The sequence below is a fragment of the Rhodococcus sp. APC 3903 genome (assembly GCF_030407755.1).
In the GTDB taxonomy this organism is placed as follows: Bacteria; Actinomycetota; Actinomycetes; order Mycobacteriales; family Mycobacteriaceae; genus Rhodococcus_F; species Rhodococcus_F erythropolis.
Window position 1 is genome coordinate 1 of sequence record NZ_JASDCV010000014.1, and the last position, 114886, is coordinate 114886.

The 114886-nt window shown below is 62.4% G+C and carries 108 protein-coding genes, 3 pseudogenes and 1 riboswitch (1 of these 112 cut by a window edge); of the genes and pseudogenes, 67 read left to right on the top strand and 44 right to left on the bottom strand.

What is annotated here, in order from left to right; all coding sequences use genetic code 11:
- Window positions 1-251 precede the first annotated feature (251 nt).
- Window positions 252-548: pseudogene (locus QMA15_RS32805) on the bottom strand (MarR family transcriptional regulator); the annotation flags it as partial.
- Window positions 549-610: 62 nt separating this feature from the next.
- Between QMA15_RS32805 and QMA15_RS20020 the strand changes: the two are divergent.
- On the top strand, window positions 611-1486 hold the full coding sequence (locus QMA15_RS20020) for a haloalkane dehalogenase (protein WP_070796291.1): 876 nt from the start codon (window positions 611-613) through the stop codon (window positions 1484-1486).
- Window positions 1487-1654: 168 nt separating this feature from the next.
- The gene (locus tag QMA15_RS20025; protein WP_019747203.1) at window positions 1655-2293 is read left to right on the top strand and encodes a PAS and ANTAR domain-containing protein; all 639 of its coding nucleotides are present in this window, start codon (window positions 1655-1657) and stop codon (window positions 2291-2293) included.
- A gap of 150 nt (window positions 2294-2443) precedes the next feature.
- Here the strand turns inward: QMA15_RS20025 and QMA15_RS20030 are convergent, their stop codons facing one another.
- Entirely contained in the window at window positions 2444-2590 is a 147-nt protein-coding gene (locus QMA15_RS20030; protein ID WP_019747202.1) for a hypothetical protein, read from the bottom strand.
- 185 nt (window positions 2591-2775) lie between these two features.
- Between QMA15_RS20030 and QMA15_RS20035 the strand changes: the two genes are divergently transcribed.
- The 4 genes from QMA15_RS20035 to QMA15_RS20050 are packed head-to-tail and all read left to right on the top strand — an operon-like array spanning window position 2776 to window position 5947.
- Window positions 2776-3963, top strand: a complete 1188-nt coding sequence (locus QMA15_RS20035; protein WP_279163169.1) for a zinc-dependent alcohol dehydrogenase — start codon at window positions 2776-2778, stop codon at window positions 3961-3963.
- Window positions 3964-4013: 50 nt separating this feature from the next.
- The gene (locus QMA15_RS20040) at window positions 4014-4541 is read left to right on the top strand and encodes an SRPBCC family protein (RefSeq protein WP_019747200.1); all 528 of its coding nucleotides are present in this window, start codon (window positions 4014-4016) and stop codon (window positions 4539-4541) included.
- A 51-nt stretch (window positions 4542-4592) separates the two neighbouring features.
- On the top strand, window positions 4593-5168 hold the full coding sequence (locus QMA15_RS20045; protein ID WP_019747199.1) for a TetR/AcrR family transcriptional regulator: 576 nt from the start codon (window positions 4593-4595) through the stop codon (window positions 5166-5168).
- Between the two features lie 8 nt (window positions 5169-5176).
- A complete protein-coding gene (locus QMA15_RS20050) occupies window positions 5177-5947 on the top strand; it encodes a glucose 1-dehydrogenase (RefSeq protein ID WP_019747198.1) in 771 nt (256 codons plus the stop codon).
- A 44-nt stretch (window positions 5948-5991) separates the two neighbouring features.
- Here the strand turns inward: QMA15_RS20050 and QMA15_RS20055 are convergent, their stop codons facing one another.
- Together QMA15_RS20055 and QMA15_RS20060 are read right to left on the bottom strand one after the other, a co-directional pair.
- Window positions 5992-6477: an RNA polymerase subunit sigma gene (locus QMA15_RS20055; protein WP_142005961.1), complete on the bottom strand. Its 486-nt coding sequence runs from the start codon at window positions 6475-6477 to the stop codon at window positions 5992-5994.
- Window positions 6478-6524: 47 nt separating this feature from the next.
- Window positions 6525-6863, bottom strand: a complete 339-nt coding sequence (locus QMA15_RS20060) for a hypothetical protein (RefSeq protein ID WP_279163168.1) — start codon at window positions 6861-6863, stop codon at window positions 6525-6527.
- Window positions 6864-7148: 285 nt separating this feature from the next.
- Here QMA15_RS20060 and QMA15_RS20065 point away from each other — a divergent pair, with 285 nt between their 5' ends.
- Both QMA15_RS20065 and QMA15_RS20070 read left to right on the top strand, forming a co-directional pair.
- Window positions 7149-8036 carry an SAM-dependent methyltransferase gene (locus tag QMA15_RS20065; RefSeq protein WP_279163167.1) on the top strand — a complete coding sequence of 296 codons (888 nt, stop codon included), beginning with the start codon at window positions 7149-7151 and terminating at the stop codon, window positions 8034-8036.
- A gap of 184 nt (window positions 8037-8220) precedes the next feature.
- Window positions 8221-9627 carry a serine hydrolase gene (locus QMA15_RS20070; RefSeq protein WP_279163166.1) on the top strand — a complete coding sequence of 469 codons (1407 nt, stop codon included), beginning with the start codon at window positions 8221-8223 and terminating at the stop codon, window positions 9625-9627.
- A gap of 80 nt (window positions 9628-9707) precedes the next feature.
- On the opposite strand, the gene QMA15_RS20075 is transcribed toward QMA15_RS20070, so the two are convergent.
- Window positions 9708-10661 carry a hypothetical protein gene (locus tag QMA15_RS20075; RefSeq protein ID WP_279163165.1) on the bottom strand — a complete coding sequence of 318 codons (954 nt, stop codon included), beginning with the start codon at window positions 10659-10661 and terminating at the stop codon, window positions 9708-9710.
- Window positions 10662-10809: 148 nt separating this feature from the next.
- On the opposite strand from QMA15_RS20075, the gene QMA15_RS20080 reads away from it, so the two are divergent.
- Genes QMA15_RS20080 through QMA15_RS20125 form a run of 10 tightly spaced genes read left to right on the top strand, consistent with a single transcriptional unit; the run spans window position 10810 to window position 21364 of the window.
- Window positions 10810-12396, top strand: coding sequence for an ABC transporter substrate-binding protein (locus QMA15_RS20080; RefSeq protein WP_128636513.1), 1587 nt, complete (start codon window positions 10810-10812; stop codon window positions 12394-12396).
- Window positions 12393-13424, top strand: coding sequence for an ABC transporter permease (locus QMA15_RS20085; RefSeq protein ID WP_021343107.1), 1032 nt, complete (start codon window positions 12393-12395; stop codon window positions 13422-13424). Before QMA15_RS20080 ends, QMA15_RS20085 begins: the two co-directional genes overlap by 4 nt.
- Window positions 13417-14310 carry an ABC transporter permease gene (locus QMA15_RS20090; RefSeq protein ID WP_031332944.1) on the top strand — a complete coding sequence of 298 codons (894 nt, stop codon included), beginning with the start codon at window positions 13417-13419 and terminating at the stop codon, window positions 14308-14310. Before QMA15_RS20085 ends, QMA15_RS20090 begins: the two co-directional genes overlap by 8 nt.
- Complete coding sequence (locus tag QMA15_RS20095) at window positions 14307-15305, top strand: ABC transporter ATP-binding protein (RefSeq protein ID WP_069147090.1); 999 nt, start codon at window positions 14307-14309, stop codon at window positions 15303-15305. The genes QMA15_RS20090 and QMA15_RS20095 overlap by 4 nt, the downstream gene beginning before the upstream one ends.
- Complete coding sequence (locus tag QMA15_RS20100) at window positions 15302-16282, top strand: oligopeptide/dipeptide ABC transporter ATP-binding protein (protein WP_021343104.1); 981 nt, start codon at window positions 15302-15304, stop codon at window positions 16280-16282. The genes QMA15_RS20095 and QMA15_RS20100 overlap by 4 nt, the downstream gene beginning before the upstream one ends.
- 60 nt (window positions 16283-16342) lie before the next feature.
- Window positions 16343-17302 carry a serine hydrolase gene (locus QMA15_RS20105; protein WP_279163164.1) on the top strand — a complete coding sequence of 320 codons (960 nt, stop codon included), beginning with the start codon at window positions 16343-16345 and terminating at the stop codon, window positions 17300-17302.
- Window positions 17303-17331: 29 nt separating this feature from the next.
- The gene (locus QMA15_RS20110) at window positions 17332-18093 is read left to right on the top strand and encodes a creatininase family protein (RefSeq protein ID WP_279163163.1); all 762 of its coding nucleotides are present in this window, start codon (window positions 17332-17334) and stop codon (window positions 18091-18093) included.
- Window positions 18090-19184, top strand: a complete 1095-nt coding sequence (locus QMA15_RS20115; RefSeq protein ID WP_172932351.1) for a serine hydrolase domain-containing protein — start codon at window positions 18090-18092, stop codon at window positions 19182-19184. Before QMA15_RS20110 ends, QMA15_RS20115 begins: the two co-directional genes overlap by 4 nt.
- Before the next feature lie 52 nt (window positions 19185-19236).
- Window positions 19237-20082: a M55 family metallopeptidase gene (locus tag QMA15_RS20120; RefSeq protein ID WP_151531168.1), complete on the top strand. Its 846-nt coding sequence runs from the start codon at window positions 19237-19239 to the stop codon at window positions 20080-20082.
- A 13-nt stretch (window positions 20083-20095) separates the two neighbouring features.
- Window positions 20096-21364 (top strand): FAD-dependent oxidoreductase, encoded by a 1269-nt coding sequence (locus QMA15_RS20125; RefSeq protein WP_290286083.1) that lies wholly within the window; start codon window positions 20096-20098, stop codon window positions 21362-21364.
- Here QMA15_RS20125 and QMA15_RS20130 read toward each other — a convergent pair.
- The gene (locus QMA15_RS20130) at window positions 21324-22049 is read right to left on the bottom strand and encodes a GntR family transcriptional regulator (protein WP_021343097.1); all 726 of its coding nucleotides are present in this window, start codon (window positions 22047-22049) and stop codon (window positions 21324-21326) included. The genes QMA15_RS20125 and QMA15_RS20130 overlap by 41 nt on opposite strands.
- 364 nt (window positions 22050-22413) lie before the next feature.
- On the opposite strand from QMA15_RS20130, the gene QMA15_RS20135 reads away from it, so the two are divergent.
- Window positions 22414-22800, top strand: a complete 387-nt coding sequence (locus QMA15_RS20135; protein WP_279163161.1) for a hypothetical protein — start codon at window positions 22414-22416, stop codon at window positions 22798-22800.
- Between the two features lie 517 nt (window positions 22801-23317).
- Complete coding sequence (locus QMA15_RS20140) at window positions 23318-24487, top strand: glutamate--cysteine ligase (protein WP_290286088.1); 1170 nt, start codon at window positions 23318-23320, stop codon at window positions 24485-24487.
- Here QMA15_RS20140 and QMA15_RS20145 read toward each other — a convergent pair.
- On the bottom strand, window positions 24481-24636 hold the full coding sequence (locus QMA15_RS20145; protein ID WP_003945912.1) for a DUF6131 family protein: 156 nt from the start codon (window positions 24634-24636) through the stop codon (window positions 24481-24483). The two genes, QMA15_RS20140 and QMA15_RS20145, sit on opposite strands and share 7 nt — an antisense overlap.
- 145 nt (window positions 24637-24781) lie before the next feature.
- On the opposite strand from QMA15_RS20145, the gene QMA15_RS20150 reads away from it, so the two are divergent.
- The 3 genes from QMA15_RS20150 (at window position 24782) to QMA15_RS20160 (ending at window position 27381) form a co-directional block, all read left to right on the top strand.
- On the top strand, window positions 24782-24985 hold the full coding sequence (locus tag QMA15_RS20150) for a hypothetical protein (RefSeq protein ID WP_003945456.1): 204 nt from the start codon (window positions 24782-24784) through the stop codon (window positions 24983-24985).
- A gap of 77 nt (window positions 24986-25062) precedes the next feature.
- A complete protein-coding gene (locus QMA15_RS20155) occupies window positions 25063-26145 on the top strand; it encodes a M48 family metallopeptidase (protein WP_019747189.1) in 1083 nt (360 codons plus the stop codon).
- A 201-nt stretch (window positions 26146-26346) separates the two neighbouring features.
- Window positions 26347-27381 (top strand): hypothetical protein, encoded by a 1035-nt coding sequence (locus QMA15_RS20160; RefSeq protein WP_019747188.1) that lies wholly within the window; start codon window positions 26347-26349, stop codon window positions 27379-27381.
- A 37-nt stretch (window positions 27382-27418) separates the two neighbouring features.
- Here QMA15_RS20160 and QMA15_RS20165 read toward each other — a convergent pair whose 3' ends face one another.
- Window positions 27419-28585, bottom strand: coding sequence for a MinD/ParA family protein (locus tag QMA15_RS20165; RefSeq protein WP_020906466.1), 1167 nt, complete (start codon window positions 28583-28585; stop codon window positions 27419-27421).
- A gap of 385 nt (window positions 28586-28970) precedes the next feature.
- Window positions 28971-29315, bottom strand: coding sequence for a hypothetical protein (locus tag QMA15_RS20170; protein WP_020968637.1), 345 nt, complete (start codon window positions 29313-29315; stop codon window positions 28971-28973).
- Window positions 29316-29529: 214 nt separating this feature from the next.
- On the opposite strand from QMA15_RS20170, the gene QMA15_RS20175 reads away from it, so the two are divergent.
- The 4 genes from QMA15_RS20175 to QMA15_RS20190 all read left to right on the top strand — a co-directional run bounded on the left by QMA15_RS20175 (window position 29530) and on the right by QMA15_RS20190 (window position 33332).
- Window positions 29530-30057, top strand: coding sequence for a hypothetical protein (locus QMA15_RS20175; protein ID WP_290286095.1), 528 nt, complete (start codon window positions 29530-29532; stop codon window positions 30055-30057).
- 108 nt (window positions 30058-30165) lie between these two features.
- Window positions 30166-31596, top strand: a complete 1431-nt coding sequence (locus tag QMA15_RS20180) for a PepSY domain-containing protein (protein WP_290286097.1) — start codon at window positions 30166-30168, stop codon at window positions 31594-31596.
- Between the two features lie 25 nt (window positions 31597-31621).
- A complete protein-coding gene (locus tag QMA15_RS20185) occupies window positions 31622-32122 on the top strand; it encodes a copper chaperone PCu(A)C (RefSeq protein WP_019747182.1) in 501 nt (166 codons plus the stop codon).
- Complete coding sequence (locus QMA15_RS20190) at window positions 32115-33332, top strand: Dyp-type peroxidase (protein ID WP_042950964.1); 1218 nt, start codon at window positions 32115-32117, stop codon at window positions 33330-33332. Before QMA15_RS20185 ends, QMA15_RS20190 begins: the two co-directional genes overlap by 8 nt.
- 80 nt (window positions 33333-33412) lie before the next feature.
- Here the strand turns inward: QMA15_RS20190 and QMA15_RS20195 are convergent, their stop codons facing one another.
- Together QMA15_RS20195 and QMA15_RS20200 are read right to left on the bottom strand one after the other, a co-directional pair.
- Window positions 33413-34549 (bottom strand): GIY-YIG nuclease family protein, encoded by a 1137-nt coding sequence (locus QMA15_RS20195; RefSeq protein WP_290286102.1) that lies wholly within the window; start codon window positions 34547-34549, stop codon window positions 33413-33415.
- Between the two features lie 45 nt (window positions 34550-34594).
- Window positions 34595-35182 carry a TetR/AcrR family transcriptional regulator gene (locus QMA15_RS20200; protein WP_290286104.1) on the bottom strand — a complete coding sequence of 196 codons (588 nt, stop codon included), beginning with the start codon at window positions 35180-35182 and terminating at the stop codon, window positions 34595-34597.
- Window positions 35183-35360: 178 nt separating this feature from the next.
- Between QMA15_RS20200 and QMA15_RS20205 the strand changes: the two genes are divergently transcribed.
- From QMA15_RS20205 to QMA15_RS20215, 3 genes are all read left to right on the top strand, one after another.
- Complete coding sequence (locus QMA15_RS20205) at window positions 35361-36926, top strand: hypothetical protein (RefSeq protein ID WP_029254612.1); 1566 nt, start codon at window positions 35361-35363, stop codon at window positions 36924-36926.
- Window positions 36923-37579 (top strand): DUF305 domain-containing protein, encoded by a 657-nt coding sequence (locus tag QMA15_RS20210; RefSeq protein WP_020906457.1) that lies wholly within the window; start codon window positions 36923-36925, stop codon window positions 37577-37579. The genes QMA15_RS20205 and QMA15_RS20210 overlap by 4 nt, the downstream gene beginning before the upstream one ends.
- A gap of 63 nt (window positions 37580-37642) precedes the next feature.
- Complete coding sequence (locus tag QMA15_RS20215) at window positions 37643-38566, top strand: DUF2797 domain-containing protein (RefSeq protein ID WP_290286109.1); 924 nt, start codon at window positions 37643-37645, stop codon at window positions 38564-38566.
- A gap of 7 nt (window positions 38567-38573) precedes the next feature.
- Here the strand turns inward: QMA15_RS20215 and QMA15_RS20220 are convergent, their stop codons facing one another.
- Window positions 38574-39044: a hypothetical protein gene (locus QMA15_RS20220; RefSeq protein ID WP_020906455.1), complete on the bottom strand. Its 471-nt coding sequence runs from the start codon at window positions 39042-39044 to the stop codon at window positions 38574-38576.
- A gap of 704 nt (window positions 39045-39748) precedes the next feature.
- On the opposite strand from QMA15_RS20220, the gene QMA15_RS20225 reads away from it, so the two are divergent.
- The 3 genes and pseudogenes from QMA15_RS20225 to QMA15_RS20235 all read left to right on the top strand — a co-directional run.
- The gene (locus tag QMA15_RS20225) at window positions 39749-40117 is read left to right on the top strand and encodes a hypothetical protein (protein WP_020906454.1); all 369 of its coding nucleotides are present in this window, start codon (window positions 39749-39751) and stop codon (window positions 40115-40117) included.
- Window positions 40118-40139: 22 nt separating this feature from the next.
- Window positions 40140-40595 (top strand): pyridoxamine 5'-phosphate oxidase family protein, encoded by a 456-nt coding sequence (locus tag QMA15_RS20230; protein ID WP_080909026.1) that lies wholly within the window; start codon window positions 40140-40142, stop codon window positions 40593-40595.
- A gap of 78 nt (window positions 40596-40673) precedes the next feature.
- Window positions 40674-41408 (top strand): annotated as a pseudogene (locus QMA15_RS20235) (HNH endonuclease family protein); the annotation flags it as partial.
- 81 nt (window positions 41409-41489) lie between these two features.
- Here QMA15_RS20235 and QMA15_RS20240 read toward each other — a convergent pair.
- From QMA15_RS20240 to QMA15_RS20255, 4 genes are all read right to left on the bottom strand, one after another.
- Window positions 41490-41660, bottom strand: a complete 171-nt coding sequence (locus QMA15_RS20240; protein WP_020906453.1) for a hypothetical protein — start codon at window positions 41658-41660, stop codon at window positions 41490-41492.
- A 354-nt stretch (window positions 41661-42014) separates the two neighbouring features.
- Window positions 42015-42383, bottom strand: a complete 369-nt coding sequence (locus QMA15_RS20245; RefSeq protein WP_290286113.1) for a hypothetical protein — start codon at window positions 42381-42383, stop codon at window positions 42015-42017.
- A gap of 288 nt (window positions 42384-42671) precedes the next feature.
- Window positions 42672-43790, bottom strand: a complete 1119-nt coding sequence (locus tag QMA15_RS20250) for an Ig-like domain-containing protein (protein ID WP_182262506.1) — start codon at window positions 43788-43790, stop codon at window positions 42672-42674.
- A 55-nt stretch (window positions 43791-43845) separates the two neighbouring features.
- A complete protein-coding gene (locus tag QMA15_RS20255; RefSeq protein WP_290286116.1) occupies window positions 43846-45060 on the bottom strand; it encodes an Ig-like domain-containing protein in 1215 nt (404 codons plus the stop codon).
- Between the two features lie 296 nt (window positions 45061-45356).
- Here QMA15_RS20255 and QMA15_RS20260 point away from each other — a divergent pair, with 296 nt between their 5' ends.
- Genes QMA15_RS20260 through QMA15_RS20270 form a run of 3 tightly spaced genes read left to right on the top strand, consistent with a single transcriptional unit; the run spans window position 45357 to window position 47964 of the window.
- Entirely contained in the window at window positions 45357-46856 is a 1500-nt protein-coding gene (locus QMA15_RS20260; RefSeq protein WP_290286118.1) for a SulP family inorganic anion transporter, read from the top strand.
- 35 nt (window positions 46857-46891) lie between these two features.
- Window positions 46892-47317, top strand: coding sequence for a MerR family transcriptional regulator (locus QMA15_RS20265; protein WP_020906449.1), 426 nt, complete (start codon window positions 46892-46894; stop codon window positions 47315-47317).
- Between the two features lie 26 nt (window positions 47318-47343).
- Entirely contained in the window at window positions 47344-47964 is a 621-nt protein-coding gene (locus QMA15_RS20270) for an L-threonylcarbamoyladenylate synthase (RefSeq protein WP_019747165.1), read from the top strand.
- A gap of 36 nt (window positions 47965-48000) precedes the next feature.
- Here QMA15_RS20270 and QMA15_RS20275 read toward each other — a convergent pair whose 3' ends face one another.
- From QMA15_RS20275 to QMA15_RS20285, 3 genes are all read right to left on the bottom strand, one after another.
- The gene (locus QMA15_RS20275) at window positions 48001-49914 is read right to left on the bottom strand and encodes an alkyl sulfatase dimerization domain-containing protein (protein WP_029254603.1); all 1914 of its coding nucleotides are present in this window, start codon (window positions 49912-49914) and stop codon (window positions 48001-48003) included.
- Window positions 49915-50012: 98 nt separating this feature from the next.
- On the bottom strand, window positions 50013-50576 hold the full coding sequence (locus tag QMA15_RS20280; RefSeq protein WP_279163155.1) for a TetR/AcrR family transcriptional regulator: 564 nt from the start codon (window positions 50574-50576) through the stop codon (window positions 50013-50015).
- Window positions 50573-51808 carry a cytochrome P450 gene (locus tag QMA15_RS20285; protein WP_279163154.1) on the bottom strand — a complete coding sequence of 412 codons (1236 nt, stop codon included), beginning with the start codon at window positions 51806-51808 and terminating at the stop codon, window positions 50573-50575. Before QMA15_RS20285 ends, QMA15_RS20280 begins: the two co-directional genes overlap by 4 nt.
- 110 nt (window positions 51809-51918) lie before the next feature.
- Here QMA15_RS20285 and QMA15_RS20290 point away from each other — a divergent pair, with 110 nt between their 5' ends.
- On the top strand, window positions 51919-52749 hold the full coding sequence (locus QMA15_RS20290; RefSeq protein ID WP_279163153.1) for a glycosyltransferase family 92 protein: 831 nt from the start codon (window positions 51919-51921) through the stop codon (window positions 52747-52749).
- 105 nt (window positions 52750-52854) lie between these two features.
- Here QMA15_RS20290 and QMA15_RS20295 read toward each other — a convergent pair whose 3' ends face one another.
- Window positions 52855-52983, bottom strand: a complete 129-nt coding sequence (locus tag QMA15_RS20295; RefSeq protein ID WP_007734598.1) for a hypothetical protein — start codon at window positions 52981-52983, stop codon at window positions 52855-52857.
- Between the two features lie 207 nt (window positions 52984-53190).
- Between QMA15_RS20295 and QMA15_RS20300 the strand changes: the two genes are divergently transcribed.
- On the top strand, window positions 53191-53952 hold the full coding sequence (locus QMA15_RS20300; RefSeq protein WP_020723638.1) for an SDR family oxidoreductase: 762 nt from the start codon (window positions 53191-53193) through the stop codon (window positions 53950-53952).
- Here the strand turns inward: QMA15_RS20300 and QMA15_RS20305 are convergent.
- Window positions 53934-54146 (bottom strand): hypothetical protein, encoded by a 213-nt coding sequence (locus QMA15_RS20305; RefSeq protein ID WP_228118235.1) that lies wholly within the window; start codon window positions 54144-54146, stop codon window positions 53934-53936. The genes QMA15_RS20300 and QMA15_RS20305 overlap by 19 nt on opposite strands.
- Window positions 54147-54290: 144 nt before the next feature.
- Between QMA15_RS20305 and QMA15_RS20310 the strand changes: the two genes are divergently transcribed.
- The 3 genes from QMA15_RS20310 (at window position 54291) to QMA15_RS20320 (ending at window position 57560) form a co-directional block, all read left to right on the top strand.
- The gene (locus QMA15_RS20310; protein ID WP_020906444.1) at window positions 54291-55235 is read left to right on the top strand and encodes an alpha/beta hydrolase; all 945 of its coding nucleotides are present in this window, start codon (window positions 54291-54293) and stop codon (window positions 55233-55235) included.
- A 261-nt stretch (window positions 55236-55496) separates the two neighbouring features.
- Window positions 55497-56270 (top strand): VOC family protein, encoded by a 774-nt coding sequence (locus QMA15_RS20315; RefSeq protein WP_019747156.1) that lies wholly within the window; start codon window positions 55497-55499, stop codon window positions 56268-56270.
- Window positions 56271-56405: 135 nt separating this feature from the next.
- Complete coding sequence (locus QMA15_RS20320; protein ID WP_021333167.1) at window positions 56406-57560, top strand: nucleotide pyrophosphatase/phosphodiesterase family protein; 1155 nt, start codon at window positions 56406-56408, stop codon at window positions 57558-57560.
- Here the strand turns inward: QMA15_RS20320 and QMA15_RS20325 are convergent.
- From QMA15_RS20325 to QMA15_RS20340, 4 genes are all read right to left on the bottom strand, one after another.
- Window positions 57546-59162, bottom strand: coding sequence for a lipid II flippase MurJ (locus tag QMA15_RS20325; protein ID WP_279163152.1), 1617 nt, complete (start codon window positions 59160-59162; stop codon window positions 57546-57548). The genes QMA15_RS20320 and QMA15_RS20325 overlap by 15 nt on opposite strands.
- A 97-nt stretch (window positions 59163-59259) precedes the next feature.
- Window positions 59260-60288 (bottom strand): beta-ketoacyl-ACP synthase III, encoded by a 1029-nt coding sequence (locus QMA15_RS20330; RefSeq protein WP_003945837.1) that lies wholly within the window; start codon window positions 60286-60288, stop codon window positions 59260-59262.
- 161 nt (window positions 60289-60449) lie between these two features.
- Window positions 60450-61091 (bottom strand): response regulator transcription factor, encoded by a 642-nt coding sequence (locus QMA15_RS20335; RefSeq protein WP_003945784.1) that lies wholly within the window; start codon window positions 61089-61091, stop codon window positions 60450-60452.
- Window positions 61079-62317, bottom strand: coding sequence for a sensor histidine kinase (locus tag QMA15_RS20340; RefSeq protein WP_279163151.1), 1239 nt, complete (start codon window positions 62315-62317; stop codon window positions 61079-61081). Before QMA15_RS20340 ends, QMA15_RS20335 begins: the two co-directional genes overlap by 13 nt.
- A 109-nt stretch (window positions 62318-62426) precedes the next feature.
- On the opposite strand from QMA15_RS20340, the gene QMA15_RS20345 reads away from it, so the two are divergent.
- The 4 genes from QMA15_RS20345 (at window position 62427) to QMA15_RS20360 (ending at window position 68271) form a co-directional block, all read left to right on the top strand.
- On the top strand, window positions 62427-63209 hold the full coding sequence (locus QMA15_RS20345) for an ABC transporter ATP-binding protein (RefSeq protein ID WP_019747152.1): 783 nt from the start codon (window positions 62427-62429) through the stop codon (window positions 63207-63209).
- Window positions 63209-65692 carry an ABC transporter permease gene (locus QMA15_RS20350; RefSeq protein ID WP_290286130.1) on the top strand — a complete coding sequence of 828 codons (2484 nt, stop codon included), beginning with the start codon at window positions 63209-63211 and terminating at the stop codon, window positions 65690-65692. The genes QMA15_RS20345 and QMA15_RS20350 overlap by 1 nt, the downstream gene beginning before the upstream one ends.
- 21 nt (window positions 65693-65713) lie before the next feature.
- The gene (locus QMA15_RS20355; protein WP_019747150.1) at window positions 65714-66346 is read left to right on the top strand and encodes a class I SAM-dependent methyltransferase; all 633 of its coding nucleotides are present in this window, start codon (window positions 65714-65716) and stop codon (window positions 66344-66346) included.
- An 89-nt stretch (window positions 66347-66435) separates the two neighbouring features.
- Window positions 66436-68271 carry an acyl-CoA dehydrogenase gene (locus QMA15_RS20360; RefSeq protein WP_020906438.1) on the top strand — a complete coding sequence of 612 codons (1836 nt, stop codon included), beginning with the start codon at window positions 66436-66438 and terminating at the stop codon, window positions 68269-68271.
- Window positions 68272-68356: 85 nt separating this feature from the next.
- Here QMA15_RS20360 and QMA15_RS20365 read toward each other — a convergent pair whose 3' ends face one another.
- Window positions 68357-68986, bottom strand: coding sequence for a hypothetical protein (locus tag QMA15_RS20365; protein WP_279163149.1), 630 nt, complete (start codon window positions 68984-68986; stop codon window positions 68357-68359).
- A gap of 178 nt (window positions 68987-69164) precedes the next feature.
- Here QMA15_RS20365 and QMA15_RS20370 point away from each other — a divergent pair, with 178 nt between their 5' ends.
- Together QMA15_RS20370 and QMA15_RS20375 are read left to right on the top strand one after the other, a co-directional pair.
- Window positions 69165-69887: an ATP-binding cassette domain-containing protein gene (locus QMA15_RS20370; protein WP_019747147.1), complete on the top strand. Its 723-nt coding sequence runs from the start codon at window positions 69165-69167 to the stop codon at window positions 69885-69887.
- Window positions 69888-69892: 5 nt separating this feature from the next.
- On the top strand, window positions 69893-71905 hold the full coding sequence (locus QMA15_RS20375) for a YhgE/Pip domain-containing protein (RefSeq protein WP_019747146.1): 2013 nt from the start codon (window positions 69893-69895) through the stop codon (window positions 71903-71905).
- Here QMA15_RS20375 and QMA15_RS20380 read toward each other — a convergent pair.
- Window positions 71902-72480, bottom strand: a complete 579-nt coding sequence (locus QMA15_RS20380; protein WP_020968602.1) for a nucleotidyltransferase family protein — start codon at window positions 72478-72480, stop codon at window positions 71902-71904. The genes QMA15_RS20375 and QMA15_RS20380 overlap by 4 nt on opposite strands.
- 65 nt (window positions 72481-72545) lie before the next feature.
- Here QMA15_RS20380 and QMA15_RS20385 point away from each other — a divergent pair, with 65 nt between their 5' ends.
- From QMA15_RS20385 to QMA15_RS20395, 3 genes are all read left to right on the top strand, one after another.
- The gene (locus tag QMA15_RS20385; RefSeq protein ID WP_019747144.1) at window positions 72546-72791 is read left to right on the top strand and encodes a helix-turn-helix domain-containing protein; all 246 of its coding nucleotides are present in this window, start codon (window positions 72546-72548) and stop codon (window positions 72789-72791) included.
- Entirely contained in the window at window positions 72788-73276 is a 489-nt protein-coding gene (locus QMA15_RS20390) for a hypothetical protein (protein ID WP_279163148.1), read from the top strand. Before QMA15_RS20385 ends, QMA15_RS20390 begins: the two co-directional genes overlap by 4 nt.
- An 85-nt stretch (window positions 73277-73361) precedes the next feature.
- Window positions 73362-74345, top strand: a complete 984-nt coding sequence (locus QMA15_RS20395) for an LLM class F420-dependent oxidoreductase (RefSeq protein ID WP_024487540.1) — start codon at window positions 73362-73364, stop codon at window positions 74343-74345.
- A 4-nt stretch (window positions 74346-74349) separates the two neighbouring features.
- Here the strand turns inward: QMA15_RS20395 and QMA15_RS20400 are convergent, their stop codons facing one another.
- Window positions 74350-76632, bottom strand: coding sequence for a VanW family protein (locus tag QMA15_RS20400; protein ID WP_290286142.1), 2283 nt, complete (start codon window positions 76630-76632; stop codon window positions 74350-74352).
- 294 nt (window positions 76633-76926) lie between these two features.
- The gene (locus QMA15_RS20405; protein WP_279163146.1) at window positions 76927-78282 is read right to left on the bottom strand and encodes an acetyl-CoA C-acetyltransferase; all 1356 of its coding nucleotides are present in this window, start codon (window positions 78280-78282) and stop codon (window positions 76927-76929) included.
- 130 nt (window positions 78283-78412) lie between these two features.
- Between QMA15_RS20405 and QMA15_RS20410 the strand changes: the two genes are divergently transcribed.
- Window positions 78413-79759, top strand: coding sequence for a 3-oxoacyl-ACP reductase (locus tag QMA15_RS20410; protein ID WP_113682200.1), 1347 nt, complete (start codon window positions 78413-78415; stop codon window positions 79757-79759).
- Window positions 79759-80622 carry a MaoC/PaaZ C-terminal domain-containing protein gene (locus tag QMA15_RS20415; RefSeq protein WP_279163216.1) on the top strand — a complete coding sequence of 288 codons (864 nt, stop codon included), beginning with the start codon at window positions 79759-79761 and terminating at the stop codon, window positions 80620-80622. The genes QMA15_RS20410 and QMA15_RS20415 overlap by 1 nt, the downstream gene beginning before the upstream one ends.
- A gap of 100 nt (window positions 80623-80722) precedes the next feature.
- Here the strand turns inward: QMA15_RS20415 and QMA15_RS20420 are convergent, their stop codons facing one another.
- Both QMA15_RS20420 and QMA15_RS20425 read right to left on the bottom strand, forming a co-directional pair.
- The gene (locus QMA15_RS20420) at window positions 80723-81322 is read right to left on the bottom strand and encodes a TetR/AcrR family transcriptional regulator (protein ID WP_003945885.1); all 600 of its coding nucleotides are present in this window, start codon (window positions 81320-81322) and stop codon (window positions 80723-80725) included.
- A gap of 72 nt (window positions 81323-81394) precedes the next feature.
- On the bottom strand, window positions 81395-82573 hold the full coding sequence (locus QMA15_RS20425; RefSeq protein WP_172932329.1) for a glycoside hydrolase family 3 N-terminal domain-containing protein: 1179 nt from the start codon (window positions 82571-82573) through the stop codon (window positions 81395-81397).
- Window positions 82574-82674: 101 nt separating this feature from the next.
- Here QMA15_RS20425 and QMA15_RS20430 point away from each other — a divergent pair, with 101 nt between their 5' ends.
- From QMA15_RS20430 to QMA15_RS32810, 4 genes are all read left to right on the top strand, one after another.
- Window positions 82675-83142 carry a universal stress protein gene (locus tag QMA15_RS20430; RefSeq protein WP_003945900.1) on the top strand — a complete coding sequence of 156 codons (468 nt, stop codon included), beginning with the start codon at window positions 82675-82677 and terminating at the stop codon, window positions 83140-83142.
- A 45-nt stretch (window positions 83143-83187) separates the two neighbouring features.
- On the top strand, window positions 83188-84276 hold the full coding sequence (locus tag QMA15_RS20435; RefSeq protein WP_290286146.1) for an isochorismate synthase: 1089 nt from the start codon (window positions 83188-83190) through the stop codon (window positions 84274-84276).
- Between the two features lie 129 nt (window positions 84277-84405).
- Window positions 84406-84579, top strand: coding sequence for a DUF2613 domain-containing protein (locus QMA15_RS20440; protein WP_003945488.1), 174 nt, complete (start codon window positions 84406-84408; stop codon window positions 84577-84579).
- Window positions 84580-84622: 43 nt separating this feature from the next.
- A complete protein-coding gene (locus QMA15_RS32810; RefSeq protein ID WP_356701740.1) occupies window positions 84623-88957 on the top strand; it encodes an alpha-(1->3)-arabinofuranosyltransferase in 4335 nt (1444 codons plus the stop codon).
- Here QMA15_RS32810 and QMA15_RS20450 read toward each other — a convergent pair.
- Window positions 88915-90030: pseudogene (locus QMA15_RS20450) on the bottom strand (acyltransferase); the annotation flags it as partial. The gene QMA15_RS32810 and the pseudogene QMA15_RS20450 sit on opposite strands and share 43 nt — an antisense overlap.
- 216 nt (window positions 90031-90246) lie before the next feature.
- Between QMA15_RS20450 and QMA15_RS20455 the strand changes: the two are divergent.
- Window positions 90247-91380, top strand: coding sequence for a DUF3068 domain-containing protein (locus QMA15_RS20455; RefSeq protein ID WP_019747133.1), 1134 nt, complete (start codon window positions 90247-90249; stop codon window positions 91378-91380).
- A gap of 169 nt (window positions 91381-91549) precedes the next feature.
- A complete protein-coding gene (locus tag QMA15_RS20460; protein ID WP_020906427.1) occupies window positions 91550-92506 on the top strand; it encodes an ABC transporter substrate-binding protein in 957 nt (318 codons plus the stop codon).
- Here QMA15_RS20460 and QMA15_RS20465 read toward each other — a convergent pair.
- Window positions 92487-93713: a polysaccharide biosynthesis protein gene (locus tag QMA15_RS20465; RefSeq protein WP_031331334.1), complete on the bottom strand. Its 1227-nt coding sequence runs from the start codon at window positions 93711-93713 to the stop codon at window positions 92487-92489. The two genes, QMA15_RS20460 and QMA15_RS20465, sit on opposite strands and share 20 nt — an antisense overlap.
- 33 nt (window positions 93714-93746) lie before the next feature.
- Between QMA15_RS20465 and QMA15_RS20470 the strand changes: the two genes are divergently transcribed.
- Window positions 93747-95486, top strand: a complete 1740-nt coding sequence (locus QMA15_RS20470) for a hypothetical protein (protein ID WP_290286152.1) — start codon at window positions 93747-93749, stop codon at window positions 95484-95486.
- On the opposite strand, the gene QMA15_RS20475 is transcribed toward QMA15_RS20470, so the two are convergent.
- Window positions 95433-96647 (bottom strand): glycosyltransferase family 4 protein, encoded by a 1215-nt coding sequence (locus tag QMA15_RS20475; RefSeq protein WP_019747129.1) that lies wholly within the window; start codon window positions 96645-96647, stop codon window positions 95433-95435. The genes QMA15_RS20470 and QMA15_RS20475 overlap by 54 nt on opposite strands.
- 173 nt (window positions 96648-96820) lie before the next feature.
- Between QMA15_RS20475 and QMA15_RS20480 the strand changes: the two genes are divergently transcribed.
- The 5 genes from QMA15_RS20480 (at window position 96821) to QMA15_RS20500 (ending at window position 102431) form a co-directional block, all read left to right on the top strand.
- Entirely contained in the window at window positions 96821-97591 is a 771-nt protein-coding gene (locus tag QMA15_RS20480; RefSeq protein ID WP_003945692.1) for a class I SAM-dependent methyltransferase, read from the top strand.
- Between the two features lie 4 nt (window positions 97592-97595).
- Window positions 97596-98483, top strand: coding sequence for an ROK family protein (locus QMA15_RS20485; RefSeq protein ID WP_290286156.1), 888 nt, complete (start codon window positions 97596-97598; stop codon window positions 98481-98483).
- Window positions 98484-98622: 139 nt separating this feature from the next.
- A complete protein-coding gene (locus QMA15_RS20490; RefSeq protein WP_264613960.1) occupies window positions 98623-99810 on the top strand; it encodes a phosphotransferase family protein in 1188 nt (395 codons plus the stop codon).
- A gap of 1 nt (window position 99811) precedes the next feature.
- Window positions 99812-100981 (top strand): hypothetical protein, encoded by a 1170-nt coding sequence (locus tag QMA15_RS20495; protein WP_042452600.1) that lies wholly within the window; start codon window positions 99812-99814, stop codon window positions 100979-100981.
- 4 nt (window positions 100982-100985) lie between these two features.
- Window positions 100986-102431 (top strand): aldehyde dehydrogenase, encoded by a 1446-nt coding sequence (locus tag QMA15_RS20500; protein WP_003945530.1) that lies wholly within the window; start codon window positions 100986-100988, stop codon window positions 102429-102431.
- Window positions 102432-103575: 1144 nt separating this feature from the next.
- Here QMA15_RS20500 and QMA15_RS20505 read toward each other — a convergent pair.
- The 5 genes from QMA15_RS20505 to QMA15_RS20525 form a co-directional block, all read right to left on the bottom strand.
- Entirely contained in the window at window positions 103576-104277 is a 702-nt protein-coding gene (locus QMA15_RS20505; RefSeq protein WP_070387174.1) for a (2Fe-2S) ferredoxin domain-containing protein, read from the bottom strand.
- Entirely contained in the window at window positions 104274-105335 is a 1062-nt protein-coding gene (locus QMA15_RS20510; RefSeq protein WP_141487718.1) for an ABC transporter substrate-binding protein, read from the bottom strand. Before QMA15_RS20510 ends, QMA15_RS20505 begins: the two co-directional genes overlap by 4 nt.
- Window positions 105332-106150 carry an ABC transporter ATP-binding protein gene (locus QMA15_RS20515; protein ID WP_019747122.1) on the bottom strand — a complete coding sequence of 273 codons (819 nt, stop codon included), beginning with the start codon at window positions 106148-106150 and terminating at the stop codon, window positions 105332-105334. The genes QMA15_RS20510 and QMA15_RS20515 overlap by 4 nt, the downstream gene beginning before the upstream one ends.
- The gene (locus QMA15_RS20520) at window positions 106147-107154 is read right to left on the bottom strand and encodes an iron ABC transporter permease (protein WP_003945625.1); all 1008 of its coding nucleotides are present in this window, start codon (window positions 107152-107154) and stop codon (window positions 106147-106149) included. Before QMA15_RS20520 ends, QMA15_RS20515 begins: the two co-directional genes overlap by 4 nt.
- Before the next feature lie 115 nt (window positions 107155-107269).
- A riboswitch (cobalamin riboswitch) is annotated at window positions 107270-107407 on the bottom strand.
- Window positions 107408-107423: 16 nt separating this feature from the next.
- On the bottom strand, window positions 107424-108032 hold the full coding sequence (locus QMA15_RS20525; protein WP_080909010.1) for a TetR/AcrR family transcriptional regulator: 609 nt from the start codon (window positions 108030-108032) through the stop codon (window positions 107424-107426).
- A gap of 52 nt (window positions 108033-108084) precedes the next feature.
- On the opposite strand from QMA15_RS20525, the gene QMA15_RS20530 reads away from it, so the two are divergent.
- The 3 genes from QMA15_RS20530 to QMA15_RS20540 are packed head-to-tail and all read left to right on the top strand — an operon-like array spanning window position 108085 to window position 110324.
- Window positions 108085-109023 carry an alpha/beta hydrolase gene (locus QMA15_RS20530; RefSeq protein ID WP_290286170.1) on the top strand — a complete coding sequence of 313 codons (939 nt, stop codon included), beginning with the start codon at window positions 108085-108087 and terminating at the stop codon, window positions 109021-109023.
- 10 nt (window positions 109024-109033) lie between these two features.
- Window positions 109034-109993 carry a cation diffusion facilitator family transporter gene (locus tag QMA15_RS20535; protein WP_019747118.1) on the top strand — a complete coding sequence of 320 codons (960 nt, stop codon included), beginning with the start codon at window positions 109034-109036 and terminating at the stop codon, window positions 109991-109993.
- 28 nt (window positions 109994-110021) lie between these two features.
- Entirely contained in the window at window positions 110022-110324 is a 303-nt protein-coding gene (locus QMA15_RS20540; protein ID WP_290286174.1) for a hypothetical protein, read from the top strand.
- A 58-nt stretch (window positions 110325-110382) separates the two neighbouring features.
- Here the strand turns inward: QMA15_RS20540 and epsC are convergent, their stop codons facing one another.
- The 5 genes from epsC to QMA15_RS20565 all read right to left on the bottom strand — a co-directional run.
- On the bottom strand, window positions 110383-110961 hold the full coding sequence (epsC, locus tag QMA15_RS20545) for a serine O-acetyltransferase EpsC (protein WP_019747116.1): 579 nt from the start codon (window positions 110959-110961) through the stop codon (window positions 110383-110385).
- 5 nt (window positions 110962-110966) lie between these two features.
- Window positions 110967-111902 carry a cysteine synthase A gene (gene cysK, locus QMA15_RS20550; RefSeq protein WP_019747115.1) on the bottom strand — a complete coding sequence of 312 codons (936 nt, stop codon included), beginning with the start codon at window positions 111900-111902 and terminating at the stop codon, window positions 110967-110969.
- Window positions 111903-112088: 186 nt separating this feature from the next.
- Window positions 112089-113918 (bottom strand): phosphoenolpyruvate carboxykinase (GTP), encoded by a 1830-nt coding sequence (locus QMA15_RS20555; RefSeq protein ID WP_020906412.1) that lies wholly within the window; start codon window positions 113916-113918, stop codon window positions 112089-112091.
- A 277-nt stretch (window positions 113919-114195) separates the two neighbouring features.
- The gene (locus tag QMA15_RS20560) at window positions 114196-114534 is read right to left on the bottom strand and encodes a DUF6802 family protein (RefSeq protein ID WP_021333139.1); all 339 of its coding nucleotides are present in this window, start codon (window positions 114532-114534) and stop codon (window positions 114196-114198) included.
- A gap of 133 nt (window positions 114535-114667) precedes the next feature.
- Window positions 114668-114886 carry the final stretch of a hypothetical protein gene (locus QMA15_RS20565; RefSeq protein ID WP_290286182.1) on the bottom strand. 933 nt of this gene lie beyond the right edge of the window, so only the last 219 of its 1152 coding nucleotides appear in the window; its start codon lies beyond the right edge, outside the window; it ends in the stop codon at window positions 114668-114670.

Here is a 114886-nt window from a genome sequence, read left to right on the forward strand (position 1 = left end):
GTGCCGACAGCCTCAGGCCACAGCCGGCCGGCTCACCCGAACCCGCTGCCGTCATTGCCGAACGTAGCGCCAAGTAAGTAGGTCGGACTTCATTCATCGCCGGCTTCGGTGGCGTCGAGTAACGCACCGAGGGCGCGGTGGAGGTCGGCCAGTTCCCGCCCACCGGTTTTCGTCAGCACTTCCGTATTCTTTGCATCCAATTGGCGGACAATGTCTTTAGCGAGTTCTATGACTCGTTTCCCCTCGTCACTGAGATCGAGGCAAACGGCTCTCGCATCGCGACTGTCTCGTTCGCTGACAACAAACCCGCTCTTCTCCAACGCTCGCACGAGCTTGGATATGTAGATTCGCTGCAACCCCGTGTGCGCGGCGAGTTCTCGCTGACTAGGCCTCTCCCCCGCACTCACCAGACCATGGAGAGACGCGAGCACCGAATACTGGGCGTGGGTCAACCCGAGGTGGGCGATCGCTCGGTCAACCCCCGCCCGCCAGCGCAAGCCAAGGTGCCACACCAGCGACCCCGTCGTCCATAATTCTCGATCTTGCATTCAAATAGAATACATGGCTACTATCTCAATTAGGGTACATGGAAACTATTCGAGGAGTCGCAATGCCCACAATTCCCGTGCTCGACTCGACTGTGGCCTACCGCTCGTGCGGAGACGGAATACCCTTCGTACTTATCCACGGGAACCCCACATCCTCCTACCTGTGGCGAAACATCCTCCCGCAGATAGGAAATCTCGGCCAAGCGCTTGCCCCTGACCTCATCGGAATGGGCGCGTCGGGCAAACCGCCAATCGACTACGGTTTTCTCGACACCGCCCGCTACCTCGACGCATGGTTCGACCAGATGGAGCTCGACGACGTCGTACTCGTCGGACACGACTGGGGCGGGGCACTTGCACTGGACTGGGCTGCCCGCCATCCCGAACGCGTTCGAGGTGTTGCCTTCTTCGAAACGATCCTCCGTCCGATGACCTGGGACGAGCACTTCCCGGGAGACGCACGAGCGCGGGTCGAGGCCCTGAGAGCTCCCGATATCGGCGAGACCAAGGTACTCGACGAAAACTTCTTCCTCGAAATTGCGCTTCACAGAACAGTTCTCGGAGAGCTGTCCGAAACCGATGCTGAAACCTATCGCGCCCCTTACCCCTCGCCGGAGAGTCGCCGGCCCCTTCTCGAGTGGCCACGGTCCTTCCCCGTCGAAGGAAGTCCCGGCGACGTGAATGCACGAGTGGCGGCGTACAGCGATTGGCTCGCAGAAAGCAGCGAGGTACCCAAACTCCTTCTCACCTTCAGCGGCCCCGCCGAACTTCTCATGATCGGACCTGACGAAGTCGCGTGGAGCCGATCGAATATCGCAAACCTCGAGGTGAAACAGTGCGGTCCCGCAGGACATCTCGCCCCGGAGGATCAGCCTGCGGCCATCGCGGCGGCGATCACCGAATGGACACAGCGGCAACACTGCTTCAGCCGCGACTGAAGTGGGACCGTCGCCACGTACTCTGAGCGCCGGTTTCCCCGACCCATGCGGTAGCGATCCAGACGGTGCTCCGAAATATGGGACCGACACCACCTCCGCCGGATTTGTCCGATATAACTAACTGGCGAGTACGCCGGTTGGGACGAGGTCGAGAACGAGGGGGCGTGTGTGGTGAACGAGGACGGGTTGGGGCGAACGTCGGGATCGGGGGCTCCACACCGGGTGGGCGGCTTTCTTTATCACCGCAACGGCGACCGGTGGGAGTGGTCGGACGAAGTCGCACGGATTCACGGATACGAACCCGACCAAGTGGCTCCGACGACGGAATTGATGCTCGCGCACAAGCATCCCGACGACCGAAGACACGTTGCCCAAACACTGCACGCCATCCGCACTTCAGGCGGCCCGTTCAGCAGCCGCCACCGCATCATCGACACCGCAGGGGACACTCACTCGGTAATCGTCGTCGGCGACAGCGTCGTGGACGAGTCGGGTGCTGTGGTCGGCAGCTCAGGCTTCTACATCGACGTCACCGAAACCCTGGACAGCACGGTGAAAGCATCTGTCGACGTGCTGGTCAACGAAATCACTGCTTCTCGCGGGGTGATCGAGCAAGCCAAAGGCATGCTCATGGTGATCTACGGAATCTCTGCCGATCGAGCTTTCGACATCCTCGTGTGGCGTTCGCAGGAGACCAACGTGAAACTCAGGGATGTTGCCGAGCAGTTGATAGTTCGCACGCTGGACGATTTCCGGGTCCCGACACTTCTGCGGACCCGGTTCGATCACTTGCTGTTACAGGGTTGAACTTCTAACCCGGCTGAACCACGAACTGGGAGATGCTTAAGGCGGTTCCCGTGGCTGGCTGCTCAACCTCGAGGAACCTCGCCCGCATTGATTCCGGGACGGTCCGATGCGGCCTATCCCCGTTGTTACCCAACGCGGAGTAAAAGGAAACTACTTGTCGTCAGACTTCTTCTCGGAGGTCTCCTCGACCAGTTCAGGCGCCTGTTCTCGAGTTGCCATTCCGCCGTCGCCGCCCTTGTCCACGGGCCCTGGGTGCCCACCCTTGGGCGACTGGTCGTTGTTGTCTTTCTCGGTCATGCGGTCATCCCCGTCATTTGGTCCTGTCAGTCATACGGCGTGCGGCCTTTCAGGAGCCTCGGCCCGCCTCCCTCTCAATCTAACGCTCTCAGCACTTCCCGCAACCCTCACCGGTTTTGTTTGCATTTCAGCGCTTTCGGGCAGGTGACTGCGAACAGCATTTCCGCGATGAGAGGTCGATCCCAGTGCGCGCAGTGACTTGGCAAGGCAAACGAAAAGTAAGCGTCGATACGGTTCCGGACCCGAAGATCGTCGAACCCAGTGACGCGATCATCAAGGTCACCACGACGAATATCTGCGGATCCGATCTGCACCTGTACGAGACTCTGGGTGCGTTCATGAATGCCGGCGACATTCTCGGTCATGAACCGATGGGCATCGTCGAAGAAGTCGGCTCGGAAGTCACGAATCTCGAGATAGGCGACCGCGTCGTGATCCCGTTCCAGATCTCGTGTGGCAACTGTTTCATGTGTGATTCGAGCCTCTACACACAGTGCGAGACGACTCAGGTCCGCGATCAGGGAACGGGCGCAGCGTTGTTCGGCTTCTCCGAGCTGTACGGCTCGGTGCCAGGCGGGCAGGCCGAGTACCTTCGAGTACCGCAAGCACATTTCACACACATCAAAGTTCCCGAAGGTCCCGCGGATTCGCGATTCGTCTACCTCTCCGACGTGCTTCCCACAGCCTGGCAGTCGGTTGAATACGCCGACATCCCGCCGGGTGGGTCCGTGACCATCCTCGGTCTCGGACCGATCGGTGACATGGCGGCCCGCATCGCTCACCACCAGGGATTTCGAGTAATCGGCGTGGACCGTGTACCCGAACGCCTTGCACGCCTTGCCGAACGCGGGATCGAAACCCTCAATCTCGACGACTACGGCAGCAAGATCGGTGACGCAGTCAGAGATGCGACGAACGGCCGTGGAACCGATTCGGTGATCGATGCTGTCGGAATGGAAGCTCACGGGTCTCCGATCGGAAAGCTCGCGCAGCAGTTCGTCGGACTCCTTCCCGATGCTCTTGCCGCGCCTGCGATGCGTAACGCAGGAATCGATCGACTCGGTGCGGTCTATTCGGCCATCGACATCGTTCGGCGCGGGGGGACGATTTCTCTGATCGGTGTATACGGCGGCATGGTTGATCCACTGCCGCTGATGACTATGTTCGACAAGCAGATTCAGCTCAGGATGGGTCAGGCGAACGTCAAGAAGTGGGTAGACGACATCATGCCTTTGCTCACTGATGACGACCCACTCGGCGTCGACACCTTTTCCACTCATCAGCTGCCGCTCGATCAGGCGCCACACGCCTACGAGATCTTTCAGAAAAAGCAGGAAGGCGCGGTCAAGATCCAACTGAAACCGCACGGGTAATAATCAGCACCGATTCCATCCACGTTCGACAGAAAGAAACTGAAACCGAAATGGCTCGCGAACTCACCGTCTCCGACAGCGTCGTCGTCAATGTCGACGCGCTTTCTCTCTACGAGCTCATCAGCGATCCCACTCGCATGGGCGACTGGAGTCCCGAAAACCTGGGAGCTACCTTGCGGGGAGACCGCGAAAGCGCTTTCCTGGGTATGGAGTTCGACGGGCACAACAAACGTGGGCGCGCGCAGTGGACCACAAGATGCACCGTCACCGCTGCCGACACCGGGAAACTGTTCGAATTCCGTGTTCACAAGATCGGCCTTGCCACGCCACGAATCTCTGCCGCTATTGCAACCTGGCGGTACCGATTTCAGCCCGTCCCCGGTGGAACCCGAGTTACCGAAACGTGGATCGACGACAGACGGGGCTGGCCGGATTTTGCGGCGGACATATTCGACAAAGTTGCCACCGGCGGAAAGACGTTCGCCGACTTTCAGCGCGGCAACATCCGCAAGACGCTGCTGAACATCAAGAGCGCCGTTGAGCAGGAGGTATCCGGCATCGAAGGCAGCACCGGCTGACCGACCGGCACAGCTTGTGGCAGTTTCTGCCACTTTTGGTACAGTGCGGATATGGCAACAGCCCGCCGCACTGCACTACTTCTCCGCGTCTCGCAGAGTTGCGCTGCCGCTTTCGTCGAACGCGGCGACACTTCGACGACCATCGCGGAGCTCGCCGAACGGGCAGAAATCTCCGAGCGCACCTTCTATCGCTGCTTTGCCACCAAGGAAGAGAGCATCTGGCCGATGCTCGACGAGGGAAACCGCAGTCTTGCCACCGCCCTCAGCGCGCAATCCCGCGAATACGGACTCTCAGCGGCAGTGAAGACGGCCTTTATCGCATCGGTCGGAGAGTCCTTCGAGCCGATGACTCGGTCACTGATGCCCATCATCTTCGGCGACGCGGCGCTCCGGAGAGTGTGGGAATCAGCAACTTTCGAGACGATGGAACTGATCCGCCCAGAAGTTGCACGTCTGATCGATCGGCCAGAAGGCTCGCTCGACACGACAGCGGCTTCGGGCCAGGCAACACTGGCGGTAGTGGCCGCACTGCGCGAGATGGCAGACCTCCGGACCCCCGCACCCAAGGCCATCACCCGCGCGCTCGGCGCGTTCTCGAAGCCATATCTCGCAACACCAACAGGTTAGGAACAATCATGACTCAGGATCTCTCCGGAAAAATCGTTCTCGTCACTGGCGGCGCACGCGGCCTGGGCGAAGCGTTTGCGCGCGGCATCGTCGCGGGTAACGGCCGCGTCGTCATCGGCGACCTACTCGACGACGACGGCCGAGCAGTGGCCGAATCTCTCGGCGACGCAGCACGTTACGTTCACCTCGACGTCACCGATCCGACGTCTTGGAAGTCCGCCGCCGAGTACGCGGTATCCGAATTCGGCGCGATCAACGGTTTGGTCAACAATGCCGGAATCTCGGCTTCCGGCCAGACGGTCGCCGAAGAACCGCTCGAGACGTTCCAACGCATCATCCAGATCAACCTGGTGTCCGTACACACCGGTATCCACACGGTGGTGCCGTTCATGAAGGCAGCAGGCGGCGGATCCATCGTGAACATCTCCTCGGCCGCCGGCCTGATGGGCATGGCTCTGACCAGCGGTTACGGCGCAGCCAAGTGGGGCGTGCGTGGGCTGAGCAAGATCGCCGCCGTCGAACTCGGTCGCGACAAGATTCGGGTCAACTCCGTACACCCCGGCATGGTCCTCACCCCCATGACTGCGCCGACGGGCATCAGCCTCGAAGAGGGCGCATTCCCCAACAATCCGTATCGCCGTGTCGGTCGCCCGGAGGAGTTGGTCGGTGCGGTCACCTACCTACTTTCCGACGATGCCTCGTACACAACAGGTTCCGAGATCGCCGTCGACGGTGGTTGGACCGCCGGACCGTCGATCGAATACATCGCCGGCCAGTAAGGCAGGGATCCGTTCCCGCCTGAACCTGCGCATTCCGAACGTCCTCAGGTAGATACCAACGTCTCCCTGATTGCATTCGGAGAACTCAACTTTCGCAGGCGCTGCAGCGCACGATGCAGGTCGAGTGACACCTGGCCGGTCGTACGGGCGAGCGATGTTGCCGTCGCCTCACTGTCGAGGCCGACGATCAACCGCAACACCAGGACATCGCGTTCGACAACCGGGAGCGCTGTTGGAGGCGGGAGCGGCCCACTGCTGAACCGGTCGGATGCCGCCCGAGCAATCGCGACGCTTGTACTCACGTACAGCAGGCGCAGGAAAGGCTGATTCGCCGCCGATCCGTCACGAACTGCCGTGAGAACAGAGATGCATGCAGCATCCGCGGCGGAGTCGGAGACGGCCCGATCAAGCTCGGCGCGGCACCGCAGCACAACCATCGGGCGAAACACTGCGTACAAATCGGTCATGGCTTCATGGCTACCGCTCCGTGCCGCGGCGGCCAACATCTCGAGCGAGCCTTCCTGCAACATGGGCTTACAATCTCTCTCGACCCGAAATTCGTCGTGTAGCCGGGGAATCAGCTGGATCCGAACAGTCCGGCGAAGGGGTTCACTTTCGGCGCGGGTGCCTGATCTTGCCCGCCTTGCCATTGGTTCTGATTGCCCCAGTCGTTGCCCTGATTCCAGTTACCACCCTGGTTCCAGCCGCCGTTTCCACCACGGTCCCAATCGTGCGAGTGATCGCCCCCCTGATCTCCGTACCAACTGTTATCGGCCTGTGTTACATCATGATTCACAGTATCTGCCGAGGCCGGTGCGGCGAGCACGGCAATGGGTACGGTCAATACCGCCCCCGTCACCGCGAGCTTGGTCCAGAAGTACTTCCTACGTTGTTCCGGTGCGGATAGTCGTGTCATGATCGATCCCTTCTCCGAAGATTTCTCCAGACTCTCTCTGGCTGTCCCGAACGGGGCACACACCAGTGAAGTCCCGCATCCTGGCCGTCCACTGGCACAACCCTGGCAGATTCCTGGCAGGGCTGACTTCAAACCGAACGCCCTGCACTACACAATGTTCCGATGCCGGCTCGTTGTTGTTCGCGCCCCAGTTCCGACCGTTCCGTTCCAGGCGGCAAGGGGTCGCTCGGGCGTAAAGTCGAGAGGGTTCGGCTCAGTCGTCCAGAGCGGAAGGACACCCAGAAAATGCGGAGCGATGGAGATACGTGGGACATCGTCAGTAGCGTCGGACTCACCGCGCTTGCAGTGGCGACCTTCCGCGCATTGGAAAGCGCCCGCTCGGACGCGATCATCGAAGACAAGTTCGCATCATGGTTCGTAGAAGCTGCAGCGGAGCCGCATTTCACAGCTCTTCTGAAAGATCCGGCACTCCTCGACGACACACCCTTCGGCGGTTTCATGGGATTGCGAACCAGGTTCTTCGACGAATTCTTCTTGTCGTCAACCGAATCCGGAGTAAAGCAGGCGGTAATCGTTGCAGCGGGGTTGGATTCGCGTGCGTACCGGCTGGATTGGAACTCAGAATCCACAGTGTTCGAAGTAGATCAACCAAAGGTATTGGAGTTCAAAGCCGAAGTGCTCTCGGCGCGCGACGCCCAGCCGAAAACTGATCGACGCACTGTGCCTACGGATCTGCGCAACGACTGGCCGGCTGCGCTCGCGGAGGCCGGTTTCGATCCGAAGGAACCTACTGCATGGTCCGCAGAAGGCCTGCTCGCTTATCTCCCCGGCCCGGCCCACGACGCCCTGTTCGAGCGGATCGACGAACTCTCGGCCATTGGTAGTCGGTTGGCAGTGAACGACTTTCCGGCCGGCACGGACCCGAAGAAGCTGGCGACCATCAGATCCAAGTACTTTGCCGAGAACCCGTTCGGAGACCTGGACATTTCGCAACTGTTCTACAGCGACAAACGATCCGATCCCGGCCGGTGGCTCACTGAACACAATTGGACCGTCCGACGCTTCAGCTCGGTGGGGTTGGCAGATCTGTACGATCGCCGGATTCCTGATCTCCCCGAAGAGATCGCCGCACTGTCGACGCAGCCTTCTTTCCTGGCCGCGACCAAGAACTAACTCGGGCAGTCCTCACGAAAGTTACTCGGGTGCAGCATTTCTCCGTTTTGTCCAGCTTCACTATGCGTGTCACCACGACAAGTAGTTGACGGCACTCGAGGATGAACCGATTCAGTACTTCAGGCTGAGTACGTCTACACCTCAGACGGACGCGCGCCGAAGAGAACGCTGATGAAATGAGTCCATGAAACTCGAACACACACGCAGGAAGAGTCGCCCGCTCACGCTGGTGGCACTTGCCTCCGCAGCGGTATTCGCCCTCGCCGCATGTACTTCCGGGCCGGATTCTGCACAAACCTCGGACAACAGCACAAAGGTCTCCGCCACCGAGACACCCACGACAGTCACGATCCCCGACAGCCCCGTCGGCAAGCAGATCAGCTGGCTTCTCAGTGCGTTCAACACGAGCGCGCCATTGCCCCAGGAAGAAATCGCCGAGCACTTCGGACCCACCGCACCAGTTGTCCTGACGCCTCCGGACTTCGAGTCCATCCGAGCCGGACAGCCCTGGACAACAGTGAATTACAAGGGAGGCGATACCGACGGCACCGTTTCCATCACCAGTACCACCGGCGGCGCGTTCGACATAAACGTCGTCGTCGACGGCAGCGGGTTGGTCCTTGGAATGGCGATAACACCGACCAAAGACGATCATGTGCCTGCCGCATCGTGGCAAGAGCTCGAGGCAGCTGTCAAAGCACTTCCCGCGCCGACGAACTTGACCGTCACCGAGGTCACCGGCGGAAAGAACGCCGAAGTCTTCGGTGTCGGCGACACCTCACCACAGCCCACAGGGTCAACGATCAAGCTGTACGTTCTCGGCGCGGTCGCGACGGCTGTCCAGAACGGGACACTCTCGTGGGATCAGAAGCTCACCATCACCGACGACCTCAAGTCGATGCCCGGCGGGACAATGCAGGACCTGCCGTCGGGAACCGAAGTCACGGTCCGGGAGACCGCCGGCAAGATGATCTCGATCAGCGACAACACCGCCACCGACATGCTGATCGCTGCTGTCGGGCGCGAGCAGGTCGAGGCCGAGTTCGCCCCGATGGGCATGGCGGATCCTTCGCTCAACATTCCGCTGAAGCCGACCCGCGCACTGTTCCAACTCGGCTGGGGCAACGATGGCGCACAACGTATCGCCTGGCGCGACGGAACCCCGGACGAGCGTCGAGCAATACTGGCGGCACTACCTGGCGGCCTGGTGGACATCCCGGCGTCAGCATTCACCACCCCCGCATGGCCTTTCGATATCGACTGGTTCGCCTCGCCCGCCGACCTGCGTGCCGCGTTGGTCTCGTTGCAAGAGATGGCGAAGACCGAGAGCGGTGCACCGGTTCGAGACATACTGGCCGAAGATCCGGCGCTCGGTGACGAGTCCGCGAAATGGTTCACCTACGGCGGATTCAAGGGCGGCAGCTCCATCGGGGTCCTTGCGGGTGCCTACTACGTGGAACACGACGATCGCGCCTGGGTCGTCACCATGCAAACTCATGGTGACGACGCTGCCCTGGTTGCCGATCCGGCTCTGTACTTCGATCCGGTCGACGACGCGATGCTCCTGATCCAGAAGGATGCGACCAGCTAGAACGCACGTCCCAGCGCGAGCCGACGTCACCGAAAGGCCTGTCCCGACAAGTGAATCGTCGGGCAGGCCTTTGTCATCCCTCAGGAGAGTACGACGCTCTCGAGTCTGTCCGCGATCGCTTTGCCGACACCCCAGTCGAGTGCTGCACACCCGACCGACTTGAACACCGTGCGACCGTGGCGCTCCACGCCGGATTCCATTACCGCGCCCAGTGATCGGAGGTCGGAGATGGGGAACTCTCGCTCGATTGCCGACCGAACTTCGCCCGACCCCTCCAGGCATCCGGCCACGTCGTCCAGCACGGTGACCGTCGAGGCATCGATGAGCCCGGCAGGCAGTTCCGTCATCGAAGGACGGAAAGATCCGACTGCATTGACGTGGACGTTTGCCGGTAGTGCTGCGAGGTCGAACAACGGTGACGTGGCACCGGTCGCACAACACACCACGTCAGCATTTGCGACACATTGGTTTGCCGACCCTGCTACCGAAAACCGGAGTCCTGGATGCCGAACTTTCGCTTCGTCGACAAATCGTTGTGCATGGGTGAGGGTCCGACTGTATACCGAAATCTCTTCGAATTCCCTTACTGCACAGCAGGAATCAAGTTGTGTCCCGGCCTGGGCGCCGGAGCCGAGGATCGCCAGACGCCGGACCCTTTCCGGCGCCAGTACGTCCGTTGCCACGCCAGAGACCGCACCGGTTCGCAGCGCGGTGAACCGGTGGGCTTCCACACTGAACCGCGGAAGCCCGGTGGCTCCGTCGTACCAGAGCACAGTGCCTTCGATGCGCCTACTTCCGTCGATGTCGTAGATCGTCAACGTCTTGACAACGGCGTCGCGGGTGGACCGATGCAGTGCAGACATCACGAGCAACTGGCCGTCCGCCACGACCGTTCGCGGTGGTTGTTCGAGCCTCCCCTCGTGAAGTTCGGTGATGGCACTGGCCACCGCTGCGACGGCGACCCCGACCGGAATCAGCGAGTCGAGCCTGGCGAGGTCGATGTGTGGAGCCACTGCATGATCTTCGATTTCCATCTTTTCGATTCCGTTTCTCGGGGTGTACTTCAGGGCTAGTTCACTGAAATTCCTTGACATCCAATCGGTAAGGTATTACACCTAATGCATCCTCGCAAGGCTCCGTACGAACCCGCCGTTCCGAACGAACGGCCCGAAGGTGGATCTGATGGACAAAACAATGACGCGGTTCTCGAGGCGTACCGCTCTGATCGGAACTGCAACAGCACTCGCACTGGTTCTCGGTGGTTGTTCAGGCGCAGCTAAGGACGCAGGCGCTTCGTCCGAGCCCGCCGGCGAGCCGCAGCGGGGCGGTGAACTGCGAGTTTCTATCGGCGCAGAACCGATTGCACCTGCGTTCGACATGGGAACCATGGCCGTCACCTCGGTGGGCACGGCATCGATCGCCACCCTCGCCTACAACGGACTGGTCGACTTCCAGGACGGTCAGGCGGTACCCGAACTTGCTACGTCCTGGAAGCAGACTTCCCCCACTCAATACGTCTTCGCCCTCCGCGACGGTGTGAAGTTCACCGACGGAACGCCGTTCGATGCCGAAGCCGTCAAATTCAATCTCGATCGATTGCTCGACCCGAACGGAACGGGTGCGAACCTGCCTCCGTCTTTGGAGTCGGTCGAGGTCAGCGCACCCAATGAAGTAACCATGAATCTCTCCACCCCGGCCGGAGGGTTCGTCGCCTCGTTGCGCCGTGGACGGGTGATGATGATGTCCCCCACCGCCGTGACGCAATACGCCAAGACCGATCCGTTCAAAGCTTCGGTGGGCACCGGTCCGTACAAGTTCGAGGAGTACAAGACCGGTCAGTACATCAGGCTCGTCCGCAACGACGACTACTGGGCTGACGACAACTACCTGGACTCGATCAAGATCTCGATCCTTCCGGACCCGACCACCTCGATGCAGGCATTCGTCAACGGGGAACTCGATGTCCTCGGTGTGACACCGGCCCAACTCGCACAAGTCAAAAGCCGAGGCAACTCGGTCATCAAGACGTCGATCAGCAACACGTTCAACTACGTCAGTTTCAACCAGGCGGTCAAGCCTTTCGACAACGTCGACGTCCGCCGCGGATTCTCTGCGGCGATCAACCGTGACGGTATCGCACAGGGCATTTACCAGGGATACGCCGACCCGGCGAGTGGGCCCCTCAGCCCGAAAATCGGCGATGCATACTCGGACCTCTCCGGCCTTGCCTCACAGACGTTTTCAACAGACAAGGCAAAGGAATTCCTGAAGAACGGAAACTTCGACTTCGGTACGACGGTTCCGTTCAGCACCTTCACCCAGGCCCCGTTCTCGACAGAAGCCGATGCGGTTGCCGAACAGCTCCAGAACGTCGGTGTCAAAGTCGACCTGAGCAAAGAGGAGTTCGGATCCTGGGCTCAGAAGATCTACACCGCAAAGAATTTCACGGTCATGAACAGCGGCCAGACCACGGCCACCGTCGATCCCGACGAGATTCTCTACCCCTTGTTCCACAGTAAGGGCGATCTGAACGCCTCTTCGATCAACGATCCTGAACTCGACAAGCTGCTCGACGCTGCCCGCGCCGAACAGGATCCGCAGCAACGGGCACAGATGTACCAGCAGGCATCCAAGCTGATCGCGGACAATGCATACGCAGCGTTCACCGTGTACCCGCAGAAGATCGCCGCAACCAGCCCGTCGGTCGGCGGATACGAATTCACGGAGGGTGGCACCAACCCGCTCTCGAGGGTTTGGCTCGCGAAGTGAGCGTGATCGAAGCGGTACCTGATTCCGATATGCCGCCGAAGGAGCGAGAGCCCGCGCCCTCGTCCGGTCGGCTGCGTCGAATCGCGCGCACCCTGTTGATCAATGCCGCGCAGCTGGGAATCGTCGGACTCGCCGCAACTTTCCTGATGTTCGTACTTCTTCGGACAATCCCAGGGGACCCCGCTCGCACGGTAAGCGGTCCCGGCGGGTCCGTCAGTCCAGAGCAGATCGCACGTATTCGTTCCGAACTCGGCCTCGACCAGCCGGTGGTGGTCCAGTATTTCGACTGGCTGTCCGCAGCCGCTCGCGGCGACCTCGGAAAGTCGTTGGTGCTCAACGACTCGGTGACAACCTTGCTGTCCGACCGCATCGTCGTAACACTCCAACTGGGCATGTACGCGCTTGCCTTCGCATTGTTGGTGGCGGTACCACTGAGCGTCCTCGCTTCGAGGTTCACCAGCGATCGCGCGAACCGGAGTGTGCGACTGGTCGGAACTCTGGGTATCGCAGTACCAAGCTTCTGGTTGGCTCTCCTGTTGATCATCGCATTCCAGAACGTCTTGCCGACGTTCGGATACTCGTCGCTCAGTGATGGTATCGGCGCACATTTCCAACACATGATTCTTCCGACCATTGCGCTGGGTGTCGGTATGTCGACCCTGCTCTTCGAGACCACGCGTGCATCCCTGATCGGCACACTCAACTCCGATTACGTCCGGACGGCAAGGTCGTTCGGGATCCCCGAGCGTCGCGTTTACTCTCGATACGCACTACGGAACGCACTACTTCCCACTGTGACGATCGCCGGACTGGAGATGGGCGCGCTGATGGGCGGAGCACTCCTCGTCGAAAATGCTTTTGCCGTTCCCGGTATGGGCCGACTCCTCGTTCAATCCGTCTTGGCTCGCGACTACACAGTGGTGCAGGGTTGCATCCTCGTGCTGGTCATCGTTGTCGTATCTGTCAATCTTCTGATGGATGTCGTCTATTCCCTCATCGATCCCAGAGTCAGGACCGACAATGACTGAGTCATTCGGGGCTGCGCTTTCCCCGTCGTCCCCAATCGCGCCGAGCACACGTCAGCGGCGCCGATTCATGGCCCGCATTCTCTCCTTGCCTGGTCAGAAGGTGGCATGGAGCATTCTGTTCGTACTGGTGTCGGCGGCCGTGCTCGCGCCTCTTCTCGCGCCGCACTCCCCCAACGTCCAAGATCTCACCTCGACTCTCGCCCCACCCAGCGGTGAGCATCTCCTCGGAACCGACGATCTGGGTCGAGATCAGTTGAGCCGTCTGCTGTTCGGACTCCGCACGTCACTCGCCGTCAGTGCTGCCGTGACGTTGGGTGTCATGGTCATCGGGCTACCGCTGGGAATGCTGGCAGGTTTCACCCGGGGAATTGCGAACACCGTCATTGCTCGACTCATCGATGTCGGGTTGGCCTTGCCGTCGTTGCTGCTCGCGCTCGCGCTCATCGCCGCGATGGGAGCCGGAGTCACCAGTACGATCATCGCTCTCGTTGCGGGCTACACGCCGTATCTGGCACGGGTCACCCGCAGTGTCGTGCTCAAGATTCGTGAAGAGGAATACATCGACAGCGCAGCCGTGAGCGGAGTTCCGACCTGGCGCATCATCGTTCGGCACGTCACGCCGAACATGATCGAATCAGTGTCGGTTCAGCTGACCCTGATCTTCGCCTTCACCGTCATCGCCGAAGCCGGGCTCAGCTTCGTCGGCCTCGGTATCCAGCCACCGACCTCGTCTCTCGGCAACATGCTCGCCCTCGGGTCGACCCACAGCATCGACCTGCCTTTGATGTCGATAGTCCCCGGATGCACCATCGCCCTCGTCGTCATCACGTTGCTGGTCTGCGGAGACGGCCTTCGCCACGCGCTCGACCCGAGGAGCAACCGATGACGAAACCGCTACTGTCGATCACGGATCTCCACGTAGCTCTGTCCGACAATCCCGCACTGCGACCAGTGGACGGAGTCAGCTTCCACATAGATTCGGGTGAGAGCGTCGCTCTGGTCGGTGAAAGCGGTTGCGGCAAATCAGTAACGTCGTACTCCGTACTCGGTCTCCTCGAAGGGTCCCTGGCTGCGCATGGAGAGATGGTCTTCGACGGCCGACGATTCGACATGTCCGACCGTGGTGCGCTGGCGCCGCTTCGAGGCACAGACATTGCGATGATCCCCCAGGACCCCGGAACCTCGCTGAACCCGGTAGTGAGCATCGAACGACAACTCGGCGATCTCGTCCGCATCCACCACAAGCTCTCCAAACGCGTTGCCGCCAAACGAGTACGCGAACTGCTGGCCCGAGTCGGGATTCCGGCCCCGGATCGGGTTGCCGGAGCGTTTCCTTTCGAACTGTCCGGTGGCATGCGACAACGTGTACTGATCGCAATGGCTCTGGCCTGCGAACCGACGATGCTGATCGCCGATGAGCCGACCACCGCCCTGGACACCACCGTGCAGGCGCAGATCATGGATCTGTTGCAAAGTCTCATAGCAGACGAGGGGATGTCCATGATGTTCATCTCGCACGATCTCGGACTGGTTTCACAACACTGCAACCGGGCGTACGTGATGTACGCGGGCAAGATCGTCGAATCCGGATCGGTCGACAACGTACTGCGTGAACCGGAGCACCCCTACACGCATGCGCTGGTCGACTGTTTGGAAAGTATGAACTCGGGTGCACGACGCTTGAAGACGGTACGAGGGATCGTTCCGGCGTTGCCTGACCGAAAGCACGGTTGCCACTTCGCGCCACGCTGCGATCGCGCGGGAGACGAATGTCTTTCCATCTCACCCGAACTCGAAAGGAGTGGACACAGTCTCGCGGCCTGTCTGCACCCGATGACAGGCTCACATCAGCACGTTTCGGCAAGTGAGGTGGCTCGATGACTACGCACCAATTCGTTTCCACACGCGAAGTAGCCCGATTGGAGGGGATCACCCATTCCTTCCGCACCCGTCTGGGCGGCCGTGCCGTGCAGGCACTTCGGGGCGTCGACCTGTCGATCCCGGCAGGGCGGTCTCTCGGACTGGTCGGCGAAAGCGGAAGCGGAAAGTCAACTCTCGGTCGGGTTGTGACCGGCCTGCTCGAGCCGTCCGGCGGCAACCTGGAAATACTGGGGCAGCGTGTCACCGGCAAGTCCTCTCGCAAGCGAGCCCCGGGATCTGTGCAGATGATCTTCCAGAACCCGCGAGCATCGATCGATCCGAAGCTGCCAATCTGGCGTGCCGTCGCCGAACCCCTACGCATCGGCGGGCATTCGGCGCGACGCAAGGACGTCGACGACTTGCTCGACCGCGCCGGACTGAGTGCGTCGTACGGAGATATGTACGCGCACCAGCTTTCCGGCGGGCAGTGCCAGCGAGTGGCCATCGCACGCGCCGTCGCCGCGAAACCGCAACTCATCGTCGCCGACGAACCTGTCTCCGCCCTGGATGTTTCGGTACAGGCACAGATCCTCAATCTCCTCAAGGACATTCAAGAGGACTCCGGAACATCCTTCCTTTTCATCAGCCATGATCTAGGAGTCGTTCGATTCTTCTGCGACGAGGTTGCCGTCCTGTATCTGGGTCAGGTGCAGGAGTACGGTTCGACCGAGAGCATTCTGACCGACCCCGCACACCCGTACACGCGGGCATTGGCCTCGGCATCGCCGACACTGTTCTCCGAAGCTGCGCGAGAGCGAATCATCCTCACCGGCGAGCCCCCGAAGCCTGACAACCCGCCGAGCGGCTGTGTCTTTCACGAGAGATGTCACCTGCGCATCGGCGCGATCTGCGACACGGTCTCGCCTCCGACGTATTCCACGCCCTCAGGCGAGGCGCGTTGTCATCTTTACGCCCCGCCTCACTCCGCGAGTTCATGATCAGGTCACTGCCTTGATCGAAACATTCTCCTCCACAACAACTACCCGGAACGGAAGAACATGAGCACCAACCCCCTCAGGATCCTCGCCTCCATCGCCGACGTGTGTGACGACGCAAACGCCACCGTTGCGTTTCACGTCCGCAGCCTCGACGGAAAACTCGAAATCGGTTCCGGCGCCGATGCACGTTCGGTGACCGCCTCGACCTACAAGGTTCCCGTCATGCTCGAGGTCGCCGCCCAGGCATCCGAGGGGCGCATACAACTGGCTGACCGGATCAAGGTCCCTTCAGACAGGCGCACCATCGGGCCCTCCGGGATTTCAGCGATGACGGACGACGTCGAAGTATCGATCCGGGACTTGGGCCTACTCATGATGCAGGTCAGCGACAACACCGCCACCGACATCCTGCAAGAGATGGTCGGTACCGAGAACATCATGAGCCGACTCCGCTCGCTCGGATTGAACTCGACCGACATCACCACCGACTGCGAAGGCATCATTTCGCTTGCTCTCGAGGAACTCTCGACCGAGAATTACGCAACTTTGCAGAACACCTCCACCGGCAACCCGTTCGGACTGCCCGAGGACGAGTTCGTCGCGGCAATCGCAGCGGGCGAGTCGTTGAACGCGCGCGGCGGCAACACCAGCACCCCGCGCGAGATGACCGAACTGCTCAGCCTCATCTGGACGGACAAGGCTGCAGACGCCGAGGCCTGTGCCGAAGTGCGGCGGGTAATGGGCCTGCAGTTCGCGCCTCACCGCCTCTCCTCCGCGTACGTCGACGGCCCGACGATCTCCGGCAAGACCGGCACCTTCCTAGCCGGCGTTCGCAACGAGGTAGGAGTCGTCGACTTCGGCGACGGGGACGTCTACGTGGTCGCAATCTTTCTGAAAGACAAGAACAACCACATGCGTAACGGCAAGGTGGACGCGGCAATCGGGAAGATCGCCGCACTTGCGATCGACAGTCTTCGGAACGCAAGTCGCGGCGCGGCTGCGACGGCGGTAACAGCCTGATGACCCCTACGCTCGTAGCACCTCACTCGATGGCAGAGATGACGTGGACCCAGGTGCAGGAGGCGATGAATGGCGGGATCCGCAACGTCATCTTCGCGGTGGGAGCGACCGAACAACACGGCCCGCACCTGCCACTGTCCACCGACACCCTGATCGGCACTGCCACTTCACTTGCCGTCGCCGCACGGCTCGGGACGACGATAGTAGCGCCCACCATCGCGTTCGGGGTTTCCCCGCACCACATGTCCTTCCCCGGAACGCTCTCTCTACGCGAGGCAACGTTTGTCGACGTGGTCGAAGACTACGTTCGCAGTCTCGCCGCTCATGGGTTCGACAATATCCTCGTCATCTCGAGCCACGGCGGTAACTTCGAACCCCTCGCGCATCTGATCGAGAGAGTCGGACCCCGGATCGGCGAGACACGGATTCATGCCCACACCGATCTTCTCCAGTTGCTCACAGCTTTCGAAGCAGTGGCAGAGGAGGATTCGATCTCTCCCGAGGCCTGCGGATCCCATGCCGGTGATTTCGAAACATCGATAGTCCTCGCACTGCGACCCGACCTCGTCGACATGAACGCCGCCGAGCCCGGATTCCTCGGACGCTTCGACAAAGACACTGCCACAGCGTTGTTCGACGGCGGAACCAAAGCATTATCGGTGAACGGAATTCTCGGCGACCCCGTCGCCGCACTGGCGTCACGCGGCGAACGGTATCTCGAATCACTGACCACAATTGTCTCGGAATACTTTTGTGCCGAGATCACCAAGCACGAAGGACACGAAAGGTGACCGTCGACGTACAGGAGGTGGTGCAGGCCGAGCTCGACGCAATGGTCACCGCAGACGCCCAACTCGGCATCCAGGTTGCGGTGTACCAGCATGGTCAGCTGGTTGTCGATGCCTGGTCCGGACACACCGAACCCACTCGAAGTGCGCCTGTCCGAAGTGACACCCTGTTCCCGATCTTCTCGTGCAGCAAAGGCCTGATGTATACGACGGTGCATCTGCTGGCCGAACACGGCGAACTCGACTACGACGCACAGGTCAGCGACTATTGGCCGGAGTTCGGACAGAACGGCAAGGGAGAGGCGACCATTCGACAGGTCCTCGTACACACGTCCGGAGTCCAAGACATCACACACGACTTTCACCTCGACGACTGGGACGGCACCTGCGCTCGCCTGGCCGAGTCCGAGGCCATGTGGATTCCGGGTAGCGAGACCGCTTACCGCGGACTGTCTTCCGGATTCGTTCTCGGCGAGGTAGCAAGTCGCGTGTACGGGAAGCCCTTCGGCCAGATCGTCACCGAACTGATCTGTGAGCCTTTGGGTATCACGGATCTGTTCTTCGGCGTTCCCGCTTCGGTGAAAGACCGCATCGCAGTTCTCGCGAATGACGAATCAGTTCTGACCGGTCCCGCGTCGAGCCCCGATACTCGGATCATGGCCGAACTCTTCAACACCCCGTCGATTCAGGCATCAGCTGTACCTGCCGGCGGCGCCATCACCTCCGCCCGATCCCTGGCAAGACACTACGCGTCGTTGATCGGCGATGGTGTGGACGGAGTGCGTCTACTCCCGCCAGCGCGGACCACTCTGGCAACGACGCTGGAAACCGATGCGTACGATCAAACGCACAAGGCGCCGGTCCGCAAGGGTTTGGGTTATCTACTGGGCGACAAAGGGATTGCAATGGGCGGACGGTCGAATTCATTCGGCCACAGCGGGTTCGGCGGTTCGTACGGGTTTGCCGATCCGGACTACGGTTTGAGTTTCGCGCTCACGAAGAATCGACTGGTTGCCACGACGCCTCTCGAGGTGCCGGCCTCGGTCGTCCTGGCGAATACGGTACGAGAAGCTTTGTCCATCCCGAACGGTTGACCGCCCCGGACCGAGTCGTCACGAAGATAATCGACAAACGGAGAGTCTCACTATGCACGTTTACATTTCGGTGGACATGGAAGGCATCGCAGGAATTGCGACGCTCGACCAGATAGTTCGTGGAGGTCACGGATACCAACGTGCGCAAGCACTGATGACGGCCGAGGCCAACGCGGCAATCGCCGGAGCATTCGACGCGGGCGCGCAATCGGTGCTCGTCAACGACAGTCATGGAACGATGGACAATCTGCTGCACGCCGAACTGGATCCGCGGGCGCGGGTTCTGTTCGGATCGCCGAAACTGCAGTGCATGGCAGAGGGTCTCACCGCTGAACACGACGTGGCCCTTTTTGTTGGCTACCATGCTCCTGCGGGTGGTCCGGGTGTGCTGGCACATACGTTCTCGGCTCTGTTCACGGATGTTCGTCTCGACGGCAGGACCGTGTCGGAAAGCGATGTGAACTCGCTCTACGCGGCTACTCACGGCGTGCCGGTCGGCTTGGTCACTGGAGATGACGTGATCTGCGGGTTGGTCAGCGCTACGTCTCCTTCGACCGAAACCGTCGTGGTGAAGCAGGCGCACGGGTGGTCTGCTACCAACTCGCTTCCGCCGAGTCTGGCGTGCGCAGCCATTCGCGATGCATCCAGACGAGTTGTGCAACAGTGTGACTCGCTGAAGCCGACGAAGTTACGCGACGAGTGGGTCCTCGAAATCGTTCACCCGACAACAACTGCTGCGGAGATGGCGGAGGGTGTCCCCGGTTCTCGGCGAACGTCAGATCGAACCATCGAGCATCGCTTGAACACCGTCGACGACATCATCGGACTGATCACCGTCAACTATCAATTGGCATCTGCCGGCCTCCGCGGACAGATGACGATCGCCAACCGTCAGTAGAGGGCAAATTTCCATGAGAGTGACCGTTATCGGTGCAGGTTCGATCGGGTTGTGTTCGGCGCTGGCTTTGGCTGCCGAGGGAGCCGACGTGTGTGTAGTCGACGCGAGGGCTGCGGGAACCGGCGCGTCGAGCCATAACGCCGGGTGGGTCGTCCCGAGCATGTCGGCCCCCGTCCCTGCCCCCGGAGTACTGACCCAATCGTTGAAGTGGATGCTGCGTCCTGACAGCCCGCTGTACATCAGCCCCAGCCGCGATCCTCGCTTTGCCTCCTTCTTGATTGCGATGCTTCGCAACTGCACCACAACGAGATTCGAATCCGGTCTGCGAAATCTGATGGCACTCACTCATCGGACTTTCGAGCTTTTCGACGAACTCGAGCGCACTGGGCTTCAGTTCGAAAACCACCGTTCCGGATTGGTGCAGCTGTTTCGCACACAGAAGTCGCTCGACTCCCACTCCGAAGAAATGACGCTGGTGCGAGCACTCGGCGGTGACGAATTCGACGTACTCACAAGTGCCCGAACGGCTCAGCTGATGCCGGGACTCTCGAGCTCGGTCGTCGGTGGGATCGCCTGTCCCCACGAGAGATTCCTCGACCCCGCAGCCTTCGTCGAAAGCTTGATCACACAGTGCGAGAGCCTCGGGGTCGAGATCGTGGAGGGCACCGAACTGACGCTGTCGGAAGACTCCATCGGTAACGTGACGGCATCTGGAGCAGAACGGCCGATGACGTCCGATCATTTTGTGGTCGCCGCAGGCGCTTGGAGCGCGGACGTGGTGCGAGGACTCGGGTACACACTCCCCGTCCAATCCGGGAAAGGCTACGGTTTCGACGTTCCACCGATTTTCCCCGTCGGAACTCGGGCATCGTATCTGTCGGAAGCCAAGGTTGCCGTCACCCCCTTGTCCGGTGCGACCCGAATGGCCGGCACCATGGGATTCGGAGGCCGAAGTGAACACATCGACAAGCGAAGGGCCGAAGGCATACTGACCTCGGCAGCCGACTATTTCGACACCTGGGAACCTCCGCAGAATGCAGTCCCGTGGACAGGGCTACGCCCGATGACACCCGACGGGATGCCCATCATCGGTCGCTTACCTCACCATCCGAATGTCACTGTCGCCACCGGCCACGCGATGCTCGGTATAACCCTCGGCCCCGTCACCGGAGAGTTGGTCGCTCGAAGCGTGTTCGGCCGAAGCCTCCCTGCCTATGCCGGCGTGTTCGGGCCAGACCGCTTCAGTCGGACTTTTCGGAGCGTCCGGCCCACAACCCGCTGACGTGGTGGAGGTGTGCAGTCATGACAGCTTCGGCCGCAACCGGATCTCGTGATTCCAACGCCTGCAGGAGTTGATCGTGCTCCCGAGCCGACCCGACCAAGTCCTTGCTTCCTGCAATGCCTTTCAGCCCGGACAGGCGAGTCTGATCGCGCAACTGCTCCACCACCTTGACCAGCCGTGCGTTACCCAGTGCAGCCAAAAGTTCCAGGTGGAAGTCCTTGTCCAGGGTCAGGAATGAGACCAGATCCCCCTCGGCCGCGGCGTTCTCGACGCGCTTGCTCAGCGTCCAGAGATCGGTGAGATCCAACGGGGGTTCGAGCGCGGCAACCTTCGCCATTGCAGGTGGCTCGAGCATCAGCCGGATTTCGACGATCTCCGCGAGTTCGTCATCCGTCAGTTCGACGATGCGAAAGCCGCGGTTCCTCACCATCTCGATGAGGCCTTGGCTCTTCAGATCGAGGAGAGCCTCGCGTACCGGGGTGGGCGAGACCTCGAGCTGCGCGGCGATGTCGCCGATCGCGTAGAGCCGGCCGGACTCCAGTTCACCGCTCGAGATCCGGGCCCGAAGCAGTCTCGTGGCATCGCTGCGCAAGCTGGTCCGTGCCAGTGGCTGAAATACGGCACTCTGCTTTTCGTCGCCGGTACTACGATCTGCGCTTGAACCGGCCGGCTGCTTCGTCCCCATACCTGCACCCTAATACCCAGCGATGTCCAATATGTAATACCTAACATTTTATGTGACAAAGATCGTTCCAGCTCGCGCCGATGTGCAAACTGAGACCGCCCCGGCCGAGATGCCGAGCTCGGTCGCCGACTGGGTTGACAGGAGGTCCGATACATAGGAGGTCCGGATACAGAGAAGCCGCTGCGCTTCCAGTGTCATCCGGATGCACAGCGGCTTCGCCAAGTCTTAGCCCGTGGTGGGCTCGGTCTCGTCCGACGAGAATCCGTCGAAGAATGCGATGACCTTCTGAAGAAGTGCCGCGATGTCGAAATCTTCCAAGCTACCCATTGCGTTCGTCCTTTCGTTTAACACTGGAGGATGAAACGTGCATCTTGCAATTTCCAATGTAAAGCATGAAAAGCATTATTTCTCGACCACGTGGCACTTCGGTTGCAAATACCTCACTCAGCAAGATATGAGCAAATCACCGCAAATAATAGCTCCCACCCGCAATATTTCCACTTTCCACAACCCATTAAATTCCCTAATTCGCAAGTGGGTAAATCTTGAGAAAAATTTCCGGACGCGTCGATTACGAAAGATCCTCCTGGTGAAACTCTCAATCCAAGACCACAAGGCAGAGGAAGTTGCGACACGGATGACACGCAGTTTTCCCGCTTCCAAGAGGCGCCATCCACATACATGGTGGGCATTCGGCGGCGATAACGAACCGTTAGCAACACAATCCCAGGCACTTTCTCCCACCTTCTGACTTTCACCCATGACCACTGGATATTCTCGCAGATGAAACGCAATACCAGTTCGAAAATTACATATCTTCAGTGGATACTGTGCACGCGATTAACTGATCAAATGTCTGTTGACTCACCGAGTCCCCACACTTCGCCAGAACTTCACATCCGAATGCTGGACGTTAGTTTAGATGGGTTCGTATTTCTCGAAATCTGCCCGATAAAGGCGGCCCCACGGATAAACCGCGACTGGACCGCCGCAGGCCACCAGGTCACGATCCGCGCCTCGACGAAGGGCGTGCAGGCACCCTCGCATGAGGGTGAAATCGGGGGTGAGACATGCCTTGGGGTCTCGTTTTACCGAGTCCGACACAGTACGTTTTCCCAGGCACGCCAGTCCCCAGATTCATACGGTGTGCAAGGGCTCGTTGACGCTTCCGAGATGTTGGCAAGACCGACCACAGGCCCCGTTCTCCCGACGAGAACGGGGCTTCCTCGGGTCGGTTTCCGCCTTCGACCGACCGGGTAGACGCGAGCATGGGCGCCACCTGTTCGACCGGATCCACCGCTGGCCGCTACGAATCGACGACCCCGACCGTCGGCGTCGAAGAAGAATTCATCCTCGTCGACCCGACATCCTGGCTGCCGTCCACCGACAATGCCGCGGTTGCGGAAACCGCGTCGACACTCGGTTTGGATCTTCAGCTCGAGTTGTCCTGCTGCCAAGTCGAGACCAACTCTCCCGTGTGCCAGAGCATCGACGAACTCCGAACCCACTTGATCGACATGCGTCGGCTCGCGGCGAAAGCGGCCGAGTTGAACGGCTGCAGGCTGTTGGCCGTCGGCGCACCGCTTTCGGGGCCTTCTCGTTTCGAGATTAGCGACTCCCCTCGCTACCGCCAGATGGGCGAACACTTCGGCGCCCTTGCCGCCGAACAAAGTATCTGCGGTTGCCACATCCATGTGGGCGTCGCTGATCAAGTAGAGGCCGTGCAGGTCTGCAATCACGTGCGCATCTGGTTGCCTGCCCTGCTGGCACTGAGCGCCAACTCCCGTATCCACCAAGGAGTCGACACCGACTTCGCGAGTTGGCGGGCGATCCAATGGTCCCGGTGGCCCGTCGCCGGGCCGCCGCCGTACTTCGAGACCGCCGGGGACTTCGACACCGCGGTCGCGAAGATGGTGGATTGCGGCGTGATGCTCGACAAGCGGATGGCCTACTGGGATATCCGGCCTTCCTGCCACCTACCGACCGTCGAGATCCGGGTCTGCGACGTTCAGCCGACGGTCGACGACACCGTATTGCTTGCAGCACTTGTGCGCGCGCTGGTCGCCACTGCACTGCGCGCTGTCGAACGAGGAGTCGTCGCTCCGCGCACTTCCCTCGAGAACCTCCGCCTCGCAACCTGGGTGTCCGCGAAGGAAGGCGTCCTGGGAGCGTCGATCGATCCGGTTACCACACAAAGAATTTCGGCCGCGGAACAGTTGCACCGGCTCCTGATCCATGTCCGTGACTCCCTCGACGAGACAGGCGAGTACACGAGCGTGGAGTCAGCACTTCGCGACAAATGCGTGACCGGCGGCGGCAGCGACTGGCAACAGCGGACGCTTCGCCAGGTCTGCCTGCGGAAACTGATCGCACGTGCGGTTGAGCGCACCGTCCCGACTGGCACGGATACGCATGACGGGCCGACCCCTGATCAGTAGTAATGCCTCCGACCACCGATAGCGTGCCCGGCCGCGCCCAGCGCGTACAGGATGATTCCGATCACCAACAAGACGACACCGATCGTCCAGAGGATCGGAATGTTCACCACGAAACCGATAATCAGCAGGATTACGCCGAGGATGATCATCACAAGCTCCTTCAGTGCGTTCACTCGGGCGGATACGCCCGCCTCGAGCCGCATACATCAGGGATACCCGTCGGCTGAGCGTTTCATACCCACTCTGACCGGGTATTTCGCTGGGCACCATAATATTTGAAGAATCGAGCCCGCCATGATGAGAATTGTGACTCTGATCGTTCTGATCTGGCTGATAGTCGGGGCCGTCGCGGCCGGCCAACGCGGCTACTACAGCAGTTCGCCGACCAACTGCGCCGGCGTCGGGACCATCGCGCTCACGGTCATCGCCGGCCCGCTGAACTACTTCGGCGTCAACCCCAAAGTCACGGATTGCACGCTCCCCCAGCCCACCGAGTGAGCTGCCGGACATCCGCGCTAAACCGACTAGTCGTTACCCTGGAGGTGAGTCGACACACATCGAAGTGAGGGGCCACCATGACCACTGCACCAGATCGCACCCGAATCGAGTTCCCGGACATCAGCTCGCGTGCGTGGGAACACCCAGCCGATCGGGCCGCATTGGTGACGCTCCGGACGCTTCGGGGGTTCGACACTGTTCTGCGGACGCTGTCCGGACTGCTCCAAGAACGTCAGCACCGCCTCATGTACCTCGCCACGTCAGTGCGAGTCGACGAACGCCAGTTCAGTGACCTGAACGATCTGCGCCGTGACTGCGTCGAGATCCTGCAGGCCGACGAGACACCAGAGCTGTTCGTACTCCAGACCCCGATGGTCAACGCCTTCACCATCGGCATGGACAAGCCGTTCATGGTGGTCACTACTGGTCTGCTGGACGTGATGAACTACGAGGAGCAACGGTTCATCATCGGCCACGAACTAGGCCACGCACTGTCCGGCCATGCCGTGTATCGCACCATCTTGATGCATTTGATGCGACTGGCCGGAACCATCGGATGGCTGCCGGTCGGCGGATGGGCACTGCGCGCGATCATCGCCGCCCTGATGGAATGGCAACGCAAGTCCGAACTGTCCGGCGATCGTGCAGGACTACTGTGCGGCCAGGACGTACACACAGCGATTCGCGTGCAGATGAAATTGGCCGGCGGATCCCGAGTCAGTGAAATCGACATCGACGCGTTTCTTGCCCAGGCCGCCGAGTACGACGCCAGCGGCGACCTCCGCGACGGTGTACTCAAGCTCCTCAACATCGAACTGCTCTCTCACCCGTTCTCGGTGCTTCGCGCCGCCGAACTCAAGAAGTGGGTGGACAGCGGAGACTACGCCGCGATTCTGCGCGGAAACTACCCCCGCCGCGGCGATGACGACGGAGCGAAGATCAGCGACGAGTTCAAGAATGCAGCCAAGACCTACAAGCAGAACTTCGACGAGTCGGAGGACCCTTTGGTCCGGATGGTGCGCGACATCGGTAGCGGATTGGGCGGTGCCGTGGGCGCCGTCGGGAACGGCGTCGGCGACGTAGCGACGGACATCAAGGAACGATTCACTCACTGGCGCAAGAGTTCCGACAGGTCGAAGGGCACTGACGACGCCGATTGAGCAGAATCGGGACCTGCCACCGAAGGCAGTCGGCGGCAGGTCCCGGGTTCTTGGCGTGAAGGTGATGCAGGCTTCCCTCTGCACCACCCTCACGTTCACAGACAGTACCAGCAGTCGAACAAACGTGCGAACTGAAAGCGGTCGTGTCGAATCACCAGTTGTCGGGTACGCGGCATAGGACCACTACAGAAGGGAGCCGACATGCATGCTGGGCGGCTGAAGAAGGTCGGTTCGAGTGACGGCCCGTTTGCCTCCGTGTACTTCGAAGACGTCCGCAACCGGGAAGATGCACGCGAGCGCTTCGAACTCGAATGGCGCTCGATGCGCAATCAACTGACGAAACAGGGAGCATCGGAATCGCTGATCGCGCGACTGGACGAGGTGAAGGACAACCATCACGGCATCTCAGGTCGCGCCGGACGCGCGATCGTCGCCACATCCGAGGCAGTGCTGATCGACGATATTCTGCTCGAACCTGCCGGCTCCACCATCGCGACCTTGGGCGAACTGCCCTACTTGATTCCACTGATCGCACACGGATACGACACCGAACCGTTCCTCATCGCAAAGGTCGACCACACCGGCGCGGACTTGTGCGTGCGCGATGCTCGCGGGCGTGACGTGTACGGCGAAACGGTAGACGGCGACGGCTTCCCGGTCCACAAGGCGCACGTGGGCGGCCAGGAGCGGTACACCGACAGCCAAAGCCTCGTGGAGGAGAACATCCGAAAGAACCTGACACAGGCCGTGGAGCGCGCGGCGGCGCTCGCCCGCGAACACAAGGTCGCACTGGTGGTCGTGATCGGAGAAGTACAGTCCCGCAAAGCTTTTGCACAGCTCCTACCGTCGACGCTACGGGTGGTGGACGTCGAAAAAGGTTCGCGTTCAGTCGGTTCGACACCCGCCGAGGTGTCGAAGTCGATTCGTGAACTGATCGACACGCAGCGACTACGCAGAATGGATGCGGAAACCGAACGCTACGTCGCAGAGCAGGGCCGGGACTCCGGCCTCTCCATCGACGGGACCGCACGCGTCCTCGACGCCCTCGAGCAGGGCAAGGTCGAGACACTGCTGCTCACCGATCCCGACGACAAGGAAGTCACCAGTGGAAAGCTGATCGGGCCCGCCGATCGCGTACTCCCCTACATCGCAATCGGGACCGGCACCGAGCTGGTACAGATCGACGAACGCCTCGTTCTCGCCGACGGATACGGCGCGATACTTCGGCACCCCTGAACACCGGCCTGATGATCAGATTCGGGGGCGAGCACGTTCAGCGAGAAGCGTGCTTGCCCACCGAGTCCGGGAAACCGTCGGCAATCGCTGCGACGAGTTCCAGATATGCCCGAGCAGTGCGCTTGTTCAACAATTTCAAGTCGATAGGACCTCCCTCGCCGAGGTGATCGTCATAGGGCAACGTCTTGACCGCTCGCACTCCACGCTGAGCGAAAACGTCCTCGAGTTGGTCGAGGTCGAGCGAAGACGAACCCGGGCGCGTCGCATTGATCGCCACGACCGACCTGCTCACCAGATCTGCGTATCCGTGCTTGGTCAGCCAACTGAGCGTTGCTGCAGCACTACGGGCACCGTCCTGCGCCGTCGGGCTGACGACTACCAAAGCGTCTGCTTCGTCGAGAATTCCGTACATGGCCGAGTGCATGATTCCGGTGCCACAGTCGGTGATGACGATGTTGTAATGCACCTCGAGAATTCGCAGAGTATCGAGGTAGTCCTGCTCGTTGAAAGACTCCGAAGTTTCCGGATCTGCCTCACTCGCAAGGATTTCGAGTCGGCTGTCGCCTTGCGAGGTGTAGTAGCGAACATCGCTGTACGTACGAATGTCACCGTCGGCCAACAGATCACGAACGGTCAGGTGATGTTCACGTCGTTCACGATCAGCCAGAGTCCCCAGGTCGGGATTGGCGTCGATGGCTACGATTCGATCGCCACGGATCGACGCGAACGTCGAACCGACGGTCTTTGCCGCCGTGGTTTTTCCCACACCACCCTTGAGTGAGATGAAAGCAATCTTGTACACGCCGCGCACTGTTCGGTTGGCACGGCGCACCAGAGCTTGATGTTCGAGTTCGGCGGCCGACTGCCCGGTGTTGATCCGACCCCCGGTGAGTTTGAACAACACACTGCCCAAACCGCGTTCGGGTGGACGCTTCGCCCGCTTGATGATGTCCAGATCGTCGACGGACGTCATAGCTCTGGGCGTCGAGGTCCGAAAATCGGTCGGCTCTTCACGACGTTGCTGGCGCATCCGCTGACTGGGCAACGGTTTTGCCGCAGGTTCGTCGAATTGCGGCGTGAAGGTGACGGTTCGAATCGACGTTGCGTAACCGTCGTCGGACGCGTCGAAAAGGCCGTCGCCCTGAGTCGTTCCGGAGTTGTTCCCCAGGACTCCGTTATTCGAACCGTTGTTATCGCTGCGCACCGTTTTCCTAGGTCGAGTTCGGAATCATTTCGGACATAGCCTCTCGGACGCTATCACTCTGGCGGGCTTGCCGTTCTCTGCTCAATACCGTCACGGCACAACAGACCGTTACACCCGCACTTCGATGACTTTGGTCCCCACGCCTGTGCCGATCTCAGCAAATACGAACGTCGTAACGATATGCGGCACAGATATCTTCATCTGCCGCTGAAAACAGCCTTCCGCAATGTCAGGGCAAATCCCTTGGTAACAAACGAGAAAAGGGAGGGTGATCACCTGGGCGATCGCCCTCCCTTCATGGACAAGTGTTCAGCTGCTGCAGAATTCCGCGCTCTCGAACGAAGTGCCCCCAACCCTACGGATCACTCGTACCATTCGACCGCCATCACGGGCAGAGCACACTCTTCACGTATGCACCACTCGGTTTGACGGTGCCGTCCGACCTCACTGCGCCGAAATACGACTCTCGATCCGTCGTTGCCCCGTAAGGCGCGTAGTCGTTGAGACGGTAGAAGATGAGCGGCCCCAACCAAGACTTGGTTTGCTTGTCTGCCATCGCTGCCTGATAGATCTCGAGTTGACGTGCTTCGCTGACGCTGTCGGGAGTCCCACTTGTAGGCGCCCCGAACTCGGTAATCCAAATCTTTTTTGCAGAATCTCCGTTGGCAGTCATGATTCCGCGAAGGCTCGGCCGAACGATCCCGCCGCCCGCGAACGACTCGACACTCATCTGAGACCACGAGTTCCAGTCATGTTCATCGGTAGGCAGCGCCGGATACGAGTACGGATGATGACCGACAGCGTTGAACGATGACCGTGCACCATTCGTATACAGGGATTGCAAGAATGTGAGTGGCGCGACCTGACTGCCGTCAACGGCGTCAAACCGACTCGGCCGGGCTCGACTACTAGTCCTCGTAGTAGCTGCCTGTATCCTTTCGCGTATGACGCCGGGCCCGAAAGATGTCGCGCAGCTGCGCGGCGCTTTCGTGGGCGGTACCTCCGGCGCGGTTTCCGTCGCAGCCCACGCGCTCGGTGGCGGCATGGCCCCGTCCGAGAGCGCGGTGGTGTTGTTGATCCTCGCGTGCGCGAGCGTCGGCGCGGTGGTCACGTCCATCGACACTCGCCGATCCCCTGCCCTCTTGCTCGCCCTTATGCTCGCTGCGGGTCAGGCCATCGGTCACGCGACATTGACCATCGCTTCGGATCATCAACACGGCCTGCTCCTGTCGCTTCCGATGCTCGCAGCGCACATCGCTGCCGTCGGAGTGTGCGCAGTTCTGATCCGCGGCGCAGAACGCGGGTACGTCGTGGCGGCATCGACGGTGGCGGCAATCGTCGCCGTCCTATTGCGCCCGTGGGCACCTGAACCCTCGCCGTTCACTGCGCGCACTCGATACCGCGCCAAAGTTGTTCTGCGTCAACTTCTCACCTCAGGCCTGGGCACTCGCGGCCCACCGGCATTCGTGTAACTCACCTTCCCTTTCCTCTCACGCACGTGAATACGTGCGCCACTTTGCTGTGCGCCTTTATTAACCGCGGGCGGTTAATAAAGGCGCACGGCGGGATCGAGTACACGCATGTCCGCACCCGAATTGGAGCGCGCACAGACACGCGCTTCCAACGACAGCTCTCCCCCGAAGAAGCAGGTCGGCGGCGCCAGACCGCTGATTCTGCGCCTGCACTTCTATGCCGGAATCCTCATCGGGCCGTTCATCCTCATCGCCGCGCTGAGCGGTGGTCTCTACGCGATGGCGCCCACCATCGAGAAATTCGTCTACAGCGACTATCTCCAGACCGACACCACCGGACAAATCGCGTCGCTGAACGATCAGATCCGTTCCGCCCAGCAGTACCGCCCTGACCTGACCGTCTCGGCAGTACGTCCGTCCCCTGCGGCCGGAGAAACCACGCGGGTCCTGTTCACCGATCCGTCGTTGGGCGAATCGGAGAGGCTCGCAGTCTTCGTCGATCCAGTGCTTGCACAGCCGGTCGGCGAGCTGGCGGTCTACGGAAGCAGTGGTTCGTTGCCACTGCGCACCTGGATCTCTCAGCTGCATCGCCACCTTCATCTCGGTGAACCTGGCCGCCTCTACAGCGAATTGGCCGCGTCGTGGATGTGGGTGGTCGCACTCGGTGGCGTCTACCTGTGGTTCCGTCGATACCGCACCGCTCGGAACGCTCGACTGCTCACGATCGACCGAGCATCCGCCGGACGAAGCCGGACCCTGAACTGGCACGGTGTCGTCGGCATCTGGATAGCAGTTGCATTGGTCTTCCTCTCGGCGACCGGCCTCACGTGGTCGACCTACGCCGGAGAGAACGTCAGCAATCTGAGAACCGCATTGAGTTGGACGACGCCCTCGGTCGTGAAAACTCTCGGCGACGCTCCACCACCGGCAACGGGCGGGCACGAGGGTCACGACATGGCCCCCGCCGCCGCCGGCACGCTGACAGACACCAACGTCGGACGTGTCGACACCGTCCTCGGTATCGCCAGGTACAACGGGATCACCGGTCCGGTCGAAGTATCGATACCCGCGAACGCCGAGACGGCGTTCACCGTCGCCCAGACGCGTCAGCCGTGGGTGTACAGCAACAACACCATCGCAATCGACGGAGCGACGCAGAAGGTCACCGACGAGTTGTGGTTCTCGGATTGGCCACTCGCAGCCAAACTTTCGGCTTGGGGAATCCAGCTCCACATGGGCCTGCTGTTCGGCCTTGCCAACCAGATCGCACTCACCGCACTGGCACTCGCGTTGGTCAGCGTGGTCATTCGTGGCTACATCATGTGGTGGCGCCGACGCCCCACCCGTGGCTCCGACTGGGCTGTCGGCCGGGCCCCTGCCCGCGGCGGGATTCGCAACCTCTCCCCGCTCAGCATTGTTGCGCTGGTTGCGGTAACCGCACTGGTGGGCTGGTTTGTTCCGCTACTCGGCATCAGTCTTCTCACATTCCTGCTGATCGACGTTTGTATTGCGGCGTTCAAACGCCGCGCCACCACCTGACACCTCACGAATCACGGAGACACACATGACTGTTCGAACAAAGATATTCGCAGCTGTTGCACTGACCGCAGCTCTCGCCTTGACCGGCTGTTCTTCGAACTCCGACAAGGAAACCGAAGCCGCACAATCCATCACAGTTCAGGATCAATGGGTCAAGGCAGCACCCGAGGGAATGAGTGCGGCGTTCGCCGAACTCGTCAACTCCAGCGACAAGGACGTACGGGTGGTCTCGGCAACCAGTCCCGCGTCATCGCGACTGGAACTGCACGAGGTCGTGACCGGGGACGGCGGCACGATGACGATGCGCCCCAAGGACGGTGGGTTCCTGGTCCCTGCCAACGGGTCAGCCAGCCTCACCCCGGGCGGTGACCACCTGATGTTCATGGACCTGTCCGCGCCGCTGCTCCCTGGCGCCGAAACCGACCTCACATTGATCTACGACGACGGTTCCAGCACCACGTTCACAGCCCAGATTCGCGACTTCTCCGGTAATCAGGAGAACTACGACCCGAATCACGGTGGCTGAGAACACGAACCCGCCCAGCCGAGCACTCAGCCGGCGGCGCCTTCTCGGAGGAGGTGCCGCCGCGCTCGGCGTCGCGGGAATAACGTGGGGCGCAACCACAGTGGTCGAGCGCAGCGAACACGAGCAGCAAGCAGGCAAGCTGGTGGAACCGTTCTACGGCGTCCACCAGGCTGGGATCGCCACCACTCCGCAAGCGCACGGCACGTTCATCGGGTTCGACCTCTTGCCTGGAGCCGATCGAACTGTGGTCGTCGGGATCATGAAGATGTGGTCCGAGGATGCGTCACGGCTGACCGCCGGTAACCCGGCGTTGGCGGATACCGAACGGGAACTGGCCGTGGATCCGGCCCGCTTGACGGTGACCGTCGGCTACGGCCCTGGCCTGTTCACCAAGCTGGGATTGCAAGCACGTCAACCGGACTGGTTCGAGCCGTTGCCGAGCTACGAGATCGACCGACTTGACGATCGATGGGGCGGATCGGACCTATTGCTGCAGATTTGTGGCGACGATCCGGTGACCATTGCTCATGCTGTGCGAGTTCTGACCAAGAACGTCCGATCACTGACGACAATCCGGTGGACGCAGAAGGGATTCCGTAACGCGCGCGGCACCACGCCCGAGGGAACCACGATGCGCAATCTCATGGGCCAAGTGGACGGGACGGTCAATCCGGCTCCGGGAACAGTGGATTTCGATTCACTGATCTGGCACGACGGCGCTGGTCAACCGTGGCTGGCGGGCGGAACCTCGTTGGTACTACGACGCATTCGCATGGAAATGGATACCTGGGACGAACTCGATCGCTCGGGGCGCGAACTCACCATGGGGCGCACGTTGTCCAATGGCGCTCCGCTCAACGGAACCAACGAATTCGACGAAGCGGATTTCACACTCACGGACAAGTTCGGCATTCCGGTGATCCCGCCAGGATCACACATCGCGCGAGCCCACCAGACGCATGAGAAGGAGCAGTTCTTCCGTCGGGCATACAACTACGACGACGCACCCGAGAGCGGGCAGACCTCGAACTCGGGATTGATCTTCGCAGCATTCCAACGGGACATCGCCGAGCAATATCTACCGGTCCAACAGCGATTGAGTGACTTCGACGCACTCAACGAGTGGACGACGCCGATCGGTTCTGCGGTGTATCTCATTCCGCCGGGATGCACCGAGAACGACTATGTGGGAAGCGGATTGCTCGGCTGACAACCCCGGGTAACGATACTGTGGGGGCGGGATCCGTTCGGATCCCGCCCCCACAACGCCTTCTACCTGAAGTTGTTGCGTTACTTGGACTTACGAGGTCCCGGCATAACCGCCCCCGGACGAGCGGTAGTCAACCTCGTGACCCAACCGCTGACGGGCCACTTCTTCAGGCCGACGTTGTGCGGGGTGACCTCGGTTCCGACGTACTTGGCAGCGAGCTCGTCGTCGACGGTTCCGTTGAACCGCCACAGTTGGCTTCCGTCGGCATTGCGAGTGGACACCTCCCATGACTGAGCGCGGAATGCACCACGAATGATGCTGTCGGCAAACACCAGAACGGGGATTCCGATCTCGGCACGAACAGCTGCACCGGCAGACCACTCGGCGCGCGCGAGTTCGTAGATCTCTTCCGGCGTTGCTCCCGGACGAGCGGAGGCCGGCACGTGGAGGACGATGCTCGGCGTCGGGAGTTCCGGCGCGGGATCGGCCGAGTAGCGCAACGCGAGTTCCTCGACGCGGGTCGCACGGGCGTCCTTGTCCGATGTATCGCCCGCGAGGTTGGTCAGGCCCTCGCCCGCGTCGGTGATTCGCAAGGCTTCCACGACGCCGCGGACGACCTCGTCGGTAGTGGCGGCCGAATCCGTGGCGGCAGCGACCGAGCGGAGAAGAACGAAGTGCTCCACCGCCGAACCCGCGTCGTAGATTTCACGGATGCGGGCGATCTTGGCTGCTGTCACAGCAGCATTCGACTCGGCTGGGCCGTCCGCTCCTTCGAGATTCGCAAGTTCACCGAGCGCTTCGAATACCGGCGCGAACACTTGATTTCCCGTGCCGTGCCCGACATGGAACACCTGATCGTTGCGCGGGTCACGCAGGGCAAAGACGTACTGCCCCAGTCTCTTCCCAACCTTTTCGGTGAACGGCTGCGGAGCCGGCTTCCTGACGACCACCTCGGTGGACAGAGTGCGCATCACGGCCAGACGGAGTGCGTCGGGCACGCTGGTGGAACCGGCAGCACCGGAAAAGATTGCCGCCGAAGCAGCGCTGATCGAGGTGAACGTGCGGCCGACTTGCTTCTCGAGAGATGCAGAGACCGTACCGACCGCAGTCACTTTTGCATCGAGGGTGCCGTCACCCTCGACAAGGAACTCCTTGATCAACGGAGCAACGAGCAGGGTGGAGCCGATAGCGCGAGGAACTGTCCAGACAATAGCCATGCCACGAGCCTAGGCGATCACCTCGAGACGCGAGGCGAACGCGACTCAGCCCGCCGCTGCCGGCCCGGCCAGTCCCTGCACAAGAAGGTTCCAGGCCGAGTGCGCAACTTCTTTCCGCGAGCTCTCGGCAGTCCGTTCCATGATCGCGGCGAACATGGCGATCGCCAGGATCACGTCTTCAGCAGTCACGGACTCTCGTATCTTCCCAGTTCGACGCGCCTCGTCGAGGCGCCCTTCGAGGAGATCGATCAAACGGGCGCCGGCCGAATTCAGTCGCGAGTCGCCGAAGGAGACCGGCTTGATGACCTCCACGAACACGATGGAGGTAGTGATCTGGTCGACCAACAAACGAAAAAGATCGTCGAGAGTCGAATCCGGATCGGCCGCCAGTTCTTGCAGCTCGACGATGTTCTCGTCGAACACCGCGAGTGCGAGGCTTTCGCGAGTGGGAAAGTGCCGGTAGAGGCTGCCCTGGCCGACGCCGGCCGTGCGGGCGATCAGGCTGAGCGGAGCAGCAAATCCTTGGGTGGCGAACACCTCGCGAGCTGCTGAGATGAGCGCCGCACGATTGCGCGCCGCATCTCTCGGCCCTCTGTTGAGAGATCCGCTATTGACGCGGCCAGACGATGTCACGCACACTACGATACCAACCGGACAGCATTGTCCGGTTGGTTGCGGCCCGACACCGGTTCACACCCCGACCCGATCGTCGTGAGCGCTCGAACGCGCGCCTGCCCTCCGTGCTGCCTGTCCTTGAGGTACGTCTGCCCGTGAGATACGAAAGGCAATCCCGCACCGGGAGTTGGACTCGATGAAATCGTTCACGACCATCAGAACCAGATCTGCCATCGCGCTCGTCACCTTGATCACCGTCCTTCCCGTGTGCGTCGCTTCTGCTGAGCCCGCCACTGCCCCGGGCTCGATCCACGAGAACCCGGGTGTCGCTTCCAACGCTGCAAGCCGCGCCGAATGCGGCCCGGGCTCGATGCCCGAGACCGGGTTGCAGGGTGATGTTCCGGCCGAGGACCGAAACAGCGGACGCAGCCGAGACGGGTACAGCTGCAACATGTCTCAGATCGGCGGTTACTCGGGTCGCGGCGGCGGGATCACGTCCACCAACTTCGAACACTGCTCGTACATCGGCAGCTTCTTCCCCGGGAACCTCCTGGGCCCCGCGCAGGGCGTGCAAGTTCTCGACGTGTCGGATCCTGCCAATCCTGCTCTCACCGCCACGCTGACCGAACCTGCGATGCTGGCCGGAACGTGGGAGAGTCTCAAGGTCAACACCGCGCGAAAGCTGCTGGTGGGCACGGGCGTTCCGCTCTTGACCGGCGTCGGCCTGATGTCGGTCTACGACATCTCCGATTGCGCGCACCCGAAACTGCTCAACCCCGGACCAGGAACCGATCTGGGGATGCTGCTGCCGATCACCAATCACGAGGGTGGATTTTCACCGGACGGGAACACCTACTGGTCTTCCGGCACCGCTCCCGGTGTGGTGAGCGCCGTCGATCTCACCGATCCCGCCAACCCGCGTGTCGTCTGGCAGGACCTCATCGGGTTGTCGACCCACGGCTTCGGAATCACTCCAGACGGAAATCGCATGTACTTGTCGAACAATCTCGGCGGAATACATGTTCTCGACATCAGTGAGGTTCAGCGCCGCGTCCCGAATCCTCGGGTGCGCCAACTGTCCCAGCTCTCGTGGACCGACGGTTGGGCCACCCAACACAGCATTCCGGTCACCTACGACGGTTCGCCGTACCTGTTCACCGTCGACGAAGGTGGTTCCGGCGGAGTGAAATTGATCGACGTCTCCAATGACGACGAACCGGCGGTCGTCAATTCGGTGAAGCTCGAGATCAATCTGCCGGAGAATCAAGATGCTGCGCTGGCGTCTGCTGCCGGCGGATCGCTGTTCGCGTACGAATCTCACTACTGTTCGGCCGATCGCCCGGTCGACCCGACGGCGCTGGCATGCGGATGGATCTCGAGCGGGATTCGGGTCTTCGATGTTCGAGATCCCTTCGACGTCCACGAAATTGCGTACTTCAACCCACCCGCTCGGACCGGCGACAATGTCGAACTCGCCAACTCGCCGCACGCTCTCGCCTCGCTCATCGGGGTACCCATTCTCAGCACGCCGGCAATCGCGCAGTCGATCGCGCAGGGCCAGTTCGACCCCGGCCAAGCGCTGAGTTCGCGATCGGGCATGCTCGCTCTCGGCGACATCTCGACCGATTGGTGCTTCTCCCCACCCGAATGGCGCGGTACCACGTTGTGGGCGACGTGCGCCGACAACGGCTTTGTTGCCATGCAACTCGAAAACGGTGTCTACACACCACCCGCTGACCAGAAGACGACCGTGGGATCATGACGGCGCCGCGATCGGTCAAAGCCGTCGCACTCGTGGCTGCGGCACTGATGCTGCTCGTACTCGGCGCAGCATTACGTCCGCTGTTCGCACCCGAGAACCACACGCAGACAGCTGTTCTGAGCGAAACCGAAATCGGATTCGTGCATGACATGGCGGCCCACCATCAACAGGCCCTCTTCATTCTCGCGCGTCTGAGTCCCGATGTGGACCCGGCGGTTACGCGACTGGCCCAGCAGATCGACGATGTTCAGAGAACGGAAATCGGTGTCATGCTCGGCTGGCTGAGGTTGGCCGGTGTCCCACCGAACAGTAGAACGCCGATGGCGTGGATGGAGGCGTCACCGAGCGGCGCTGGCGACTCTCATCATCACCCGGCAACGCTGGACACCGAGGCCGCCTCCATGCCGGGTATGGCTACGACCGAAGAACTCGAGAAACTGAGTAGCGCTCGCGGGTTCGACGCCGAGGTTGTGTTCCTGCAACTGATGGAACGCCACCACCGTGGCGGGATCGCTATGGCGCAGGCCGCCGATGCTCTGCTCGAGCGCGGACCGGTGAAACAGTCGGCCCGCGACATGATCAATTCCCAGAGTCAGGAATCCGGGCTGATGACACTGATGCTCGGACAACGTGGGGCGCAACCACTGCACTGAACCGCATCTGCACTGACTAGCATGGGTGTCGACCTGTGAACTACAGAAGGAATCGACACTTCAATGACCCTGCTCGTTCGCGGAATCGAATGGTCGAACCCGACAGCACCGCGGATCCGATGCGTCGACGACACCACTTCCGCTACGACCTTCTACACTCACGACTCGGTTCTGCGATTCTCCGTCGACGAGAAGAAGGGCCGCCGCTGCCTCGGCTGGCGAGATCTCACCGCAGAAGGTCGAGGACACTCGCCGTGTGACCGCGGGGCCACGGTCGTTACCGGGCGCCAGTGCGATCGGTGCCGAAATCGTGAGGGATTCACCACCGTTCATCAGGCACATGTCAGCGGTGCGCACATTCATCCGAACGTGCGCACCTATCTCACGCAACCACAATGGCTCTACATCGACATCTTCGCCGGCGGTCAGATGAAGGTGGGGACGGCAGCCGAGTTCCGCAAGCATCCGCGAGTCGCCGAACAGGGAGCGGTCTGCGCATTGTTCGTAGCGCGGTCGACGGACGGTTACAGCATTCGTTCCCTCGAAGCCCGAGTTTCGGAGCACTTCCGCTTGAGTCAGGCCATACGTACGTCTCGGAAGATCGAAGCGCTGACAGGACCCTTGGATCGCGAGAAACTGCGAAAGTCGTTGCACCACTTCGTATCCTCGATCAAAGACGAGCTGAATGACATCGGATCGGACATCGACGGAATCGAGATCCTGGAGGCTCCCGAAGAATGGACGGCGCCGGCGTGCGCCGACGTTGTCTTCGATGCGGCACCGTTGATCGCGTATCCGCACACTTTCGAGTCCGGGGAACATTCCTTGTACTTCGAGGGCCTTGCCGGTTCGATCGCCTCGCTGCGGATCGACCCCGATCCTGAATCGCCACGCTTCGTCGCGGATGTGTCCGGACTGGTCGGTCGAACCATCACCGTCGGCGAGTTCGAGTCCCCTGGCGTGGCGATTCAGGAATCGTTGTTCTGAAAGTAGGTCAGCAACTTCCCGCGGTCGCTGCGGCGAATCCGCGAGTGACCTCAGCCTGCTCGTCGGCAGACAAGCTCGACCACTCGGGATAAGCCTGGATGGAGGTCAGCATGTCGTTTGCCAATGATTCACGCGTCATGCCCATTTCCTCGCCCGACTCGTCAATTGCCGGCTGGTATGCGTCGAGGTACCGGAGAACGTCGGAGCACGCCTGCGCGTAGGTCCGTGGCAGTGCCGAACTCACATTCGGGTCCGACGGGACCTCAGCCGGGACGCTCGAGTCGACCGACGGTGCCTCGGTAGTCGATTCCGACGATGTCGCCGGAGCCTCGGATGACGTCGTCGGTGACGCAGTGGTGGTCGCCGAAACGGAGGAAGTGAGTGTTCCGACCTCGGTCGGCTTGTCTCCGTCAGAACCGCAGGCAACCAGCGCCACCAGCGAGCAGGCACCGATGAACCCGGTGATCGTTTTCTTCATCCTTCAAGGATGCCAGAGGGCGTCTGGCGCTCGAACGGACCGGCATCGTCGACCGGCGAGAATCGTCCGGGCAGCCTGTCGAATCCGACTGCCTCGTCGGCCCGCCTACAGGATTGGACCATATGCCCCGTCTGCGAACCCATGCTACGGTGACTTAACTGCAAAGTAACTATGGGTGGGATTGTCCGGTCTGCCGCGTTCATCCGGAACGCTCTGATCGGAAATAGTTCGTCTTTAAGGGGCTGGAACGAGTGGGACTTTTTCGTCGACGAGGCTCCCGGGAGGAAGACGACGATCGCGGGCAAAACCTCGATCGCAGCGACCCCGGGTATGCCGCCTGGTTCGCGAACGTCTCCGACGCGGGCGGTCAGCCGGTTCCGTACAAGCGGCCGCTTACCGCGCCGGTGTATCCGCAACTTCAGACGCCGGTGCCGGACTTCGAGACGGATACGAGATGGCCGCTCAGCGCACCCCCCGGGGACGGCTGGCTGCCCGCAGACCGCATCGACGAATTCGAGTCGTCGAATGGCCGCTCATCTGCACCGAACGGAACGAGCCCACAAATCTCACAAGCTGAACAGTTGCCGCCCAGCCCACTCCCGACACCGCAACCAACGATTCCACCTCGAAATGTACCGATGACTTCATCACCGAAGCATCACCTGGAGTCGCCCCGCGCGACTCTGCCCTACCAAGGAGAAGCAATGAGCAACATCGACAAGATCCTCGGCGAACTGATGCGCATCGACGGTGCCAGCGGTGCAGCCGTCGTCGACGCCGACAGCGGGATGGTTCTCGGTATGAGCGGCAACCCGTCATTCAGCCTCGAGTACGCCGGCGCCGGCAACTCCGAGGTTGTGCGAGCAAAGCTCCGCACGATGAGTAACTTGGGGATTACCGACACTCTCGAAGACATTCTGATCACCCTGAGTAACCAGTACCACCTCATTCGCGTCCTCGAGACGCCCGGACTGTCAACGCTGTTCGTGTACCTGGTTTTGGACCGCGCGCGTGCGAATCTGGCACTGGCCCGCCACAAGCTGGGCGAACAGACACCCAAGATCGAGATCTGACGCTTCCACTCCCTTCCCGACAATGCCCGGTCCTCGCCAACGGCGAGGACCGGGCATTGTTCGTTCCGCACCGTCGATTGGTGAACGTCGCGCCGGCACCGATACTGGGACAGTGACTATCGCGGATACTCCTTGCGTGTGGTTGACCACCCTTCGAAGCGACGGCTCGCCGCACACGACTCCGGTCTGGTTCTTACTGCGTCAGAACACATTCTGGATACCGAGCGCCGAGCAGAATCGGAAGGTTCGGAACCTGCTGGACGATCCTCGGGTCTCGTTGGCAGTCGACGGATCCTCTCACGACCCGTGGGTCGCACAGGGGTTCGGGACAATTCATCACAACGTCGGCGAGTTCGGCGATCTCCTGAAACTTTTCGGCGAGAAGTACGACGGCTGGGATGCCGCAGACGAAACTCGTGAAGGTCCGCGAGTTCTCGTGTCGGTTCCGGTGACGCGATGGCTACTTCGACCGGACTGACAGACAGTGCCGGTTCAGCCCGAAATGTCGTGAATGACATACTTGTAGTTCATCTCTCGCAGAAATGGACTCTCACACATGGCACGCACGGCACATCACAGGCGCGGCATCACCGGCGTCACCATCGGCATTGCTGCCGTGATCGTGCTGGGAGGTTGCGCCAGTTCCAACGCCGACGCACCCGAAACATCTTCTCTCGGTTCGGGAATCGGATCCGGCGTCACGACGACGGTTACGGCCGGAACTTCGGCTCCCTCGTCCGCCGCAATTGAACTGCTGGCACAGATCCCCATCAAGGGACGCGCACCCAAGACCGGATACGACCGTGCACTGTTCGGTACCGCCTGGACCGACGACGTCACCGTCGAGTTCGGCCACAACGGCTGCGATACCCGAAACGACATCCTGCGGCGTGACCTCACCGACCTGACATTCAAAGACGGCTCCAAAAGCTGCTCGGTCCAAACCGGTACGCTCCGTGACCCGTACACGAACAAGACCATCGCCTTCACCCGCGGCCAGGACACGTCTTCTGCAGTCCAGATCGACCATGTTGTCGCACTCTCGGACGCCTGGCAGAAGGGCGCGCAGCAGCTCGACACGCAAACGCGAACCAATCTGGCCAACGACCCTCGAAACCTACGCGCTGTCGACGGGCCCACCAACCAGAAGAAGTCGGATTCCGACGCGGCGTCGTGGCTGCCACCCAACAAGGCATACCGCTGCCAGTACGTGACTGCTCAAGTGGAAGTAAAAGCGGCATACGGTTTGTGGGTTACCCAAGCCGAACACGACACCATCGCAGACATTCTCGCGACCTGCTGAACTCTTGCGGTGATCAGCGACATTTGATCCGAGGACTCTGATCAGCGACATTTGATCAGAGGACTCTGATCAGCGACCTTTGATCAGATACCGCACAATCGCCATTCCGAGCGCGAGGCCCAACACGGTGGCCAGCGCTGCAACCAGACCGTGGCCGGTCAGTGCGACGAACACACCGGTTATGACTGCGACGACGGCAATGATCCCCGCGTCCACTCTGCTTTGACCACGTTCAGGCATGGCACTCTCTCGTGCTGTCAGGTCCGTCCGCTCCCCTCGTAGCGGACGGACCCAGCGGCAATCTGTCGAAATGCGCGAACTCTGGTGGCCTCACCGGGCTGACTTTGCGGGCGGTCCTGCGAGGCCGGCACGTCCCCCGGAGCCAACTCACATCGGTTCACGAAGTCCGTACCTTCGCAGAATATACCGATTGGTAGGTAATTACTGAGGGCTAAAGTCCCTGGTCATGGACTCATGCGACGAGTGGTCGAAAACTCGAGACGAACGAGCGCATCCGCGAGCCGAGCGTTCAATCGAGATGGCAGAGGGCCGTGGTCACCTCCAGAGGTCCATCTCGACATAGAGTGGAGACGTCTAGGACCCGAAAAGCGATCCGAGATCCAACGATCCGACTGACGACACTCTCTTCCAATCAGCGCAATACGCGGTGGTGAAGCGAGAATCCGTCAAGAGAATGGTGACTGTCGCCGGTTCGAGGGTGCTTTCGAACTCGAGGACATTCAATTCACCGTCGCCGTCGACTTTTGCCCGACCGTATATGCACGGCATATCAGCTGATACGGGTCCAGACGTCGTGTAGGTTCCCGGCAACACCTCCCACGGCACGTCGAACAGCCCATGACCGGGAATCGTTCCCGGCGCTGCTGAGGCCGCAGACGTCGCGATCATTGCCACACCGACAGCTACTGCTGCAGCGGACGCGAGCAAACTAACCTTGCGCATTTTCCCTACCTTGTTCATACCTGAACCGCAGCGGCGAGTTCGAAGGCTTGTTGATGTAAGAACCCGCGGTTCGCGCAGTTCTTCAACTAACGGTAGTAAAAGGGCACGAGTTTTGGTGAGCTACCTTTTGTGGTTCTGGCCCGATTTCCGTGACGGAGACTCCCATTGAGAAAAATAGGGAACGCCGGCGTTGCGGCTCTCGGCATGATTCGAACCTGTCATTCCAGTATTCGATCACACAACCGTATTCGAGCCGAAACGTCGACGCTCCCCTGCCGTTTGGGTGACTCAGCCTCCGAGTGAGCCCGTCGGCAGCTTCGAGAAGATGTCCCCGAGGCTTCCGGTTCCACCAGGAGTTTCCGGTTCCGTCGGATCCACCGGCTCGACGACGATGACGCCGGGCACGGTGACGGTCACGGTCTTGTCTGCAGATTCCGAAGAACTGAACTTCTTGGTACCCAAGAACTTTGCGGTGATACGATGCTCGCCCTGGTCGCGGAACGGCCAGACCAGTTCTGCATGGCCATTGGAATCGACTGTGGCGCTACCGATCTTCGTCTCGCCGTCGAAGAACTCGACCGTGCCCTCACCCGGGTTCGGGTCGATACTCGCCGCAATCTTGACGTCTTCGCCCGTCAGTGCCTCCAGTGCGACAGCGACCGTCGTCTCGGTCTGGTTGGTCGCGAATACCTCGGTAGTCGAGAGGGCGCTGCGTCCCTCGCCCGAAGCAACACAATACCCAGCGGCATTGACCCACCGGGACTCACCGAAACTCATGCTCGTGTCTTTGATCTTGATACTCGGGCTCGTCGCCCCGGCGCGCAGGTGCGTCGTCGCGTTTCCCTCGTCGGACCGAGCTTCGAGTTTCAATTCGACTGCCGGCAAACGAAAGTCCGTGTTGGCCTTGACTTGCAGCCCTTCCTTGGGCTTGTTGTCGCTGGCGCTCGGACCGTCGTTGACTGTCTTGTTGCCGGTGCCGGTAATTCGCAGGTACTCACCCGCCGGGTTCGCGTTTCCGTCTGCGCCCACCCGGAGCAGCACCGCAGTCTCGCCGGTCAAGTTGGACGACGAATCACCGACGAGGGAGTACGAAACCAGGGTTGCCCCTTGCGGTAGTGCGATGTCGTACTTGATACGACCGGTGTCCGAATCCGAACTACGCATGGTGCCCGGATGCAGTTTCACTGTGAACTGTTCGCCCGGACGCACGGACGTGGGCGCCGTGACCTCCAGGTTGTCGGAGAACGACGAATCCCAATCGGTGGCGCCGTCGACCCGGCACTTGTGTTCGAAGGAAACTGTTCGCGTCACGGTATCGGAAGCCGCTGCTACCGGAGCGGACACAGCGAGGAGTCCGGCCGCAACAGCTGGTACGACTGCGCAAACAGCCAGAGAACGGGAGTTCATATGTTGCCTTTCAAAAAGACTCGGTCATCGAGTGTTCGGTGAAGTAGGACCGTGATCACTTGCCACCGAGCGAACCTGTGGGCAGCTGCGGCAGAACGGACTCGAGGCTGCCGAGACCACCCGGAGTGCCCGGATCGGTCGGGTCGGGATCGACCGGGCCTGTTGAATCCCCGGTCACCGTGAGCATGTGTGCCGCCGACGTGTACTTCGCCTCGTCGCCGGTAGCTGTGAAGACTGCAGTCACGGACCTGGTACCCGCCTTACCGAAGGTCAGATCCAGGCGGGCAATACCGCGAACCACCGGCCGCGGGTCACCGACGGGCTTGCCGTCGACCATGAACTGTACTGTTCCCGTTGCGTTTTCCGGATCGACGCGAGAAGCAAAAGACACCTTGGTACCGGTAGCGGCCGTCGTCGGTCCTTCGAGCGTCGTCACGATGTCTGCTCCAGGCTCGGGATCAACAGGTCCGAGGTCTCCGTCGATTTTCGTGGATGCCAATGCGCCGGCACCGGCGTTGAGGGGACCAGTCTCACCGTCGCGAGGAGAACAGGATGTGGGCGCCCAGATGGTTCCCGCGAGCCAGTGACTTACCTGAGGGAGGAAGGTCAAAAACGACTCCGGCCCGCCGAAAGTACCTGCAGCACCCGAAGTCCGGACATTGGTTTCGACTGCGCCGGACGGCCCGGCCTTTACAGTGATTCTGATCTTCGGAAAGACGATGTCGGTCTCGGCTCCGGACTGAGCATTGATCGCAAGCCCGCCGTGCGCACCCGACGACGATGACGGACTGTTGCCGATCGCTTCGTTTGCTCCGGACAACCGGAGTATCGGACCGTCCGCTGCGGGAGTGCCGTCTTCGTTGACACGAATCACCGAAGCAGGTTTCCCGGCAATAACATTGCCCGGATCGGTGACCGCCGCAGAAACGAACTCCGCGTTGGTCGGAATCGGCAGATCGATCTTCAGACGCGAGATCTTCTTGACACTTGCGCCGCTCACATCGTTCGGGATCTGGACGCTACCCGGATCCACGTCGATGTCGAAGACTTGACCTGGCGCCACGACCGAAGGAGCCGAAACTCGCACCGTAGCAGGCTTTCCGTCTGACGAAGGACCGGAGAACGCACTCGGAACTGCGCGGCACGTGACCTGAAACGTTGTCGACGTGGTTTCTGCAACGGGCGCCGCGGTCGCCGGAATCACGGCCACAGCGGTTCCACCGGCAAGGAGGCCGGTAAGGAGCGCAGCATTCAGTAGGCGTTTTGACATGATGTCCTCTCGGAACAACCTGATTGACGTTTGCCGCCGAACTGTAACGGAGCCAGCGCCCGAGTTGACCCGTTTTCAATAAACAAAAACCACACAGTAGGTAAATACTTGGTAAGGGTTACTGGTCGTCACATCTGACCGCCACCGCGAGCCTTGCCCCTCTCGACCAATCTCGCGATTTGAGATTCACTGCAGGGAAACATAATTCGACAGAATCAGCGCCGTAGTGAGAACTCCGTCCATACTCTACCCTTACGGGAGGGTAGAGTATGAGAACCTCGTCAGGACGGAATCTCATGGCAGTAACCATCGCTTCATCCACCAACGACAATTCGGTTCGGGCCGCGCTCCGGTCACCTCGCCGTCTCAAAACGGAAGTTTTGGCCGGACTGGTCGTCGCGTTAGCACTGATTCCCGAGGCGATCTCGTTCTCGATCATCGCCGGCGTCGATCCGCGGGTAGGACTGTTCGCGTCGTTCACGATGGCAGTGACCATCGCCGTCGTCGGCGGACGACCCGCAATGATCTCCGCAGCTACCGGCGCCGTCGCACTGGTCGTCGCTCCACTGACGCGCGAGTACGGAATCGACTACCTGATTGCGACAGTCCTTCTGGCCGGCCTGCTCCAGATCGTGTTGAGCCTCCTCGGCGTCGCCAAGCTGATGCGCTTCATCCCGCGCAGCGTCATGGTGGGATTCGTCAATGCACTGGCCATCTTGATCTTCATTGCCCAACTCCCCCACCTGATCGATGTTCCGTGGCTCGTCTACCCACTTCTGGCCGTCGCCCTCCTGATACTCGTATTCCTGCCGAAACTGACCAGCGCGGTCCCGGCTCCACTGGTGGCGATCGTGTTACTGACCAGCGCCACAGTCGTTTTCGCGTTCAACGTCCCCAATGTCGGCGACGAAGGCGAGCTTCCGTCGAGCCTGCCGACGCTACTGTTCCCCGACGTCCCTCTGGACATGCACACACTGTCGATCATTGCTCCGTATGCATTGGCCATGGCGCTCGTCGGCCTCCTCGAATCGTTGATGACGGCCAAGCTCGTCGACGACGTCACGGATACTCACTCGAACAAGACCCGAGAAGGGTGGGGCCAAGGCGTCGCGAACATCGTCACCGGCTTCTTCGGAGGCATGGGAGGGTGCGCGATGATCGGCCAGACCATGATCAACGTCAAGGTCTCCGGCGCTCGCACTCGAATCTCGACTTTCCTGGCGGGCGTGTTCTTGCTGATACTCGTGGTCGGCCTCGGCGATGTCGTGGCGTTGATTCCCATGGCCGCATTGGTAGCGGTCATGATCATGGTCTCGGTCGGCACTTTCGACTGGCACAGCATCAATCCGAAGACCCTGCGCCGCATGCCGATCGGCGAGACAGTGGTCATGCTGGTCACCGTGGCGGTCACCGTCGCGACCCACAATCTTGCCTACGGCGTGATCGTCGGAGTGATCACCGCGATGGTCATCTTCGCCCGCCGCGTCGCGCATCTCACCGAAGTGATCGACGTCGCGCATCCGGACGAGGACACCCGTGTCTATGCGGTTCGAGGCGAGCTGTTCTTCGCATCCAGCAACGATCTGATCTACCAGTTCGACTATGTCGACGACCCGAAGAACATTGTCATCGATCTGTCCGAGTCTCATGTCTGGGACGCGTCGACCGTGGCGACACTGGACGCGATCACCACCAAGTACGCGGCCAGAGGCAAGAATGTCGAGATCGTGGGGCTCGACGACGCATCGGCCGAGCGCCATCTGCGCCTGTCCGGACGCCTGGGTAACGGTCACTGAGAGTATGGAAGCCCAGCGCGACGAAAGTAGGAGTGATGTCTGAGCCGGAACATGCGGTCCAGGGACAGAACATGCAGATCGGGCAGGTTGCCGAACGCACCGAACTGTCGATCAAGACGATCCGTCATTACGACGAGGTCGGTCTGGTCACTCCATCGGAGCGGACCGCCGGAGGATTCCGCTTGTACACCGAGGCGGACGTCCAACGGCTACTGGTAATCCGACGAATGAAGCCGCTCGGATTCAGTCTCGAAGAAATGAAACAACTCCTCAATTCCCTGGCAGTGCTCGGCGACGAAGCTTCCGACGCGTCAACGCGAACCGCTGCAACCGAATTCGTCACCGATTGCCACACCCGGGCGGAAGAAAGCTGCACACACTTACGTAAGCAACTCGCCTACGCCGAAGAGCTGACGGGATTGCTCGCCGACCACAGTCTGAACGGTGAACGGCATTCGTGATCTGCAAGCTGAACTAAGCTGGGTTGATGGCCCGATACTTCGACGTTCACCCGGAAAACCCGCAGCCGCGCGCGATCAGCCAGATCGTCGAAATGCTGCGCAACGACGCGGTCATCGCCTACCCCACCGACTCCTGCTACGCCCTGGGTGCCCGAATGGACAATCACTCGGGCACCGATCGGATCCGCGAGATCCGTCACCTGCGGTCGGATCACCACTTCACGCTGGTCTGTGCCGACTTCGCGCAGCTCGGGCACTTCGTCCACGTCACCAACTCGGCGTTCCGGGCGGTCAAAGCGGCTACGCCTGGGCAGTACACGTTCATCCTTCCCGCCACGAAGGAAGTTCCGCGTCGACTGGCACACGCCAAGAAGAAGACCGTCGGAGTGCGTATCCCCAGCCACCCGGTAGTGCGGGCGCTCTTGCAAGAGTTGGGTGAACCGATCCTCTCCAGCACCCTTCTCCTGCCCGGCGCCGAGGAGCCGATGACGGACGGCTGGCAGATCAAGGAAGAACTCGACCACCAACTCGACGCCGTCATCGACTCGGGTGACTGCGGCACCGAGCCCACCACGGTGGTCGACTATTCGTCCGGTGCCCCCGAGATCGTGCGCGTCGGCGCGGGAGATCCTTCCCGTTTCGAATGATCCCCCCGCCCGTGCCACATCACGGATGGCAACGTGTCACGGCGTCACGATGTCGAACCACAGATCGAAGTCCTCCAGCAGCGAGATGAACGTCTCCAGTTCAGACTGATCTCCCACAGCTTTTGCCGTTCCGGCCTTGATGGATTCGGTGAGCGAAGTCGTTCCCAGATACACCTCGTTGAACACGGCACGGGTCAAGGTCAGAGTCAGCGCCGCCGAAGCATCTGCCTTGTCCGTGTCGTAATTCAGCACGCCGTTGCGCACTGTGACCAGGACGTTGTCCGCAGTGTCCGACAACACGAATCGCAACGACAGGTCGACGTCGGCAGCTTTGGGACCGTCGAGGCGAACTGCCCAGAAGTCCAGCATCTGCTCGAGAGGCATCACGGCGACAACGGCCGGGCCGGTGGGGTTGTTGGACGGCATCGGTGCCAGCGGATGCCGCAATTCCATCGCTCCGACCAGGTAGAAGTTGCGCCACGTACCGTTCTCGGCTTGGTAGCCGAGTTGTTCGTACGTGTCCGCCAACAACTCTCGCGCTTTCTGGTTACTCGGATCGGCGAACACCAGATGGTTCACCAGCTCCGCTGCCCAGCGATAGTCGCCGTCGTCGAACGCCTGCTTGCCCTTGGTCAGAAGCGCATCGGGTCCGCCGACGGCTTCGACATAGCGCTTGCCGTTCTCCACCGGCGGATGAGGATTGAGGTGAGCGGGAACGCCGTCGAACCAACCGAGATAGAAGGTGTAGATCGCTTTGACGTTGTGACTGAGCGAGCCGTAGTACCCGCGGTTGTACCACTGCTTTCCGATGGCGTCGGGTACCTCGATCTGGTCGGCAATCTCTACCGGTGTCAGTCCCTTGTTGGCAAGACGCAACGTCTGATCGTGCAGATACTTGTACAGGTCTGCCTGATCCGACATCAGCTTCAAGATCTTGTCGTTGCCCCACGTGGGCCAATGATGCTGCGCGAAAATGATTTCGACGTCGGGGAAAAGTTCCATCGCCAGACGAACGTAGTGCGACCAGGCCTTGGCGTCGCGAGTTTTGGCGCCGCGCAACGTGTACAGGTTGTGCATTGTGTGCGTGACGTCCTCCGCTGACCCGAGCGCCTTGAAATCGGGTAGATAGAACAACATTTCGGACGGCGCTTCGGTGCCCGGCGCGAGCATGAACGTCACTCGCACGCCGTCGATGACTTCTTCGTGTACCGGTTCGGTGATGACGTCGGTCGGCACCGCGAACGTCGACGTGCCGTGCGACGTGGACAGTCCGAGACCACCGGAAACCTGCCCCTGCGGGCCTGGACGCAGGAATGATCCGTACATGTACATTCCGCGACGCGTCATCGCTGTGCCGGCGAGCACGTTCTCGGAGATCGCTTCCTCCGTGAAACTGTCTGGTGCATAGACTTTTACGGCACCGGACTCGATCTCTTCGTCGGTGACAAATCCTTTGACTCCGCCGAAGTGATCGCCGTGGGAGTGTGTGAAGATGATCGCCTTGACCGGGACCTTGGGGCGGTGCTGGTAGTACAACTCCAGCGCAAGAGCGGCTGTTTCCGCGGACATCAGGGTGTCACCGATGATCAACCCGGTATCGCCCTCGATGATAGTCGTGTTCGACAAGTCCTGGCCGATCACCTGGTAGAGGCGATCGGCAAGCTTGAAGAGCCCGCCGCCTTTTCCCATCAAAGTGGCTTGGCGCCAGAGACTCGGGTTGACGGTGTCCGGCGCTTCGCCGTCGGCGAACCCGTAGGCGTCGTAGGAGAAGATGAACTGTCCTTTGTCACCCTTGACCAACCCGCCGTCGATGAGCGGCGCTACCAGACCTCGAGAAATCAGTTCGAAGTCGAATGTGTCATCGAACGGAAGATCACGGAGGACCTGGGCATTCGCAAGGCGAGTCGCTTCGGTAGCGGGCTTGGGGTCGAGTTCGGATGGTGTAGTCATCTTCTCTTACGCTCCTCGGAACTCGCGGTGTCCTGTGTCTGGATACCGGTTCATCCTCGATCGCCACGTAGTCCTCGCGCATCACCCGGAAGGGATGATCACGTGGTTCGTCCAGCGTTCAACAGCGCAGCAACGAACTCACGCACCAACGTCCGCTCGTCGTTCTCGTCCGCCCCCGGCACCATGAGCAGTGAGAGGATCACTCGCACGATCCAGCGTGCTCGTGACGCTGTGCCTGCTCCGATTTCACCGAGCATCGCGACGCCCAGTCCGTTGATGACGTCGGATGAATTGGCAAGTTCACCTGCAAGACTCGCATCACCCGGAGTGAACCATGCAGCCAACGTCGGAGTGCTGCGCACCGCGGAGACTGCGGTGAGCATCGCCGTTTCTAGACGCTCGCTCGGATCATCGATGGTCGCTACCGATTCCGCGATCGCAGTTCCCAGCTTGCGCGCTTCGCGGTGAACGAATGCAATGTGAAGGGCCTGCCGATTCTCGAAGTACCGATACAGGGTGGCCCGGGAACATCCTGCAGCAGAGGCTATCTCCGCCATACCGACGGCGTTGACACCTTTCTCGACGAACAGTTGCGCCGCACTGTCGAGGATCTTCTCGGCTGCCGCCAAGGCGCGCCCCTCACCGAGCCAGTCGTTGCTCACGGCCGGGTCACCGACATCGGCGCTGTGAGTGGACGGCGCACGTAGTTGCCCGGCGCGTATTGCATCGCTTCGACGTCGATATGGAAATCTGGAATCCGGGAGAGCAACTCTTCCAACGCAACTCGAGCCTGCATCCGAGCCGCCGACGCCCCCAGACAGTGGTGGGCGCCATGACTGAAGGTGAGAATCTTCTGCGGTCGACGCAAGACGTCCAACTCCGCCGCGTCGGGTCCGTACTTTTCGGGATCACGATTGGCCGCACCGTACATCAGCAGAACCTTACGTCCTGCCGGAATCACTTTGCCACCCAAGGCCACATCCCGAGTCGTGGTGCGTGCCAGTCCTTGGACCGGTGAGGTGAGTCGAAGCAACTCGTCGACCGCGTCGGTGATCAATGCGGGATCGTCCAGCAGGATCTGACGCTGGTCGAGGCGTTCGGTCAACATCGCAACCGAACCACCCAGCATTCCTGTTGTGGTGTCGTTTCCACCGGCCACCATGGTGAAGGCGAAGCCCAGAATCGACAGCAGGCCGGACATGTCGCCGTCTTCACCGAGTCCAGCGGCGAGTAGGTGCGAAATCGTGTCGTCACCCGGTTCGACCTTGCGGCGTTCGATCAGCGAAGCGAAGTACATCATCAACTCACCGGTGGCGGCCTGCGCCGTCGTCGCTGCCGCGGCCACACCACCTGCCGAATTGGCAGCGACAATGGCCTCGGTCCAGCCGTCGAACTGGTCACGGTCCGATTCCGGCACACCCAGATAGTGTGCGACAACCATCGACGGCAACGGCTTGAATAGCTCGACGACGATATCGCCACTGCCACGCGCTTTCAACGCTTCGATACGCTCGACGACGAATTCGCGGACCATCGGCTCGACCGCCGAGACCTGACGCGGAGTGAATCCCTTCGACACCATGCGCCGGAACTCCGACTGCACGGGCGGATCCTGCATGACGAACGGCGGATTGTCCTGCATCCCGATCTGTTCGAGTTCACCGTAGACAGTGGTCAATCCCTTTGCCGACGAATACGTCTCGTAGTCGCGAGCGGCGTTGTAGACGTCTTCGTGACGGGTGAGCACCCAGTAGTCGTCCTGCGGCGCAGCTTCCGGCACAACGTTGTGCACCGGGTCGTTCTCTCGCAATGCGTCGTACATGGCCCAGGGCGAACGCCAGGACTCCCCGGTGGAAGGAACAAACCGTGGCGAATGTGACACAGAGGTTGTCATGACTCGACTATGAGACAAATTGATAGATGTGTCAACCTATCTCCATGTTCAATATCGAGTAACTCGCTTCCACGCAGAGCACTATCGTGTGTCGGGTGATCACGGACCCGATGAAGCAACCGACTAGCTCTGACACCGGACGCCGCGCCGTGGTTGCGGTCCTGCTCCCCCGCGAACATCTCCCCTTCATCAGGGACTGGTGCCTCCACCACATCGAGCAGGGCTGGGAGGTTGTTCTCTACGACAACACCGGTTCCGTCGGGTCCACCCGCAAGACAAGCGCATTCAGTCTCAACCGTTGGCACGGCCGCAGCGAGGACAAGAGAGGCAACTCTTACGGCGCCTTCACCCGATCGATGTCGGACAGTGAAGTTCAGGTCGCATTCCGCAAAGAACTGCACGACCTTCCGGTGACGATCGTCGACTGGCAACCGCGCGACGCGGACGGTCGGATCGTGCACGGACAGGTAGAGGCCTACGTCGATTACGTGAGCCGGTACCGCGACACCGTCGCGTGGGCAGCATTCATCGACGCCGACGAATACCTCGAACACGCACCAGGATTGGACTGGGAGGTTCTACTTGCCGGAGTTACTCAGGCGGATTCACACCGTGTTGTTCTCGACGCTCTGGTCTACGAATCCAGGTGGACGCGCGACGGGCAACTGCGAGACGTCGAGGAATTGAAATGCCTTGGGCTACAGAGCCACGGCTGCAAGAACATCGTGAGGCTGTCGGAGATTCTGCGAGCGGACGTCCACTGGGGATGGAAGACAAGCGAACCGGACAGCCTGGTGCGGCCCGACCGATCCCTCTTCTACTTCCGCCATTACCGCGGTTCGGAGGCGGCACTCGACTTCACTCCGCTGCCGAACTTCGGACCCCAAGTCCACGAAGAAGGTGTGGATGTTCCGGCGACAATCGACTTATCACAAAAATGAATGTGCCTGCAAGCCACAGGTATTCAGATGCAGATAAACCTCCGGCCCGCGTCCACGAAGGCAATGCCTTCAGGCCACGGGCCGGAGGATCAGCTCAGCGAAAAATCAGCTGAAGGACTGCAGGGCAACGCCCAGTCCGACGATTGCGCCGATGCCCGAGATCAGGCCAGCAACACCCGTGATAACCGGCTGGATCTGCTTGATCAATGCCAGGTCTGCGTCCGAAGAACCCATGTCTAACTCCTCATCATGGAATGTGTGTACGCGTTCCGCGCGTCCGGTGTGTAACGGCGCTCACAATATACGTAAGACGGCCGAAATTTGAAGCGGCACCACCGAGTGGGACGTAACTCACATCTCATCCAGCGGGAACCCACGAGTAACAATGCGCGATTCGGACAACGCTTCGGGAACCGTTGAATGACGAGCAGGAGAACAGCAGTGGGCAAGTTGGATGGAAAAGTGGCCCTGATCACTGGCGCAGGGCAAGGCGTCGGCCAGGGTGTTGCGTTTGCGCTTGCCAAGGAAGGTGCTTCCGTCGCGGTGGCGGGCCGCACTGAGTCGAAACTCGTCGTCACATGTAACGAGATCACCGAACGCGGAGGCCGTGCCGAACCGGTGCTCGTGGATATCGCCGACGCGGGTTCCATCACCGCTGCCGTGGCGCGAACCGTGGAACTGTTCGGCGGCGTCGACATCCTGATCAACAACGCCAGCCTCAACCCGCTCGGCAACGTCCTCGACCTCACTCCGGAGCGCCTTGCCGACGGATTGACTTCCGGTCCCGTCGCGACGCTGCGAACAATGCAAGCCTGCTACCCGTTCATGAAGGAACGCGGCGGCGGGGCGATCATCAACATGGTCAGTTCCGTGGCCGTCCGTTGGGACGCCGCCGGCTACGGCGGATACGCGGCTGTGAAGGAATCCGTCCGAGCCCTCAGTCGCGCAGCAGCGTGCGAATGGGGCGTCGACGGGATCCGAGTCAACGCGGTTGCTCCTCACGCATCCTCGCCCGGGCTACAGCGTTGGGCAGATGCGCGTCCGGAAGAGGCTGCCGCTTTTGTTGCCGGGATTCCGCTACGGAGGATCGGGGACTGCGAAACGGACATCGGCACCGCGGTGGCTTTCCTGGTCGGCCCGGATGCCGCGTATCTGACTGGAGCAACAATTCCGCTCGACGGTGGTCAGTCGCGCTGGGGCTGAGAGCTGGCGTCGTCGAAGGCAAGCACCGCCGACTTGGCTTCGGCGATCGGGCGGCGGAAAACGAAACCGACCAGAACGGATGCCAAAACCAGCGCGGCCAGAACAATGAGCCCGACCATCCACCACATGGTTTTCAGTATGCCCGAACCGACCTCCGCCGGACGCACACCACGGCCGTCGGAAAGCGATGACAATCGCGAAAAGTACTTGACACCAGTCAAATTCCGTTTTGCCCGTTTCCCGAGCTTCCCGATAATCCGTGATCGAGGACACAGTTTCGGATACCGAACCGGGACGAGAGCGTGACTGGAACCGCGCCTCGGTGCATCCTGTCAGGTATGGAATCCGCTGTTTCGGCCGAACTCGCCGACGGAAGCACCCTCACACACCCGTGGGGCGGGACAAGCAACATCACCGATCTCGGCGGTGATGTTCACTGGATCGACTTCGGCGGTCCCAGCGGAGCGCCGCCCATCGTGCTCGTTCACGGTCTGGGCGGCTCGCACCTGAACTGGGTGCGGGTGGCACCGACGCTGGCGGCGCGCACGCGTGTGTACGCACTGGACCTCGCCGGATTCGGACTCACCTCTGCCCGTGGGCGGCACACCGGCGTCGACGCCAACGCAGCACTCCTGAATCGCTTTCTCGAGACAGTAGTAGGTGAACCTGCCGTCCTGTTCGGCAATTCGATGGGGGGAATGGTCTCGGCAATCTCGACCCATGCCAATCCCGAATCAGTTGCCGGCCTGGTGCTGGTGGATCCGGCGCTCCCACTGCCCGTCCAACTTCCCGATCTGACCGTCGCCGCCCAATTCGCGCTCTACTCGATGCCGTACGTCGGTGAGCAGGTTCTCGGCTTCGGACGCCGGAAGATGTCCGACCGGCAGTTGGCCGCTCAGATGACCAGATTGTGTTTTGCCGATCCGACGCGAGCCGATCCCGCGGTCCTCGACGCGGGCGCTGCCTTGACTGCGATTCGTCGCGGCGAACCCACTCAGGATGCCGAGTTCCTGCAGGCAGCACGGTCACTGTTGATGACCCTCGCCCGTCCGGCCTCTTATCGAAAGACACTGCGAGAGATCGCGACTCCGACGCTCCTGATACACGGCGATCGCGATCGGCTTGTCCCGGTCGAGGCTGCCCGGGCAGCCGCCGCCGCACATCCACACTGGACCACCATCATTCTCGGCGATACCGGCCACACCCCTCAGTTGGAGATTCCGGACGAGTTTTCACGTCATGCGCTCGCGTGGCTCGATCGCACGGGGCTGATCACGAGCTGACAAGTACCGGCACTACACCCGCGGAACGGCCTCGCCGATCGAGCAAGTGCCCCATCAACTTCGGCGTATCAAGGACGATTCGGCGATCGACTACGTCGGCAGGTCCGGCCCACCGGTAAGCGCGAACGGTCAAATACTCCAAAGCTCTCGAGCCCTGGGAATGTGTCGGGGTACGCGCGTAGCGTGAGATTCGCGCCTTCCTCGGCCAAGCATTTGCGCGACCCGTACTTGTGTATCCGTTTCGGTAAAGGAGAGTTTCAGATGCCCGCACGCACAGCGCTCGACGGAACACCCTGTTGGATCGACCTCACCAGCTCCGATACCGAGGTCGCCAAATCCTTCTACACCAACGTGTTCGGTTGGCAGACTGACACAAACGACGACCCGCAGTACGGCGGCTACGCGATCTTCAGCAAAGACGGGCAGCCCATCGCCGGGCTCGGACCTCAGCAGGAGGGAAACCCGTACGGCAACGTCTGGACCACCTACATCTCCTCGACTGATGCGGCAACGTCGGCGTCCAAGGCCGAAGCCGCGGGCGGAATGATCATGATGCCGTCGATGCAGGTCGGTCCCCAGGGCAGCATGGCGATCGTGGGCGATCCTGCCGGTGCAGTCGTCGGTATCTGGCAGGCAGATCAGCACCACGGCTTCGGTCTGGTCGGCGAGGCCGGAGCCCCGGTGTGGCACGAGACTTTGTCCAAGAACTACGCCGCGGTCCTGCCGTTCTACACCGACGTGTTCGGCTGGACTTACGAGTCCATCGGCGACAGCGACGAGTTCCGGTACTCACAGGCCAAGCAGGGCGACACCGTCGTCGCCGGTTTGATGGATGCCAGCTCGTTCCTCCCGGCAGAGGTGCCGTCGTTCTGGCAGGTGTACTTCGGGGCGGACGACACCGACGCGGCCGTCGCCAAGGTCGTCGAATTCGGCGGCAGCGTCTTGCGCGATCCCGAGGACACGCCCTTCGGCCGTCTCGCGTCGGTGGCCGATCCACTCGGTGCCAAGTTCCAGATCTCCACGATCATGGAGTGAATCTCCGCGCAGAGGCCGCACCGGCCCGCGGTCTCTGCGCGCTGATCATCTGGAAAGTCCCGATTTGACCGCACGGATTTGAACACTCGCCCAGAAGGTATGCAGTTTTCTGCGTCCAACGCCTAATCTCATGGGATGCCCGCCCCCGCCCCTCTCCTCGATGTGTACTCGCAGCCGACTCTGTCGACGCTTGCGCCGTCGGTACTCGCTTCTCTCGGAGTGAGCGGCGAAGCGAACCGTCTCGATCTACAGCCCAGCCAGAAGACTGTAATTCTGCTGGTAGACGGGATGGGCGCGAACTTGCTCGCCCGCAACGCCGAACACGCACCATTCCTGAACTCACTGATCGGAACGCCCATACGGGCAGGATTCCCCACGACGACGGCCACCAGCATCGTCTCGTTGGGGACCGGGCTGCCCTCGGGGGCGCACGGAATCACCGGTTACCAGTCTTACGTCGAAGAAGCCGATTCGGTGTTCAACTGGCTGGGTTGGCACAGCGCGGGCAAGAAGGAATCTCAGACCGACTCCATCGTCCCGGAGACCCTGCAGCCGCAGGCCACGACCTTCGATCGTGCCGCGGCCGCCGGCATCACCGTCACTACCGTCGTTCCGTCCAAATTCGACGGCAGCGGCCTCACCCGGGCGGGAATGCGCGGCGCCCAGTTCGCCGGAATCCAGGCATACGGAGACCTCCTCGCTCGCACCGTGGCCGCGTCGAAATCTGCCGACCGTACGTTCACGTACTGCTACATCAGTGAGATCGATGCACTGGGCCACGTCTACGGCCCCGAGTCCGAGCCGTGGATTTTCCAACTGATGCTTGTCGATCGACTGGTCGAGCAACTCGCCGCCGCTCTCGGTCCGGACGTGAGATTGCTGGTGACGGCAGACCACGGAATGGTCGACGTGTTGGACGAGAACAAGATCGACTTCGACAACACTCCGATTCTGTCCAAAGATGTACTCGCCCTTGCCGGTGAACCTAGATGTCGTCACATCCACACCCGAGAAGGCGCTGCACAAGATGTTGCGGACCGCTGGCGCGCCGAACTGGGTGACCGCATGTGGATCGGGACGAGATCCGAGGGCATAGTCGCAGGATTGTTCGGGCCTGCAGTGCATTCCGAGTATCACGGCCGGATCGGTGATGTCATCGCCATTGCGTCCGGGGACGTGGCCGTCGTACGTCGATCTGTCGAATCGGGACTGTCCGGCCTCCGTGGACAGCACGGCGCCCTCACTCCGGACGAACTGCTGGTACCGCTCTTGTCCTCAGGACAACAGTAGGGCCCGAGCCCGGCGAATCTCGGGAACACCGACTACCTTGCATGCGCCCAACAGGACGACTGCACCGACGACCGCACCCGCCGACAATGAAATAACAGCAGCAAGCCTGGGCTCGGGAACTCGGTTCTGAACCGCCACCACCAAAGCCAGCGCACAACAACCTGCCAGAATTGCCGCCGCCGAAATCCTTCCGACGGTGGCCTGCACGCGACGGAATCCCAACAGCCCGTATCGCTTTCGAAGCAGTATGTGGCCGAGCGCCGCTCCGCACACGTAGGAGAACGAGCCCGCCGCACAGACGGCCAGGACCAGCGTTTCGTCACTCGCCGACAGAGACGCAAGTAGAACGAGCGCTGTTTTGGCTACCACCATCACCAGCGCGATCACCGCGGGAGTTCGGGTGTTGTTGTCGGCGTAGAACACTCGAAGCTGAAGCATGACCATCGCAAAGGGCACCAGCCCGAATGCACTGACCGCAACGGCCGTCCCGATCAACCGGGCACTGCTGCCGTCGACCCGGCCGAAGAAGATCAGGGTGGTCAACGAGGGGCCGAAGACCATGAGCGCCACCGTGACCGGAATCAGCGCCACCACTGAATACCGGGCTCCCCGGCCGAGATCGGATACGACGCCGACGTCGTCACCCGCAGCAACCGACCTGGCGATCCGCGGCATCAGCACCGTCAACAACGACACACCGAGAATGCCGTACGCCACTTGAAACAGCAGATCCGCGTGCGTGTACATCGAGTAGACGTGACGGGAGAGAGTGACCTTCATCGTCACCCACACACCGATCTGACCGGCAACGACGTACACAAGTACCCAGCCGAGCAACGGCGCCCCGACGCGCACCGGGCGCCAGGTGTGCGGTACGATCCGCACGCGAAGGCGCCACCGAAACCCGTTGCGGTGCAGCGCTCGAGCAACGACGGCGGTTTGCGCCACGATCCCGAGCAGAGTGCCGATACCGATCACCAGAACCTGCGCGGTGGTCATCGACTCGGGAGTCAGAGTAACCGGCCCCGGGATGCACAGGAAGACCGCGACCGTCACCAGAAGGACGACGTTGTTGATCACCGGCGCCCAGGCCGGCGCGCCGAACACTGATCGAACACTGAGTACTGCCGTCATCATCGCCGTGACGCCGTAGAAGAAGATCTCCGGCAGAAGCAAGTACGCGAAGAGCGTCGTCAACTCTCGTTGAGCCGGATCATCGATCACAGCCGAGACCAGAGGCGGCGCGCACACCACCGCCACTACCGTCACGAGCGCAAGAGCAAGCGCTCCGACGGTGAGAACGCGCTGCGTCTGCTCTCGTTCGAGCGTCCGCCCACGACTTCGCTGCCGTGTCAGATACGGAAGCAGAACGCTGGCGAGAATCCCGCCGAGGAGGAGCTGATAGACCATGTTCGGGAAGCTGTTGGCCGCGTTGTACGCATCACTGACCAGGGCGATGCCGAGGACCGCGGCAAGGGCAAGGGTGCGGACGAAGCCGGTGATCCGGCTGACCGTGCTGGCGAGCGCCACTTGCCCGCCCATCTTCGCCAAGCTGCCGCCCGTCACACCCGTACGTTCGGACTCCCCCATACTCTCGACCATCTCGCCAGAGTGCCACATCGCAGAGGTACGACGATCTGGACGGAAACGGAAGAGCGCCCCGAACCGTGGGGTTCGAGGCGCTCGTCACGAGAGAAGATCAGGCTGATTCCGCTCCAGCCAACGGCGGCATGACGACAACCTGGCCGGCGAAGGACAGACCCGCACCGAAGGCGAGAAGCAATGCCTTGTCGCCCGGCTTGCACTGGCCGTCGCGCAGCATCTGCTCCATCGCGAGCGGGATCGAGGCCGCGGACGTGTTGCCCGTCTCGGCGATGTCGTTGGAGACGGGGAAGCCCTCGGGCAGCTTCATGCTGCGAGCGATGACCTCGTTGATGCGCTGGTTTGCCTGGTGCGGCACAAAAGCGTCGATGTCCTCGATACCCAGCCCCGACTTCTCCAGGGTGCGAGTGGCGACCTTGCCCATCTCGAAGGCAGCCCAGCGGAACACCGCGGTACCGGCCATCTTGATCCACGGCCGAGGTCCGGTCGGGTTCTTGGTGTAGTCGAGCCAGCTCGGCTCCTGAACGATGGCGTCGGACTGGCTGCCGTCCGAACCCCACTCGACCGGGCCGATTCCGACGGTATCGCTCGGGCCGACGACAACTGCGCCTGCGCCGTCACCGAAGATGAAGCGAACGCTGCGATCGGTGGGCTCGGTGGCCTCGCTCATCAACTCGACGCCGACGACGAGTACGTGATCAACCGTGCCGCCGCGAACCAGGTCGCTGGCCACCGCAAGGGCGGTACAGAAACCGGCGCAGCCTGCCGCGACGTCGAATGCAGCCGGACCCTTGATGCCGAGCTCGTGGGCGACGATGGACGCAGCCTGAGGAGTCTGCAGGTCCCACGTCGACGTCGCGATGATCACGGCGCCGATCTGCTCGGGAGCAATGCCGCTGACGTCCAGTGCTTTACGGGCCGCGCTGATCGACATCGCGAGGATGCCTTCACCTTCGCCGGAGAACCGGCGCGACTTGATACCCGATCGCGTCTGGATCCACTCGTCGGTGGAATCGATCAGCTCGCAGATCTCGTCGTTGGTCACGACTCGCTCCGGGCGGTGAACGCCGAGCCCGAGAAGGACGGACTGCCGACCTCCGGCCACACTGGCAATCGGCTTACCCATTGATCGATCTCCTCGTTGGTTTCTGGTGATGACGCGCATTCGACATCACACGTTACGTACAGGACATAAGCCCCTGCCTCTCAGGTCACCGTTCGATCTCGGCAACAACATGAGGCTGGCTCACATTACGCTTCGGTCAGGTATGTAGTCCAGATCCACGATCAGGCGCGTAAATGAGCTAGAACTGCCAAAACACGACGATGCCCGCTTTCGGAAGCCGACAGGCCGAGTTTTGCGAAGATATTTCCTATGTGCTTGCTCACAGCAGTGTCGCTCACGACCAGTTTCCTGGCGATTTCCTGATTTCCCAGCCCCTCCGCCATCAGTCCGAGAACCTCGGACTCGCGTGGGGTCAGCGATCTGATCGGATCGTCGGCGCGTCGACGGCTCATCAGTTGGGATACGACCTCGGGATCCATCACGGTTCCGCCGTCGACGACCCGGTTCAATGCGTCGACGAACTCGGCTACCTTGCCGACCCGTTCCTTGAGCAGGTACCCGACCCCGCCGGCGCCTCCTGCCAACAATTCACCGGCGTAGCGATCCTCGACGTACGCGGAAAGGACCAGGACGGGAAAGCCCGGGCGAAGCTTGCGCACCTCGATCGCCGCTCGAAGCCCCTCGTTGGTGAAAGTAGGAGGCATCCGGACGTCGAGCACCGCGGCGTCGGGGGCGGTCTCCTCGAACACCGTGAGGAACTGTGCGGCGTCGGAGACGGCAGACACCTCGAAGCCCTCTCCGCGGAGCAGCAGTGCCAGCCCCTCTCGCAGGAGAGCGTCGTCCTCGGCAATCAGAATCCGCACGGTAGTTCCACCTTCATCGTTGTCGGTCCACCCTCCGGGCTCTCCAATACTGCGGTTCCTTCGAAAGCCTCGACCCGGCGTCGGATACCCGCCACGCCGCCGCCCGGGCGTTCGTTCGCGCCGCCGTGACCATCGTCGATCACGTCGATGAGCATCGTCTCACCCAACGACTCGGCAGACGCCTCCGTCCGTGCCGTGACGGTGACCCTGCGCGCTCCGCTGTGTTTTGCGACGTTGGTCAAGGCCTCGGCGACGACGAAGTACGCAGCAGCCTCGACGGCAGCCGGGGCACGGCGGAGTTCGTCGATCTCGAGTACGCAGGGCACGGCGGAGCGCCCGGCGAGCGCGGAGATCGCGCCCTCGAGACCCAACTCGTCGAGGATCGGCGGGTAGATGTCGTGCACCAACGTCCGGAGTTCGCTCAACGCCTCGGTGGCCGCATCCTGGGCCCGATGCAGTTGTGGCAGAGCCTGGTCCGGATTGTTCTGCAATGACCGCTCGGCCATCCCCAACATCATCACCACCGCGACCAGACGGTTCTGCGCGCCGTCGTGCAGATCCCGCTCGATGCGCTTGAGTTCGGCCGAATGTGCGTCGAGCGCCGCAGCGCGGCTGGCCGTCAGGGCGGTGACGCGCTTCGAGAGGTCCGAACGCGTTTCCGGCGCAAGCAAAGTCGTGGTCGACCAGCTGATCCACTTCGCCATCGCGGGGACCAACCACCACGCGATCAGGAGGTACAGGATGCCGATCAACGGCATTCCGGCAGCGCCCAACCACGACGTCACGGGGTACGGATTGTTGACGGGTTCACCGGCGGGCATCTGCTGCCAGTACAGCGGGACGGCAATCGAATTGAGTGCACCGAGTGGCAGAGCAATGGTCAGCATCGCCGCGACGAAAGCCCCCAGACCATGAATCGACAGCCAGGCCGCGTCGCGCCTGGTCGACTGATCGGTGAGGAACCGGCGCCAATCCCCGAAGGTCGGATTGCTTGGCATCGGTGGGTATCGCTGCAGAACAGGGCGTCCGGTGTACGCAGCCGTTCTCTTGCGGGCCAGACCCGCCCACCACCGGAGCACCCGCACGTACGACGGCAACAGCAACCATCCGACGATCAGAATCGAGAGCGACAGCAGAATGAGACCGACCATCAGCAAGAACAGGGAGACCACGGCTGCCGCACCCTCGACGAGCACGTACACCGCAGCCCTGGTTCTCTTCTTCACTGCCCCAGCATGCCGCACCTGATGCCGCGATCCACTACAGCTGGCTACACCATTGATTCGGGACCCTGCTGGATGTCGACGAATGCCGAATCTCCATAGCGTTCATCCCATGAAGAATCGACACTCGGTCCTCGCCCCGCCGGCCCCTGGTGCCACGGCCGCCCGAACATCCGCCGTGCGACTCGAAGGCGTCAGCAAGATCTACGGCAACGGCCGCGGCGCCGTGACCGCCCTCGACAACATCAGCCTCACCTTGCCGCGCAGCACCTTCACCGCCGTGATGGGCCCGTCCGGATCGGGCAAGAGCACTTTCCTGCACTGCGCCGCAGGGCTCGATCGACCGAGCAGCGGATCGGTGTGGCTGGGCGACACCGAGATCTCACAGCTGAAGCCGAAGGCCCGCAGCATCTTCCGTCGCGATCACATCGGTTTCGTCTTCCAGGCCTACAACCTGCTCGGCGCTCTCGACGTCGAGCAGAACGTCACGCTCCCCCTACTCCTCGCCGGACGACGAGCCGACAAGCAGTACCTGACCTTCGTCCTCGAATCCGTCGGACTCGGATCGCACCGCAAGCGCAAACCCTCCGAACTGTCCGGCGGTCAGCAGCAACGCGTCGCCATCGCGCGCGCCCTCGTCACTCACCCCGACGCACTCTTTGCCGACGAGCCGACCGGCGCCCTCGACTCCCGCAGCGCCAAGCAGGTTCTGGAGTTGTTGCGCCGGACAGCCGCCGAGTTCGATCAGACCATCGTCATGGTCACGCACGACCCGGTGGCCGCGTCGTACGCCGATCGTGTGCTGTTCCTCGCCGACGGGAAACTTGTCGGGCACATCGACCGCCCGACGCCGCAGCAGATCGCCGAGCGCATGACACACCTCGGGGACTGGTGATGATGAAAGCGCACACCTTTGCGCACCTGAAAGCGCATCGCTCCGGTTTCGTCGCCGTGTTCGTCTCCGTATTCTGCGCAGCGCTCCTCACCTGCGGTCTGGGTGTGCTGCTGGAATCGGGAGTGCGAGGCGGCGTCTCACCACATCTCTACGCCGGTGCCGACGCCGTCGTGAGTGCACCACAGGCGCTCGTGGTCAAGGAAGACGCCGATCAGCCTTTTGCCGAGCGAGTTCTCCTCGACAGCGATACGGTCCGCAAGCTCGACGCACTCGATGTCACCGTGGTTCCCGACATCTCCGTCCCCGTCAGCACCGCCGAGGGCGTCGTACTCGACGCACATCCTTGGAACACAGCACAATTGGCGCCGTACTCGCTCACCGAAGGTCGCGCTCCGCAGAGCCGAGACGAGGTGGTCTCGACCACGGGCGCCGCTCTCGGCGAGCAAATCACGCTGGCTCACGGCGCGATAGCCGACGAGTACACCGTCGTCGGCACAGCTGATTCGGCTTCGGTGCCGTCACCCGACCGTCCGGCACTCGTCTTCCTCGACGACGCAGAGGCCGAACGGTTGTGGCCGCACCAGAACGCTGTCACCGCAGTCGGATTGATCGCTCCCGAAGGCGTGGATGCTGCCGCTCTCGCCCGCGATGCACTCGCCGGAACCGGCGCGGAGGTCTCGACCGGCACTGCGCGCGGAGGCATCGAATTCCTCGACGCCGGTGCTGCGCGGACCCAGTTGATCGTGCTCTGCGCGTCGTTTGCCGGTCTCGCGTTGATGGTCAGTATGTTCGTCGTTTCCAGCACGCTGTCGCTCTCGATCAACGCAAGACGCCGAGAGTTCGCTCTGTTGCGGGCAATCGGGGCCACCACGCGACAAGTCCACGTCATGATCGGACGTGAAGTGCTGCTCGTCGCGGCGGCTGCGGCGGCTCTCGGCGCGGTGCCCGGATACCTGCTCGCCCGATTCCTGGGTGCACAGTTTGCCGACGCCGGGGTCATGCCCACCGATTTCGCGTTGGCGTACAGCCCGCTTCCGGCGATCGCGGCATTCCTGATCTGCGTACTCACTGCCCGCGCGGCAGCGGCGATCGCGGCACGACGACCGGCGAAGCTCGACCCCGTCGAAGCGCTTCGCGAATCCGAAAGCGGCCCGGCGAAACTGAGCCGCGGACGCATCGTCACCGGGCTGATCTTCGGTGCCGCCGGTCTCAGCGCGTGCATCCTCCCCGCTTTCCTGCCCGGCAGCGTGGCAGCCGCTGGAGCCGGTTCGAGTGCACTGTTGTTGATCTTCTCGGTCGCGCTGCTCGGCCCCTTGTTGGTGCGCGGCATCATCAAGGTGATCGGCGGTCCACTGCGCCGTAGTGGGTCAGCGTCCAAAGTTCTCGCTGCCGCCAACGCCGAATCCAATTCGAGACGGCTCTCGTCGGCGGTTGTTCCCTTGGCTCTCGCAATCGCACTGAGCTCGGTGCAGTTCTTCAGCCAGAGCACCGTCGCCGCCGAGGCGACCAACCAGTCGATCAACGGCGTCACCGCCGACCTGATCGTCGGCGCGCCGGCCGGTATCGCTCCCTCGCTCCTCGACTCGATCGCATCGGTGCCCGGAGTGAGTGCGGCAAACCCGGTGGTCCGCAGTCAAGTCCTGCCGGTACCCAGCGGTGAGGAAGGCGGCTCAGCCGACAGCGCGATCGCTGCCCAGGGCATCGACGCCGCCAGCGCCGACGCGACCCTCGATCTCGCGGTGACCGAGGGCGACCTGAGCGCTCTGACCGGCGATACCGTTGCTGTGAGCGAAGACGGCGCCTTCACACTCGGAGCCAAGGTAGGTCAGCGCGTCGACCTCTATCTAGGGGACGGCACACTGGTGCATCCGATGGTCGTCGCAAAATATGGTCGCGGCCTCGGATTCGGGGACGTGACCATGCCGATCGAGACTTTGCGTCAGCACTCCACCGACGCTCTGATCGACACCGTTCTGGTTGCTGCCGAACCCGGACGGTCGGCCGAAGTCCAGCAGTCGTTGCGCTCGTTCCCCTCGATCGCCGCGATGAACCAGGACCAGTTCGGGGCCGCGGGCGAAGATCAGCGTCGTATGCAGTCCTGGGTCAGCATCCTCGCCGTCCTCGTCCTGCTCGGCTATCTCGCAGTCGCCGTCGTGAACACCCTGGTCGCCGCCACTGCCGAGCGTTCCCGCGAGTTCGCGCTCCTTCAACTGGTGGGCTCGCGGACGAGGCAGGTCCGAGCAATGATGCGCATCGAGTCGTTGATGGTGGTGGGAATCGCCGTCGTGGTTGGATCACTGATCGCCCTGCCGCCTCTGATGGGTATCGCCGTAGCGGTGTCCGGGCAGCCGATCCCGGCGATTTCACCGGCGATCTACGGTTCCATCGTCGCGGTGACCGCTGTTCTGGGATTTGTCTCCATCGCGATCCCGACGCGCGCCGCCCTACGCAAGAACCCGATGGACGGAGTGCGTAACCACTGAGTGGCACTACCGTCGTCATCTATGGATGCGGCGGCCTGGGACAAGAAGTACGAAGAAACCGAGCTCGTCTGGGGCGCTCCTCCCAACGAACTGCTGGTGGAATACGCGACGGCCCTCCCCCACGGCCAGGCACTCGACCTGGCGTGCGGCGAGGGCCGTAACGCGTTGTGGCTCGCGACCCGCGGTTGGGAGGTCACCGGCATCGACTACTCGGCCGTCGCGATCGAGAAAGCCCGCACGATCGCGGCCCGCTCACCTCGCTCGGTTCTCGACCGGCTCGACTACCGATGCGGCGACGTCACCGTCGCGGATTACGCCTCAAGGAACGGGCAGGGATACGACTTGGCCCTGCTTCTTTACCTTCATCTGCCCGCACCACAACGCACCCTGGTTGTGAACCGTGCCATAAATTCTCTGAAACCTGATGGAATCCTCATGATTTTGGGGCACGACCGAAGCAACATCGACTACGGCGTCGGCGGACCGAAAGATCCCGAAATCCTTTACACACCAGAAGAATTGATGCAGGAGTTCCAAGGAAGGCTCGAGTTCGAGATCGCCGGAAATCCGCACAGACACACCGAAACGGGAATCGCGGTCGACGCACTTGTCATCGGACGCAAATCCGGTGTTGGCAATGCAAAGAACGGCTAGTAACATGTATTAAGTTACCGACGAGTAATAAACTTCGGGCGGTACTAGGAGTGCTGGACCGCACCACCTCACTGGGAGAAGCAGAAGACATGGGCCATTACAAGAGCAACGTTCGGGACCTGGAGTTCAACCTCTTCGAGGTTCTCGGACTGGAGAAGCCACTGAGCGAAGGCGCTTGGGGCGACCTGGATGCCGACACTGTCCGCAACATGCTGGCAGAGGTCGCACGCCTGGCCGAGGGACCGCTTGGCGAATCTTTCGCCGACGCGGACCGCAACCCCCCTGTCTTCGATCCCGAGACGCACACCGTTGCACTTCCGGAATCCTTCAAGAAGTCGTTCAAGGCTCTGTGGGATGCCGAGTGGTACCGCATGGGACTGAGCGAAGAGGTCGGCGGCGTGCCGGTTCCCCGCTCCGTCGTGTGGGCCATCGGTGAGCTGATCCTGGGCGCACAGCCTGCAGCGCACATGTACCAGGCCGGACCCGCCTTCGCGGACGTGCTGTTCAACAACGGCACCGAAGAGCAGAAGAAGTGGGCAGCAACCATCGTCGAACGCGGATGGGGCGCCACGATGGTCCTCACCGAGCCCGACGCCGGCTCCGACGTCGGTGCCGGACGCACCAAGGCGATCAAGCAGGACGACGGCTCCTGGCACATCGAGGGCGTCAAGCGCTTCATCACCTCGGCCGACTCGGACGACCTGTTCGAGAACATCTTCCACCTCGTTCTCGCTCGCCCCGAAGGCGCCGGACCCGGCACCAAGGGCCTGAGCCTGTTCTTCGTCCCGAAGACGCACTTCAACTTCGAGACCGAAGAGTTCGGCGAGCGTAACGGCGTCTTCGTCACCAACGTCGAGCACAAGATGGGCCTGAAGGTCTCCGCCACATGTGAGGTCACCTTCGGTGGCCACGGCATCCCCGCACAGGGCTGGCTGGTCGGCGAGGTCCACAACGGCATCGCCCAGATGTTCGACGTCATCGAGCACGCTCGAATGATGGTCGGCACCAAGGCAATCGCCACCCTCTCCACCGGTTACCTCAACGCTCTCGATTACGCCAAGCAGCGCGTTCAGGGTGCTGACCTGACCCAGATGACCAACAAGGCAGCGCCGCGCGTGACCATCACGCACCACCCCGACGTGCGTCGCAGCCTGGCAATGCAGAAGGCATACGCCGAAGGCCTGCGCGCGGTGTACCTCTACACCGCAGCACACCAGGACGAGGTTGTCGCCCAGCTCGTCTCGGGCGCAGACAAGGACACCGCGTTCCGCGTCAACGACCTGCTGCTCCCGATCGTCAAGGGCGTCGGCTCCGAGCGTGCGTACCAGTACCTGACGGACAGCCTGCAGACCCTCGGTGGCTCCGGCTTCCTGCAGGACTACCCGATCGAGCAGTACATCCGCGATTCCAAGATCGACTCGCTGTACGAAGGCACCACGGCCATCCAGGCTCAGGACTTCTTCTTCCGCAAGATCGCTCGTGACCGCGGCGTCGCGCTCGCTCACGTTGCCGGACAGATCAAGACCTTCATCGACAGCGAAGCCGGCAACGGTCGCCTGAAGGCGGAGCGCGCACTGCTCGCCACCGCACTCGAAGACGTCCAGGCCATGGCTGCCACGCTCACCGGCTTCCTCATGGGAGCTCAGGAGCAGCCCACCGAGCTGTACAAGGTCGGCCTCGGTTCCGTCCGCTTCCTGATGTCCGTCGGCGACCTGCTCATCGGCTGGCAGCTCCTCCGCCAGTCCGAGATCGCTCTCGCGGCACTCGACAACGGCGCTTCCGACAAGGACAAGGGCTTCTACGAGGGCAAGGTCGCCATCGCGTCCTTCTTCACCAAGAACGTCCTGCCCGAGCTCACCGCTTCACGCGAGATCATCGCGAACACCGAGAACGACATCATGGAGATCGACGAAGCAGCATTCTGATTCGTTCCTGATTCATGAAAAGTGCCGGTCCCGAGAATGTTTCGGGACCGGCATTTTCATGCTCGGCAGTCAATGCAATCTGTGGTCATCTGCGCTCGACGGTCGGGCAACTGATCTGTGCGGACAGTACGGACGTCGTCGGTTGTTCGCCGGGCCGTGCCGCCGTTCCTACCAGGGAAAGCGCCACGCGCCTGCGGTCCGGAGAACTGACTATTTCGACGGAATTGTCGACGCCGCCGCCGAAGGACACGAACTGTCCGCTCTGATCCGAGAACATCATCGTCGCCCCGGACTGACCTGGTTCCGGGTTTTCGTTCACGTAGACCTGCAACTGGAAATCACGCCCCGGATATTCGCCGCCGCCGTCGTACTCGTAGAAGGAACTCGTGTGCACCTCGTAGGCCCACTGGCGGTGACCGGCGGGCAGCGAATCCGCCCAGTTGTGCTCGAAACACGTGACGGATCCGGGCAGCGAGACATTGGCTGCGCCGCTCCACCCACCGGACAGGGTGATGGCTCCGTACGGCGCTGCTTCGGACTCGTGCCGATCGGAAGGCAAGGGCGGAACGGTCACGGGTCCGACATTGCGACCGGTGAACTCGAAAAGCCTCTCGCTCGACACGAACGGGGGCGACTCGCGCTCACCGGCACAGGAGACAACTGACAGGGCGGCCATGACCAGTAACGCGCACATACCGCGTCTACGAACCGGCACCTCGACACCCCCTGTCCGTTCAAACAGAATACATACCGTTCGGTCTCCAAGTTACCGATCGTGTCCGACACATCCCATTCGTGGGACCGCTCACCCGCTACCGATGTGATTGGGTGAGCACGAACGTCCACTGAACCAGCACTCGGTTCTTTCGAAGGCCGAGTAGATCAACAGACAGGTGATCATCGTGGTCGCACCAGAGCACGCACAACTCGATTACGCCCCTGAACTGGCATTGACCGCCACGGACTTGGCGCTCGACGGCCCATGGGGGCCGGTGTTCGGACCCGTCAATCTCGAGATTCGTGCAGGCGGTGTGACCATCCTCGAAGGCTCCGCCGGTTCAGGACGTACGTCCTTACTTCTGACACTCAGCGGACGAATGAAAGCCAGTTCCGGATCACTGTCCGTCTTCGGTCGAACGCGTCCCCGAGAGATCTTCGAGATCGCCGGGGTCGCCGGGTTCGAGGACATCGACGAGCTTGCCGAGTCCGTCACCGTCCGAGATCTGATCACCGAACAAATTCGCTGGGATGCGCCCTGGTACAAGCTCATCGGACGTGCCGGAGACCGCGAACTCGAAGCGGTGTGCGCTCCCGTCTTCGGCGATCATCCCTTACCTGCGCTCGGCCGGTACGTCAGCGATCTCGGGGAACTCGAGGCGACCCTGCTGCGTATCGCCGTCGCGAACACGAAGAAGCCGGCCCTGCTCGTCGTCGACGATCTCGAACAGGTGCGGCGCGACTCCGAACGCGCGTACCTCGTCGAGCGACTCGTCGAGATGGGGAGCTACCAGACCATCATCGCGTCGACCGTCAACCCGCTGCCCGACGGATCACCCATCGATGCCGTCGCCCTGCTCCAAGAAGTCACCAATCCCGACCAAGAAGGGGCGAGGTAACCGCGATGCTCGCTGGAATGTCTCTCGGAACCGAACTCAAGCGGTTCTCCCGCGGCGCGATGCCCAGGATCGCACTCGTCACCATCATCTTGATGCCACTGCTGTACGGCGCAATGTACCTGTGGGCCTTCTGGAATCCGTTCGGTGAGGTCAACAAGGTCCCCGTCGCACTGGTCAACACCGACCGCGGTGCAATGGTGCAGGGTCAAGAGCTCAAGGCTGGCGACGAAGTAAGCCAAGCACTTCTCGATTCCGGTGAGCTCGATCTCCACCTGGTCTCACAGCAGGAAGCCGAACAGGGAGTCTCGGACGGGACGTACTACTTCTCTCTCACTCTGCCCGAGAATTTCAGCGAGGCCGTTGCCTCCCCGACGTCCAAGGACCCCCACAAAGCTCAGTTGCAGTTCACCTTCAACGACGTCAACAACTACCTCGGCACCATCATCGGCCAAAATGCCGCCCAGCAGGTTCTCAGTCAAGTCAGCGACAAGATCGGCGCGCAGTCCGTCGAGACGGTTCTGGTCGGATTGACCGATGCGGGTGCAGGTTTGAAGCAGGCCGCCGACGGAGCGCTCCAGCTCTCGGCCGGAGTGAACACTGCCAATGCCGGAGCCGGCGAATTGGCGTCGGGCTCGAAAACTCTGGCAGACAACATGGTTACCGCACGTGACGGTGCAGCCACTCTTGCCGGCGGTACAGCGCAACTCTCGACCGGTATCAATACCGCCACGGACGGTGTCCTCGCACTGACCGACGGTTTGGGGCAACTCGATCTCGGAGCCGTCCAACTGGGCGACGGCGCAAGCCAACTCAGTGGTGGCGTCACCCAGGTCGTCGACCAACTGAGCGTCCTCGGGAACACACAGGCAGACGTTGCACAACTGGTCGGGCAGGCGGTGGCCAGCCTTCGGCTGAACCCGGATCCTGTCAGCCAACAGATCGCCAATGCCCTCGCGCCTGCCCAGGACATGCTGCGCACTCAGGGTTTCGGTGAAGCGACCATGGGCCAACTGGGCGAACTCAAGAGCGGTGCACAACAACTCGCTTACCAACTCGACGATCCGTCGAGCACCTTCCGAGCCGGGCTGAATGCCGCGGCCAACGGCGGCGGTGAACTCCGCAACGGCCTGGTGCAGCTGCGTGACGGCGGTCAGCAAGTCAACGACGGCGCGCAAACCCTCAGCAGTGGACTGGTTCAACTCACCGACGGCAGCGTCCAACTCTCCGATGGTGCAGCCAAACTCGCCGACGGCACCGAGCAACTCCGTGCCGGGTCTGCCGAACTCGCGACCAAACTCACCGAGGGCGCCGGTCAGATTCCCAGTTGGACCGATCAGCAGCGAACCGCAACCGCTCAAACCCTCTCCAGCCCGGTCGAACTACAGGAGACCTACGAGAACCGGGCAAGCACCTTCGGTACCGGTTTTGCTCCGTTCTTCCTGCCCCTCGCGCTGTTCGTGGGCGGCATCATCACCTGGATGCTGCTCAAGCCGCTCCAGAACCGGCCCATCGCAAACGGACTCGGCGCGCTGCGAGTGGTCCTCGCCTCGTACTGGCCGGCATTGCTCATCGGCATCTGCCAGGTGATCGTGATGTACCTGGTCGTGCACTTCGCCGTCGGCCTGCACCCCACACACGCCCTCGGCACCGTCGGATTCCTGATGCTCATCACTGCCACGTATATGGCGTTGATCCAGGCATTCAACGCCATCTTCGGAGTATCCGTCGGACGCGTCATCACCCTGGCGTTCCTGATGCTGCAACTGGTTTCGGCCGGCGGCATCTATCCCGTCGAAACCACCGCGAAACCGTTCCAGATCATCCACCCCTTCGACCCGATGACCTACGCGGTGAACGGGCTACGACAACTCACCGTCGGCGGTATCGACTCGAGACTGTGGGTCTCGATCGCCGTCCTCGGCGGCCTTCTCGTCGCCTCACTCGGGGCCAGTTCACTTGCTGCACGCCGAAATCGGCAATGGACCATGGACAGGCTGCATCCGCCGATCGAAGTCTAGGTCAGGGTCTCCGGCCAAGGCTCCACGGTCAGCGCAGGCCATTCCCTGCGCCAACGTGCCGCCTTGGCCTCGTAAACCTCTCTCGGCGCCAGCACCGGGTTGGGGCGGACGATCATGTCGAAAAGATCGTCGTATCCATGCGGGGCATACACGTCCACAGTGCCGCCCGCGGCCTTGGTGATCCCGAAACAGCAAGTTGTGGAAGCGAAGTGGTCGATAGCGTCGCGGCAACTGGTGAACGGAACGCCGGGAATCCCGAAATGCTGCTCGTACCACAGGTGCACGCGGGCTTCGTTGCGTACTTCGACATCGGCATCCACATCGGCGAACAGTTCTGCCGCCGAACGAATCACACGGTCCTCCGCGTCGTAGCTCAGATCGCCGGCGTCGAAATAGAAGAGGTCGTAGTCCTTGATTCCGGCGCCGAGGTCACGGCCGTCGATGTGATTCCAGACGGTTTGGAAGAGCCCACCCGCCGTCAGGTACCACTCCGGCAATCCCAGCTTCGGCGCCCGATCCACGATCGTTGCGACCACTGGATTGGCCAGGGCGATCTCGAGAAATCGTTCACGCATGCTCGTCAGCCTCGCATATGACAAGTAAACTTGACATCATGTGACAAGTATTCTTTACTTTTCCTATGACTGGAAAGGCCGGCGACAACAACGTGCGGGAGCACCGACGCCTCGCCGGCCTCACCCAGGCGCAACTGGCCACGGCAGGTCAGGTGAGCAGACAGAGCATCGTCTCCGTCGAACGCGGCGACTACGCACCGAGTGTCTACCTGGCACTTCGCCTGGCACTGGCACTGGGGACCACCGTCGAAGCGCTCTTCCCCTTACCCGAATCGGCACTCACCGCAGAAATTCCAGAGGAGACGGCATGAGCACCATGATGAAGGCAATGCGGTTCGTCGGAGATCTGGACGACGACTTCTACAAGGACGAGCGGCAGCGCGACGTCTGGAACGAAGCCTCGGCGGTGGGATTGCAATTCGCCTATTGGATCACGTTGATCGCAGCGGCAATTCTGCCGTGGGTTGCCGGACGCACCGGCGCATGGATTTCAGTGGGACTGATCATCGGATGGTTTATCTGCTCGATGGTGGTGCTGCGGTATGCGCAGGCTCACGACGTCGACGCCTACACAAGCATGAAGGGTCTGCCGCCCCGAGTACTCATGGCTGGGTCCGTCTATCTGATCGCATTGATCGGCGTCGTCGCCCAACTCGTAGCTCGACCGGGCGACGGAATCTCGACTTGGGCCGGCGCTGGAGTCGGTGCACTCGTCGGCGTCACAGCCGCCGCCCTGGGCGTAAAGCGCCACCAGCAGCGCGCCAAGCGACGCGAAGCGGCCGAAGAACTTCTCTGAATTCCGGAAGTCTGCCCAGCACAACGGAATCCATAGAGTTGGTAAAATCGTGCCGGGTCCTCCGATCGCGAGTAACGTCGAAACGGTGAGCACTCGCCTCGGATACCAGATGCCCAACTTCAGCTACGGCGGTCCGGTCAAGGACCTCTTCCCCACCGTCATAGCGCAGGCCCGCGAAGCCGAAGCCGCAGGCTTCGACACTGCATTCGTGATGGATCACTTCTACCAACTCCCCGGAATCGGAGCGCCGGACGCCCCGATGCTCGAGGCCTACTCCGCGCTCTCCGCGCTGGCGACGGCCACCGAGACCATCCAGTTGTCTGCACTGGTCACGGGAAACACCTACCGCAATCCGCCCATGCTCGCCAAGACCGTCACCACCCTCGACGTGGTGAGCGGCGGTCGGGCCATCCTGGGAATCGGCGCCGGTTGGTTCGAGCTCGAACACAATTCGTTCGGATACGAGTTCGGAACGTTCACCGAGCGCTTCCAGAAGCTCGACGAAGCACTGCAGATCATCGCGCCGATGCTCCGCGGTGAGCGCCCCACCTTCGACGGCAAGTGGTACCACGTCAAGGACGCCATCAACGAGCCTCGCGTCCGCGACGACCTGCCGATCCTGCTCGGCGGCGGCGGTGAGAAGAAGACGTTCGGCCTCGCCGCTCGCTTCGCGGATCACCTCAACATCATCTGCGACCCCTCGGAACTGCCGCGCAAGATGGAAGCACTTGCGGCACGCTGCGACGAAGCCGGTCGCGATCCCGCAACCCTCGAGACCAGCTTCCTCACGTTCATGATGATCGACGAGGACGGCGACAAGGCTCGCGCGCATCAGCGAACGTTTCTCGCGGAGCGTGGCCTCGACATCACCACGGCGCCGGAAGACGTGGTCGCCAAGGCCACCGAACGCCATTTCGTCGGCAGCCCGGACGACGTCGCCGAGCAGGTTCAGACGCGCATCCTCGACCACGGCATCGACGGCGTCGTGATCAACCTGATCACCAACGGCGAAGAGCCAGGCATCGTCGACCTCGCGGGCCGCACCCTCGGCCCACTCGTCGGCAAGTAGTTCCCTACTCGCACTTCACGATCGGCACCGGGTCGTACTTGACGGTCCGGGTGTTCGAGGAAATCTCGGCGCCACTCGCGTGGTCGGTGATCACGCGGGTGTCGCTGACCGTGAATCCGGGCGCACCGCTCGAAGCCACACAACCAGGCCCCTCCGGCAACGTCACGGTGTTCGGCGACGTCGGCGACGTACGCGGGCCGGTCGTCGAAGCGACATCGACGGTTTTGGTTCCCCAGATCCGAACGGTGATGTTCGACGACGTCGCAATCGTCTCGATCATCACGCCGGTCTTCGCCGGATTACGGAACTGCAAGTCGATCGCTCCATCGAAGATGGTCGCCTCACGCGCTTCGGGGTACCGCGAGATGTAGTAACTGTGCTCGGTGTGCGCAACGTCGTCCATGCCTGCGAAATACGTCGCGTTGTAGAGCGTCGTCGCGAGCTGGCTGATACCGCCGCCGACAGCCTTGTCCGGGCGACCATTGTTGATGATCCCCGACTCGACGTATCCCTGAGCCGCACCGCGCGGGCCCGTGTACTCGTTGAGCGAGAACGTATCCCCTGGCTTGATCACGGCCCCGTCGATCTCCGATGCGGCCAGGCCGATATTCACTCCAGACGCGTATTCGAAACCACCGGTGGTGAATTCGCCGATCACCTCGTTGATGCCGAGGGCATCCGCGGCTTCGGTGGTCAACGCCGGCGGGACGGGTCCGTACACGGCGGGTGTTGCCCGAGAAGCCGTGCTGCCCAGCAGAACCGGAAGTTCCTTGACCGTGTCCGGCCAGTTGATCAGATCACCGACAACACCCGGCACAACCGACGGCTTACCACCGGCGAAGGTGAACGACGCGTCCTTGGGTTGTACTTCAGTCGATACCAACTGCGGAGTCAGAATCTTGATCGCAGCATCCGTGTTGTACTGCGGAGTCAGCCCACCCGAGCCGTCAGGGGTGAAGGTCAGAACCTCACCGATCTGGTCGACGCCGAGCGTCGCAACCTTGCCGTCACGGCCGTTGACCACGACATCACCCGAGGCAGCCGGAATGGCAATCTCCTGCAGTGCGCGATCGACACCGGCCTGAGTGACCGTCACCGGCACCTCGTCGACCGGAAGATCGACGACGCCACCGTCAGACCACTCCGCGGCGAACGTTGCGCCCGCCTGCTGCGTTTCGAGAGCCTGGCCGGCGGCAGGTGAAACACCCGTCGCCTTCCCACTCTCGAACACGACTGCGCCTTCGACGGGCGCACGATCGCTGTTCGCCGCAAGTTGCGACATCGAGGCATCCAACGCACCCTGGTCGACCGTCGACACCACGGGCACCTCGCGGGAGCCGAAGAACGACGTGATGCGGGTGATCGGGTTGATCGGCTGAGCGTTCACGCCCGAGAGCGTCGCCGACCAGTCGACGTCCACACCCGCAGATGCGGGAACGATCTCGGAATCGACGCCGCCGGCATGTACCGCTACCGGTTCGACGAGCCTTGGGCCAAGTTCGGCGCGCAGCGTGGCCTCTGCGTCGGCAGGCGTGAGATCACCGATGTCCACCCCGGCGACCTGGGTGCCGCGTGGTGTCTTCCCCGACGACGTGAAGATGTCCACTCCGTAGGCAATCACTGCGACGGCAAAGATGGCGCCGACTGCTATCGCCGGTTTGACCCACTTACGGGAAGAAGCCGGAGCGGGCGCTTCTGGCTGTTGTTGCGGTGCTGGTGGTGCAACTGCCTCTGGTTCGCGGACAACAGGCTCGTACTGCTGCTGGATGGGTTCGAATTGCTGGGTGTCGTACTGCTGCACGAACTCGGGACGCGGCGGCTTCGGGGGAACCACCACTGCCGGGGGCTCGAACTGCTCTGTCTGCTCGTCGATGGTTTCTGTCGCAGGAGCCGAGTCGACTACTTCCGTCGGCGGTGCGTCCCCCGCTGGGACGACAGGGATGACGGTGGTGACCTCGTTTGCCGATTCGTCGATGGCCGGTTCGACGATTGTGGGCTCGACGATTGTCGGCTCGTCTACTGCTTCGTCGACTGTCGCTTCTGTGGAATCGATTGCGTCTTCGTCGACTGGCCTTGGTGCTTCGGCTGGTTCAGGTCCTACTGATTCAGCCTCGACAACTGCCTCGGTGTCCTCAGGGGTCTTGGGTTCCTCGACCGACTCGGTCTCTTCGACCGCCTGAGGTTCCTCGACCGCCTGAGGTTCCTCGACCGACTCGAGTTCCTGTTCCGGGAGGGACGAGTCCTCGCTGTTCGTCTTCTCGACGGACGGACCCTCTTCGTCACTCACCTGTTGGCTCCTCGCTGCATCAACCGTCGCTGCGGCGCTCACCGACAACTCAATACAGGATATCCGGACATACGAGAGCCCCGCGCTGCTGCCAGGTCGGGGGTCAGGCAGCAACACGGGGCTGTCATGAATATCGGTAGCTATTCTGCAGCGTTACACGCCTGCGCGAAAAAGTTTGCAAAGAGTTCGGGGATCCGGCCACCCCTCGTGGCCGGATCCCCGATTACGCATCCCCTCGCCACGATCACTGCAGGTGAGCGCAGTTTTCAGTCGCGTGGGGAGATTGTGGAGCGGTTACCGCTCGATGATCGCCGTGACACCCTGGCCGCCGGCCGCACAGATCGAGATCAGACCGCGGCCCGAACCCTTCTCCGCGAGCATCTTTGCGAGGGAAGCCACAATACGTCCGCCGGTTGCCGCGAACGGGTGACCTGCAGCCAAGGACGATCCGTTGACATTGAGCTTGCTTCGGTCGATCGATCCCAACGCGCCGTCGAGGCCGAGGCGTTCCTTGCAGTACTCGTCGGACTCGAAGGCCTGCAGGGTTGCCAGAACCACCGAAGCGAAGGCTTCGTGGATCTCGTAGTAATCGAAGTCCTGCAAGGTCAGACCGTTGCGGGCCAGCAAACGCGGAATCGCGTACGTGGGAGCCATGAGCAACCCGTCTTTGCCGTGGACGTAGTCGACGGCAGCGGTTTCGGAATCGACGAGGTGCGCCAGAACCGGAAGATTGCGCTCGGCTGCCCACTCGTCGGTGGAGAGGAGGACTGCAGAAGCGCCGTCGGTGAGCGGCGTCGAGTTGCCTGCCGTCATCGTCGCGTCGCCGAGCTTGGTACCGAAGACGGGCTTGAGCGTCGACAGCTTCTCGACGGTCGAACCGGGACGGAGGTTGTCGTCGCGGGTCAGGCCGAGGAACGGGGTGACGAGGTCGTCGAAGAAACCGCGGTCGTAGGCAGCCGCCATGTTCTTGTGGCTGGCAGCGGCAAGTTCGTCCTGGTCCTCGCGCTTGATGCCGAATTCCTTGGCGGTGATCGCAGCGTGGTCACCCATCGACTTGCCGGTGCGAGGCTCGCCGTTGCGCGGAATTTCGAGGCCGAGCATGCCCGCACGGACGTTGCCGAGCAGCTTGATGCGGTCGCCCGTGGACTTCGCGCGATTGAGGGAGAGCAGGAACTCGCGCGCCTGATCGTTGACGCCGATCGGGGCGTCGGACGTGGTGTCCGTGCCGCCGCCGATGCCCGAATCGATGCGGCCGGCCGAAATGGCGTCGCCGACGGCGATGATCGACTGCAGTCCCGTGCCACACGCCTGCTGAAGGTCGTACGCCGACGTGTACGGGCTCAGCGCGCTGCCGAGAACGGACTCGCGAATGAGATTGAAATCACGGCTGTGCTTGAGCACCGCACCGCCGACGACCATGCCGAGCTTCTCGCCCTGCAGATTGAATCGGCTCACCAGACCGTCGAGCGTCGCAGTGAACATGTCCTGGTTGGACGCCTGTGCGTACGCCTTGTCCGAGCGTGCGAACGGAATGCGATTTCCGCCGACGATCGCAACCGAACGGCGCTGACCTGCGGACTTCGCAGCGGCTGCGGCCGGTGCGGTGCGCGGTGCGGCGGGCTTTGCGTTTGAACGGGCTTTGCTTGTCACTTGCGTCTCCAAGGATGGTGCGATTACCTGTTGAAGACTATTCTTACTCAGTAGTAAGTTACTTGTCTATCGCCGCATTCTTCCGATTGCCCGGTGAGAGACAACCCGAAACACAACAGAAGGTAGGACCGTGGCAGCCAGCAAGGGAGCTCCCGACCTCTATTCACAGTTCCTCTCGTCCGCCCCCGGCGCATTCATCGCGTCGAAGGCCGGCCTGCCCAGGCCCGAGAACCTGCGTCGCTACAAAGCAGGGGAACCCGCACTCGCCGGACCTGTCCTCATCGGCGGCAAGGGTCGGCTCGCAGAACCACTTCGCGTACTGCTCTCCGACTACCCGGCGGCTCAGGCACACGACAGCAGCTTCGGCGGACTCGTGTTCGACGCCACCGGAATCACTCAGGTCAGCGAGCTCGAGCAGCTGTTCGAGTTCTTCCAGCCCGTGATCCGCAACCTCGCACCGTCGGCTCGCGTCGTCGTTCTCGGCACGACGCCGGAAGAAACGTCGAGCGTCGACGAGCATGTCGCGCAGCGCGCGCTCGAAGGCTTCACCCGCAGCGTCGGCAAGGAGATCAAGCGCGGCTCCACCGCTCAGCTGGTCTACGTCTCCCCCAAGGCGTCCACCGGACTGTCCGGCGTGGAATCGACTCTGCGCTTTCTCCTTTCGGCGAAGTCCGCCTTCGTCGACGGCCAGGTCATCGTCGTCGGTGGTGAAGATTCCGTCGCGCCCGCAAGCTGGGACAAGCCGCTCGAAGGCAAGGTTGCCGTCGTCACCGGCGCAGCCCGCGGCATCGGTGCCACCATCGCCGAGGTGCTTGCCCGCGACGGCGCACACGTGGTCTGCGCTGACATCCCGGCCGCCGGCGAAGCACTGTCCGAGACCGCGAACAAGGTCGGCGGCACGTCCCTCGCCCTCGACGTCACGGCGGCCGACGCAGCCGAGGTCCTCGCAGCTCACCTCCTCGAGCGTCACGGCGGAGCCGACATCATCGTCCACAACGCCGGCATCACCCGCGACAAGACCCTCGCCAACATGGACGAAGGCCGCTGGAACATGGTCATGAACGTCAATCTTCTTGCACCGCAGAAGATCACCGAGCACCTCGTCGAGAAGGGCGCCCTCAAGGAAGGCGGCCGCGTCGTCGACGTCTCCTCCATCGCCGGCATCGCGGGCAACCGCGGCCAGACCAACTACGGCACCTCCAAGGCCGGCGTCATCGGCCTCGTACACGCCGAAGCTCCCGTCCTGGCGAAGAAGAACATCACCATCAACGCCGTCGCACCGGGCTTCATCGAGACCGCCATGACCGCGGCCATCCCCTTCGCCACCCGCGAAGCCGGCCGCCGCATGAGCTCGCTCCTGCAGGGCGGCGAGACCGTCGACGTCGCCGAGACCGTCGCATACTTCGCCAGCCCGGCCTCCAATGCCGTTACGGGACAGGTCGTTCGCGTCTGCGGCCAGAGCCTCCTGGGCGCATGATGGCAACAAAGACCGTCGCGCTCACCGAGCAGCCGAAGACCATCGACATCTACTCCCGCGCGGTACTGGGATTGCTGCCGTGGAACAAGTCCAATTCTCGCTCGGTGCCACAGCAGACCTTCACCCTCACCGGACTGAAGGTCGACACCGACAATCTGGCGGCGTACTGCCGCGTGACCGGACTGCGATTCGGCGACACTCTGCCGATCACGTATCCCTTCACCTTGGCCTTCCCGACCGTGATGAAGCTGATGGTGTCGAAGGACTTCCCCTTCGCCGCCGTCGGCTCAGTTCACGCCGAGAACGTCATCGAATCGCTGCGGCCCATCTCCGTCAGCGAACCGCTTGACCTCTCGGTGCATGCCGAGAACCTGCGTGAGCACCGCAAGGGCCTGCTGATCGACGTGATCACCGAAATTCGGGTGGGACGGGAACTGGTCTGGCGACAGACCTCGAGCTTCCTGAACCAGCAGAAGACCTCCCTGTCCGGCCAGCCAGGTCCGGAGCCCAAGGTCGACGAGGTCCCGCCGATGCCGATGAGCACCATCCGCGTCGACCAGACCACGATCAGCAAGTACGCCGCCGTCTCCGGCGACCGTAATCCGATTCACGTCTCGTCTCTGGGCGCCAAGGCTTTCGGTTTCCCGAAGACCATTGCTCACGGAATGTGGAGTGCCGCGGCAGTTCTGCGGACCGTCGAGGGGTCCGTCGCGGACAAGGTCACCTACAGCGTGCGTTTCGGCAAGCCGATTCTGCTACCGGCGACGCTGAATGCCTACGCTGATCGCACCGACGACGGCTGGGATCTGTCACTGCGTCACCCGAAGAAGGGTTACCCGCACGTCACTGCGACGCTGCGCTGACCTGAGTTTTGTCGGGTTTCGACCCACCCCAATTGAGCGAACGTACCTTTCGGCGCCTTGGATGCGCTGAAAGGTACGTTCGCTCAGATTGGTTTGGGGGCTATTCGGACTTCTTCTTGCCCGACAGACCGCGCCACGCGAGGGATTCGAGTAGATCCGCTGCGGCATCCACTTCGATTTCCCCACCCGCGACCCGGTCGGCTACCGCCTCACCGGCGCCGACGAGCGCAATGGCGATGATCCCGTAATCGTGCGCGGCATCAGGATCCTTGGTGCTGGACTCGAGCAGATGCGCAGTCAACTCGATCAACCGATCGCGGCTGGACTGCACGGTTCCCGCAAAAGCCTGCTGCCCGACGGCCTGACGGTAGAGCACCATCCACGACTTGCGGTTTGCGCCCACGAACCCGAGGAAGCCCTCGAGAGCGGCGCGCAATTGTTCACGCGGAGTCAGGTTCGGCGCGCCGGCCGGGGCGAGCGCTTCGAGGAAGCGGAGCCCTTCACGATGAATGCACGCCGCGAACAGCTCTTCCTTCGAGCCGTAGTACAGGTACAGCATCGGCTTCGAGATCTCGGCTTTGGCTGCGATGGTGTCCATCGAAGTTTCGTGAAACCCCCTGTCGGAGAACACGTCCACAGCCGCGTCGAGCATCTGCTGCTCACGCACTGCGCGTGGCAGTCGCTTGGTACCGCCGGCCATGCTTCCTCCAACCACAGGGTAAATGTCGATCTTACTCTACGGTAAGATTGTGCGTCGAATCCCGACTTCGACTCAGCAGGTCACGGCACCTTTGGCAGTGGCAACTGTGACCACGGCCTGATCGACCCGCGCCTGCGGAAGCTCACCGGACGCGACGGCCTGCTCGAGATGGTCGAGCACCCGCGGAACGTCGTCGGTTGTCAGCCACAATGCCTGATCGACTCCAGCCACCAGCGCAGCCTGAACCGCGTCGGCAATATCGTATCGGTCGGTGATCGCCTGCATTCCGCTGAGGTCGTCGGTGAATACCGGGCCGGTGAACGGCGCTGCGCCGTAACCCACTCCGTCGCGAAGCAACGCGACGGCGGCGGGGCTGATGCTGGCAGGGGTACCGGGCTCGGTCAGACCGGGAACCTCGAGGTGACCCATCATGACGCCGACTCCGGTTCCCGACAGCTCCCGGAAGGGAATCAGGTCCGACGCGATCAGATCCTGCAAGGGCGGCGTTGTCACCTCACCCCGGTGCGAGTCACCCGACGCGCTGCCATGTCCGGGAAAGTGCTTGATCACCGGGAAGATTCCGGCATCGCGCATACCCTGCGCGTACGCACCGGCGTAGGCAACCACGGTCTGGGGGTCGTCGGAGTACGAGCGGTCCCCGATCACGGAGTCGTCGGGTTGGCTGCTGACGTCGACGTCGGGGGCGTAGTTGACGGTGATCCCGAGATCCTTCAACCCGCGTCCACGCTCGAGCGCCATCTGGTACGTCTGTTCCACTGTCATGGTCTGCGCCGTTTCTCTGGCCGACGGATCGGGCCCGAGGATGTCCGCGACGCGGGAAACTCGCCCACCTTCTTCGTCGATCGTCACCATCAACGGCAACTTCGACGACGAAGCAACCTGCGGCACTTCGCGATTGGTGAGCATCGACTGATCGGTCCAACTTCCGACGAAGATGCCGCCGATCTCCTCGTTCTGCACTATCGACAACGCGTCGTCGGTCCCGGTGACGCCGACGTTGAGCAGCTGGGCAAGTTTCTGACGCAGAGACAGTGAAGCCACAAGGTCACTACCGCACGACGCGGCGACGGGCGCGGAGCTGGATGCCGCAGGCGTCGACGTGATCTCGGAGGTGGTGCTGGTCGGGGCGCTCGAAACCGGATCGGCGGTCCCGTTTTCGCCCGAGCATCCCGCAACCAACCCTCCGCATAAAGCAATGGTCGTCGCAGCCTTCAGAAACTTGATCCGCATACCTCGACCGTAACGGACCCGGTACCCATACACTCCCTCACGGGCACATCGGGACGGTAGCCTGGAAGAGAACCGATTCCCCCGCTGACGAGGAGGTCGTGATGCCACAAGGTCTGATGCTCATCGCGTACGACGGTTCCGACAACGCCAAGCGTGCAGTCGACTATGCGGGGCGTTTCCTCTCCGCCAATCGTGCTGTTCTCGTCACTGCCTGGGAGCCGATGGTTCGCCAGGCCGCTCGCATGTCCGGCCTGTCCGGGGTGATGCAACCGGAGTGGGTTCCCGACGACGACGTCGAGGACATCGCGTACACCGACGCCAAAGTCACCCTCGCCGAGGGCGTCGCACTGGCCGAGGCCGCAGGCCTGACCGTCGAAGGCAGAAGCGCCGAGTGCCGATCCGCGATCTGGTCTGCAATCTGCGAAACCGCAGACGAATTGGACGTCGACATCATCGTGACCGGCACCCGTGGCACTACGGGTTTGCGGTCGCTACTGCAGAGCAGCGTCGCGGATCATGTTCTGCGTCACAGTCATCGGCCGGTGTTGATCGTCCCTCCAGGGAAGTGACCTTCGCGCATTCCTGATCCGTGGCCGACTAGTGTCGAAGCCACCATGGACGGTTTTGTTCTCTCGCGCCCCGATCACAGCGTGGTCACCCGCGGCGTACGACGCAGCTTCGACAGCTCCGACGCGGCCACCCACGCTCTGTCGGCAGGTACGACAAAGCTGATCGTCGGAGCGCTCCCCTTCGACCCGGCTGCCGCAACGGCGTTGTACGAACCTGCCGAGGCGACGATCGCGTCGCGGCCGTGGCAACCGCGCGATCCCCAGGCCCTGCCCACGACCCGGGTTGACCGGGAGATCCCGTCGTCGTCGGAGCATCTTCGTCGGGTGGAAAAGTTGATCGGACGCCTCCGCAGCGGAGAGATCGACAAGGTTGTCGCGGCTCGCACTGTGGAACTTCGCACGCAGACCCCGATCTTTCCGACCGCGCTCGCCGCACGCATGGCGGCGCTCAATCCCGTCGCCAACACCTTTGCCGTCGACCTCTCTGCTGCGGGAGCCGAATTCGAGGGCCACAGCCTGGTCGGCGCGACGCCCGAAGTATTGGTCAGTCGACGCGGGCGCGTCGTGACATGTCGCCCGTTGGCCGGCACCACAAAGCGATCCGCCGACGCCGATCAAGACCGCGCGGCAGGCGAGAGCCTTTTGCATTCGACGAAGAATCTGGCCGAGCACGCCTTCGTGACGGCGTGGATCCGCGAGGTCCTGCACCCGATGTGCAGTGATCTGTCGGTGCCGGCAACTCCCGAACTGACCAACACTCACGAGGTCTGGCACTTGGCCAGCCCGATCCGCGGCACGCTGCGAAACGACACCACTGCACTCGACCTCGCCATCGCTCTGCATCCGACGCCCGCGCTGTGCGGAACACCCACCGACGTGGCGCTGAAAGTCATCCGCGAGACCGAGGAGCCGCGCCGTTTCTACGGCGGCGCCGTGGGATGGTGCGACGAGGCCGGTGACGGCGATTGGGTGGTTGCCATCCGCTGCGCCGAGATCAGTGCAGACGGCCGCAACGCCTGGGCCAGCGCGGGTGGTGGAATTGTCGCCGAATCGGATCCGCAGGACGAACTCGACGAGACATCTACGAAACTGCGCACTCTGTTGACCGCGTTTGGTGCCGAAACCCTCGACTGACCAGCACGTCACGAGGGTAATCGTCCGGATTCTCGAGTGCGGGTGATACCTTGACCCGAGCAGTTCGTACGGGCCGGTAAGTCCGTCCGACCGCGAACGACCGACTAACGACCAATTGGGAGATCCGCGATGACGAAGTTCCTTGTCCCCGGTGTGGCCAGCGCTGTCATCGGTGCCGTTCTGGGTGCCGGCGTCATCTTCGGTGTCACGGCCGCCGCGTCGGACAACACTCGTCCCGAGATCGACCGCAGCGGAAACGCAGATTCTTCCGTGCTGAACCAGGTTGAGTACGGCAGCCGCTGAGAGCGCAGGCCTCGCGAGTTCCCGTTCTTCCGCCGACGCAGCGGTGTCTTCGGTAGACACCGCCCCGTCGGCAGAGCCCCTGTCGAAGCGGTGGCTGTTCGGCGCCTCCGTCGTAGCGTTTCTTCTCACTTTTCTGCAATCGCCGGGTCTGATCACCGCTGACACCAAGTACGACCTGACGCAGAATCCGTTCGGTTTTCTCGAACGCGCGTCGCATCAGTGGAGTAGTCAGGCCCCGCTCGGCCAGGTTCAGAACCAGGCCTACGGATATTTCTTTCCGCACGGGCCGTTCTTCGCGCTCGGCGAGTTGGCGAACGTTCCGCCGTGGATCACCCAGCGCATCTGGTGGGCGCTGCTTCTGATCGCGGGTTTCTGGGGCATCATCCGCGTTGCCGAGGCTCTCGGTATCGGTAGTCGTAGTTCACGCGTCATCGCAGCGGTTGCCTTTGTTCTCTCTCCCCGCGTGCTGACCACGCTCGGTTCGATTTCCTCGGAAACCCTGCCGATGATGCTGGCGCCGTGGGTCTTGTTGCCGGTGATTTTGGCCTTCGGCCCTGTGCGTGGAAATGGAGTCCCTGGACTCCCTAACCACTCACGGGGGTTGAGGCGGTTAGCCGCACAATCCGCGCTTGCCGTCGCGCTCATGGGTTCGATCAATGCCGTCGCCACCGCCGCGGCCTGCCTGGTCGCGATCATCTGGTGGCTCTCGCACAAACCCAACCGAACATGGCTGACGTTCACCGCGTGGTGGGCGCTGTTCGTCGCTCTCGGCACACTCTGGTGGATCGTGCCGCTACTTCTGCTCGGCAAGATCAGCCCACCGTTCCTCGACTACATCGAGTCCGCCGGTGTCACCACACAGTGGGCGTCGCTGGCCGAGATACTTCGCGGCACGGACAGTTGGACCCCGTTCGTCTCCCCCGAACGCATTGCCGGCGCCGTCCTGGTCACCCAGCCCGCAGCAGTTGTCGCCACCGGTCTGGTTGCCGCCGCCGGCCTCGCCGGGCTCTGCATGCGGTCCATGCCTGCTCGCGGCCGGCTGACGCGCATCCTGTTCGTCGGTATCACCGGCCTGGCCGCGGGATACGTTGGTGAACTCAGCTCACCGGTGTCGGAGTCGGTACGCCTGTTCCTCGACTCGGCGGGCGCTCCGCTGCGCAACGTCCACAAGCTCGAGCCGTTGGTCCGTCTGCCGCTGGTGCTCGGACTCGCACACCTGCTGGCCAAAGTGCCACTACCGGGATCGGTTCCACTCGCCCGATGGCGCCGCGCGTTCGCCCATCCCGAGCGCGAACCGATGGTCGCACTGACCAGCCTGATCCTCGTTGCCCTCACCCTCTCCACCGCCTTGGCCTGGACGGGAAAGCTCGCTCCCCGCGGTGCGTATCCGGATGTCCCCTCATACTGGAACGAAGCAGCGCAGTGGCTCGAGGACAACACCTCCCCCGGGTCGGAAGCCGAACGTGCCCTCGTCGTCCCGGGAGCGCCCTTCGGCAGCCAAGTCTGGGGTCTGACGCGTGACGAACCGCTTCAGGCTTTGGCGAGTACGCCATGGGCGGTGCGTGACTCGGTCCCGCTGACCCCTCCCGGCGCGATCCGAGCGCTCGATTCGGTGCAACGTCTCATCGCCGACGGACGGCCGTCGGACGGCCTCGCGCAGACCTTGCTTGGGCAGGGCATCCACTACCTGGTGATGCGCAACGACCTCGACGGCGAAACGTCGCGATCGGCCAGGCCGATACTCGTGCACCAGGCGGTCGAAGGCTCGCCGGGGATCGAGCGAGTCGCCCACTTCGGTGAAGACGACAGCCCCGAACAGATCGAAGGGCTGGTCGCGGACAGCGATCTGCGTCCCGGTTACCCGGCCATCGAAATCTTCGAGGTCACCCCGCCCGACGGCACCCCGGCGGTCAGTGGCCCGTACTCCGTCGACCTGAACCAGGTTCCGCGTGTACAAGGTGGGCCGGAATCGTCTGTACGACTTCACGAAAGCGGGCTGGTTCCGGGGACCGGGCCGATGATTCTCGCCGCCGACGCCGAAGCTGCGGGACTGCCCGTCGATTCTGTCACCGTCACCGACACACCGCGCGATCGAGAAACCGATTTCGGTCAGGTCGACAACCACAGTTCCGCCCTTCGCACCCCTGACGACGCTCGTCGTACCTACAATCTGGTGCCCGACTACCCGGTTGCGAACACGCCTCTCGTGGAAGGCCGTTGGAGCGGAGCTTCGATCACCGTTTCCAGCGCCGCCTCCGACGCCACCCAGCTGGGCGGCACTTCACCGTCGAGCAGTCCCGCGTCGACGGTCGACGGCGATCCGGCCACCGGCTGGTTCAGCAACGGCATCGAGCGCGCACTGGGCCAGTGGTTGCAGATCGACTTCGACACACCGATTTCCAGTGGGTTGCTTCATCTGACCACCAGTGCCGCGGCAATCGGAGCTCCCGTCAAATGGCTCGAGGTCTCGACACCGAACGGCAGCACGGCGGTGAAGGTGGAGCGTCCCGGTGAGCCCATCACCGTCTCGATTCCGGGTGGCAACACTCCGTGGGTACGCGTCACAGCGACTCACACCGAAAACGGATCGCCTGGAACACAGTTCGGCATCAGCGAACTCTCCGTCGAAGACTTCTCCGATCGCAGCGCGCCGAAGACCGTACCGATCCGTTTCGACACAGTCCTGCCGAGTACGCCGACGGGCGCATCTGTGAACGCGTGGAACCTGAGCCAGGAGTTCCCCGGCCGCAACGCCTGCGCCGATTCGACGGACCGCGTGCGGTGCAGCAATGCATTCATGGCGATACCGGAAGAGCCGAGCCGCTTCCAGCGCACGCTCACGGTGGCCGAAAACACAGTCGTTGCACCGACACTGACTGTCCGAGCGCGTCAGGGCAACGCCCTCGAAGGTCTGCTTTCCGTCCCCGGCCGAATCACGGCTTCGGGTTCGAGCGACATCGGCGACACACGCGGATCTGCCTTCGCTGCCACCGACGGCGACGCACGCACCACGTGGTCGGCGCCGCAGAGCACCACAGAACCGGGCGGCCCGAAACCGACGCTGACTCTCAATCTTCCCGAGCCCACCCTGGTCACCGGCCTGGACATCACGCGGGGACTTGGCACTCTGCCGTCGCTGCCGACCAGTGTCGCGGTGAATCTCGGCAACGGGCCGCAGGTGCGAGAGCTGCCCGAACCCTCGGACGACACGCCTCGAACCAGTCGAGTTACCCTCGCCCCCTTCGTCACCGACAAGATCGTCCTGAGCATCACCGCTTGGGAACCGGTCCTCGATCAGACGGCGCTCGGCTTCGCCCAGGCGCAGCCCACCGGCCTCGCCGAGGTCGGCGTCGTCGGTGCCGACGGAACCCCGATCGCCGGTTCCGGAGTGCAGGGCGCAGAATCATTCGACAACCGCACCGTCACCGTCACCTGTGGCGATGGCCCGACCATTTCGGTTGCCGGACAGCAATTCCCCACCTCGATCACGGCGACGGCGACGCAACTTCGGACCGGCGCACCCGTCGAGGCACGTGTGTGCGGTTTGGACGCTTCGGCGACTTTGCCGGCGGGACAGCCTGAAGTGGTCGTCGAACCAGGCCCCGCGTTCTCGGTCGACAATCTCGATCTGACGGCGGTCGGTCCTTCAGCCGCGCAACGGAATACACCGCTCGAATCGACCGCGTGGACGGCGAATCACCGCGAACTCACCGTCACGAGCTCGTCCGCCGATCAGCTGATCGTCAATCCCGAGAGCACCAGCATCGGTTGGATCGCCACGGCGCCGGACGGTTCCGAGCTGACGCCGGTGGTCGTGAACGGTTGGCAGCAGGGCTGGATCGTGCCGGCAGGCACCGCGGGAACCGTCACCATCGACTTCCCCAGCGACCGTTGGTACCGCCTCGGCATCTTCGGCGGGCTCGTGTTGCTGATCCCGCTGTTGTTCGCGGCTCTTGTCCCCACGCGCCGAGAGCCCAAGCCCCTCACACCACCCCGACCGTGGCGCAGCGTCGCGGCAGGATGGGTGGGCATGCTCGCGGCGGCCACCGTCATCGGCGGCGGAGTGGGAGCGGCGATCGCAGTTGTGTGCTCGATCCTCGGACTTGCCGCGCTGCGAATCTTCGGCCCGGCTCGGACCGCACGCATTCTCGTCGGCACCGCCGGCGTGGCCGCGATGATCGGCATCACGCTGCTCTCGACCGGACCGTGGCGGGCGCCGGGCGGCTATGTGGGCGACTCGTTCGCGATTCAGTTCTCGATGTTGGTGGCCTTGGTCGTGACCGGGTTGGCCGCGTTGCCCTTCGCCGGTTCACCGATGTGGCGGCGCTTCTCCCACCGCGTGACCGCGACGCGCGCCGGTTCCTCCACCAAGGCGTAACTGGCCGAGGCCACAGCGACGCTCAGGACGACCGTGAGGGCCAGGACGTAGAAGAAGCTGCCCGAGAACGGAACTATGCCGAATACGGGGAACACAGCGTTCAGTACGGCCAGGTGCCAGATGAACAGGCCGTAGGACCAGCGTCCGATTGCCAGCGCCAAAGGACTGGCCAGGAACCGATGCTGCGATTGATCGCGCAGAACCAGTGGCGCGATCAACGAGAAGCTGATGATCGCACCGAGTGCAATCTTGATCGCGTACTGCCACGGCTCAGGCCGCACCAGACCTTCGGGCCCGGCCAGATCAGTGCACGAGAGAACGAAGGCGATAAAGGCAATCAGGGTCAGGAGTACCCGACGGTGCGCGAGGCGATGCACCCATGTCGACGGGCCCACTGCCAGCTCGGCCAGCACCATGCCGGCGCCGAACCACGGCAGGTAGCCCGGCAACCAGTTGTCGTGGTGGATAGCGTCCGGCGTCGGAATCGGAATGAATGCCCACGTCAAGGCCAAGACCGACACCCCGAGCAGAAGCGGCAGCCGGAACCGGACCGAGTTTCCTCGTAGTCGGACCATCAGATACGCGAAAAGCGGCAGCAGAACATAGAACGCCACCTCGACCGACAGGCTCCACATCTGCGTGAGGCCCTCGGTGAGTGTCAACGGCACGAAGACCTGCGCCAACCCGAGATTCGCCAGCCACACTTGGTAGCCCCCGCCGGCTCCGGGCAGGAACAGCAGGATCAGGACCACTGCCACCCAGTACGCCGGCAGAATGCGCGTCGCGCGGGAGATCCAGTACCGGACGGTCGACTGCGGCTGCCCGATTCCGCGAGCCTTTGCCGCGTGGGGGCGCCACAGGAGAAATCCGGACAAGGCAAAGAACACCGCTACGGCGAGATCGAGTCGACCGAACGCGCGCCCGATCGCACCGGACTGCGCTTCACCGGTCTGGAACGCGACATGGGTGACGAGGACGCCGAGCGCGGCCAATCCACGCATACCGTCCAAAGCCGGAACGAAGCCCCGAGCCTGTGGCGGGACCGTCTGAGAGGAATTCGTGGAACTGATCATCACGGATAAGTGTGCACCCCAGGCCGATTGAGGGAAACCACCAGGGACTCACAACAAAATGCCTGGCCAATTCATGCCCTCATGCGACAAACCGGGCCGGTGGACTGTTAGTGTTCTGCCACACATGGTGTCCATCGGGGGCCCCATGCGATCTGCGCAGCTCATATTGTGCCGGTTGGGGAACCTCGAAAGACTTAACGGGTTAGGAGTCACAGCATGGCGGAACGCTCAGGGCCGAGCCGGATACTTCCTTGCATTCTGGTGGGCCTCGGTGCCTTCCTTTTGGCCATCGCCATCCTCATTCCTACCTACACGGTAGGCAAGCTGGAGAAGACGCCACTCGACCTCGAGGTGACCACCGTCGCCACGGGCACCGGTAGCGTCCTCAACTCGGCGGCCCTCCTCGGCGGAAAGGCACAGGTCGACACCAACGTGCCGATCGTCGCTCAGCGCTACGTCACCACGCAGGACCCGTCCGACGCCGACATCATCACCGTCGAAGCCGGCCAGACGGTCCGTCGTACCGACAAGCAGGGCGATACCGGACTGCTGACCGCAACCCTGGACCGCGTCACGCTCGATCGCGTCAGCTCGATGCCGACCAACGATCCGGTCGGAACCGTCCAGACGTCCAGCGACCAGCCCGCCGAAGAAGTTTCCCGCGACGGTCTGCAGTACAAGTTCCCGTTCAACACGGAACAGAAGAGCTACCCCTACTTCGACCTGAACGCTCGCGCCACGAAGGACATCGACTTCGTCGAAGAGACCGAGATCAACGGTCTGAAGGTGTACCACTTCCAGCAGACGATCGATCCCGTCGACCTGTCGAAGGTCGTCAACTCCCCCACCAACAAGCTGAGCCTTCCCGCTGACACCTGGGGCGTTCCCGGCGGCGCAACCCCGATCACGATGACGCGTTGGTACACCAACGTCCGTGATCTGTGGGTCGAGCCCAAGACCGGTGTCGTCGTCAAGGGCCAGGAGCAGTTGCACCAGTACTACGGCCGCAACAAGGATGCCGTCGACGTCGAGGTTCTCAAGGTCACGCTGCCCTTCGACGAGGCGACCATCGAGTACCAGGTCCAGCAGGCGCGTGACGGCATGGACAAGCTCTCGCTGTTCGGCCGCACCGTCCCGATCGTGGCAGGTGTCCTCGGAGTCATCGCGCTGATCGCCGGTATCTTCCTCGGCCTTCGCGGCGGCAAGGGCGGAACTCCGGCCCGCGCTGCACACGGCGGAACGAACCAGAATCCCAGCGGCCAGGGTTCGCCCGAGCCGGCTCCGGGTGAGCACGACTGGACCTCGGACGACACTCAGGTGATCCCGCGTCCGGATCTGCGCAAGGACTGATTCAGGCAGTAAGCAGAGCGCCCCTTCCACACGGAAGGGGCGCTCTGCTGCATTTCGGGACTTTGTTGCCGGATCGGCGTACGGATTGGCGCAACGGGTCGTTCCCTCCGCGTGGTCGCGGGCTTAGCGTTTTCTGGAAGTCCAGACCACCCCGAACACGAGGAGCCACATGCCCGCATCAACAGTTCTGGGTTCGCACATCTGTGTCAGCGATCTGACACGTCGGAGATTTGTTGTCGGCAGTGCTGCATTCTCCGGGCTGTTCGCCGCCGGTTGCGCAAGGTCCGCCGGTACCGAGGGCGATGCGTCCGGGATGCGCACGGTCACGACCTCGCTCGGAACCTACGACATTCCGGTGACACCGAAGCGCGTCGTCGCCATCGACTCCCGACTCGACCTCGAACCAGCCGTTGCGATGGGCCTGCCGGTCATCGCGTACAGCTTCGACGCCGCCGAGCCGTGGGTTCCAGCCGATCCCACGGCGCAGGTGTTCGAGGCACCGGTCAACGTCGAGGCAATTCTCGCGCTGGAACCGGACCTGATCATCTGCACCGACATCGGTGAGGCCTCCGACATGTGGCCGCTGCAGCAGTTGAGCCAGACAGCGCCTGTGCTTCCGATGGACTTCACCCGTCCGTGGCGCGAGAACATCGACCAGTTGGCGAGTTGGCTGAATCGCACCGAGAACCCCGAAGTCCGTCAGGTCATCGGAGCGTACGAGGACAAAGCAGCCGGATTGAAGGAACGCCACGCCCGGAGTTTGGCGAGCAAGCAGATCGTGCTGCTGAACTACGTGAATCAGAAGGTCAACGGCGTCAACCGCAAGGGCATCTCCACGCAGGTGGCCGAAGACCTCGGCGTCCAACTCCAGTGGCCCGTCGAGGGACAGAAGGAGATCTCCACCGAAAACCTGGTGACTTCCCTCGACTCGGCCGACGGAATGATCGTCACCACCGCGCCCGGCGTGGATCCCGTCACCGACGACCGCGCGATGTGGAACCGTATCCGCGCAGTACAAGGCGACAACGTCGTCTACACGGGTGGGAACATCAACTACGGATCCGTCTACACCGCGATGCGTACGCTCGACTACTTCGACGATTTGTTCACGCGTCTGGAGAACTGACGTCGCTGTGAGGTGCCGGCCGGGCGCGGTCGGCACTTCGCACTGCGGCGACGGACACCGCCAAGGCCGTCGTCGACGCCACCACCACGGCGACGCCGATCAACTCTCCCGGCGTCTTCGCCCACACCAGCATGACCGTCGCCTCCACAACCAGTCCTGCCCACGCCAGAAGGGCCACTCGCGTGCGTTCTGACGCGATTGCGGACAGCAAAGCACCCTGGAGTACCGCCAGCGCTGCACCGTGCAGGGCGAAGGCCCACAGCATCGGAGCCACGGCGGCGTACGCGTCGCCCACGAGCATCGGCACCAGCGGGCCGGCAACCGCCGCCCCCAGAACCAACACGGCGCCGATACCGACGAGCACCGCCAACGCCGAGCGAACCGCTTGCGCCGAGTGCGCCGGATTCGCCATCTTCGGGTACAGCACGACGCCCACTGCCTGTGGCAGCCAGAACGCCACCTTCGTCGCGACGGCTCCGAGTGCGTAGACACCGGCGTCGTACTCGCTGAGGACGACGCGGACGATCAGCAGGTCCAGCGAAGACAACGCGATCAACGCAAGCTGGACTTGTGACGCCGCGAGCACGGAGACGACGCCGATCCGCACCGCACGGTCCTCGCTCACCGAGACGGTTCGGTCGACCACTCGAACTATCGCCACCAGCAACGCAGTTCCGGCCGCGCCCGCGACCAATGCCGCGCCTGCCCCGCCGCCGAAAGCCAGAACGATTACTGCCGGAAGGACTTTCATCACCCCGGCCCCGGCCAGCACAGCGCTGAGAGTGCCGAATCGACCGTGACCCTGCAACAACCCCTGCTCCGTGGCCAGCAGAACCAACATGGGCGCAGTCACCAATGCCGAGAACGACGCCACGATTCCGGTGTCGAGCAGCCACGCCATCGCCGGAGCGAGCGCAACCGCGAGGACGGCGACGATCGCGGTGCATCGATACCCCAACGACCGCAACGCATCTGTGCTCTTGCCACGCACCGCCTCGCGGGCGACCACCGTCTGCAACGCCAAAGCCGGAACCGCAAGTACCAACTGGGCGGCAAGCAGACTCGCGAACTCTCCGTAGCCGACCGGACCCAACCATCGGCTGGCCAACCATGCCAACAGGTACGACGCGACATTGGCCGTCATCGATCCCACCAAAACCATGCCGACCCCGGCCGCGGCGGCGCGATCGAGTGGTTGGCGAGGCATGGCAGTAATGATGCACCACGTATCGTGCGCGTCATGACAGTGCAAGCCGGATACCGCCGTTACCTGCCTGCGGCGTACAGCCTGGCGCTGGCACTGTTGATCCTCGGACCGCTGCTGGGCCCCGGCTACCTCCTGCTGCGCGACGCCGTCAGCACGCCGCGCTCGTACCTGACCGACTCCGCCCTCGGACTCACCGACGCCGCAGCCCGCGCCGTTCCCCAGGACGCGCTGATCGCAGCGTTGAGCACCGTGATCGACGGCGGACTGGTGGTCAAGTTCATCCTGCTCGTGGCGCTCTGGCTCGCCGGTTGGGGTGCGGCGCGCATGGTCGCCGTCCTGCTGCCGACGGCCGGTCTCGGTCCACAACTGGTCGCGTCGACGGTGATGCTCTGGAACCCCTACGTGGCCGAGCGCCTGTTGCAAGGACATTGGAGCCTGCTGACCGGTTTTGCCGCACTGCCGTGGATCGTGTGTGCCGGAATCGGAGTTCGCCGAGCCACGCCCGGGTCCTGGTGGGCGTTGGCCGCGTCACTGGCATTCGCGGGCCTGACACCTACCGGCGCTCTGCTCGCTCTGACGGCCGCGCTGGTGGTGGTTGCCACCCCCGGAGGCCGAACCTCGGCCATGCGGCGTGTCTGCGGCGCTATCGGGCTGTTCCTCGTCGCCGCCTCGCCGTGGTTGGTCGCCACCTTCGTATCCGGAGCAGCAGGCGACGGTTCCGATCCAGCGGGAGTCGCCGCCTTTGCCGCCCGAGCAGAACCGGGACTCGCGACGCTCGGCAGCCTCGCCGGGCTCGGCGGTATCTGGAACTCGGCAGCGGTACCTTCCACGCGCACAACACTCTTCGCGTTGGTCGGAACAGTTCTTCTGCTTGTCGTGGTGTTTGCCGGTGTGCCCGCTCTATGGCGCCGACGCCGGAACCCCGTTGTCAGTGGACTCGGCGCGCTGGCCCTGTTCGCGGTGCTCGCTCCGACCCTGGGCGCTACTCCGTGGGGGCTCGACGTCGGCCGATGGTCGGTCGAGGTGTTCACCGGCGCCGGTCTACTGCGTGACGCCCAGAAGTGGGTCGCGCTGGCCGTACCGTTCTACGCACTCGCTGCCGCCGCCGCGGTGATGTGGGCGGGCAATCGGTTCTCCCTTCCCCGCCCGACATTCTCGATCGCCGCCGCCGTGGTGACGATCGTGGCGCTACCGGATCTGGTGTGGGGTGTCGGCGGCGCGTTGAAGCCCGTGCACTACCCCGGGTCCTGGACCGTGGTGGCCGAGCAACTACGAGACGAAACCGGTGACGTTGCAGTGCTTCCCGCTGGGATGTTCCGCGCCTTCCCCTACAGCGGTGATGCGCCGGTACTCGATCCAGCACCACGCTTCCTACCCCTCGACGTGCTGCAGACCGGCCAACTGGTGGTTGCCGGTGGTGCTGTCGGCGGTGAAGGAACCCGGGCCACCCAGGTCGAGGATCTGCTGCTTGCCGGCGGGAGTCCTACGCAGTTGGCCGATCTCGGAGTCGGATGGGTACTGATCGAACGTGAGACACCAGGCCAGCTCGGCAAGGCGGCAGCGACACTCGACGGATTGGAACAGGTCTTTGCCGACAACGATCTCGAGCTCTACCGGGTACCCGGAGATGTTGCCGCGCAGGAAGCGTCGACCGGTGCCCGAACTGCCGTCATCGCTGCGCATCTCGCCTGGATACTGATGGGCGTGATCGCGCTGATCTCAGTCGGACTGAACCAGAACCGAATTCGACTCGCGAGGCGCGGCCAGTCCTGAGACCCACCGACCGTCCTTGTGCGCGGTCAGCACCTCGAGCACTCCGGTGCCGGTCTGCTCCCAGGAGAACTCGCCCGACCACACCCGAGCTTTCTCACCGAGCACCGTGCGGAGTTCGTGGTCGCGGAGCAGGGTGCCTGCCGCCTGCGTCAGATCAGCGATGTCGCCGTCGCCGGCGTGCTCACCGCCGACCAACAGCCCGGTCACTCCGTCGACGATCGAATCGGTCAAGCCCTTGGAACTGCGGTAACCGATCGTCGGAACACCGTGCTGCGCAGCCTCGATGACCGCCAGGCCCCACCCTTCCTTCCGCGAAGGCATGAGGTGAATCCACGACTGCGCAAGGAGTTCATGTTTACGAGCCTCGTCGACGTGACCGTAGAACGAGACGGCGTCACCGATTCCCAACTCGGCGGCGCGATCTCGCAGGTTCTGCTCCCACCAACCACCACCGATGACGTCGAGATGGATGTCCGGAAGCGTCGGACGCAGGGCTGCGACGGCCTCGAGTGCGTCCTCGATCTGCTTGTGCGGCACCAGTCGTGAGAGAACCGAGATGGTGGGACGCTCGGCCCTGGTGATCGATCCACCCGCGTCGACGCCGACGGGGAGCCGATCGGCACCGTTGCGCACCACGGCAATTCGTTCGCGCTCGACACCGAGGTCCACCAATTCTTCGGCCGAAGGAAGCGACACCGTCAGATACTGACTACGTCGATGGGTGCGCGGTGACAATCGCGATTCGACCCACCAGCCGATCCGGCCGACGAGCTTGCCTGCCACCGGCCATTGTTCACGATGGCAGTGATGGACCAGTAGCGTGACCGGCGCACCCGCCACGGTCTTCGAGAAGAAGGGGATGCCGTTCTGGGTGTCGATCACCGCGTCGGGGCGAATGCCCTTGAGCGATCCGAAACCCAGACGTCCGGCGGCAATGGCGGCCAGAGCGCGGGGGTACACGCTGAAACGTCCACCGGCCCGGCTGATCGTGATGCCGTCTCGAACCTCCGACGCGGGCGCCCCGGGATACGACGCCGTCCGCAGCGTCACCTTGATACCGCGCTCGGCCAACTGGGATCCGACCTGCTCGAGGTAACGCTCGCTTCCACCGCCCTGGGGATGCCCGGTATCGCGCCAGCAGAGCAACAGAACCTCGCGCACGTGCGTTACTCCCTGAGTTGGTCGGTGGCCACCCCGGTTCGGGCGATCCTGCGGGATGCCCCGCCTGACCGGCCGGTAACCCTGCCGAACACCCTAACTGTTCGAGCGTCCGTATTGCCGCGCTCCTGACGGTGTTCGTGGACCGTGCGACCCAGTGGCTAAAGTTGCTACCCGTGACCAAGCCCGCAGTGACCCGCATTTTCGGCCGACGGGCAACCCTGAAACGCTCGTTCGGCCTGCTCAGCGACTTCCGCCACGAGCAGTCCGCGCCCGACATCTTCTACGGCGCGCTCGCGCGCGACTCCGTCGAATTGATCTCGGACCTGCACGAAGGTCACACCGGACGATCCCTCGACGGTCTCACCGTCCTCGACGTCGGCGGCGGTCCGGGCTATTTCGCGGAGGTCTTCCAGGCCGCAGGTGCCCGCTACATTCCCGTCGAACCCGATCCGTCGGAGATGCACGCCGCGGGTCTGACCGTGGGCGGCGCGGTGCGTGGATCCGGTTTGGCACTGCCGTTCCTGGACTCGTCCGTGGACATCTGCTTCTCCTCCAACGTGGCCGAACACGTCAGCGAGCCCTGGCTGATGGCCGAGGAAATGCTGCGCGTGACCAAGCCCGGCGGCTTGATGGTTCTCTCGTACACCCTGTGGTGGGGTCCGTTCGGCGGCCACGAAACCGGACCGTGGCACGCGCTGGGGGGCGAGTACGCAGCCAAGCGGTACCTCCGCAAGACCGGACGCGAACCGAAGAACAGATTCGGGGTGTCGTTGTTCAAAGTCGGCGCCACCGACGGCCTACGCTGGGCCCGTGGAACCAGCCAGGGCACGTTGCTCGCCGCGATCCCGCGCTACCACCCGTCGTGGGCGTGGTGGATGGTCCGAGTCCCCGGTCTTCGGGAGTTCCTGGTGAGCAACCTCGTCGTGGTTCTCGAAAAGCGATAGCGACATGCGCCTCGCACTCGACATCGGTGGCACCAAGATGGCGGCCGGCGTCGTGTCCGAGGACGGCCGCGTTCCCGTGTTCGACAGTGTGCCGACGCCGCAGACCGACCCGTGGGGAGCGTGTGCGGCGCTGCTCGAACGAGTCGCAGACGGCCGCGACGTCGACGGTGTGGGCATCGCTTGCGCCGGGCCGGTGGACACCGATGCCGGCGTCGTAGCTCCCATCAACATCACCGAGTGGGCACAGGGATTCGAGCTCGTAGCGGGCGTCCGCAGCGTCTTTCCCGACGCCGGAACCGCCCTCGCCATGGACGGAGCCGCAGCGGCATTGGCGGAGTTCCACCACGGCGCCGGACGCGGAACCCCGAACCTCCTGAGCCTGGTCGTCTCGACGGGAATCGGCGGAGGAATCGTCCTCGGCGGTGAGATTGCTCGGGGTCGCACGGGGAACGCCGGTCACATCGGCCACCTCGTCGTTCCAGGATCTTCCGAACCGTGCAGCTGCGGGGGCGTCGGCTGCCTCGAGACGGTGGCCAGTGGACCGTCCGCGGTGCGATGGGCTCGTAGCCAGGGCTGGTCGGGAAACACCGGCCGTGAACTAGCCGAGGGTGCACGCAGCGGCGACGCGATCGCCGTGGACGCGCTTCACCGCGCAGGGACGGCGCTCGGTGGTGCCATCGCCTCGGCGGCTGCCCTCCTGGACGTGGACCTCGCGGTGATCGGCGGCGGTTTCGCCCAGTCGGGTGCACCGCTGTGGGAACCGATGCTCGACGCGGCTGCCCGACATGCCCGTTTGTCGTTCATCGCCGGGCTCCGGATCGTTCCCGCCGAGCTAGGTGGCGCCGGAACTCTGACCGGTGCGGGCTTGCTCGCGCTCACCGCCGTTATCTGACACGCGTTCTTCCCCGATAAATCCGCAGGGAGTCCCACTAAACGGGTGCCACCTGTTCCCAATTTCTGTAACGTGTTTTAGTGTTCTGACTCACACCGTTACGGGCATTGCACGTGACGCCTATGGGAAGGAGGTGACCGTGAGCCCAGACGCTTCCTCATCTGACGTTGCCTCGACTGCTTCTTCGACCGATGAAACCGAGCATCACGCCCAGGTTGCCCGACCGAGCGATTCCCTCCGCGACACCGAAGACCTCCGTGAGCGCCTGGAACGGTGGATGGCCGGCAAGGTGCCGAGCGGATCCACTGTGACCGTCGCCGACGTCACCTTGCCCGCAGCCAACGGCATGTCCAGCGAAACCATCCTCTTCGACGCCACCTGGGACGGCGATCATCATCCCTTGGTCGCTCGGGTGGCACCGACGGAATCGACCATGCCGGTGTTTCCGACCTACGACCTCGAATCCCAGTTCCGCACCATGGCTCAGGTGCGCGAGCACTCGGCGGTGCCCGTACCCGCGGTGTACTGGTCAGAATCCGACCCGGACGCGTTGGGTGCGCCGTTCTTCGTGATGGAACGAATCTCCGGCGACGTGCCGCCAGACGTCATGCCGTACAACTTCGGATCGTGGGTCACCGAAGCGTCCCCCGAGCAACGAAAAACCCTCCAACAGAACTCGGTCGACGTCCTGGCACAATTGCACGCCATCGACAAGCCGTGCGAGCGTTTCGACTTCCTCCGACTCCCGAATTCGGGAACGACTGCACGAGACGCATTCACGGCGCACATCGCCGAGCAGCGCGCGTACTACGAGTGGGTGGTCTCCGACGGCATCAGATCACCTCTCATCGAACGTGCCCTCGACTGGATCGAGGAGAACAATCCCGCGGACGATTCTCCGGCGGTGCTCTGTTGGGGCGACTCGCGCATCGGCAACGTCATGTACCAGGACTTCGCGCCGGTAGCCGTACTCGACTGGGAAATGGCAACTCTCGGCCCGCGAGAGATGGATCTGGGCTGGATGGCATTCCTGCACAGGTTCTTCGAGGACATCGCCGGGTTGGCGAACCTACCCGGCCTTCCCGACTTCCTTCGACTGCCGGATCTCGCGCACACCTACGCCGAGATCACCGGCCACGCCCCACACGATCTGGAGTTCTACGTTACCTATGCCGCACTGCGTCAGGCGGTCATCATGTGGCGAATCCAGGCCCGCGCCATAGCTTTCGGCCAGTCGCAGCGACCCGAAGATCCCGACGACATGATCATGCACCGCGCTTCGCTCGCCGCGATGCTCGACGGTACCTACTGGGAGAGGTTGGCCTGACATGCTCTCACCGATGGACGACTATCCCGTTCACCAGATCGCCGAACCGATCCGTCACGTAGCCACCTCGGATCGAAACTTCTACGACCGCTACTACTTCAATTGCTACCCCACCGAATCCCCCGACGTGTTCCTCATCGTCGGACTCGGCCAGTACCCCAACCTCGGCGTCATGGACGCATTCGCTGTCCTTCGCCGCGGTGACGACCACATCGTTGCTCGCATGTCGAAGGCGCTGGGTGCCGACCGTACCGACACCACCGTCGGACCTCTGCGCATCGAAGTGCTCGAAGGGCTGCAGAAGCTCCGCGTCGTACTCGAACCGGGCAGCGAATACGATCTCTCCTTCGACATCACCTTCGATGCCACCATCCCCGCGGCGCTCGAGCCCAAGCACTTTCGCCGTCAACTCGAACGAGTCACGTTCGACACCTCACGCTTCCTGCAGACCGGCACGTGGACCGGATCGCTCACCGTCGACGGGGAGGACTTCGCGATCGACCCGAAGACGTGGCGAGGTAACCGCGACCGCTCGTGGGGTGTGCGTCCGGTCGGTGAAGCCGAACCGCAAGGCAGACGCGCCGTCGACGGAATCCAGAACTTCTTCTGGATCTACGCGGTCATGCAGTTCGACGAGTTCACGATCTCGGTGATCATGCAGGAAGACGAGCAGGGCAGGCGCATCGTCGAAGAAGCCATGCGAGTGTGGCCGGACGAAGCCAGGGACAACGAATGGCTCGGCCGGCCCGAACACGAGCTGACGTTCTGCCCCGACACCCGCGACGTCACCGGAGCGACCATCACCTTCCACCGGCCAGGCGGTGAAGTCCTCACCGTCGCCTGCGAACTGCTGCTGGCCAACTACATCGGAATCGGCACCGGCTACGGGCTCGAACAGGACTGGCGTCACGGAATGTGGCAGGGCGAACTCGTCGTACAAGGGCTCCGCCACAAGGTCCACGAGATCGAACCGTTCCAACGCATGTTCTCCCCCGTCGACAACCTCGCGTCCTTCACGCTCACCGAAGGCACGAACACCAACACCGGCACCGGTCTTTTCGAGGTAGCCGCCATCGGACCGCACGAGAAATACGGATTCACCAGTTTCACCGACACCGCACAGGCAGACGACGCGTATGCCCTCGCGGCGACCGACAACACCGAGGAATGAATTGATGACTGACTACGACAAGCTCTACATCGGTGGAGCATGGGTGGCCCCGGCCACCGACCAGGTACTCGAAGTGTTCTCTCCCGCAACGGAGGAGCGCGTCGGCAGCTGTCCCATCGCAGCACCGGCAGACATCGACGCGGCCGTGTCCGCAGCCCGCGCGGCGTTCGAGGGACCGTGGTCACGCACCACCCCCGCCGAGCGCGGCGCGATCCTCGCCAAGGCCGCCAAGCTGATCGAAGAGCGCAGCGCGGAAATCAACCAGCTCATCTCCAACGAGATGGGCCAGCCGCCCGCCATGGTCGGCATGATGCAGCAGACCCCGTCGATGGCGACGCTGGGCTACTACGCCGAGCTGGCCGACAAGTTCGCGTGGGAAGAGAAGCGCACCGGCGCATTCGGGCAGACCAAGGTGACCCGTGAGCCCGTCGGCGTCGTCGCCGCCGTGCTGGCCTGGAACGTCCCGCTGTTCCTGGCGATCAACAAGCTGGCCCCCGCACTGCTCGCCGGCTGCACCGTACTGCTCAAGCCCGCACCCGAATCCCCTCTCTCCGTCCACGTGATCGCCGAGATCTTCACCGAGGCAGGTGTTCCCGAAGGCGTCATCTCCGTGCTCCCCGGCGGAGCCGAGACCGGCGAATACCTGGTCTCTCATGCGGGCATCGACAAGATCACGTTCACCGGATCCAGCGCCGTCGGTCGCAAGATCGGTGCCATCGCCGCGCAGAACCTCAAGCGCTGCTCCCTCGAACTGGGTGGCAAGTCCGCCGCGATCATCCTCGAGGACGCCGACATCGCCGCCGGAATGCCGATGCTCGTCATGTCCGGCCTGATGAACACCGGCCAGGCCTGTGTCGCTCAGACCCGAATCCTCGCTCCCCGTTCGCGTTACGACGAGGTCATCGAGGGAATGAAGACCGCGGCAGGCTTCATGACCGTCGGCGATCCGTCCGATCCCGCAGCACAACTCGGCCCGCTGATCTCCGAGAAGCAGCGCGAGCGCGTCGAGGGCTATATCGCCAAGGGCAAGGAAGAAGGCGCGCGCGTCGTACTCGGTGGTGGACGTCCCGCCGGCCTGGACAAGGGCTGGTACGTCGAGCCGACGATCTTCGCCGACGTGGACAACTCGATGACCATCGCACGCGAGGAGATCTTCGGACCCGTCCTCTCGGTGATCCCGTACGACTCCGAGGACGAGGCCATCAAGATCGCCAACGATTCGGATTACGGCCTCGCCGGATCGGTGTGGACCACCGACATCGATCACGGACTCGAAGTTGCCGCGCAGATCCGCACTGGTACCTACGCGATCAACTGGTACGCCTTCGATCCCGGATCACCGTTCGGTGGTTACAAGAACTCCGGTATCGGACGCGAGAACGGACCTGAGGGCCTCGAAGCCTTCTGCGAGACCAAGTCCGTACTCATGCCGCCCGGCTACGTGGGCTGACCCACCCGGGAGTTGGCACCCTTTGCTGACAGTTGGCACCCGTTCCGACCTGCCGGAACGGGTGCCAGCCCCATGAAATGGGTGCCAACTCCCAGCGAATCCACAGATCCACCCGGTACCGTCGAAAACGAATCAGTCATCTCACAAAGGACATTCATATGCTCACCAACGCCATCAACGCTTTCCTCGCACTCTGGGGCAGCGCCTCCGTCGGCAGCAGTGGATACCAGATCCCGCCGGGAACCCTTCCCTTCGGTTCCTGAGACATGAATGTTTGAAGCCCGCCGATTGGTCAATCGGCGGGCTTCAAACGTAATCGAGGCACCATTCAGGCCAGTCCACGCTCCCGACGAAGCGCATCCTCCATCTGCTCATACTCGCGACGCGCAGAATCCCGTTCCAGGATATGACTGCCGTGCGTGCAAAGCTCGGGCGCTCGAACTGCAGGGATGAATATGGAAACGGGCCACGTGAGACCAACTGCTAGAAATCCGAACATTCCTGTAAATATCGCCTCTGTCGAGAAAAAGGAGCGATACACTCCGTGTTTCCTTCTCCAGTAAGACGTCCCTATTGCCCGACCGATTACAGCATAGGAGATGAATGCAATGAATCCGACTACTACCATGTCCATTGAATATCCTCTCGACCGATTGATAACGAATATTTTTCGCCGGATTCAGGCACTCGGCAGCCAACTCTCATAGCGTTGACATCGACGTTCACCGAACCTACTGCGCTAGCCTGAGCAGCATTGACTCATCGGTGCTGCGCGCATGGGCTACCGCCTTGCCCGTGGCACCTCGTGCAATTTCCAAAGGTTCCCCACACCTTCCCCTCCCCGTTGCAGACCGAACATTTGCCGTGCTGGCAATCCCGGCACCTATTGTCGTATCCCATGGTTCACTCCTCGAATTCGCATTGGTCTGAATATTTCTACCAAATCTCGATACTCATGGCAGTCGTCTGATTGACGGACAATCGCCACAGGGTCCTGGTTGCATTCAAGAGAAATCAATTCAGGCTGACCGGGTCCGCAAGAAATATTCGACCAATTGAATCGAATTGACCGTCTCACTGATGGACAGAACCCGCTGAGCGCACTTCGCGCCCAGCGGGTTCTTTGCTTTCACCGACCCGGTATCTACCGGTCCAGAACGTTATCCGCCAATCGATCCTCGCGACCGGACACCAAGGCCTCGGCATCACCGGCGTCCACATGACCGAACCAGGTGCCACCGGGGTTCGCGATCACCAACGGGCCCAGGTTGCACGGGCTCAGACAACCGGTTCCCGTCACCTTTGCCGAAGTGCCTTTGGCCGCCGCACTCATGGCCCGGTGGAGAGGCCCTGCTCCGTACGCCATGCAGCGGGGCCCCTTGCACACCAACAGATGTGTATCGTGCTGCTCGATCACCGACCAAGCCGGACTGCGATACGACGCCGGACTGGCAGTGATCGGCTTTCCGGCCGCGCCGAGTTCATCGATCACCTGCGCGGCCACAGCACCTTCGAGCGTTTCCGATTCGTGGAGCGAGACTTCCAGTTCGGCACCGATCCGGGTTTCGCGCCAGTTCGCAACAGCCTTGCTGGTCCACGTGAGCAGGTACCGATCCCTCGGCACCGCAACTGGAATCAACACGACCTTGCCCACGTCATCGGTATGCGCTCGATCGAGTTCCTCGTGAAGGCTCGGCGACGCGACATCGAGGTACGCAACACGAACGTCGGCGTCGGTGCCGGCCCGAACAGCGTCGAACATCCGTCGCGCGGCCGACTCGTCGAGGCCGCTGACGGTCGGTCGCAGTACGACGATCACCCGATGCGAACCACTGTCGACACTCATGCCGACGGCGCGGTTGTCCAGTCGATCCCGCTCGACGGAGCAAGTCCGAACTCTTCGATCTTCGCGCGCAGCTCTTCCGCGCCGTAGACGTTGGGGAATCCGCTGGTGAACATCGCGAGCGGGAGTACGACGAAGCGGTTCTGCTTGACGGCGTCGAGATCGCGTAGGCCTTCTCGGCTCTTGATCGCGTCGATCTTGCCCTGTACTTCGTCAGCGCTCTTCTTGTAGTCCATGATCACGATGACATCGGGTTCTGACTTCGCGACGGTCTCCCAGCTCGCTTTGAACCAGGTGTTGTCGACGTCGGCGAACACGTTGGTTCCCCCGGCGACGTCGATGATTCCGTTGGGGGCTCCGTTGCCTCCGCTGGTGTACAGATCTTCTTCACCGCTGTCGTAGATCAAAACCTTCGGCTTGTCGGCGGCATCTGGCGCGGACTCCAGACGTGCCAAACGTGAATCCAATTCGGTCAATGCCTCGGCGGCAGTGTCCTCGGTTCCGAACAGCTTTCCGTAATTGGTCACGTCCGCACGAAGGGCATCCCACGGACCCATCGTGCCGAGCGCGGAATCCGCTGCGGCACTCTGCCTACAACTATCGGAGATCACATATGCATCGATGTTGTTGCTCTGCAGCGATTCCGGCGTCACACCGGAGGCTCCCTTGAACAAGCCACTGTAGGAGCCGACCACCAGGTCCGCCTGCTTACCCAGAATCGTCTCCATCGTGATCGTTCCGTCCAGGTGTGGGACGTCCGCAATTCCAGGGCCGAACATCGACTCCATGATCGCGTCGTTGTTCGTGTTCAACACGACGGCCGCGAGACGATCCAAACCGCCGACTCGGAGAATGGTGCCGATATTGGCCGCATTGCTTGTCGCAACGACGTTCCCGATCGGAAGCTGGAAAGTGCTTTCGGTCCCGCAGTTCTCCACTGTCACCGAAGTCTTGTCTGCAGCTTCGTCCACCGGTGCAGTTGCCGAGCAGCCGGCAACTGTCAACAACGCTGTCGCGGCTACAACCGCACCGAACGACGCTCGAGTCTTGACATGTATCAAAGTGCACTCTCCGAAAATGATTGTTGTAGTTGAGAATTTCGTGATTCGAATACGAGGTGTGAACGGCCTGTCGCGGGGTTCACGAGCTCGAAAGTCTCGACGCCGAAGACAGTTGCCACCACCGAGGTGGTGAGTACGTCGGATGGATGTCCGAACGCCCTGGCCACTCCATCCGCGAGCACGAGCACCCGATCGCACACTGCCGCAGCCAAATCGAGGTCGTGCAGTGCCATGATCACCGTCCGGTCCAACGACCGGACCAGATCGAGCAGTTCGAGTTGATGCCGGATGTCGAGATGATTGGTCGGCTCGTCGAGGATGAGCACGCCGGCGTCCTGCGCGAGACCTCGGGCGAGAAATACCCGCCGACGCTCGCCGCCGGAAAGCGTGTCCATCGAAGAGAGCCTGTGCTCGATCATTCCGACCTCGCCCAGAGCACGATCAACGACGGCATTCTCGTGCTTTCCGCCGACACTCCAGGGCTTTGTATGTGGCGTGCGCCCCAGAGTCACGTACTCGTGAACCAACAAATCGGCGGGACTCTGCTCTTCCTGCGCCACAAAAGAAATGGCTTTGGCCCGCGAACGCGCGGACATCGCGTGCACGGACTCGCCGCCGACGCGGACGTCACCGTCAGCGATCGGTCCGAGACCGGCAAGCGCACGCAACAAAGTCGACTTGCCCGATCCGTTCGGACCGACGACGCCTACTACTGCACCGGCGTCCGCCGCGATGTCGACGCCCTTGACGACGGTTCGGCGGTCGATGCGGACAACGACTCCGGACGCGGTCACCGCCAGGGCGCGGGCGCTCACGAACTGCCACCGAATCGGTAGCGCCGACGGCCGAGAAGCAGGAGAAACAGCGGGGCACCGATCACCCCGGTCACCACGCTCAGCGGGATCTCGGTCGGCCGCAACGAGGTCCGCGCCACGACGTCGACCCACACCAGGAACGACGCGCCGATCAGCGCTGCCGCCGGCAACACCACTCGATGTCTGGCTCCGACAAGCATGCGTGTGACGTGCGGTATGACCAAGCCTACGAAGGCAATCGCGCCGGACACTGCAACCATCGTGCCGACCAACGCTGCCAGCACGCCGAACAGCACGTTTCGCAGGGTTCGGATGGGAATACCGAGCGAAGCCGCGACGTCCGGTCCGGCCGCCAGCGCATCCAGCCAACCGTGCAGGGCGAACACCGCTGCCGTCAGCAGGAACACTACGATGACCGGCGCCCACAACTTGTCCCAGGATGCCCCGGCCAAACTTCCCAGGAGCCAGAACAATACGGACTGCGCGGCCTGGGAATCATTGGTACGCAGCACCAGAAAACTCGCGATCGCCGACAGGGCGGATGCGGTAACGGTGCCGGTCAGAACCAATCGCAGTGGAGTGATACCGCCTTGCAGCGTCGCGATGGTGAAGACGAGAATCGCAGCTCCCAACGCCCCGATCATCGCGCCGAAACTGAGCGCCCACACTCCCGCGCCGGCGAACAGTCCGGTGGTGATGACGGCGGTGGCACCTACACTCGCGCCGGACGACACTCCCAGCAAGTGGGGATCGGCGAGAGCGTTGCGGACGAGGGTTTGCACCACCGCGCCGGCGACGGCAAGACCAGCGCCGACGGCCAGACCGAGCAGTACCCGAGGTGCTCTGATCCCCCACACGATCGCAAGTTCGGAACGCGTGACGGGTGGGCCTCCGAAGCGCGAGTGCACCACGTCCACCACAGTGGACACGGGGAGCATCTCGGATCCGAATGCCAACGCGCACACAGCAGAGAGCACGGTGACGACCAGCAGAGCGGGCAGCACGATACCCGGACTGAGCCGTCCGCGAGGCGCACCAGCCTTCGGCGAAGGCAGGTGGGTAGGTGGAGACAGAGCTCCGCCAACAGCATTCATGGTGTGACCGATCCATCCTCGTGGCATGACACAACGTCAACGAGGGTGGTATCTGGCTACGGTCGACGCATGGACGACCTCACAGTGGCGGGACCGCGCCGGAATTGCACCGACTTCCCATTACCTCGATGATGACGTCAGAACCATAACGGACTGTGGTCACCATTCCGCACACCGGATCAGGATTCCGACGCGATCATCGATCTCGCCTGCCGCACGACGGCTTCCGTTCGCACTCGAAGGTCTTCGGGTGAATCCGATTCCAGCACAACCCGATGCACCTGGCTGTCCACGGCAGTCACAGTCAGCCGCGACGTCAACAACGCATCGTCCGCACTGAAACCGCGGCTCTGCAAGTACTCCGAAAAACCCAGTACCAGTTGCCGATTCATTCCTTCGACCTGCGCGATGAGCTCACGCGTACGCGGAACCTGATCGTAGAGCAGGTGAAAGAACTCTCGCGGCTTACTGTTCACTTCGACCGCGCACTCCACCAACATCCGGACGGCCTCGTCCGGGGTGAGCTCACGCTCGACGATGTCGGCAAGGCAGAGCGCAAAACTCTCCCGCGCAGCACTCACGTGACGGTTCGCCAACTCCGCGAGGATCTCGTACTTGTCGCCGAAATACTGGTAGAGCGAGCCCACCGACACCCCTGCCTCGTCAGCGATCCGGTTGGTGGTCGCTGCCATGCCCTCCGACGCGAAAACGCGAGTAGCTGCCTCCAGGATCGCGTCGTAGGTAGCCCTCGAGCGCTGCTGGGAGGGCCTTTTCCGCCGAGTCGACACGGTCCTCCGATGCGAGTTGTCAGCCGCGACGCCGGTACCGAGAATTGTGTAGGTGACCAGCGCCGATTACTCGAAGTTTATGCCCGACCGGTACACCGACCACATGCCGGCGCCGACCCCGACGTGGTGGGAGCGGAACGGCAACACCGTCCACGTCGCACGGGCAGTGGCTCCAGACGCGCCGGTTCGTGTTCTCGGCATCCACGGCGCCGGCGGCTACTCGGGCGCGTTGTGGCCGTTCGCCGGGATCGGCGTGAAACTCGGAGCCGAAGTCCTCTTCCCCGATCTTCCGCTGTACGGCGACACCGTCGTAGCCGATCCCGCCGGCGTCCGGTACGAGCAGTGGGTCGATCTCCTCTGCGATCTCGTCCGGGCCGAGAAGGCAGCCGACGATCGGCCGCTGGTGTTGTTGGGCGCCAGCATCGGCGGTCTGCTGGCCTACGAAGTAGCCGCGCGGACCGGTCTGGCCGACGCCGTCGTCGCTACCTGTCTGCTCGATCCCTCGAATCCGTCGGCCAGAGCTGCCGCGGCGCGGTTCGGCCCGATGGGTGTCTACGGCGCTCCCCTGATGCGCCGCACCGAACGACTGGTGGGCCGTATCCGCGTGCCCATCCGTTGGGTCACCGACGTCGCGAACATGAGCAGCAACCGTGAACTCGCGACGCTGTGCGCAACCGATCCGCGCGGTGGCGGTGTTCGGGTGCCACTCGGATTCCTCAGCAGCTACTTCTCGTTCGAGCACACCGCACCCGAAGCATTTCGGACGACGCCCGTTCTGCTCACCCACCCGGCCGACGACCGATGGACGCCACCCGAACTGAGCCTGCAGTTCCTCCGCCGCATCAACGCACCCACCGAATTCGTGATGCTGGACGGGTGCGGGCACTTTCCCGTCGAAGAGCCGGGCCTGACGCAGTTCCACGACGCCGTCGACACACTGCTGCGCTCCGTCGCCGAGCGTCACCGCACGAAACCGTCGCCACCCGCCTAGCCTGAAGTTCGTGAGCATCGAACCCAAGGCCGAGCCGACGGGAAACGGCGACGAGAGCACCACGACAGTCGTACTGGCGTTTGCGGCTAACGCGCTGATCGCCGGGGCCAAGACGGCGGCCGCCATCGTCACCGGATCTGCATCGATGGTCGCCGAGGCCACCCACTCCTGGGCCGATACCGGCAACGAAGTGCTGTTGCTGATCGCGAACCGCCGCTCGAAAAGGGTTCCCGACCGAGACCAGCCACTCGGGTACGGCCGGGAAGCCTACATCTGGTCGATGTTCGCCGCCCTCGGACTCTTCGCGCTCGGCGCAGGTGTGTCGATCACCCACGGCATCCAGGAACTGTTCCATTCCGAACCGGCCACCGACTTCGGTGTCGCCTACGCAGTCCTCGGCGTCTCGTTCATCCTCGAAGGCATCTCGTTCCGGCAGGCGTACAAGCAACTCCGAACCGAAGCATCCGCCGTGAACCGCGACGTCATGGCCCAGGCGCTCAACACATCCGACCCGACGACCCGGGCCGTGTTCGCCGAAGATGCTGCGGCACTGATCGGTTTGGTCATCGCATTCGTCGGCGTCCTACTGCACCAGATCACCGGTTCACCGATCCCCGACGCCCTCGGCTCCATCTTCGTCGGCATACTTCTCGGAGTCATCGCGATCATCCTGATCGATCGCAACCGCCGATTCCTGGTCGGCGAAGAGGCCTCACCGACGCTGCGGGCAGCAGCCGTCGAAGCTCTCACCCAACTGCCCGAGATCAACCGAATCACGTTCCTGCGCATGGAATACCTCGGTCCGCGGCAGGTGTACCTGGTGGCCAGCGTCGACCTGGTCGGCGACTACGCGGAATCCCGAGTGGCCCACACGTTGCGCGAACTCGAACGCTCACTCGAGCAGAGTCCACGCGTCGTGCGAGCGATCCTGACCCTCTCGACGCCCGAAGAACCGTCGATCGCAGTCTGAACTTCCGGCCGGGCGATAGGCTCGTTCGATGCGCGCACTGATCGTAATTCTGGCGGTTCTGGGATTTGTCGTCGGGGGAATTCCTGTGGTGGGCAGTCTGATCGACGTGATGACCAGTCAAGACAAGACCATCGTCTATCAGGGTTCCTACGTACCATTTCGGGACATGCAGATGGCTCGGGACACCGAATCGACGATAGCCACCGCCTACGAACCCTTAGACGGACCGCGCTGGCTCGTCCTGGCCTGCTATCCCCTGATCGGGGCGGCACTGGGCGCAGCGACGGCCGTCGTACTGGGACGTCGCGGGTGGCACCTGACGCGAGCCTGAACAGACGCCGATGGCCACCCGCCGTCTACACGAGGGTGGCCATCGAAGAAGGAATGCTTCAGATGTACATCGCAGGATCGATGTAACTGTTCGGGTCCACCAGCTTTTCCTTGGTGGTCCGTGGCCGCGCCACCGCCGGGATACCCGTCGCGATGGATTCGGCCGGAACATCTCTGGTGACAACGGCATTGGCGCCGATAGCGCTACCTTCACCGATGACGACAGGTCCGAGGATCTTGGCACCAGCGCCGACGGTGACCCGGTCTCCCAGCGTCGGGTGACGCTTGACCTGCTCGAGCGAGCGACCACCCAGGGTGACGCCGTGATAGAGCATCACGTCGTTACCGACCTCGGCCGTCTCCCCGATCACGACGCCCATGCCGTGGTCGATGAAGAACCGTCGACCGATGGTGGCACCGGGGTGAATCTCGATGCCGGTAACGAAGCGTGTCAGCTGCGAGAGCACTCGCGCCGGGCCGCGTAGCGCAGGGACGACCCACATGCGATGCGCAACCCGATGCGCCCAAATGGCATGCAGCCCTGAATAAACGAGCGCGTTCTCCACATTGCTGCGCGCGGCAGGATCCTGACCGCGCGCAGCCTGCAGGTCCTCGCGAATTGTCCCGAGGATACTCACAAGTCTCAGTCCCGGATGTGTTCGAACAGCGGGGTGGAGATGTAACGCTCGCCGAAGTCACACACGACAGCCACGATCAGCTTGCCGGCGTTTTCCGGACGCTTCGCCAACTCGAGTGCGGCCCAGACGATGGCACCGGACGAGATGCCGCCCAGGATGCCTTCCTGGGTTCCGAGTGCGCGAGCGACCTCGATGGAATCGGGGAACGAGACGTCGATGATCTCGTCGTAGATCTCGCGATCGAGGACGTCGGGCACGAAGTTCGCGCCGATTCCCTGGATCTTGTGGGGACCGGGCTGGCCACCGTTGAGGATCGGCGAGTCGATGGGCTCGACGCCCACGATCTTGACCTCGGGCTTGTACTTGCGAAGGGTGCGTCCGACGCCGGTGATGGTGCCGCCGGTGCCGATGCCGGACACGAAGATGTCGACGGCGCCGTCGGTGTCGGCCCAGACCTCTTCGCCCGTCGTCGCCTCGTGGATGGCCGGGTTGGCCGGGTTCGCGAACTGGCTGGCCGAGACAGCGTTCTCGGTCTGCTCGACGATTTCCTTGGCCTTGGCGACTGCACCGGCCATGCCCTCGGAGCCCGGGGTAAGGACGATCTCGGCGCCGTAAGCACGCAGCATCACGCGACGCTCGGTGGACATGGTCTCCGGCATGGTCAGGATGACCTTGTAGCCGCGAGCAGCACCGACCATGGCGAGTGCGATACCGGTGTTACCACTGGTGCCCTCGACGATGGTGCCACCGGGCTTGAGTGCACCGGACTTCTCGGCGGCGTCGATGATTGCCACGCCGATCCGGTCCTTGACGCTGTTGGCCGGGTTGTAGAACTCGAGCTTGACGGCGACCTGTGCGTCCAGGCCCTCGGTCAGACGGTTGAGCCGCACGATCGGGGTGCGCCCGACCAATTCGGTCACGTTGTTGTAGATCCCGCTCATATCTGGTCCTCCTGAGGATCGAGTGTGTCGACCCGCTCGATTCGCTGATCACTGCTTTACGGCTGAACTGCTTTACGGCTGAACTGCTTAACGGCTACAGGCAAGGGCATACAGACGACCGATGCCGCATCGGTTCATCAAATTGAACCAATGCGGCATCAGGCCACTACATACGGGGGCGGTTTATCAGGCCAACCGCTGCTTCAGGGCTTCGAACTCGTCACGAATGCCGGTCGGCAGCTTCTCGCCGACGAAGTCGAACCACTCTTCGATGAGCGGGATCTCGGCCTTCCACTCGTCGATGTTGACCGCGAGGGCCTCGGTGATGTCGGCGTCCGACACGTCCAGGCCGTCGATGTCGAGTGCCGATCCGGTGGGAACGACGCCGATCGGGGTGTCGATGCCGGCAGCCTTGTGCTCGATGCGCTCGACGATCCACTTCAGGACGCGAGAGTTCTCGCCGAAGCCTGGCCACAGGAAGCGTCCGTCGTCGCCACGGCGGAACCAGTTGACGTAGAAGACCTTGGGGAGCTTGGACGCGTCCGCGGACTTGCCGAGGTCGATCCAGTGCTGGAAGTAGTCACCGACGTTGTAGCCGAGGAACGGCAGCATTGCCATCGGATCGCGGCGAACCGTACCGACCTGGCCTTCGGCTGCTGCGGTCTGCTCGGAGCCGACCGTTGCACCCATGAAGACGCCGTGCTGCCAGTCGCGAGCTTCGGTGACCAGCGGAACCGTCGTCTTGCGGCGTCCACCGAACAGGATTGCCGAGATCGGCACGCCCTTCGGGTCGTCCCACTCGGGAGCCATGATCGGGCACTGCGACATCGGGGTGCAGTAACGCGAGTTGGGATGAGCCGCATGGGTGCCCGACTCGGGCGTCCACTCGTTGCCCTTCCAGTCGATCAGGTGCTGCGGGTCGCCTTCGAGGCCTTCCCACCAGACGTCACCGTCGTCGGTCAGAGCGACGTTGGTGAAGACCGTGTTGCCCTGGTCGATGGTGCGCATGGCGTTGGGGTTCGACGACCAGTTGGTGCCGGGAGCCACGCCGAAGAAACCGAATTCCGGGTTGACGGCGTAGAGCTGTCCGTCCTCACCGAAACGCATCCAGGCGATGTCGTCACCGAGGGTCTCGGCGCGCCATCCGGGGATGGTCGGCTGGATCATCGCGAGGTTGGTCTTGCCACAAGCGGAGGGGAATGCCGCCGCGATGTAGTAGGCCTTGTCCTCGGGCGAGATGAGCTTGAGGATGAGCATGTGCTCGGCCAGCCAGCCCTCGTCGTGCGCCATTGCCGAAGCGATACGCAGCGAGTAGCACTTCTTGCCCAGGAGAGCGTTTCCGCCGTAGCCGGAACCGAAGCTCCAGATCTCACGATCCTCGGGGAAGTGAGTGATGTACTTGGTGTCGTTGCACGGCCACGCGACATCTTCCTGGCCATCGGCCAGCGGAGCGCCCAGCGAGTGAAGCGCCTTGACGAAGAATCCGTCGGTGCCGAGCTTGTCGAGAACCTTGCTGCCCATGCGGGTCATGACGCGCATGGAGACGACGACGTACTCGGAATCGGTGAGCTCGACGCCCAGCTTCGGATCCTCGGCGTCGAGGGGGCCCATGCAGAACGGCACGACGTACATGGTGCGTCCACGCATGCAACCGCGGTACAGGTCACCCATGAGGGTGCGCATCTCCGCCGGGTCCATCCAGTTGTTGGTGGGACCTGCGTCGATTTCTTCCTTCGAGCAGATGTACGTACGCGATTCGACTCGCGCGACATCGGACGGATCGGAGTTGCCGAGGAAAGAGTTCGGCTTCTTCTCGTCGTTGAGGCGGGTGAAGGTTCCTGCCTCGACCAACTTCGTTGTCAGTCGGTCCCATTCTTCGTCCGAGCCGTCTGCGAAGACGACGCGATCAGGCTGGGTGAGTTCGGCAACCTCTTGCACCCATGCAAGCAGTTCCTTGTGCTGCGTGGGGGGCGTGCCGTCAGTTCCATTGAGACCGGGAATGGTCGCTGAGGTCATCAAACTCTCCTGGGGTGAGCCGGAACCGGGTTCTCGTGACACCGGATGCAAACTGCAGCGCCCCGATACCAGTCGATCCCGGTGTCCCCCTCTCGACGGGGTCCAGCCGCGTCATCCACTCACGTGGATTTCACGGACGCCGGGTGTCCTATGTATTGAGGTTAACGCTGGCTGTTCACCTGCAGGTAATCGGGTGCGGTCAGAAATGTCACAGAAACGATTCAGTTGGTGTGTTCAGGTGCCTACCCGGCGCTCAGAGCACATAAACGGAACCTTTTCAGAGCGCTCCGGCATCGATTTTCTGCCACACGAGGGCGCCTTCGTCGTCTCGACTGCATTCCCAGGCCGAGTAGTCGCCGTCCGACTCGATCATCGTGAGGCGATCGGCGCTACCGTCGCGATCGAAATCGGACACGATCACGACGTCGTCGTCGGAGTGGACGACACGGCTGTCGACCGTTCCGTCACCGTCCAAGTCGAAGGCGTCGAAGTTCAGGTCGCCGGCATCGACCGGTCCCGACGAGGGCCCGAAGGTCTCGGGCTCGATACGCCCAGGATCGAGCGCTTCGGCTTCGTGCCCGTCGATGTGTCCGGCCGTGATCAGAAATGCGTCCATTACTCCCCCTACTGGATGTTGACCTACTGCTTCGGCAACCCCTACCGAAACCGTCCGCTCAGTATTACCAGACCCCGACGATCAGTCGTGGCCGAAATTGCGGCGCTGTGGAGAACTCTGCACTCGCGGAATGTCAGTAGGCGGCGTTCAAAACGGCGAGGTCGCGCTCGCACGACGCCAGTTGCCCTGATCTGGCCGCGGCAAGCTCACGAAGTTCACCGTCGATCTCCACGATTCGGGCCTGCGCCGACGCCACCTGCTCGCGGCTCTCCGCCATGATCGCCGCTCCCAGATCCGCCTCGGCCTCGAGCAGAACACTCTGGACTCGCTGCTCCCACTGTGCGCGAACCGT

Bases quoted from the DNA above. Each gene is read 5' to 3' on its own strand.
- QMA15_RS20020 (WP_070796291.1), top strand. From the start codon at position 611: ATGCCCACAATTCCCGTGCTCGACTCGACTGTGGCCTACCGCTCGTGC.
- QMA15_RS20030 (WP_019747202.1), bottom strand. From the start codon at position 2,590: ATGACCGAGAAAGACAACAACGACCAGTCGCCCAAGGGTGGGCACCCA.
- QMA15_RS20040 (WP_019747200.1), top strand. From the start codon at position 4,014: ATGGCTCGCGAACTCACCGTCTCCGACAGCGTCGTCGTCAATGTCGAC.
- QMA15_RS20045 (WP_019747199.1), top strand. From the start codon at position 4,593: ATGGCAACAGCCCGCCGCACTGCACTACTTCTCCGCGTCTCGCAGAGT.
- QMA15_RS20050 (WP_019747198.1), top strand. From the start codon at position 5,177: ATGACTCAGGATCTCTCCGGAAAAATCGTTCTCGTCACTGGCGGCGCA.
- QMA15_RS20055 (WP_142005961.1), bottom strand. From the start codon at position 6,477: ATGTTGCAGGAAGGCTCGCTCGAGATGTTGGCCGCCGCGGCACGGAGC.
- QMA15_RS20060 (WP_279163168.1), bottom strand. From the start codon at position 6,863: ATGACACGACTATCCGCACCGGAACAACGTAGGAAGTACTTCTGGACC.
- QMA15_RS20065 (WP_279163167.1), top strand. From the start codon at position 7,149: ATGCGGAGCGATGGAGATACGTGGGACATCGTCAGTAGCGTCGGACTC.
- QMA15_RS20070 (WP_279163166.1), top strand. From the start codon at position 8,221: ATGAAACTCGAACACACACGCAGGAAGAGTCGCCCGCTCACGCTGGTG.
- QMA15_RS20075 (WP_279163165.1), bottom strand. From the start codon at position 10,661: ATGGAAATCGAAGATCATGCAGTGGCTCCACACATCGACCTCGCCAGG.
- QMA15_RS20080 (WP_128636513.1), top strand. From the start codon at position 10,810: ATGGACAAAACAATGACGCGGTTCTCGAGGCGTACCGCTCTGATCGGA.
- QMA15_RS20090 (WP_031332944.1), top strand. From the start codon at position 13,417: ATGACTGAGTCATTCGGGGCTGCGCTTTCCCCGTCGTCCCCAATCGCG.
- QMA15_RS20095 (WP_069147090.1), top strand. From the start codon at position 14,307: ATGACGAAACCGCTACTGTCGATCACGGATCTCCACGTAGCTCTGTCC.
- QMA15_RS20100 (WP_021343104.1), top strand. From the start codon at position 15,302: ATGACTACGCACCAATTCGTTTCCACACGCGAAGTAGCCCGATTGGAG.
- QMA15_RS20105 (WP_279163164.1), top strand. From the start codon at position 16,343: ATGAGCACCAACCCCCTCAGGATCCTCGCCTCCATCGCCGACGTGTGT.
- QMA15_RS20110 (WP_279163163.1), top strand. From the start codon at position 17,332: ATGGCAGAGATGACGTGGACCCAGGTGCAGGAGGCGATGAATGGCGGG.
- QMA15_RS20120 (WP_151531168.1), top strand. From the start codon at position 19,237: ATGCACGTTTACATTTCGGTGGACATGGAAGGCATCGCAGGAATTGCG.
- QMA15_RS20125 (WP_290286083.1), top strand. From the start codon at position 20,096: ATGAGAGTGACCGTTATCGGTGCAGGTTCGATCGGGTTGTGTTCGGCG.
- QMA15_RS20130 (WP_021343097.1), bottom strand. From the start codon at position 22,049: ATGGGGACGAAGCAGCCGGCCGGTTCAAGCGCAGATCGTAGTACCGGC.
- QMA15_RS20140 (WP_290286088.1), top strand. From the start codon at position 23,318: ATGGGCGCCACCTGTTCGACCGGATCCACCGCTGGCCGCTACGAATCG.
- QMA15_RS20145 (WP_003945912.1), bottom strand. From the start codon at position 24,636: ATGATCATCCTCGGCGTAATCCTGCTGATTATCGGTTTCGTGGTGAAC.
- QMA15_RS20150 (WP_003945456.1), top strand. From the start codon at position 24,782: ATGATGAGAATTGTGACTCTGATCGTTCTGATCTGGCTGATAGTCGGG.
- QMA15_RS20155 (WP_019747189.1), top strand. From the start codon at position 25,063: ATGACCACTGCACCAGATCGCACCCGAATCGAGTTCCCGGACATCAGC.
- QMA15_RS20160 (WP_019747188.1), top strand. From the start codon at position 26,347: ATGCATGCTGGGCGGCTGAAGAAGGTCGGTTCGAGTGACGGCCCGTTT.
- QMA15_RS20170 (WP_020968637.1), bottom strand. From the start codon at position 29,315: ATGAGTGTCGAGTCGTTCGCGGGCGGCGGGATCGTTCGGCCGAGCCTT.
- QMA15_RS20175 (WP_290286095.1), top strand. From the start codon at position 29,530: ATGACGCCGGGCCCGAAAGATGTCGCGCAGCTGCGCGGCGCTTTCGTG.
- QMA15_RS20180 (WP_290286097.1), top strand. From the start codon at position 30,166: ATGTCCGCACCCGAATTGGAGCGCGCACAGACACGCGCTTCCAACGAC.
- QMA15_RS20185 (WP_019747182.1), top strand. From the start codon at position 31,622: ATGACTGTTCGAACAAAGATATTCGCAGCTGTTGCACTGACCGCAGCT.
- QMA15_RS20195 (WP_290286102.1), bottom strand. From the start codon at position 34,549: ATGGCTATTGTCTGGACAGTTCCTCGCGCTATCGGCTCCACCCTGCTC.
- QMA15_RS20205 (WP_029254612.1), top strand. From the start codon at position 35,361: ATGAAATCGTTCACGACCATCAGAACCAGATCTGCCATCGCGCTCGTC.
- QMA15_RS20210 (WP_020906457.1), top strand. From the start codon at position 36,923: ATGACGGCGCCGCGATCGGTCAAAGCCGTCGCACTCGTGGCTGCGGCA.
- QMA15_RS20215 (WP_290286109.1), top strand. From the start codon at position 37,643: ATGACCCTGCTCGTTCGCGGAATCGAATGGTCGAACCCGACAGCACCG.
- QMA15_RS20220 (WP_020906455.1), bottom strand. From the start codon at position 39,044: ATGAAGAAAACGATCACCGGGTTCATCGGTGCCTGCTCGCTGGTGGCG.
- QMA15_RS20225 (WP_020906454.1), top strand. From the start codon at position 39,749: ATGAGCAACATCGACAAGATCCTCGGCGAACTGATGCGCATCGACGGT.
- QMA15_RS20230 (WP_080909026.1), top strand. From the start codon at position 40,140: ATGCCCGGTCCTCGCCAACGGCGAGGACCGGGCATTGTTCGTTCCGCA.
- QMA15_RS20240 (WP_020906453.1), bottom strand. From the start codon at position 41,660: ATGCCTGAACGTGGTCAAAGCAGAGTGGACGCGGGGATCATTGCCGTC.
- QMA15_RS20245 (WP_290286113.1), bottom strand. From the start codon at position 42,383: ATGCGCAAGGTTAGTTTGCTCGCGTCCGCTGCAGCAGTAGCTGTCGGT.
- QMA15_RS20250 (WP_182262506.1), bottom strand. From the start codon at position 43,790: ATGAACTCCCGTTCTCTGGCTGTTTGCGCAGTCGTACCAGCTGTTGCG.
- QMA15_RS20255 (WP_290286116.1), bottom strand. From the start codon at position 45,060: ATGTCAAAACGCCTACTGAATGCTGCGCTCCTTACCGGCCTCCTTGCC.
- QMA15_RS20260 (WP_290286118.1), top strand. From the start codon at position 45,357: ATGGCAGTAACCATCGCTTCATCCACCAACGACAATTCGGTTCGGGCC.
- QMA15_RS20265 (WP_020906449.1), top strand. From the start codon at position 46,892: ATGTCTGAGCCGGAACATGCGGTCCAGGGACAGAACATGCAGATCGGG.
- QMA15_RS20270 (WP_019747165.1), top strand. From the start codon at position 47,344: ATGGCCCGATACTTCGACGTTCACCCGGAAAACCCGCAGCCGCGCGCG.
- QMA15_RS20275 (WP_029254603.1), bottom strand. From the start codon at position 49,914: ATGACTACACCATCCGAACTCGACCCCAAGCCCGCTACCGAAGCGACT.
- QMA15_RS20285 (WP_279163154.1), bottom strand. From the start codon at position 51,808: ATGACAACCTCTGTGTCACATTCGCCACGGTTTGTTCCTTCCACCGGG.
- QMA15_RS20290 (WP_279163153.1), top strand. From the start codon at position 51,919: ATGAAGCAACCGACTAGCTCTGACACCGGACGCCGCGCCGTGGTTGCG.
- QMA15_RS20295 (WP_007734598.1), bottom strand. From the start codon at position 52,983: ATGGGTTCTTCGGACGCAGACCTGGCATTGATCAAGCAGATCCAGCCG.
- QMA15_RS20310 (WP_020906444.1), top strand. From the start codon at position 54,291: ATGGAATCCGCTGTTTCGGCCGAACTCGCCGACGGAAGCACCCTCACA.
- QMA15_RS20315 (WP_019747156.1), top strand. From the start codon at position 55,497: ATGCCCGCACGCACAGCGCTCGACGGAACACCCTGTTGGATCGACCTC.
- QMA15_RS20320 (WP_021333167.1), top strand. From the start codon at position 56,406: ATGCCCGCCCCCGCCCCTCTCCTCGATGTGTACTCGCAGCCGACTCTG.
- QMA15_RS20325 (WP_279163152.1), bottom strand. From the start codon at position 59,162: ATGGTCGAGAGTATGGGGGAGTCCGAACGTACGGGTGTGACGGGCGGC.
- QMA15_RS20330 (WP_003945837.1), bottom strand. From the start codon at position 60,288: ATGGGTAAGCCGATTGCCAGTGTGGCCGGAGGTCGGCAGTCCGTCCTT.
- QMA15_RS20345 (WP_019747152.1), top strand. From the start codon at position 62,427: ATGAAGAATCGACACTCGGTCCTCGCCCCGCCGGCCCCTGGTGCCACG.
- QMA15_RS20350 (WP_290286130.1), top strand. From the start codon at position 63,209: ATGATGAAAGCGCACACCTTTGCGCACCTGAAAGCGCATCGCTCCGGT.
- QMA15_RS20355 (WP_019747150.1), top strand. From the start codon at position 65,714: ATGGATGCGGCGGCCTGGGACAAGAAGTACGAAGAAACCGAGCTCGTC.
- QMA15_RS20360 (WP_020906438.1), top strand. From the start codon at position 66,436: ATGGGCCATTACAAGAGCAACGTTCGGGACCTGGAGTTCAACCTCTTC.
- QMA15_RS20375 (WP_019747146.1), top strand. From the start codon at position 69,893: ATGCTCGCTGGAATGTCTCTCGGAACCGAACTCAAGCGGTTCTCCCGC.
- QMA15_RS20380 (WP_020968602.1), bottom strand. From the start codon at position 72,480: ATGCGTGAACGATTTCTCGAGATCGCCCTGGCCAATCCAGTGGTCGCA.
- QMA15_RS20385 (WP_019747144.1), top strand. From the start codon at position 72,546: ATGACTGGAAAGGCCGGCGACAACAACGTGCGGGAGCACCGACGCCTC.
- QMA15_RS20390 (WP_279163148.1), top strand. From the start codon at position 72,788: ATGAGCACCATGATGAAGGCAATGCGGTTCGTCGGAGATCTGGACGAC.
- QMA15_RS20415 (WP_279163216.1), top strand. From the start codon at position 79,759: ATGGCAACAAAGACCGTCGCGCTCACCGAGCAGCCGAAGACCATCGAC.
- QMA15_RS20420 (WP_003945885.1), bottom strand. From the start codon at position 81,322: ATGGCCGGCGGTACCAAGCGACTGCCACGCGCAGTGCGTGAGCAGCAG.
- QMA15_RS20425 (WP_172932329.1), bottom strand. From the start codon at position 82,573: ATGCGGATCAAGTTTCTGAAGGCTGCGACGACCATTGCTTTATGCGGA.
- QMA15_RS20430 (WP_003945900.1), top strand. From the start codon at position 82,675: ATGCCACAAGGTCTGATGCTCATCGCGTACGACGGTTCCGACAACGCC.
- QMA15_RS20435 (WP_290286146.1), top strand. From the start codon at position 83,188: ATGGACGGTTTTGTTCTCTCGCGCCCCGATCACAGCGTGGTCACCCGC.
- QMA15_RS20440 (WP_003945488.1), top strand. From the start codon at position 84,406: ATGACGAAGTTCCTTGTCCCCGGTGTGGCCAGCGCTGTCATCGGTGCC.
- QMA15_RS20455 (WP_019747133.1), top strand. From the start codon at position 90,247: ATGGCGGAACGCTCAGGGCCGAGCCGGATACTTCCTTGCATTCTGGTG.
- QMA15_RS20460 (WP_020906427.1), top strand. From the start codon at position 91,550: ATGCCCGCATCAACAGTTCTGGGTTCGCACATCTGTGTCAGCGATCTG.
- QMA15_RS20465 (WP_031331334.1), bottom strand. From the start codon at position 93,713: ATGCCTCGCCAACCACTCGATCGCGCCGCCGCGGCCGGGGTCGGCATG.
- QMA15_RS20470 (WP_290286152.1), top strand. From the start codon at position 93,747: ATGACAGTGCAAGCCGGATACCGCCGTTACCTGCCTGCGGCGTACAGC.
- QMA15_RS20485 (WP_290286156.1), top strand. From the start codon at position 97,596: ATGCGCCTCGCACTCGACATCGGTGGCACCAAGATGGCGGCCGGCGTC.
- QMA15_RS20495 (WP_042452600.1), top strand. From the start codon at position 99,812: ATGCTCTCACCGATGGACGACTATCCCGTTCACCAGATCGCCGAACCG.
- QMA15_RS20500 (WP_003945530.1), top strand. From the start codon at position 100,986: ATGACTGACTACGACAAGCTCTACATCGGTGGAGCATGGGTGGCCCCG.
- QMA15_RS20505 (WP_070387174.1), bottom strand. From the start codon at position 104,277: ATGAGTGTCGACAGTGGTTCGCATCGGGTGATCGTCGTACTGCGACCG.
- QMA15_RS20540 (WP_290286174.1), top strand. From the start codon at position 110,022: ATGCGCGCACTGATCGTAATTCTGGCGGTTCTGGGATTTGTCGTCGGG.
- cysK (WP_019747115.1), bottom strand. From the start codon at position 111,902: ATGAGCGGGATCTACAACAACGTGACCGAATTGGTCGGGCGCACCCCG.
- QMA15_RS20555 (WP_020906412.1), bottom strand. From the start codon at position 113,918: ATGACCTCAGCGACCATTCCCGGTCTCAATGGAACTGACGGCACGCCC.
- QMA15_RS20560 (WP_021333139.1), bottom strand. From the start codon at position 114,534: ATGGACGCATTTCTGATCACGGCCGGACACATCGACGGGCACGAAGCC.